Consider the following 115,343-nt stretch of genomic DNA (forward strand, 5'->3'; position numbering starts at 1 on the left):
GAGATCGAATACTTCGGAAGAAAATGTCTTGTCGCCCGTCGATTGGTTGAGCGGGGAGTGCGATTTATCCAGATCTGGTCCGGGAACGACAACGGGTTCCCGCGACGGAACTGGGACAGTCATGAAGATCTGCAACGGGAGCATGGGCCTCTGGCGATGGGGATGGCTACTGGTACCGCCGCTTTGATTAAGGACTTGAAGCAACGAGGCTTGCTGGAAGACACTTTGATTCTCTGGACCACAGAGTTTGGGCGAATGCCCTCCTCTCAGGGAGGCGTCGGCCGTGACCACAATCCGTTCTCATTTACAAACTGGATGTGCGGCGGGGGAATCAAAGGAGGCCAGAGTTACGGCCCAAGTGACGAATGGGGTTATAAGTCGCTGGACCGATCGAATCCGACCGAGGTGTACGACATCCACGCGACGATATTGCGACAATTGGGAATTGATCATGAGCGTCTGACATTCCGTTCGAACGGAATTGATCGTCGATTAACGGATGTTCACGGACGAGTCCTCCATGAGCTTCTGGATTTATAGCAGGAAATGAAACGGGTGTAGGTTTTGTAAGTGTCGTGTTCGTAATAGATTGCGGAATGTTCGTTGCTGAAGTTGGCAGGAGTTCGCTGAAAACGCATCGCGGTTGCGTACAATTCTGTGAACGTTGATGGCTTGTGACGTGTCGTTCTGCGTGCTGAATTCCAATTGATCTCTTCAGTGAGTGTTGTGTTTTTCAATTGGCACGTACAATGCAGTCGCAGCAATTGACTGAAACCGTGCAAATTCGGCCAGTCCCGCGGAATGTGTTGAGGGAATTCTCCCGATGACGCGGTGAGACTGCACCACTCAGTTACGACAGGAATGAGACGTTGTTTGAAATCTCCGGAACACGAGAAACCCGCATCCGTGGGGAAATGGCAGGCATTCGCAGTGAAGCGGGGCTTCAAAAGAGCCTGCTGAACGCTTGTCTGGTTGCGCAGGTCTGTGAAGATTTCCGTGGTCAGGATGTGCAGGTTCTCGACGTCACCAATGCAACATCCCTGTTCGACTTTTTCGTCATCGCAACCGGAAGCAACCGCCGCCAGTTGCGTGCTATGGCTGAGAAGTCAGACGACATGATGAACGCTCAGCGATCAAACCGTCTTGGTCGCGAAGGGGCAGACGTCCCCTGGATCTGTCACGATTATGGTGACATCGTTCTTCACGTGTTTGTTCCGGATGCCCGTAAGCTTTACGATCTGGAAAACCTGTGGGGAGACGCTGTTCGTGTTGACTGGAAATCGATGATTCCGGAGTCGATGCGACCGACAGCACGTCCGATCGCACCGAAGATCGAAGAGATCGATCTTGATGTCATCGAAGATGATGAGCAGTCCATCATGGATCAGTTGGAAGACGAAGAACGTCTCCTGCGTGAAGACGAAGCCCGCCTTCTCGCAGAGCTCGATGATGACGAGATCAACTGTGACCCACTGATCGAGGATGATCTGGATGACGAAGAAGATCTTGTCTGATCTATTCAGGTCGACGAACTGAACTGTTTTCAATCAACAGCAGCATCTGGAACAAAAATCGCCCGGTGACTGCTGTTGTTTTTTGTCCGCCGTCAGTATTACGTGACGGGGTATTTCTGGAATTTATTCGCTCAGCGTGATTTCTGTGCGAACAAGCGAACGTCAGTAGCATGAATCTCCTGCGACTTCTCAAGATAAGATTTTCCGAAGTTCTTGGCACTCTGACTGAGGATGCCGGCCCCTATCTGGAGATGATCCGCCCGGCGCAGGACACCCGATTCGGTGACTATCAAGCGAATTTTGCGATGCCGCTGGGCAAGCAGGTCGGGTTGAATCCTCGTGAAGTCGCTCTCAAAGCCATCGAGAAACTGGACGTCACCGATGTCTGCAAAACTCCGGAAGTTGCCGGTCCAGGATTTATCAACCTGACGCTGCTCGATTCCTGGTTGCAGGAGCAAGTGAATCAGGCAGCGAACGATGAACGTCTGGGCGTCGCACCGGTCTCCAACCCGAAGACAGTCATCGTCGACTTCTCGTCACCGAATGTCGCCAAACCGATGCATGTGGGGCACCTGCGTAGCACCGTTATCGGGGATGCCCTGACTCGAACACTTCGGTTCGTTGGTCATCATGTGATCGCGGATAATCATATCGGAGACTGGGGGACCCAGTTCGGAATGATTATTTACGGCTTCAAATATCTCGTCAGTCCTAGTGGTTACGAGACCGATCCTGTTGGTGAACTCGCTCGCCTGTATCGATTGGTGAATCAGCTGGGGGAGTATCATTCCTCGGTGGCAGCGTTGCCTCAGGCGGAGGAGCGTATTCAACAACTTGAAGCCGAATTGAAATTGGCTGAGAAGAACGCCGATCCAAAGAACTCCGCGGATCAGAAGAGCCTCAAGAAGCAACGTGCGGAACTGGCTGGCGCCAAGGAAGAAGTTGTTGGGTTGAAGAAGAAGATTGATGTTGTTGAACAGGATTCTCAGCTGAAGGCCAGTGCCGAGAAGCACCCTGATATCAATCGCCTAGCCCGCGAAGAGACAGCCAAGTTGCACGCCGGGGACTTTGAGAACCAACGCCTCTGGGAAGAGTTTCTTCCTCAATGTCTTCAGGCATTGCAGCGAGTGTATGATCGTCTCGATATTCAGTTCGACCTCGCATTGGGTGAAAGTTATTACAACCCGATGCTCGCTGGGGTAGTTTCCGAACTGGAAGCGAACGGCCTTGCGCAATCGAGTGATGGGGCTGTCTGTGTGTTTCTGGAGGGCCACAATGCCCCATTTATCGTTCGTAAAGGGGATGGCGCATTCACCTATGCGACCACCGATCTCGCAACGATTCGCTATCGGGTTGAACAGCTGAAGGCGGATACGATTCTCTATGTCGTTGATGCTCGACAGGGTGAGCACTTCAAGATGCTGTTCGCGACAGCAAGAGCTTGGGGTTACACCGACCTAGGACTGCAGCACGTCAGCTTCGGAACGGTGATGGGACAGGATGGCCGACCCTACAAGACTCGATCCGGCGATACGGTCGGACTGGAGTCGCTACTCGACGAAGCGGTTTCGAAGGCTCGAGAAATTGTTGTTGCCAACGACGATTCACGCACAGATGAGGCTGGGAATTCTGCTCCAGAGCTCAGCGAATTGCTTCGCGACGAAATCGCCAACATGGTCGGAATTGGCGGAATCAAGTACGCCGATCTGATGCATAATCGCGAGAGTGACTACGTGTTCGACGCTGAGAAGATGCTGGCGACCACTGGCAACACCGCGACATATCTCCAATACGCTCATGCTCGCGTTCACGGAATTTTCAGACGTGGTGGTTTCGATCCAGAAGTTGTGAGAGCCAGTGGTGCTCCGATTCTGATTCAGGAACCTACGGAGCGTGCGTTGGCTCTCAAGTTATGCCGGTACAGCGAGACGCTGGACGCCGTCATTCTAGACGCACGACCAAACCTGCTGACACAGTACCTCTTTGAACTCGCTGGTGATCTGACGTCGTTCTACGGTCAATGTCCAGTGTTATCCGCACCGGATACGGCGACTCGCGATAGTCGATTGCGCTTGTGCGATCTCTCAGGCCGTATCCTTTCTCACGGGTTGTCGCTGTTAGGAATCGCTGCTCCGAGAATCATGTAGGCCAATCGTCGCATGTTTTGCTGACACTATTTTGCTGACACTATATTGAGTGAAAACGAGGCTTCTCTGTCATGCAGGGAAGTCTCGTTTTTTGTTTGGAAGCTGCCGTAGATTTCATTCTGAATTCGATGTCGAAAGTGAACTGAAATCACTTTCATCCTCAGTTCGTTGTGGCCAGCGAACTGACTCAACATGCGTTCGAATCCTGCTTGCGACAGGTTCGCCATGACACCTCGGTTTCTCTGCAGAGGAGACATGGACGGATTGACTGTATACAATTTGAGGAGCTTCCCTGATCGATTAGATCGGTCAAACAGATCGGTCAAACACCTGCCAGCCTCAATCCTGTATCGTCGAGATCGCAATGGTCTATCTCTCACTTCAAAAGCTGAGTTGGTCTTCATTGACGGTTCTCTTCATTTTGTCTTGGAAGGCCTCGGCGGCGGATCGAAAAATTGATTTCAATCGAGAAATCCGTCCGATCCTTTCTAATAACTGTTATCAGTGCCACGGCCCGGATGAGGCTGAACGAAATGGCAGCCATCCTGAGTTTCGTCTGGATACGCGCGACGGAGCGACACTTGATCTGGGGGGCTACTTCGCGATTCTCCCCGGCAATCCGGAAGCGAGCGAGTTGATCGCGAGAGTCACGAGCAGCGATCCTGAATCACAGATGCCTCCGCCATCTTTAGGAAAGAAGCTGACCCCCGATGAGATTGCGCTTTTGAACGAGTGGATCAAACAGGATGCGGAGTATGCCCCTCATTGGAGCTACCAGAAACCGGTTCGCCCGGACCTACCGAAAGTGGCTCATCAGGATTGGCTGAAGAATCCGATTGATTCCTTCATCGCTGCGAAGTTGGAGCAGGTGGGGAAATCGCCAAGCCCAAAGGCGGATCGATATGCACTCGCAAGACGCGTCGCATTGGATTTGACCGGATTACCGCCGACTCAGGAAGACCTTGATCGATTCCTGAATGAGACGGATTCGGGAGCCTACGAGCGATATGTCGATCGTCTACTGAGTCGGCCGGAGTTTGGGGAATACTGGGCCCTGCAGTGGTTAGACCTCGCGCGCTATGCAGACTCTGCTGGCTACGCTGATGATCCTCCTCGGACGATCTGGCTGTACCGGGATTATGTGATTCGATCTCTCAATGAGAACAAGCCTTTTGATCAGTTCACCATCGAGCAGCTCGCGGGTGATCTACTTCCGAATCCGACACCGGATCAAATCATCGCTACAGCGTTTCATCGCAACACCCTGACTAACAGTGAAGGGGGAACCGATGATGAAGAATTTCGAAACGTCGCCATTGTTGATCGGGTTGGGACAACGTATTCGGTCTGGATGGGGACAACCATGGCCTGCGCTCAGTGCCATACCCATAAGTTCGATCCAATTACCCACACGGACTTCTTCCGATCATTCGCAATTTTTAACAACACCGCGGATGCGGATCGGAACGATGAATCCCCGCTTTACTCTGTCTACTTGCCTGAACAGGAAGGACTGCGGACACGAATTCGAAGCGAAATCGCGCAGCTGGAAACCACGCTGAATGAAGTGACACCAGAGCTTGTTGCCGCTCAGAAAGAATGGGAAGAGGGCTTTCCGCGGGAACTCGGATGGCAGGTCCTTGAACCGATTCAGATTGAAGCGACAAGTGGACGAACCCCGCACGTCGATTCTGGGATCGTGAACTTCTCCCAGTCGGCAGAGACTGATACCTATTCCCTCGAGTTCACTTTGCCAGCGGGGAATTTGCAGGCAATTCAACTGGAAGCGCTTCCGGAAGAAAAGGGAGGGTTAGGCAACCGGAACTTTGTGCTCAGTGGCGTACAGGCCGAATTGAAGCGGCCAGAAGGGAAACAGGTCGCTGGTCGGTTCATCCGAATCAGCATTCCGGAGCACGAAGAGTATCTTGCGCTAGCTGAGGTCGAAGTGCTCCAGGGCGAAAGCAACATTGCACTCGGGAAGGTCGCGACGCAATCGAGTACCGACTTCAATGGGGACGCTGGTCGGGCAGTGGATGGAAACACCAGCGGCAACTTCGAGTCTGACCAGTCTGTGACTCATACCCGCAAGGAACTTGGCGCCTGGTGGGAAGTTGATTTGGGAGAAGAACAGCCAATCGACCGAATCAGAGTTTGGAATCGTACCGATGGCGTCGCGGCGCGACTCCATGATTTCGACGTTGAAGTACTTGATGCGGAACGAAATCCGGTTTGGAGTCAGCGACGTTCCGAATCGCCAAATCCGAGTGCTGAATTCAATATCAACGCACCGATGTTAATCGCTTTTCGTGCTGCCATTGCTGACTTCTCGCAGGATGGTTTTTCTGCTGACAATGTGTTGAAGAGCGACGCGGGAGCAGATGTCGGCTGGGCCGTTGCTCCTCAAGTTGGCAAACCACACCGCCTCGTGCTGATTACCAACAGCCCTGTTGATCTCAAAGACGATTCATGGACGTTGACGTTAAAGCTCGTTCAGCAATCAAAGTTTCCCAATCACGTTCTGGAACGGTTTCGAATTTCATACTCCGATGACCAGCGTGTCGCTCAATGGGCTCAAACACCAGTAAGCGTTGTGAATGCCCTGAATGCTCCGACGCCATTGCGATCTGAAGATCAAGTCAATGAACTCCGTGAACACTTCCTGAAAACCACTCCTTTGCTCGAGGCGACGCGTGCTCAGATTGCCACTTTGCAAACTCAACTGACCGACGTGAAACCGATCACCGTTCCGGTTTGCGAAGAACTCCCGGAAGGGAAACGAAGAGAGACTCACATTCAGTTGCGTGGAAATTTCACTGCTTTGGGAGATCGTGTGGAACCGGGGACACCGGAAGCGTTTCCTCCGATTCCGGCAGGGTACTCTGCCGATCGGCTGGGTTTGGCTCACTGGTTGGTGAGTGAAGAAAACCCGCTTACTGCCCGCGTCGTTGTAAATCGCTATTGGGAGCAGATTTTTGGGGTGGGGATTGTTTCCACCAGTGAAGATTTTGGATCTCAAGGGGAATTGCCAAGTCATCCCGAGTTACTCGACTGGCTGGCCACTGAGTTGATTCGCCTGAACTGGGATACGAAAGCGATTCTCAGATTGATTGTCACCTCGGCCACTTATCAACAGTCTTCCCGCGTCACGAATGAACTCTTCGAGGAAGATCCTGAAAACAGATTGCTCGCCCGCGGGCCACGATTTCGCATTTCGGCAGAGACGATTCGTGATCAGGCGTTGGCTCTCTCCGGGCTTCTCAGTCGCAAGATGTACGGTCCACCAGTGAAACCACAGCAGCCGACATCAGGGCTGTCGGCCGCGTTCGGGCAGTCGGTCGACTGGCAGACAAGCACCGGTGACGACAAGTATCGACGCGGAATTTACACGACCTGGAGGCGATCCAACCCGTATCCGAGTATGGCCACGTTTGATGCTCCAAATCGCGAAGTCTGCACTGTGCGGAGAGTCAGAACAAATACACCGCTCCAGGCACTGGTGACGTTGAACGACCCTGTGTATATCGAGGCTGCTCAAGCATTGGGCCGGATGGTGCTTGCCAACAGCGATGAAACAACATCTTCACGAATTTCATTTCTGCTCAAACATGTGCTCAATCGTCCTCCAGAAGAGGCAGAGATTGAAAGGTTGGCTTCGCTGCATGATGATTTGGTCGAGCACTACCAGAACGATCCGGAAAGTGCTGTCTCCATGGCAACGGTACCACTTGGCGCGTTGCCAGAGGGGATGACTGCTCAGGATGCCGCTGTATGGACTGCGTTGTCGAATGTCGTTTTAAATCTGGATGAGGTCTTGATGAAACGCTGATGATCTCGCGATTTTGTTGAGAATTTCTGACGTCTTAGGCGGGGAGAAGCGCAACCATGAATCCAGCTTTTGAAATGTTGCAATTGCAGACACGTCGCCACTTTCTGAAATCAGGAGCGGCAGGACTGGGGGGGATTGCCCTCGGAACGCTCTTTGGACGAGACGGTGTGGCGGCTCCCGGAACCGTATTCAATCCGTTGACGGCGAGGCAGCCACATTTCGCAGCGAAAGCTCGACGGGTAATCTATCTGCACCTGACTGGCTCGCCACCTCATCTTGATCTGTACGATTACAAACCGGAACTGGTCAAGCGGACAGGTCAGGATTGCCCGGACGATTTCCTGAAGGGAAAGAAGTTTGCATTCACGACCGGAGTTCCCAAGTTGATGGGGACTCCGCGGAAGTTCGAGCAATGTGGAGAGAGTGGTGTTTGGCTTTCCGATGCGATCCCTCACCTGAAGGGGGTTGCGGATGAAATGTGCGTCATCCGGTCAATGACGACGGATCAGTTCAATCACGCTCCTGCAGAACTCCTCCTATTGACCGGCTCTGCCCGACAGGGAAGACCGTCGTTGGGGTCTTGGACAACTTATGGGCTTGGCTCTGAGAACGAAAATCTGCCGGGGTTTGTTGTTCTGATCTCCAGCGGTGTGCAGCCAAATGGAGGAAAGGCATCCTACGGGAGCGGATTTCTTCCCTCTGTTTTTCAGGGAGTGCAATGTCGCTCGAAAGGAGATCCGGTGTTGTACGCATCTGATCCGCCGGGAATGAATCGTGATTTGCGCCGAAAAACTCTCGACGCCATGCGAGATCTGAATGAACTTCAGGCTGAAGAGTTGGGGCACCCGGAAACGTTGACTCGGATTGCGCAGTATGAGCTCGCGTTTCGAATGCAGTCTTCCGTGCCGGATGTGATGGACATTTCACGAGAGCCTAAGCATCAGTTGGAAGCGTATGGTGCGAAGCCAGGTGAGGCGTCATTCGCAAATAATTGCCTTTTGGCTCGCAGGCTCGCCGAACAAGGGGTGCGTTTTATTCAGCTCTTTGACTGGGGATGGGACTTCCACGGAACCTCACCTGCCGAAGACATCCGCGATGGTCTCACTCGAAAATGCGAGACGATGGACCGACCGATTGCAGCCTTGATCCGAGATTTGAAGCAACGGGGAATGCTGGATGACACTCTCGTGATCTGCGGGGGGGAATTTGGAAGGACGCCGTTCCAGGAGGGGCGAACCGCTGCCAATGGAATTATGGGGCGAGACCATTACCCGGACTGCTTTTCGATGTGGATGGCGGGGGGTGGTGTGAAAGGGGGGGTGATGTATGGCGAATCTGATGAACTTGGATTCTCTGTCGCACGTGATCGCGTTCACGTCCACGATTTGCAAGCCACGATTCTGCATCAGCTTGGATTCGATCACACAAAGTTGGTTCACCGCTTTCAGGGGCGTGATTTCAGGCTGACTGACGTCGAGGGAGAAGTTGTGCACTCCATTCTGAAAGGATAACACTTCCGGAATTTGTCATTGGAGCTTCTGTGCACGATGTCAAAAGTCAACATTCGATGACCAGCTGGTGACGGAATCTCAACACTCGATGACCCGGAAATGTTCGCGGTACTAAGAGGCACCAGGGAAATCTCGTCTTGTCCAGTGAGATCCCGTGCGATTAACCAAAAGAATAGCAGTTAGAATCCGCAGTCGCTCTTTCTCTGGACGACGGATTGAGTCCAATTCAGTTGAGAGACGGCGAGTGATTTCAGCTTCCCGGCACCGTCACGACTGTTCCGAAACTTTTTCGGAGCTGTGGTTTCTCAATAAGAGATGCGGCGGACTGATCTTTTTTGCATCTTCTGTCCGAGTTTGTAGGGTAGAATTACGTGTTGCATCGACGGTGAAATTCTCATCAATGAGTTCAGGGAACTCTTGGGTGATGTACTTTTCCATCTTTTCTTTGAATGGAATTCCATCCTCTGCAAAAAATGGATCGAATTTCGGCGTCGGAATGATCATGATTTGTGCCTGATTTCCAAGGGGGATTAGTGATTCAGACGAACAAAAGCTCTGTCACTTCCAAAGGCCTCTCGGAAGGCAGAACTGAATCGATTCCGTTCAAGAGGCGAAATTTCGTCATCCACGAGAAGCGAATCTCGGGAAAATGGTCTGCCTCATTTTTCTGTACGACGATACGAGGATTTTCTGGTCTATGATTAGGCAAATATCAATTTGATATTCGGGACATCTTGATGGGGATCGGGTAGGAACCAGTGAAATAATGAGCCCAATGTCTAACTGGCGATTGACTGGTAGTGCACTCCATCTCTCTCTGCGGATCGCCGGGAAGTTGCACGCAATTCCGATTCAGTCGATTGTTGAGGTCTTGCCGGCATTGCCTGTTGAGTCCATCGCCAAGCAGCTTCCCTATGTCAAAGGGGTCGTTTACCTGCGAGGCCATCTGATTCCGGTCATCGACGGTGCCGGACGGCTCGGACTGACATCTCCTGAGCCCGTATACGAACCCCATCTCATTTGTCTGAATATTGGGGGGCGTTTGTTAGGACTTGAAGTCGATGAAGCGATTGACCTGATCGAGATTCCGGTCGAGAACTGGTTGCCAGCCAGTCACGTCGGGGCAAATGAAAAGTTTCTTCTGGCCGTTACTGAATATGAAGGTGAGATTATTCGCATCCTTGCACCAGATCAGCTGAGCTTTCCTGAGGAAGCTGTCGGAATGATGGATTTCACAGTGGTCTAAATCACATTCTTCATCATTGGGTTCGAAGTACTATGACGCTCTCTCAGACAATGCCCATCATTCGACCACTGGAGTTGCCTGGTTTAGCTCAGACAGGCAACACTTCCAGCGATGTGCCATTAGTGCTGGACAAGATGTCGAACGCGTGGTGGGAGCAGATGCGTGCCGCTTTAGAGCACGAAACCGGCATGGATCTGGGGGGGACGCGTGGGGGGCGATTTCGCGAAGCAGTGAAGTCTGCACTCGCAAAATTCAATGCCCCGACCGAGGCTCTCATTCATGAAGCATCCAATCTGGTTCGATTTATCGAAGTGGCTGCGGTTGAACTGACGATTGGCGAATCGTTCTTCCTGCGAAACGAAAATCATATGGGGGTGTTGAAGGATGTCGTGTTCCCGAATTTATTGAAGGAAAACGCATCTCGTCGCGAAATCCGCATCTGGAGTGCGGGATGTGCGGGAGGAGAAGAACCCTATTCACTCGCCATTCTTCTTGATTCCCTGATGGATAGAAATCCCGGCTGGCAGATTTCGGTACTGGGGACGGATTTGAATCCCAGTTTTCTTGAACGTGGCCGGGCAGCGACCTATCGCAAGTGGTCGTTTCGTCAGACTTCCATACAGGAAGATGCTCGATACTTTCGGCAACAGGGGGACACCTATGTTGTCTGCGATCGTATTCGCCAGCAAGTTCGCTTTCAGTATCTGAATCTTGTTAAAGATGCATACCCGAGTAGTTTGAATGGGACCGTTGGTCTCGATTTAATTCTCTTTCGAAATGTTGCGATTTACCTGAAGGCGGAAGTCACCGCTGCCATTCTGAACAAGTTGTTAAAGGCGTTACGCCCCGGCGGATGGTTGCTACTCGGGGAAATCGAAGTCACCTTGGCTCCGACTTCCGGCTACGAAGTCCATCGTTTCCCGCACGCGACTTTCTACCGTCGTCCGTTAAATGAGACCGCAGGAGGATCTGTTCCGAGTTCCTTCGAGCATCATGTACCGCCGTCCCTCGCTGCTCCAGCACCGGTTTCGATTCCTGTTGTGCCACCGCTCCCCCAGTGGGCTCCACTCCCGACCGACCGGATTGAAAAATCTCTGGAGATTGCCTCGCCCCCGGTGAAACCTGTCCCGTTGGCGCCGCTCACTGTGGTTGAGCAATTGCAGCAAAACATTCGTCAAACTGTCGATGTCAGTTTGCGATCAACCTACCGACTGGCTTTGATCAGGAAATATCTGGAAGCGGCCCAGGTGAACGACGCCCGAATCGAATTAGGGGTCTGTCTGAAAGAAAATCCACTCCTGGCAGAAGGCTATTTGCTGCAGGCAGGGATGGCTGAAGATGCCGGGGACCTGGCACTCGCTGAACAGTCCTACCGGAAAGTACTCTATCTGGAACGTGGAAATGCTCTGGCACATCTGCATCTCGGATTGGTGCAGCAACAAAAAGGGGATCTGACCGGTTGGCAACGCAGCATGAAGACGGCACGCGAACTGGCAGAGAAACGCGATCCTTTGGAACTGGTCGAGTACGGCGACGGCGTCTGTTATGGCCGTCTGCATGAGATGATCTTGTTGTTGGTGGGAGGCGTCTATGAGTGACGTAACTGGAGGATCGAACCCTCTCTGGGATCGAATTCGCTCGAGTCTGGAAGAGTTGCAGACTCGTAGCGAGTCCCGGCGAAACAACAGCGCACTTGTTGCAGAGAAACTGGCCCAGCGTGCCCTGGCGTTTCGGGAACGCGTGGCTGATTTACAGGGGTCGGGGCCTGTTGAGCGATTATTAACGCTTACAACGAATCGTGCTACATACGGAATTCCACTGGACTCTGTGGTGGAGATTCAGCCACTTGATTCCTTCAGCCCAGTCCCCGGAGCACCTCCATTTATTCGAGGAGTTGTTCATTTTCGCGGAACGATTCTCTCGCTCATCGATCTCGGGAGGTTGTTTGGCGCCCCTGATACTGGGATCGCCGATATTCATTTCTATGTCGTCGCTCAGGGGGCCGGGAAGAAGATTGCTTTGGCGGCAGATGAAGTCGACGACCTGCTCAGTATGCCTGTCGATGCGATTAAGGCAGCCCCTGAATGGTCCGAGAAAACACCGGCAAGCTGGATACGCGGTATCTATCAGGAGTCCCAAATCATTCTCGATATGAACGCAATATTGCAGGATACAACGCTCGAAAACTGGAGGTCGAAGTGACTCGCGAATTCGAGCGAAGAAATCATGATCACCAGCGTATGGAAGGTGTGCTGGTTAGCGGGCTATCGTTACTGTCGCGATAAACGTGAATTTGGGAGTTAGTGGTAGATGTGTTTGGATCCGCGGATTGGTTAGGGGTATTTAGGATTCCTTAAATTCATTTCCTAGGATTGAGTGAGTCTGAAACCGCAGGGTGTAGGTTTCTAACATAAAGATGCCTTCGGTTTTCTCTGAGAATGAACTAACAACGGTCGGGTTATTATGCGAATGACCATCGGGCAAAAACTGAGTTTGGGATTCGGCAGCTTGATTCTGCTGATGATCGTGAGCTGCATCGTCGTGAGCCTTGCCTTGGTTCGGATCGGAAAGAGTTCTGCTTTTGTGACGGAAGATGCCATTCCTGCGCTGCGGGCCTGTGATGATCTTCTGGGGGCGATTACGCGGACAACGACATCGACTCGAGGTCTGTTGATTCTTGGTGATGATTCCAAGTACTCCTCAGCGATGAAAGAGGATCTGGACGCTTCGTTAATCGCCTTTGAATCTGCAGTGTCGAATTTGAAAGCGATCTTCGACGACGAAGACAATCTGGTTGGAATGACGGATTACGCGCCTGTTGAGGCGGTTGCCAATGAATTTTTGCAGGGGCAGAAGGATGTCAGGGCAGCGACGATCAGAGAAGGTGTTGCGAATATTAATGACAATTCTGCTGCGATCGAGATCATGGAATCTCGTGGGATTCCAGCAGGGAGAAAGTTACGCGGCGAAGTTGAACTGCTTAAGAAACAAGCCGTCGATCAAATCGAAAAAGCGAAAGCGGATTTGTTGGCTGATCAGTACTCGGCTCGGTTCGTGCTAATTTCTTCTTCTGTACTGGCGGTCATCATCGCGACGATTGTCGCATGGATCCTGACCTCCATGACAGTCTCTGCAATCCGTCGATTGCTGACGCAGGTTCAGTTTGTGGCAATGGGAGATCTTTCACAGCCTGCTCTCGCCATAAAAAATTCAGATGAACTCGGTGACCTGACCGCTGGATTCAACGAGATGGTGAACTCGCTGCGATCACTCTTGTCAGAAACGACTTCGGCCACGACGGAAGTAGCCGCCGCGACCGGAGAAATCGCTACGGGAGCACAGCAGCAACTTGCCAGTTTGAACCAAACCTCAACTTCGTTGAATGAAATTACAACAACAGCGGAGGAGTTCAAAGCAACGATGCAGGAGTTCGCTGATCGGGCGAAGGCTGTCCACGAAGCAGCGGATGAAACATCCCGTCGAGCGACGGAAGGGTACTCGCTGAGTAAGGATTCAGCATCACGAATTGACAAGGTCCGCGAGAACTCGGTGTCGGCTGGTGAAAGCGTCCTGCATCTGGCGGATCAGATGCAACGTATCGGAGAAATCACTGCATCAGTGAACGAGATCGCCGAGCAAACAAAACTGCTGGCGTTGAATGCTTCGATCGAAGCTGCCCGTGCTGGAGAAGAGGGGCGTGGTTTTGCGGTTGTCGCGATGCAGGTTCGAGAACTCGCGAATCAATCGAAGGAGGCCGCTGGCCGGATCGAAGCGCTGATTACGCAGACCCAGCGATCGATGCAGAGCGTCGTCGGAAAGATCGAAGACGGTGGTCGGCTCTCAGAAGACTCGACCAGTAAAGTTCGTAATGTCTCAGTTGCCTTCGATGAAATTACGAAAGCAATTGAACAAACGAGACAGGCGATGGCACAGATCAATACAGGTGCTCGCCAGCAGGAATTAAGCATCACCGAACTTGTCGCCAGTATCGTCGAGATCGACTCGGCCTCTAAAGAATCAGTGGCAGCGGCCGAACAGACCCAACGTTCGATCGTCTCTATTGATAGCCGGCTGAGATCTCTCAATACACTGATCAGAAAGTTCAAACTGTAGGCCGCGGAGGGTGCCGTCATCTATTGCGCCCGTTTGAGAGGCCTTCAGATTTCAAATTGGAGAGGCGTTTTACGAACGCGAAAAAGTGTTACAGCGATAATGTAGTGCGTCAGGTCACGATTCGTGTTGTTTAATTGAAGTTGCCAGTTTCCTCATGTATGATCCCATCTTCGACATCTTCCGCGAAGAAGCCAGAGAGCACCTCAATGCACTTGAGCAGGGGTTTCTTGATCTGGAGACGACGACCGACTTGACTGGTCGCACGCAGTTGATCGGAAAACTGTTTCGGCATGCTCATAACATTAAAGGCGATGCTCGTGCACTTGATATTTCAATGCTGCAGCAAGCCTCGGGAATCTTGGAAGAAACGCTTGAGACGTTCCGCGAAAGTCCCGCAGTTGTCGATCAGTCCCAGATCGAGCTTGGGTTGGCTCAGTTAGATGTCCTGCGTCGGTCTCTCCACGAGTGGCAGGGGAATTTTCTGGAAGGAATCACATCCGATTCAACGACTTCAGAACCTGCTCGATTCGTCGATGAAAACGAAGCGGAAGTAAATTCATCTTCAGACGATCAGTTCTTGGAGGACCCGCAATCAGAATCCGTCCATGCAACTGAGGTCGGTTCTGACTCTGGTGAAGTCCGGAAACAGCCATCAGCGCAGATGTCAGTTCCAAACATGATGGAGGACACGTCCTCGATTCGTGTTTCTGCGGACCGTTTAGATCGAATGTTGAATCTCGTCGGGGAAGTGAGGGTCATTCAACGGTCCGACTTTGAAATCCAGCGACAGTTGAAAGACCTTCGAGGGCGTCTGGAAGACCTTGCTGATCGATTACATGGGGAGTGGCGAACCGATCTTGAAGGGGCGTTTGATCACGTAAGGCGTATTGAATCGAGCCTACATCAGAAGCATTCCCGCGAGCAGGTGCTGATGCAGTCGCTCGAGGAAGATGTGAGTGAAGCCCGATTGCTTCCACTCAGCCTGCTGACAGATTCTCTGCGACGCTCCATTCGTGACTTGGCACACTCGCTGAACAAGGAAGTGAAGTATCTCCCGGATGTCGGCGATGTTTTGCTGGATAAGGTTGTGATCGAGGCGCTTCGGACTCCTCTCTTGCACCTGATTCGGAACGCTGTTGATCACGGGATCGAGTATCCGGATGTTCGTAGAAGGCAGAATAAGCCTGCCTCGGGAACGATTCGCATTGAAGCGAAGCGACGAGGCGAGAAGGTTGAAATTCGAGTCAGCGACGACGGTGCCGGCGCGAATTTTGAGAAGATTCGAAGTCGCGTTCTCTCGATGGGGCAGCTTTCGCAGCATGAGGTTGATGAACTCACCGAAGATCAACTGATGGGCTATTTGTTTCAGCCAGGTTTTTCGACAGCAGCCATTGGTGAGATCTCGGGGCGAGGGGTCGGGTTGGATGTCGTCAGGGACGCGATTCAACGGATTCAAGGACGAGTGGAAATTTCTGCGAAAGCTGGGAAGGGGACGACCTTTTCTCTCATGCTTCCGGTCACGATTTCTACCATTCGCGTTCTCACGGTCTGGTGCAGCGGTCAGAGTTTCGCACTCCCCAGTGAGAGTATTCTGAAGACCGGTCGCGCGAGCCTGGAGGAAATTCGGGAGATCAAAGGGACGACCATCTTCACCTATGATGGTGCTCCGATTCGATGGGTTCAGCTCGCTGATTTACTCGGACTCGGTAAGGTGAGAATCGAGCAAGAGCATCCGACGTTCCCGTATGTGATCGTGAAACAGGAAGGACAGGCGGTTGCAGTACAGGTAGATGATGTGGACGAAGAACGGGAAGTTCTTCTGAAATCACTCGGGTTTCCATTATCTGGGCTACCGGGAGTCTGGGGAGGGACGATCCGTCCCGATGGCTCCGTTGAATTGGTACTGGACCTGACCGGGAAACTGCTGTCAGGGACAGGGTCTGATTCAAGAATGAGAAGCGAATCTCAGCAATCCAGAAGTCCGAATATCCTCGTGGTTGATGATTCACCGACGACACGTGCATTGTTGCGGAATGTATTCATCGCAGCAGGATATCAGGTGCAGACAGCGGTCGATGGGATTGATGCGATGGAGAAATTGCGGGTCCAGCGTCCTGATGCCGTGGTGAGCGATTTTGAAATGCCTCGACTAAACGGTGTCGATTTGACCCGTCAAATCAAGTCGAAGTGGAATTTGCCAGTAATTTTAGTGACGGGGCGCGAGCAGGAGCAGCATCGACGAGAAGGTCTTGAAGCGGGAGCAGATGCTTATCTCGTCAAATCTGGCTTCCGGGGAGAAAGCCTTTTGGATGTCGTTAAGCAATTTATTGCTGACTAACTTGAAGGGGAGCGACCAGTCGTTGCGCGGATTCCGATTTGTTTTTGTGGATCTCCGGGAAATTGAATGGCGAAGTCCGAGTATCGCTAGCGACTTATGGTGAGGTCTTCAATTTTGACGATTGACTCACAAGTTTCTCTTGCCGAGTTTACAATCAGTTGTGAGGATAAGTTGGTATTGTCAACACGGTAATTTACCTTAATTTGAGTCGGGAATAAGCAATAGCATGATTCGCTTGCTGATCGTGGAAGACTCTATCACTCAGCGAGAAATCTTGCGTCAACTGATAGAAGCGAGTGGTCAGATTTCAGTGGTCGCTGAGGCCAGAAATGGCCGGGAGGCGGTTGCGGCGGTTCACAAGTTTCGTCCGGACGTCGTGTTGATGGACATCCATATGCCAGATATGGATGGCGTGGCAGCAACTCGGGAAATTATGCGGAACGTACCCGTTCCGATTGTCATCGCCAGTGCAGCGTTGAAGCGTCAGGAAGTGGATCTCGGTCTGGAAGCACTCAAGGCTGGAGCAGTGAGTGTCATCGAAAAGCCGCAAGGGGCTGTATTACTGCACCTCAACAAAATTGCTCCTCAATTGTGTCAGGAATTGATCGGAGCTTCCAAAGCCAAAGTGACAGGGAGAAAGCTGGCGGTCAGTCGCTCGCAGCGGCAAACAGGACTGCTTGCAGCGGGCAGAAAATTTGATTTGGTGGGGATTTGTGCTTCGACCGGCGGGCCGCCGGTTTTATTGCAGATCTTGTCGCAGCTTCCTAACCCGATCCCAGTTCCGGTGCTGATTGTGCAGCATATTGCTGCGAGTTTTGTAGAAGGGTTTCGTCGCTGGTTGGAAGACTTATCCCATCAGCAGGTTCGCATCGCCACTCACGGGCAAGTGATAGAACCAGGATTCTGGATGTCTGGGGGCAACGGACATCTCTGTGTGAATGGCAGGGGGCGTTTTGATCTCAAAGCACCCGGTCCGAAGGAAATTCATTGTCCATCAGGCAATGCTTTATTTGCTTCGCTTGCAGAACACTATCGAGAACGGGCAATCGGAGTTGTACTGACTGGGATGGGGGATGATGGGGCAGATGGGTTGAAATTGCTTCGTGATGCAGGGGGGCAGACAATTGCACAAAACGAAGAAACGAGCGTGATTTTCGGGATGCCAAAGGTTGCTCTGGATCGGGGAGCCGCCGAAGTCGATTTGGCGCCACACGCGATTGTTCAATTGATTGCGAATGCAGTTGGAAGGAAAGATTCGAACAGAACTTCTTGAGAATGCCGAATGGATGTTCTGATTGGATCTTTATCTGGTTGAGAAATGAGCGAAATTCTTCTAATTGAAGATAGCCCTATCCAGGCACTGGCGTATCGCCGGATGCTTGAGCGGGCAGGTCACGTTGTTCGGCATACCATGACTGCCGAAGGGGCGTATGAAGAATGTCGCAAATCGTATCCTGATCTGGTGATCCTCGATCAATATCTGGGAGACAAATCTGGTCTCGACGTTTGCCGCCGACTGAAGAACGACCCGGCGTTGCAGGTCATTCCAATGCTGATTCTGACTGGCAGCCATCGTGAGCAAGATCACGTGCTTGCCCTCAATGCCGGAGCAGACCGGTTTCTTTCAAAAGAACAGCCATCGGACGACCTTCTTGCAACCGTAGAGAGTCTTTTGAAATCGACGGTCTCTCTGGACCGCACAGATCTGGATGAAGCAACCCGCGACGACTTGCTGCATGGTGCGCGTCTCTTAGTCATAGACGATAGCAGCACGTATCTCGCCCATCTTAAACGTTTGTTGACTGATAACGGCTTTGAGATCATCACTGCGAGTACTGCGGCAGAAGGGCTGCGGTTGCTTCAGCAAGAGTCTTGTCAGGTCGTTCTGGTGGATGTGTTTCTGGCGGACACGAACGGCTTTCAGCTGTGTCGATCTGCGAGGCAGTGGGCGGACACGAATCAGAAGCTGCTGGGAATTCTTGCGCTCTCGGCACAGGAAAATCAGCTCCATTTGATTCGTGCGCTGGAATCTGGAGCTGATGATTTTGTCAGTAAGCTCCGTGAGCCTGAAGTGATTCTCGCACATGTCAAATCGATCGTGCGACGAACACGAGTGATGCGACACGTTCAGGCGATGAATCAAAAATCGCTTCAGCAGGAAATTGCGCTTCGAGAGGCTGAATGGAAGCGGCAGCAGGCGGAGGAACGTGCCCGACATGCTGAGACGCGTGCCACGCTTTATGAAGAGATCAAGAAAGTCGCTGCTGAGCTCAATCAGTCCAAAAATGAATTGGAGATCGCAAAAGAAGCCGCGGAAGCAGCGAGCAACGCAAAAAGCGATTTTCTGGCCAACATGAGTCACGAGATTCGCACCCCGATGAATGGGATCATGGGCATGCTTGAAGTTCTAGATAAAACAGAACTGACTTCCGTGCAAAAGGAATACATTCAACTCGCCCAGCATTCTGCGGGATCGCTACTGAGATTGCTGGACGATATCCTCGATTTTTCGAAGATCGAAGCGGGGCAACTCGACGTTGAATCCGTTGAGTTTGATTTGCATGAGTGTGTTGGTCAGGCTCTGCGGTTGATGGCGATTCGGGCATTTGACAGAGGATTGAATCTGCAATGCCGGATTGCTCCGACAATTCCTCGCTACATGAGTGGTGACCCGGGGCGATTACGACAGGTCCTTGTTAATCTCATTAGCAATGCGATCAAGTTCACTGAGAAGGGGATGGTTTATCTCAATCTTGAGTTAGAGCGAGAAGATCTGCATACGCACGTACTTCATGCTGTCGTGGAGGATTCCGGAATCGGGATTGCAGAGGAAGACCAGAGTCGCGTTTTCGCAGCGTTTCATCAGGCAGATGCATCAACGACACGTCGCTTTGGCGGAACCGGCCTGGGATTAACGATTTCATCCAGACTTGTCGGCCTTATGAACGGCCGCATCTGGGTGGAAAGTGAAGTCAATGTCGGGACGAAGTTCCATTTCACAGTGCACACCGGCCGTGTTGATCAGCCACTCGACCCACTGAGAGAAACGCGGGACGCTTTACGAGATTTACGGGTTCTGCTCGTCTGTGATGACCAACTTCAGTCCGACATTTACCGGGACGTACTTCATCACTGGGAGGCCTCTGTAAGAATCGTACAGTCCATCGATGAGGCAGAGGCGGTGATGATGACCGCCTTTTCCGAGGGACAACCGTTTCAGTTCATGGTCTTCGACCTTGATGTTTCGGGGCCTGAGGCAGCTGCAGCTATGAACCGGATTTATCAGTCGGACTGTATGGAACGGGTTCCATCCATTGTGATGTTGAAACGCCAGTACGACCCCTTGTTGGATACACTGAACGCAGATTTTCCAATTCGCTTCCTCGCCAAGCCGATAGTTGGTTGCGATTTTGCGAACGCAATCATCGCTCAGATTCGTGGCGAAGTTGAGCCTAGACGCACGACGCAAAAACAGCCTCAGCCGGTTACCCAGAAACTTCAGATTCTTCTTGCGGAAGATAGCCCGGTCAACCAAAGAGTGGCGCTCGAATTCCTGAAGAGGTTGGGGCATGAAGTCCAGGTTGTGAATAACGGATTGGACGCTGTCAACGAAGTGCAGGACAAGCACTACGACGTCGTGCTGATGGACCTGCAAATGCCGCTCATGGGGGGCATTGATGCGACATCGATGATCAGGCAGATGGCAGACCCGAATGTGAGAGAGATTCCCATAGTCGCAATGACCGCGGAAGCGATGAAAGGGGACCGCCAGCGATGTCTTGATGCGGGAATGACCGACTACATCTCGAAGCCGGTGAATTTTGACGAACTTTCAGAAGTGATTCATCGAGTCACTCAACATTTGGAAACGCACTCCGTGTCTGAGATCAGATTACAATACCCCGGACCGACTTTAGGCTCTGAAGACGATCTGGATGACGACCAGTTGATTGACTGGAGTGTTGTCTACAGCTTATTGGGAGACGATCCAGAACTCGTTCAGGATCTTGTGAATATGCTGCGTGATCAGTGCCCGAATTATCTGGATGATATTCGAGTTGCAATTGCCGAGGGGAACGCGGATCAGCTTCACCACCGGGCGCATTCGCTGAAAAGCTCAGTTGGTTATTTTGGCGTTCAGTCGATCGTCGAGCTTGCAAGGCAGTTGGAGATTCTAGGGTCGAAGAAAGACCTCACCGAAGCTCCGGAATACTTCCGTGAGCTGGATCTGCAGGTGAATCGAATGTTGTCGTCGCTGGATCGGCAGATTCCCAATCTGAGAGAAATCGTGATTTCTGAATCCACACTGCCGAATCGCGACGCCGATTGATTTCAGATAATGGCATCGAAGCACGCTGAGTAGGAATCAACAAAAAGGGGCGCTGAGTTAGATCTCAGCGCCCCTCATCAGCTCAAGGAAACAAGCGAAATTATTTCGCTGTTGCTTTCGCGTATCGCTTCGCAACTTCTTCCCAGTTGATCACGTTCCAGAACGCGCCGATGTAGTCTGGTCGGCGATTCTGGTAGTTCAAGTAGTAAGCGTGCTCCCAGACGTCCAGGCCGAGGATCGGAGTGCGCCCTTCGGAGAGTGGAGTGTCCTGATTCGCTGTGCTTTCGATCTTCAATTTGCCGCCGTCGACAGTCAGCCATGCCCATCCGCTTCCGAAGCGGGTCGTGGCAGCGGCTGCAAAGTCTGTTTTGAGTTTTTCGAAACCACCGAGTTCGGCCTGAATCGCTGCTGCGAGCGGACCAGTTGGTTCTCCGCCGCCGTTTGGTTTCAGAATGGTCCAGAACATGGAGTGATTCCAGTGTCCACCGCCATTGTTGCGGACAGCTGTGCGGATCGATTCTGGAACTGCCGAGAGGTCCTTCATCAGATCGCAAATAGACTTGGCAGCCAGTTCCGGATGGGCTTCCAGTGCCTTGTTGACATTGGTGATGTAAGCCTGGTGATGCTTGGTGTGATGGATTTCCATCGTTTTTGCATCGATATGTGGTTCCAGCGCTGTGTACGCGTAAGGAAGTTCAGGCAGTGTATAAGCCATTTGAAGAGCTCCTGGAAACTGTGGTGGTTTCTGGTCTGTAGGGTTGCTGGAAACCCCTATTCTAGAGTGAGATTCCAGACCTACAACTATCTAAACATTGATTTCAGAATCTTCAGATTGGCAGCGGCTCGACTCCTTGAACCTCTCTGGAAGTGTGGTTTTTATCCTCTCATGAACTTTTGGTGAAATTCGAGTCGGGTCGCAAGAAAGAACGGGCAGAGTTTGTTTTAATCGGACACTTGATCGCTGCGCTGAGGCGAACCAGCAGCGAAAATGAGTCGCAATCCGTGCAAGGAGATCGATTGTGAAGTTGTTGGTGAATAGTTCTCTGTCAGCGGTGCTTTTCGGAATGTTGCTCATTCCAACGAACGCGTGGGCCCAGAAAAATGAGAAGAAGGCAAAGAGTGTTCCGACGATTGCGGATATTGCTTACGATGAGCATCCCAGTTGTCGGATTGATTTCTGGAAAGCGGAAGGAGAAGGGCCACGACCACTGCTGATCCATATCCACGGGGGGGATGGTCTTCTGGCACCAAAGAGGTGAATGAAGGGTTCTTTGATCCGTATCTCACACAGGGAATCAGCTGCGCTTCGGTTGAGTACCGTCTTCTCAGTGTTGAAACACTCCCGACCCCCGTACATGATGCTGTGCGAGCAGTGCAGTTCCTCCGTCACAAAGCTGATGAACTCAACATCCGTAAAGATCGTGTCGCGCTGACCGGAGGAGGTGCGGGTGCGTGTACTTCCATGTACATCCTTCTACATGAAGATTTGGCCGACTTGGAATCGACTGATCCTGTGAAACGGGAGTCGTCTCGAGTCACTGCTGCGGCGGTTCGACAGGGACAAACATCGATCGATCCTACCGTGGCGCCCGAATGGATCGGTCCAAATCTGCTCAAGCATAAGATGTTGTTCGGATCTGTCGGGGAACCGGATGCAGGTCGGGCTGTCGAGAATTACGAAAAGCATCGATCGCTCTTCGTTGAGTTTTCTCCAATTAATCACGTCACTGCAGATGACCCGCCATTGCTGATGACCTATGTCGCCGACATGACACTCCCCGCGAAAAATGCGTCCCATGCGATCCACCACGGGATGTATGGAGTCAAACTGAAAGAGAAATCAGACTCAGTCGGGCACGAGTGCCATCTCTTGATTCCCGGCACCTCGACGTCACAGGGCTATCAGGGAGTTGAAGATTTTCTGATCGAGAAGCTTCTGGAAAAATAACTAAAACGACTCCACTGGGATTTGTGATCTCATCAAGAGACGGTGCGCGCGAAAGTCATTCACCGTCTCTGTTCGTCTTCATGACAGCGAGATTCCATTGCGATTATTCGAAACGGATTAATCCGAAGAGTGCTGGTTGAGGAACTTCAGCTCCTGAACCGGTCCAGCTTTGTGACCCGATACCAGGTAAAATGCGGGTGATTCCCAATCCCCAACTGCTTCCCACGTTTCGTCCGGGAGGGAGCAATTGATCAAGTGGAATCGCGCATTCGAGGTGCCAGGAGTCGAGGTTTCGCGACGTGGCGCAATACCATTTGGGGTTGTAATTCCAGTTGTCCCAGCAGGCTTCCCGGGTTTGTCCGCGTTGATCAATTTCGAACTGGTAATACGTCCCGTAATCCCGGTCGATATCTATCTGCAGGCTAATCCTGTCATAAGCGTCAAGGTTGGCGTCATGCGATCGCCCCGCGCGTTCAGGGGGATCTTGGGGGAGATCGTTGTGAACCGGGACACTGGCCGCGACGTATAGAAACGTCTCGTCGTATGTGAGGAACACTACCGATTGAGGGCCAACACGCGAACTGGAACCATTCGACTGAGTTTTGGCACCAATGTAGGTGTCGCTTTGTGTCGCGTCTCCCAGTCGAATTTCTGTCGCGTTTGCCCAGCAGGGATCGATGAGGGACCCATCCAGAACGGGCGGCGTCCTCGTCATCTTGCAATTCAGGATCGGCTTGGGGGACTGTGCACCGGGGCGAAGTAAATAGGCTTCTCCACGAGCAGCGATGTTCCATGGATCATCGCTCACCGTCTTCATGAACTCCGAGTAAATTTCGTCTGCCCGCTTGTGTTCACTGCGACGCCGATGCAGGGCCGCCATCTGGAACTGAAGTTCTGGCAACTGATAAATCTGAGGGTAGACGTCACGCAAACCATTCGCGACGGTCACAGCGGATGTCTGCCAGCGACTCAGCTGCATTTGATACATGTCTGCCGAATCATTCCCGTTGCCCAGTGTCGACTGAAGCGTCCCTGAAACTGGAGTGACACGCTGTGATTCCAGTTTACCCGGAGCACCTAGATGTGGGGCGACGAGGATACCGGCGGTTTGCGTCCTTTGGCTTCGAAACTTCTTCATCGCTTCAGCAAAGTCTGACTGCAATTGTGGCAGTTCCGATGTGTTTCCGGAACGCGTCACACCGCCGGAGGCCTGAATCGTCTGAAGCCGCTGCCAGTTCATTTCGGCACTGGTCCAATATCGCATCAGCCACAGCATCCCCTCTACGGCGACAGGCTGTTCGGGAAACCGAGTGACCAGTTCACAGTAGACCGCTTCAGCTAATCCCCATTGACCGTTGACGTGGTACTGATTTCCGAGCACTCCGAGTTGTTGGGCTGCCTGTTCCGCGGAGAGTGGGGAGATGATCTCTTTGATCTGTCCTAAAAGAATTCCAGCAGTTTGCGGGGACGCAGTGTAACGGTCGGTGATGGTGGTGATGGTTCGTCGGTGATTCGCTTCATTGATCAGCTTCTCGTAGTCGAGTGAACTGATTGTCAATTGGGCACGACGAGCGGCGGAACCATGACCAATTGCAAGATCCCCAAAAGCGAACCGATTCGAAAGTTGCTGTGATGCGTCGGTACGAATAACAACAAAACTCTGCCGTTGCAGCGGTTTTGAATTCGGCAACGCTAACTGGCTGAGTGCCTCTCCCGCTGCCAGCTCAAGAGTTTTTCGTGTTCTTGGAAGTACCTCATAGGGATCCTGAGTGAAGCCAACGTCTGAGGGCGCTTCTTTTTGTAGGATGAGCTTGCTGACGGTCCACGGTTGCAGGTACGCGAGTTCGGCCTGGTCGGTAGAAAATTGGGGGATTTTGGCTTTGTCCATTGCTTGGGTGACCGCCATGCGGAGGAGTTCTGCGGTGTATTCTCCCGGAGCCCCCTCATCAATCAGAACCACGGATGGACGCCAAATTCGGAGTTCCGCCACGAGGCTTTCGAGCAGTACTTCGCTGAGTCGTCGGTCAGTGAGATTCGTCCATTCCTGAAGAAGCTTCTCTCTGTCTTTTGCGAGGGAAGGAATGGCGACGGGGAGACGCCAGTCGATCCAGCTTCGACTTCCGCCCGAGGTTTGCACGGCGTGAGCGAGTCTGAGGTCAAGTTGACGAGTGGTGTGAGCGTCACCTCCCGTATCTCGACGGGTGACCACCATGGATGCAGAGCGATAGCCTTCTTCTCGCGACCATTTTGTAAGAAACGGAAGCGACGGGTTGTCGACTGATGAGAGGAGTGAGAGGACAGCCAGTCGACGACCGCCGCCGCGAACGTTCGTCCACGTCTCTCCTCCGTCTTCTGTGATACAGATGCGCCCGAGTGCTCCCGCTGCGATCCCTCGTTGAGGATTGGCAAAGCGAATGACTTCCAGTGGAATTGAATCCCCGGTTGCATGCGGGGTCCAGGTGCGACCAGCGTCGATGGACTTCCAGACGGCTGAACCGGGGCTTCCCGCGACCCACACGTGATCGCCCACGTGGTGCACGCTATGAAAGTTGGTGAAGTCGGAGATCTCTACGGGAAGATTCGGATGAATTGCATTCCAGGAACTTCCTGAGGTGTCGCTTCTCAGAAGAACGGCCCCATCACCTGCGAGCCAGGCTCGGCCTGAGCCGTCCGCTGAAACTCCCTGAAAACCTTGAAGGCCACTGGAAGCTGAGCCACTTTTGAGAATTGAACCTTGGGCGACGATCCCTTGTGATCCCCGATTGCCGCCGAGAACGCCTGCTTGGATCGATGTGAATGCTGCTGCGTTCCATTCACCCGAGTTGGGTGAGGGCATCGAGTTCCATAATTGCCCGCCATCTGTCGTCGTCAGTGCTCCCGTTGGAAACGCAATCGAGCGGTCGCCAGCAAGGACGCCTTTCTCGAGATCGAAGAACCGCACATACTTCAGGTAGGGGAGGTTGGTGGCAGTACTTGCTGTCCAGGTTGCTCCACCGTCGAGAGTCTGTAATAGAATTCCAACAGGGCGTCCTCCGACGGGAAGGACAGTTCCTCCCGCGATCCAGCCCACCCGATTGGTTAAAAAGCAAACGCTATGGAATACGTAGCGTTCAAGGTCCGGGGAAATGGAGAGGAACCGCCAGGTTGCCCCGCGATCTTCAGACTTCAGGACAACTCCGCGATCGCCGACAGCCCAGACATCGTTCTCTCCAACGATGGCGACATCGCGTATGGTTGCATCATCCTGCATTGGATGAGCTGTGACGAACTGGGCTTTCAACTGCGGAGTTTCATCTCCGGCAGCGGTCCGCGGAGCAGAGTAGGCGAAAAATCCGAAGAGGATTGGGGCGCACCAGGAAGCCAATGCGATCGATGTCCGGAATTGAGCGGTGTTACGAACGAATGACTGCATGGGGCCTTCCTGAGATGTTCAGAGTGGGATCTTCAGGCGATTCAGTAGGAACCTGAAACGCCTGAATCATCGTCATTATCGTTGTTCAATCTGCTCGCCGCTCACCTGACGAATCATGTTCTGGTTCTCTCGGACCGGGCTGGATGATGGAAACGATTCGATCGTCGTTGTGACGCGTTTTGTCTGTTGAAAACTGAATGAGTTGGCCATCTGAATCGTCATGTTGACTGTTCGATCAACCCGGCTTTCTTTGGGGAGGCCTGTATCGCGATAAATCGTGCAACTGCCAATCGTTGACCCTCCATTCACGGTGACGGAGACGCCGTTGTCAGTGTTCGCTTTGCCAATCGATGTGCCGATGGCTGCGGAGGAATTGATCGTGCCGCGAATGTCGATAACAGCAGTGGATGGAGTGAGATCTTTCAGGGTGTAGATGTTCGTGACATACATCGGAACCGGGCGAGTCAATTGCTGCTGACGTTCCCAGGAATCTCCCAATGACGTCTGGTGACCATAGGGGAGAAGGCCGATTGTGTTGTCGACAAAATTGGCGATTCCGGATTCACCTGAACCCGCTTCAACGCCGAGGATGACGTCGTCGCGTTGATCGGGCGGTACGTTTCGTAGGCAGCGTTCAATGAATTCTGACAACCCTTCGACTTCGGAGATCTGGTTGTCTTCGCCAATCCAGAACGAGAACCCGTCGTTGACCATGTCCCGGTAGGCGATGGCTCCGACATGACTGATCTGGCCAGGGTCGTTGGAATCAAACTCAACATGCTCATCGGCAATGTCGTGCTTGTAGCGGACTCGATTGTACTTGACGGTGAGTTTGGTGCGGTTTTCTCTTTTCTCGGTCACTCGGATGGCCAGCATCAATTCGAGTTGAGAGAAGTTTCGCATCGGTTCTCCATTCAGAGTATTCTGAAGGAGTTCTTGTTGAACAACCTTCCGGAGGGGGAACTGGTCACCGGTTTTGAGGTTCAGCCCCAACTTGGCAGCGGAGTTGTAGCTCGCCAGTTGAGTGTCCGAATGAGGCGTTGCGGCAGGGGTTTCTGTGAGCCAAGCGGGGAGGTCGACATCCTCTTTCTTTTTGGCAGATTCTGAAGAGCATCCCGTCGACCAGAGAACCAGCGAGGTGGCAAGACAGATTAAGACTGATGAGTTGCTTCGGCCCACCATAATGTTCCTCCTGAACGCGATTTCAGCGAGTCCTGCGCTGAGACTTTTTTCTGGCGAATCTGCCCGGAATCGCGGGAAGTTAGCACGATTTCAGCTTTTCAGGCCAGACTTGTTTTGATTAGCGAGCTTGTTCTGCCAATGTGACAGTTTTTGTCTTGGTTAATCTGCGTGTTAGTGGTGCCAAAATGGCTTGTATCTTTTTGGGCTGGAATTTCGTGAGTTGCAAGTCAATATCTTGATTCAGGTTACGGTAAAGTGGATTCTTTCGGGATTCGGTACGAGCATTGCGTCTATCGAGAATTACTCTGACAAGAAGGGAATAATTCACATGGCATTCAAGATGGAACAGCTGACCGCAAAGGCTCAGGAAGCGGTTCAGTCAGCTCACGAAATCGCTCGGGAGATGAACCACCGGCAGCTGGTTCCTCTCCATTTATTAAAAGCTCTGCTGCAGGAACCGGACGGAATTCCAAGGGCGATTCTCAGCAAGTTGGGAGCGAATGTGTCCCAGCTTCTGCTGATGGTCGACAGTGAACTGGGACGACTCCCGTCGTCGACTGGATCAAATGTCGACATTGGGGCCTCTCGGGAACTGATGCAGGTTTTCGATGAAGCGCAGAAATTCGCAGCCACGTTGCAGGATGAGTTCATCTCCACCGAACATTTGTTTGTCGGGCTGACCCGGGTGAGCGACACCGCACAACGACTGCTCACACTCAATGGACTTGAAGAAAAAGACATTTTGTCAGCCATGAAAGCTGTGCGAGGAAATCAACGAGTGACAGACCAACACCCTGAAGATAAATACCAATCGCTGGAAAAATACGGGAAAGATCTCGTCGAACTGGCTCGGTCCGGAAAGATCGATCCGGTGATCGGGCGGGACAACGAAATCCGCCGCGTGGTTCAGGTCTTGGCCCGCCGTCGTAAAAACAACCCGGTGCTGATCGGTGATCCTGGTGTCGGAAAGACCGCCATCGTAGAGGGGCTCGCCCACCGAATTGTTCTCGGGGATGTTCCACAATCTCTCAAAGACAAGCGAGTGATTGCTCTCGATATGGGGGCGCTGATCGCTGGTGCCAAATATCGCGGTGAATTCGAGGATCGACTCAAAGCTGTTTTGACGGAAGTCGAACAGGCTCAAGGGAAGGTCATTCTGTTTATCGATGAACTGCACACCGTAGTCGGGGCAGGAAAAACCGATGGGGCAATGGATGCATCCAACCTCCTCAAACCGGCACTTGCTCGCGGGGAGTTGCACTGTATTGGTGCAACGACTCTCGACGAATACCGGAAATACATCGAGAAAGATCCCGCACTCGAGCGTCGATTTCAACCAGTGATTGTCCGTGAACCATCAGTCGAAGACACGATTGCGATCCTTCGCGGGCTCAAGGAACGCTACGAGAAGCACCACGGAATTCGCATTCGTGACGCGGCACTCGAAGCAGCAGCGAAACTTTCGGATCGGTATATCAGTGACAGGTTTTTGCCAGACAAGGCCATTGACCTTGTCGATGAAGCGGCGTCACGTGTGTCGATCGAACTGACTTCAGTACCGACTGAAATTGATGAAGTGCAGCGACGACTGACTCGACTGGAAATCGCCGCTCGCCAGCTCGATGAAGAGAAGGAAGAGCACGCGACGAAAGAGCGTCAGGAGATCCAGACGGAGATGGATCAGCTCAAGCAGAAACTCGCGAGTTTGAAAGAACAGTGGGAGTCTGAAAAGCTGGGGCTGGGGGATGTGAAAGGTGTTCGCGAGAAACTGGAACAGGCAGAACTGGAATATGCACAAGCCGAAGCTGGAATGCGTGACAAACAAGCCAGCGGCCGACTTATCGATGAGGCGGACTACCAGAATCTGTTCAAGCTGGACCAGGAACGAGCGAAACTTCGAAAGCAGGTACAGACCCAGGAAGAAGAAGCAGAGAAGCATGCAGCTACAGAGAAAGAGCATCAAACACGACTGCTCCGCACTGAGGTCGGTCCCGAAGAGATTGCGAAAGTGGTCTCCGCCTGGACCGGTGTCCCTGTCAGCCGCATGATGAAGACGGAGCGAGAGAAACTGTTGTTGATGGAAGACCTGATTCATCAGCGCATGATCAATCAGGAAGAAGCCGTCTCTGCAGTCGCGAACGCTGTTCGCCGCTCTCGATCCGGATTGCAGGACAAGAACCGCCCGATCGGTTCGTTCATCTTCCTCGGTCCTACTGGGGTGGGGAAGACGGAACTCTGTAAGGCACTGGCGGAATTCCTGTTTGATGATGAGAAGAACATTGTCCGAATCGATATGAGCGAGTTCATGGAGCAGCACTCCGTGGCTCGGCTGATCGGTGCCCCTCCGGGGTATGTGGGGTACGAAGAAGGGGGACGGCTCACTGAAGCGGTCCGTCGGCAACCGTATTCCGTGGTCTTGTTCGATGAGATTGAAAAAGCCCATCGCGATGTCTTTAACGTCCTCCTGCAAGTGCTGGACGACGGGCGATTGACAGATGGACAGGGAAAAACCGTCGATTTCACAAACACGATCATCGTGATGACTTCGAATATCGGGTCTTACCAGATTCTGGAGCTAACCGAAGCGGGTGAGGAGGACCAGATTCGGGACGTCTGTATGGATGCCCTGAAGCGGGAGTTCCGACCGGAGTTTTTGAACCGCATCGATGAAGTCATTGTGTTCCATCCGTTGAAACGGCAGGACATTCGAAAAATCATCGAGTTGCAGATTCAGAAGCTTTCCAAGCAATTGGAGGAGCACGGTTACGGATTGGATGTTTCCGAAGATGCCAAATCACTGTTGGCAAACGAGGGATATGATCCGGTTTACGGTGCTCGTCCTCTCAAGAGGGTCATTCAGAGTCGACTCCAGAACGCCTTGGCAAACTCCATCCTGTCCGGGGAGTTCGAGGAAGGGAAGACCATTCACGTTGGATCCCAGCATGGTGAACTGACGTTCGAATAGTTTTGGACGAGTTGATTTTTAGTGATTTTGATGAGGCTGCACGTGAGAAATCGCGTGCAGCCTTTTTTTGCATCTCCTTTTACTGGAATGCTTTTTGTTCGCAGGTGATCTTTTCGCCCAGTGATTGCGGGGGTTGTTTAGCTGGTTTGCTGCAAAGAGTGTTCGATATCGACTATATTGTGAACTCGCCAGACTTTTCGGCTCACGATGAGGTGAACAACTGCACAGAGCGGTCTCACGGAGCTTGATGGTCTGTTTTCGTTTCAATCGCTGGAAATGCCATGTATCGCGTGCTTGTAACTGATAGCCTTTCAACTCAAGGTCTCGATCTGCTCAAGAGCTTCCCGGAGATCGAAGTTGTTTACTCACCGGGAATGAAACCGGCGGAGTTGAAAGAAGCTCTCAAAGAAGCGGACGGGATTGTCATCCGTAGTGGAACGAAGCTGACCGCCGACGTTCTAGAAGGACAAACCCGACTGAAAGTGATCGCTCGTGCTGGAGTCGGTGTCGATAACGTCGATCTCCCGACAGCGACACGCCAAGGGATCATTGTTTCTAACACACCAGACGGAAACACACTGAGTACAGCTGAGCACACGATTGCCATGCTGATGGCGTTGTGCCGCTGTATTGGCCCTGCATCCCAAACAATGCGCAATGGCGAGTGGGATCGTAAGAGCTTCACTGGAACGCAACTGGCCGGCAAAACAATCGGTGTCGTTGGTCTGGGGCGAATTGGAATCGCAGTCGCCAAGCGATGCCGCGGTCTGGAAATGACCGTTCTGGGATTCGATCCATTCCTCAGCGAAGAACGCGCTGCTGAATACGGAATTGAACTCTACCGAAACGTTGATGATATGCTGGTGAAATGTGATTTTGTCACTGTGCATACTCCACTGACTGACGAGACACGTGGTCTCATCAACGCGAAGCGAATTGCTTCGATGAAGACGGGTGTTCGATTCGTCAACTGTGCCCGCGGGGGCATTATCGATGAGAACGATCTGGCAGACGCCATTGAATCCGGGCATGTCGCCGGTGCTGCACTGGACGTCTTCTCGAAAGAACCTCCTGCACCGGACTTCCGACTGACCAAGCTTCCTCAGGTGTTGAGCACTCCTCACCTCGCTGCTTCAACCGATGAAGCTCAGGAACAGGTTGCATTGGAAGCAGCCGAAATCGTTGCGAATTTCCTGACAAAGAATGAAGTTCGCTCCGCTGTGAACATGGTCCCCATTTCCGGCAAAGAGCTGGAAGGGGCGCGATCCTATCTCGATCTTGCTTATCGGTTGGGACTGGCATTGGCTCAGCTCTGCAAAGGAGAGAGCTTCAAGTCGGTCAAAGTTCAGTTCAAGGGAGATCTGAAAGGGAAGCCTGTCAAACTGGTGACCAGTGCTTTCACATCCGGTCTGCTCTCTGCTGCTCTGGATCGAAACGTCAGTATTGTGAACGCCGACCTGACAGCAGCCGACCGCGGAATTCCTGTGACAACGATCACCTCGCCAGATGCGGGAGCGTTTTCCACAATTCTCTCTGTGACTGCGGAAACTGACAAAGGGACCAAGACAATTGGCGGGACCACCTTTGGTAACGACTTCCTGCGTCTGATTCGCGTTGACGATTACCATCTCGACGCTTACCTGGACGGCAAAATGCTGCTGTTCTGGCACAAGGACGTCCCGGGTGTGATCGGGGCGATTGGAACTGCGTTCGGAAAACATGGCGTGAATATCTCGCACATGGCTGTCGGTCGCGGAAGCAAGATCCCAGGTGGTGGCGCCGTTGCAGTATTGAATCTGGACAACGCACCTTCTGCAGAAGCACTCGCAGAAGTCAGTCAACACCCGGACATCCTCGGGGTTCAACTCGTCACTCTCCCAGAAGCAGGCGCATCATTGCCATGGCTGGGACTGTAGGCGGCGAATTTTGTTGAAATCGATCACGGCGACTCTCACTTGATGAGGTCGCCGTTTTTTATTCCCCATCTCAAAAATGGAGTATTCGCCGGCTTGTTCGTTCCGATAGAATCAAGCTGGTCCGGTCGGATTAGATTGCATCCGTGAACTTTGCTCGAGAGGTCGGCGTCCCCATGGAACGTGATGAACTGATTCAGACACTGCAGTCGCTTCAGAGTCGCCTGCAGAACAACGAGGAGCCCGATGCTGATCTCACCTCGGATCTCCAGAAACTTTCGGTCGAACTGAACGAAGTGTTTGGAGTCCATCAAGTCGGGGAAGTGCCCAGCGAGGATGGCGAAGAGTCTGGTGGGCTGCTGGATCAAATGAAATCGCTGACGCAGCAATTCGAGGAGTCTCATCCTCAACTGGCTCAGGCGATCGGTGATGTCGCCACCGCGCTGAGTCGAATCGGAATATAGACCTGCTTGATTTCAATAGATCTGGCTGCATCCTTCTCGTGAGAGGAGCACGCAGCCAGATTTTTTATTGAATTCGATGTAACACCCGCCAGTGAATACACTCCCCTGAGAGAGGAGTTAAATTCCTTCGAGTACTTTTGGATTGACCACGTTCTCAGGGAGTTCCCCGCTCAGGACAGCGGCGATCTGATGCGAGACCCGCTCACGCAGGTTCGCGAGTGATTCTTCCGATACGAACGCAGCGTGAGGCGTCACGATCACTCGTTCATCCAGGTAAAGCTGATCAGAAAGGCTGGGCGGCTCAGGATCGAAAACATCCAGCCCGGCGCCGGCGAGTTTGCCTCGCTGAATGGCATCGTTCAAAGCCGCCGGATCAATAAGCGGTCCGCGTGAAGTGTTGATCAGGAAGGCACCAGTTCGCATCTTTGCGATTGCTTCAGCGTTGAACTGGTGACGATTCGAATCCGTCAGCGGAGCATGGAGTGAGATGTAATCGGATGTCTCCAGCAGTTCATCGAACGAAACCATTTTGCAGTCGGTTCCATAATTGTTCCCGGAGGGGGTATGTGCGATGACGTTCAGACCGAACGCCTTTGCCCGCTCGAGGACAAGCTGTCCGGTCTTGCCGAGTCCAAAGAGGCCGAGTGTGCGTCCTTTGAGCCGGTGCATCGCAGGACCGGAGCGGAGATTGTATTCCTGCCCTTTTGTTCGCAAGTGGAAGAATCCAATGTTACGAGTCAGCCCCAATAGCAGTCCAAACGCTTGGTCAGCCACTTCTTCAACGCAGTAGTCAGGAACATTTGTGACGAGAATGCCCCTTGACGTTGCGGCGGGTATGTCGATGTTGTCCAGGCCGATCCCCATGCGGCAAATGATCCTGCAAGTCGATGCGGAATGAATCACTTTTTCCGTCACTTTGGCCCAGCACGTCGCGATGGCGTCGACATGCTCAGCGAGTCGCGTGAGCGTCTCTTCGGACTCGTCCGGAGCGTCAACGATCTCCACTCCATAAGGGGTGAGGATTCGTCGTTCGATATCAAGATCCGGCCAGGGGTGGTCTGTGATGAGTACTTTATGGGTGGCCATAGCGGAGATTTCTTAGCAGGTCGATCTACGTGTTCGCGTCCCTGCAGGCAGGAACCGATTACTTAGAAATACTCTGACAAACCCGCTTCCCTTGTGAAAGTGAAAGCCTCATTTCTTTTTCATCAGGCCGAAGTCGGAACCATCGAAACAGAAGGCGAGTCGATTCAAATTCATCCGGGCCTGTCATCGTGGTTTGGTCCTGCACGCCCCCCATCTGTAATCGAATTCGGTTTAACTTCGAGATTGTCTCTGCAGCACTCTTCTCGTCGTGAGGTTGCGGGACGACCTCAACAACTGTTCCTCTTTCGATCAGCATCCACCATTTCGACTGATCGATCGACGATTCGATGGGGTAGATGAAGTACGCTTTCGATGTCCAATCGTGAAAACGTCGCAGGTGCAGACTGATTCTTTCCAGAGCTTTGGCCCGGTCTCGCAGTACTGCGGCCCGTTCAAACTTTCGTTCAGTGACGGCAACCTTCATTTCCTCGGCTATCGCCGCGAGGGCCGTTTCGCAGTCTCCATCCAGAAACCGCGTCGCTGCATTGACGGCGCGCGTGTAAGCAGTCTTTGTGCAGCCTCCAACGCATGGTGCCAGACAGGTTTTCAGATGGGCCCGCATGCAGGCACTGAACGGCACAGCATCAGGATCGACAGGAGTATTTTTGTAAGTGATTGGAGTATTCTTCGGGCAGTCGCGCAGTAGGAAATGATGGTTGAGTTCTGCAACAGCCTGGCGAAGAAACCGAGTCATGGGCATCGGCCCCCAGATGCCCAGGTACCTCTTCGGAATATGGGGATGGAGTGTAAACGCAGGGGCTGGTTGATCGACCAGAGTCAAAAACCCCAACCTCATCTTTGTTGGGTGTCCCTGAACGTTGTAGTTCGGACGATAATGGCGGATCAGTTCTCGCTCGCGGAGTGCAGCCACAAGCTCATGCGCGGCAGGTTGCCAAACCAACGTTGCGGATCGGTACCCGATTCGACGTTCTTTGGTCTTCGAGACCTTGGATGAGAAATAAGAATGGAGGCGTTTGCAAAGATGGCGGGACATCCCGACGTAAATGAGCTGGCCCGTCGAGCTGACCATCCCGTACACCCCTGGAGAAGCGGGGCATTCATTTCGCAGCCGAGCACGAATCTCTTTTCTGGTTCCGGTCAGAAGCAGACTCCGCGGAGATCCCAACAAAGAGGCGTAACGGCTCTTCAGAAACAATTCTGGCAACGACTCTCTGGGGGTGACCTCCATTTTCCTTTTGTTGGCCATTTACCCTCCTTGGGACTGATTGAACCTCAGCCACGGAATCGATGGCAAGAGTGGGGTGATCGTAATTGTCCACTTCATTCATGCCTATGGTATTTCCCGGCAACTGTTCGAGCCCAAGAGACGACAAAGAATGAATCTGTGTTGACTGATTTGAGTGGCGGGTCGCTGAAAGTTGGGCGATCAAACGGAAAATGTTGGCACCGGTTGATCTATTTGCTTCTGATATGCAGTTTGACTTTGCAGCGGTACGAGCAGGTTCATTTGCGGAGAAACTCGCCTAATTTCTGACAGAGAGATAGCTTGCGCAAATCTTCCTCTTTTGACGAAATGAAGATCGTGTTAATCTGGATTGATAGATCTGGTCCCCGCAATTTTGGTGGATTAAGTTGATCGTCACACGTTCTACCTTTACTGGAACAACATGAGTCTGTCTGTTGGTCACTCGGAAAGCACCTTTACTCCTGAATTGAAACAGTCTTCAACTGTTGGTTCAACGAGCTTTATCGGGTTGGTATTGACCCAGTTTTTTGGCGCATTTAACGACAATCTCCTGCGTTGGTTTGCCGTTTTGATTTCGCAGCCGATTCTTGGCTCGTCAGCAGCAATCGTGCTGGGTGGGGTGTCCTTGACGGTCCCTTATCTGTTCACAATGCCAGCAGCGGGTTGGTTGGCAGACAGGTTTTCGAAACGAAGCATTATTACGCGAGTTCGCGGTCTCGAAGTTCTGCTGCTGATCGCTGCCATCCTATCAATTGCCTACGGAAATTCTCTGTCCTTGTTGTCCATTGTCTTTGTAAAGGGGCTTCTGAGTGCACTGACGAGCCCTTCGAAATTTGGCTGCATTCCTGAAATCGTCTCCCCCCGGTTCCTGTCGAACGCCAATGGCATCATGGCAATGTTTTCGATTGTCGGTATGGGGGCTGGAACAATTGCAAGCTTCGTGCTATACGGATTCTCCACCCCAGAGCTCGGAAGTGGAAATTGGGAATCGATTGCGGTGATTGCCTTGACTCTCCTCGTCGGTGCCGTCGCAGCATATCTTTCAAGTCTTCTGGTGTTCACTGCAGGAGCAGCTGATCCAGAACTGCCGCCGAGATTGAATCCACTTGTTGACGTCATCCCCGCGATGAAGATTCTTTGGGGAGATCGTCGACTGTTTCGAGCAGCTTTTGGGATCGCATTTTTCTACTTTCTAGCGTCATTGGCTCAGCAGAATATCGATCCGTTTGGATCAACGATTCTTTCTCTGGAGAAGGCGCAAATTGGCGTTTTGCTGGGGATACTCGTGGCGGGAGTCGGGGTAGGAAGTCTCCTCGCTGGCCGACTTTCCGATGGAAAAGTGGAACTTGGCATCGTTCCATTAGGGGCACTGGGAATCGCCGTCAATTCGATTCTCATCTGCGTCTTCGGGAGCTTTGTTGATCCGAGTCTTCCCACAAATGGACAGGTCGCCTACTGGGGATCATGTATCGGGCTGTTCCTGCTCGGAGCGAGTGCGGGGCTATACGATGTCCCGCTGGAAGCCTATTTGCAAATGCGCAGCGATCCACAACGTCGTGGAACAGTGCTCGCAGGAAGTTTCTTCCTGTCTTATGTCATGATTCTTGTTTCGTTTGGTGTCTTCTATCTCCTGCGAGCTGTGATTGGTCTTTCGCCGGGATCGCTCTTTTTGCTGATGGGAATCATGACACTGCCTGTGGTGGTGTATCTCGTCTGGCTGATGCCTGATTGGACATTCCGGTTCTGCCTTTGGTTAGTGACGCATTCGATTTATCGGCTTCGGCTGCACGGCCTCGAAAATGTTCCGGATCGTGGAGCTGCACTCATTGTCGCCAACCATGTTTCCTTCATGGATGGTGTCTTTCTATGCATCGCGACGTCACGATTCGTGAGATTTCTCGTTTACTCGGACTTCACTGAGATGCCAATTCTGAATCAGCTGGCTCGGATCATGAGAGTGATCCCAATTCGAGCAAGCGATGGGCCAGTGGCTGTTGTGAAGTCGATCAATTCTGCCCGTGAAGGGCTAAAGAATGGAGAAGTCGTCTGTATTTTTGCAGAGGGGGGGCTGACTCGAACGGGCCAGATCCAACCTTTTCAAAAAGGCCTGATGAAAATTGTCCGCGGAATGGATGTTCCTATTGTCCCCACATATTTGAACGGGCTCTGGGGGAGCATTTTCAGTTGGCGTGGAGGAAAGGTTTTCTGGAAGTGGCCTAAGAGTTGGCCGTTTCCAGTGGATATTCACTTTGGAACACCGATTCGTAACCCGCAAGATGTCGCACTCGTAAGACAAGCGGTCGAACAACTTGCTGCTGAGGCTGTGAAAATGGATGCTGCTCAAAACAAACTCGTACCGGTTCGTCGGTTTATTCGCCAATGTAAAGCCTCGAAGTTTGTGTCGAAAGTCGCAGACTCAGCGAAGACGGAACTGACAGGCGGCAAACTTCTCGCTGGAGCGCTCGCCTTTCGGCGGGTGCTGCGACGAACTGTTCTGTCGAATGACGAAAAGAGCGTTGGCCTGTTGCTGCCACCTTCTGTCGGCGGATGCCTCGCGAATATGGCGCTGGCTCTTGATCGTCGAATCAGCATCAACCTGAATTACACTCTTTCCGAAGACGTGTTGAATTACTGCGTCGACAAAGCAGGGATCAAACATGTTCTGACCAGTCGTCGATTTCTGGAGAAAATGCCCTTCAAGTTGCAGAACGCGGAATTCGTCTTTTTGGAAGATGTGAAGGAAAAGGTCACATCTCTCGATCGGATGATGGGGGCGCTCGGCGCGTTTGCACTTCCTGCTTCAGTGCTCGACTCGCTTCTTGGGCTCAAGAAGATCGCTCCCGACGATACGCTGACGATCATTTTCACCTCCGGATCGACAGGTGAACCGAAAGGGGTGGTCCTTTCTCAGGTGAACGTCGGAGCGAACGCGGAAGCGATCGACCATTTGCTCAACGTGAAGCATGAGGATGGAATTCTCGGGGTATTGCCGTTTTTCCATTCGTTCGGTTACACCGCCAGCATGTGGTTGCCAATGTGCTACAGCTTGCGTGGCGTGTACCACTTCAGCCCACTTGATGCGAAGGTGATCGGTCGACTGTGTCAGGATCACAAGCTCACGATCATGATGACAACCCCGACCTTCCTGAAGATGTACTTGAAGCGATGTGATCCAGAGAACTTTGCTTCGCTCGATCTGATCGTCGTCGGGGCAGAGAAGTTGCCAGTCGAACTGGCTCAACAATTCGAGGAGAAGTTTAAGGTACTTCCGACTGAAGGCTATGGTGCGACTGAGTTGTCTCCAGTGGCTGCGGTCAACGTGCCGGACCATCGTTCACAAGCGGTTTATCAACAAGGGACAAAGCTTGGCACAGTGGGGCGTCCTCTGCCCGGGGTGACAGCGAAGATCGTCGATCCTGAAACCCGCGAAGATCGGGGAATCGGTGTTGAGGGGCTCTTGCTGATCAAAGGACCAAGCGTCATGAAGGGCTATCTGGACGACCCGGCAAAAACCAATGATCTGGTTCGTGATGGCTGGTACAACACAGGCGACTTCGCTGTTCTTGATACAGATGGGTTCCTGACGATCACTGGGAGGCAAAGCCGCTTCTCCAAGATCGGCGGAGAGATGGTTCCCCATATTCGTATTGAGCAGGAACTATTTAAGATCTGCGAGGCACCCGATGCGGAAGAAGCAGGGTTAATTTTGGCGGTTACGGCCGTGGCGGACGATAGTCGCGGAGAACGAATCATTGTTTTGTACACCCAGCTTTGCGAACCGGTTGATCAGGTGATCAAAAAGCTGGCTCAGACAGGTATTCCCAAATTGTGGATTCCTTCCTCCGACTCTTTTATTCAGGTGGACCAGATTCCGGTGCTCGGAACCGGAAAACTGGATTTGAAAGCTGTCAAAGAAATGGCATTGGATGTAACTCGAAACGCCAAAGCATTTTAGGGTTCGGCGTTTAGTCAGCATCGAGGAATTCAGCGAACCGGCGAGTCATTTGGGGTGTCATTGCTGAAGCTGATTTTCGCAGCCGGTTGCGGATTTTATCTTGAATCCATCAACACGGAGAGAAATGAGCTTGCTGTTTTGAATCGATTTTGATGGGCTTCTTCACCACTTTGTCCGGTTCGAGAACTTTCTGCTTGCGGAAGGTTGCGAAGAATCGCCTGAAAAGTATCATCTCCGCTTCGACTGGTGATCGAAAGGTCGTCCAGAAGAGTAGGAGGCGTAGCTCAGTCGGTAGAGCAACGGACTTTTAATCCGTTGGTCCAGGGTTCGAGTCCCTGCGCCTCCACTTCAAAAGGCCGTGAAGCAGAAATGCTTTGCGGCCTTTTTTGTTGGAGTGATTTATTGTGAACTGGGGTGGGCATCCTTGTTTCACCGCTACGTCCGCTGGTGATTCTCGAGGCACCGCTGCGAGTTCTGTCCTTGCGGGAATCTCTGTGAATTTGTTCGATCGCAAGTAATGCGGCGTACATCACCATCGGGGAGAGCGAGATGAACGTTCATGAAAAGCTCAACTATGTTGAGTTTTCTACAGTGGATCTTCAGTGGTTGAGGCTGGAGGTGAGATCGTGAAGCCGATCTTCGAATTTACGGGAGGGCGTCGCTTTTGCTTCGCGGAGCCAAGTGGAAGCGAGTTCACGGTCTGGTTGGATGTCCGCATCGATGAGGCGGCTTGAGGCAATGTTCGCGACCTCATCAACTGCTGAGTCGGCAAAGAAAAGAATGCGCCCGGCAGGATTCGAACCTGCGACCGACGGATTAGAAATCCGTTGCTCTATCCTACTGAGCTACGGGCGCAACTCTTGTTTTGGTAAGCTGTTGTGTCTTTCTGGGAGTTGGCTCGATTTGAGTTTGACACTCCGATCTGACACTCGCTACTCTATATTCTCTCCAAAAGTGACGCCCGCGATGCTTGCAACATCCGGGCGTCGAACACCACCGAGTTCTTGCCAAGGTGATGCCGATGCAAAAGTCTACAGTTTCGCGCCGTTCACGCAAGCCGAAGTACAGCAAGCCTTACAAAGACTTTCCACTGACAGCCCATCCTTCCGGACGGTGGGTTAAAAAGTTCAACAAGGCTTCCCATTATTTTGGGCCGATTGGTGCCTCGGGTACTGAGCAGTATGAAGCGAACTGGCGAGCGGCGCTGGACCGATTCAATCGCGAATGGCCTTATATCCTTAAAGGCGAATCACTGCCTCAAGTTGTAGACGAAGCCAGCGAATGCTGTACGCTGAGAGTTCTTTGCAACGAATTCCTGGCTTCCAAGCGGAACAAGATGGAAACCGGCGAGCTAACGGAACGAAGTTATCGCGACTACTTCCGTTCCTGCAAGTTGCTGATCGAACACTTCGGGAAAAATCGAGCCGTAGAATCCCTGCGTCCACTTGACTTTGAAGCGTTTCGAAAAGGACTGGCGAAGAACCTCAGTGCCGGAACGCTCGGCAATGAGATCACGCGCTGCCGCGTTATCTTTAAGTTTGCAGCTGACCAAGAGCTGATTCCTGTACCTGTGAAGTTTGGGCAATCCTTCGAGCGTCCATCGAAGAAGACACTCAGGCGGGTTCGTAATGAAGCCGGTCCCAAGATGTTCGACGCTGCTGAAATCCGAACGCTGCTGAGAGCTCTAGAGGGGGCGTCCGTCAGTATCGCGGGGCAGGAAACGCCAGTGACTCTGAAACCTGATCCGCAATTGAAGGCGATGATTTTACTTGGGATTAATGGAGGGCTTGGCAACACTGACTGTTCTGGTCTTACCGAATCCCACTTGGATCTCAATGCAGGATGGATGAGCTACCCACGTCCGAAGACGGAGATTCCTCGCAAGATTCCTCTTTGGCCAGAAACCGTGACTGCACTCTCCGAGGTCGTCGAACGCCGGTTGCGACCGCGTACAGACGAAGATCAAGGTTTAGTGTTTCTCACGCGAAGTCGCCGCCGTTGGGTGCGAATGGCAGGTAAGGGACTAGATGTAGAAGGGAATGAGAAACCCCGGAGCGTTTTGGATGATATATCGCGAGCATTCGGCAAGTTACTTCACGCTTTGAACATCAACGGGCGAAATGGCTTGGGCTTCTACACACTGCGAAGAACGTTCGAGATTCAGGCGGGAGAGTCTAAAGATCAAGTAGCTGTCGACGCGATTATGGGGCACACTGACGAGTCGATGGCTGCCGTCTACCGTCAAGGACAGATCAGTGAAGATCGCCTCCGAGCCGTCGTTGATGTTGTTCATCGTTGGCTACGGTTGGCTGAGTAATGTGATATTTCAGTTAAGTGGATCCAGTTGCTCCAGAATACGAGCTTCACTGACAACTTCCAGGTTCCAGCAAGACGATCACTCAGATGGTAATGAATGAAGAAATTGCCAGAATCTTCAGCCAAGAATCTCGTAAGTCACAAAGATGGCTTCCCGTTCTAAGGGCGGTTGCAGAGTCTTGCGTAGACTTTTGGGATGCAGGTGCGTCACTCCAAGAAAGCAACGTTCGTTTACTCAACGAGATCACCAGAGAAGCAATTCAATCGCGAAGAGTTTTAGACAGTCATGATGTTAGTCAAGCTTTAGCCTCTGCAGCAGACCGCCCGGTACGTCTTAATGGTAGAATGAATGTTTCATACCATCACGCTGCAATGGATCTAGCCATCTCATGGCCGTATTTGTTGTGGAATCGCATTGGATTTATTTCTCGCCCATACCAAAGTTACGATGAGTCAGGCGACGTAAATTGGCTCAGGCAATACCCTCCTGAAGTGGTAAAACAGGCCAATTCGGATTTGTTGGGCGACTTCAATTTAAGTGAAGTTGCAGATGAAGCACGAATTGGAATTGAACGGGAGCGGGCAAAGATCTTAGAGCCTCTAGGTACCCCATTTGAATCGTCGGAAATTCCTGCAATACGTCTATTTGAACGTAAGCCATTAAAGAACTCGAAAGACTTGTTTTCGAAGTGTACAAATCCGACAGAAATCAGCCTTGTACGTGCCGCGTTAGAATTCGGACCACTCAAGGGAGAGGCACTTTGCCAAAAGGTAAGACTGGAATTCAACTCAAACACAAAAAACGCTCTGTCATCTCTTAGGAAGCGAGGAATCTTAGCGAACTGTCGGAGGCTTGGTGGTTACTATGTTCCATCACAAAGTCAGGATCGGAAAGTCAAAAGTCAGGACTGACTTTAAGGAGTCGCCCCGTAGACTTGGGGCATGACGAACAAATCACCATCACTTCTAGACGCAGCCGCGATTCTCGAGAAGATCTCACCTGCCGAAATTGAGTCACGCCTCGACGAAATTGAAGCTGAAGCAAGGTCCTTGAGGCTCCTTCTAAGAACACTTAGGGCCAGAGAGTCAGCTCAAAAGAAGCGAGAACGTGAGGTGTCCAAGTGACCATCCTCACCCCTCCTGAGATCGCCAGACGGTGGCGTTGCAAGCCAGAGGGCGTTCGAAAGCTGATTGATTCCGGCAAGCTGCCTGCGTTCAACGTTGCTTCGCCGACAAGTCGTCAGCCGCGATGGCGCGTCACATTGGCTGCGGTGGAAGCCTACGAAGCCGGACTAGTTAACCCTGTTGCCGCGCCATCCGTTCCACATTCTCCCCGCCGGAGAAAGCTCTCGCGAGGTGCGGGAGGGCCGTTTTGAACGCTCCTACTTATCCGCAACGAGATTCGTTCTTTGCTCACAAATTCTGCCGCCTGATGGTCAAGGTCTGTCTCGCCAACGAATTGGGAGCTGATGCGTGTTACCTGCTAATGGTAATTGCCCACACGGAAGACGCGGCACACTACCGACGTGCCACAACTTGGTTTAACGGTCAACTGATGACGGTTCTTGGAATCAGTCAGCAAAAGACCCTGATTCGAATCAGGAAGACACTCATTGACGCAGGCTGGCTCCATTATGAGGAAGGGGGAAAGGGGAAAGCGGGACGATACTGGGTATTGATCCCACAAGAGGCAATTGGAATCGATGATCAACCGAGTGATGAAGGCGATTCCATGCCAGTTGCGCTTTCCGAAATACAGCGCAACGGGAATCAAGAGGGCAAATCGAGTACAGCGCATTGTCACTCTAATGGGAAACGATCGGGAAGTGATCGGCACAATCATTCAACCCTGTCCCTAACCCCTCCCCTGATCCCTACCCCTATAGAAGAGGGGGAAAAGCCGCCCCCTCCCCTGACTAAAGAGTTTCAAGACGTCGTTGATGCATGGAACAATCTGCCAGCCCAATTCCCGAAGTGCAGCAAGCTGAGCAAAAAACGCAAGACTGCTTTGACGTCTCGATTGGCTGATCGGGACTGGCGCGAGGGGTGGCCCGCTGCACTTGCACGTTTACCAACGTCGACATTCCTTAGAGGCGAAAATGATCGAGGCTGGGTTGCTGATTTTGATTTTTTTCTGAAGACCGATTCCGTCACAAAAATCCTAGAGGGGAAGTATTCCTGTAATGGAAAAGCAAACACAACAATCGTCTCAAACCGAACGAATTCAGGATTCGTCCATGATCCTAAAACAGGGGCCAAACTACTCAGCTCGAGAGATTTTTAAACTGAAGGTCGACGAGATCGTTCTAGAGCGACTGGAGGCCAAAGAAGCAGCTCGTAAGAGGATCGCCGACCAGCTAGCGAGCGTGTCGATCAGCAATGAAGAAGCTGCAATCTTCGATAATCTTCGAGCTCGACAGGAAGAGGGCGAGCAGCTGACCAGCGATTACCGACTCATGAATCCTGAACTCTTTCGAACTCGAAAAGACTCGGTTCAACGCCGCCAAAGCGAATTGAAGATGAAGGAACGCGCAGAAGCTCGGGTCGAAGCCAGTCGGCGACATCCGGAACTCTATGCTGCGATGCAAGAGGAACTTCGCGAGGAAGAACGTGTCCGCTTCATGAATCTGGATGCGAAGCGGAGAGCAGACCGAATTGAATATCTCAACACCACAGCATGGCCCAAAATGGCAGGCCGGTTCGTGCATTCGTCGCTGGAGAACTTCGAGGAAACAGGAACTGAAATTGAGCGGGCGGCTCAACGCAGCGTGTTAGGAGAGCTAAGGCAGCTCAATTTTCTGGAATCGATTCAAGCAGGTCAGAACATCCTCTTCCTCGGCCCTCCTGGAGCGGGGAAAGATCACCTGATGCATGCCCTCATGAGGCGGATGCTTCTCCCGCTCGATGGAAACATCCTTTTGAAGAACGGCGCGGAACTGCGATCGAGATTGCGAGACGCTTCCCGAGGACAGCCTGGTGACGAAGACCAGATTGTAAATCCAATGCTGAAGTCGCATCTCTTATGCCTCTCTGATCCCGCACACACCGCCGGTGCATCACTTTCTGATTTTCAAACGGACTGCCTGTATCGGGTTGTTGAAGGACGTTGGAGGGAGAAACGGCCCATTTGGATGACTGCCAATCTTCCCATGGAAGAGACCGGTAGGTATGCCCGAGAGATTTTTTCGAGTCCAGTTTGGGATCGATTGATCGACAACGCGAAGATCGTCATTTGCAACTGGGGGAGCTTCCGCGAGTGCGAGAGTGTCATTCAGTAACGGATAAGCCCTCCGTTCTGGTTGAATCAAAAAGTGACGCAGGACAGCTATTTTCATCACGGTCCGGTGTCAGTTCAGACACTTTCGATAATTAATCATGCTGAAAATTACTGTCCAATCTGATGCTCGCAACCTCCTGCTCATTGCCGAAGAGTTGGATCGGGGGAGCGAAGATGTCCTCACCGCAATCGGGACCGAGTTGTTGGGGTACATCGCCGAAGACTTTGAGGCGAAGTCTCGCGGGAAAGTGGGGGCTGGCGGGATTCAATGGGATCCCCTGACGGCTGCAAGAATCAAGCAGAAAGCGAAGCGAGCGAAAAAGGGGGACACGTCGACGCAGATCGGAATTGATACCGGCGTGATGGCAAACTCGATCAGCCCAAAGTTTGCTCCCCCGGATGGTCAAGGCGGCAATGTATTTGAGGTGACAGGTCATGCTGTCGAGGTGGGGTATGGCCGAACCTATGCCAAACACTTTGACAAACTGCGGACGCTCATCCCCGAAGAGCTACCACAAGACTGGATTGATGGCTGCGAGGAAATTGTTCAAGCGTGGATTGATGATCTTTGGAACAGAAGGATTCGAAATTAGTCATGGCAACTACGATCAAAGTGGCAACTGATACCGGAGTCGCTTCTCGCGATGTCAAAGCCCTCTCCCGCGAACTCACAAAAATGGGGGACGCGGCAGACGAGGCCAGCCACGTATCCACTGAATCGCTGGAGAAAATGGGCGTCCAGCTGGAAAAGACTCAGCAGGAAGCCAATAAAGCAGGTCATGCGGTGGATGGTATTGCTGATCCAAAAGCGGTCAGTGACATGCAAACCCTTACGCAGAATCTCAACGCTGCGGGAGCGGCTGCCCAGCACCTTGCAGAAGATTCTGAATTGACGGGCAAGACTCTCGATCAACTCGCATCGCACACCAAGCTTACGGGTGAAGCAACTCAGAAAGCGGCCGACATTGCGTTTGACTTTGCGAAAGGGCTCTCGGGTCCTGGCGGCTTAGATGCAGTGATGCTGCAGGTTGTTCCAAAGCTCTCCGGCATGGCCTCTCTCCTGAGTAATAGCGGTCCCTGGGGATCCGCGATCGTATTCGCGGCTGCCGCTCTTGGGACTTTCGTTTCGACCATGTTGGAAGGCAAAGAGGCTACCGAGGAGGGAACGGAGGCAATTAAGTCACAACGGGACGCCATTAGCGAACTCAACGATTCAATTGCTCACCAGCTCGGCCTAAAGAATCAACTCAGAGACTTCGACAATCCTGAAGACTCCGCAAAAGCGATTGAATCGAAACGTAGAGAATTGGACTTACTCAATCAACAAGCGGAAGCACAGCGACAGCTGATGATTGATGAACGGGCGTCAGCAGTTGCCTCCCGGAAACAAGAGGAGCGGCTGCGAACGAGTCGCGGGATTACCCTATCGACTCCTGAAGCTGAGACCCGTTGGCTGGAGCAAGCCAAGAAGTCAGATGATGCGTCCCAGAAGGCACACGCGGAGTGGCTTAAACTACAACGCGAAGCCGTCCAAGCAGGAAAGGATCTTAAGCAACTTGAAGAACGTAATCGCGAACTAGTTGAATTGGAAATCCATCAAAAGCAGGTCGAGACTGCCAAGAGGTTTCTGGAAGACCAGAAACTGGCATGGAAATCTATTTTCAAAGTTGCCGTACAGGCGGGCGAAGAGTTCTTCGACAGGATGGACAAACGGAAGACCGAGTTGTTCGACCCGGATCCTGAAGGGAATAAAACTTGGCTGGAGGCCCAAGAGGCTCTGAAAAAGCAACGCGCCGAAGACGTGCAGAAATTTCAACAGGTTCCCGAAAGTCGACCTCCTGAGATCTCTGGCCAACATGTTCAGCAGCTCATGAATCAGGTCGATCCCCGAGCGATCGCCAAAGAGCTGGCCGATTCACGGCTTTGGAAAGAGGGACTCGATTCATCCGGAATTGCCACCAAACTCAGGCAGGCCGAGGCGGAGGGCGCATCTCCAGAAGACATTCGCCGTCAGACACGCGAATTAGAGGCCCAGGCTCGCAAGGTAAACCAGAAGGCATTTCGGGATGTGCAAACAGGCAACTTGAGCCAATCCGATATGGCAGGTGCTCAGGCCGATGCCCTACACGAGAATCTGAAGCACGCTCAGGCGATGGGCAAAGTCGGATCAGAGACGGTACACACGATCAGTCAAATTGCCGCTGAGCTCGCTAATAATGCCCGGGAGCTGGAGAACGCGAATAGTCAGATTCAAACGATACAGAAGCAACTGGATCTCATAAGTCGAGCAGGCGAGCGCCGGCGAGCACAACTCGGTGGGGCTCCACGATGATCTCGCGTCGAAGTCGGGCCGTGAATGGAAAACCCATGTCAACTCTGAAACAAAAAAATCACGTGAACATAACCGATCAGCATCAAGTCCAGGTCCAAAGATTATGGGCGAACTTGGCAGATCATTTATTCGGAATTGCAGCCCATGATCTCGTGGCGATTCGTGAAGAACTGAAACTTACGAAGGGTGTCATGTCTAGTTTGTCTGCGGTTGCTGAAGATGTGAAACTCTTGGTTGGAACAGTCTCAACGGAACAATTGCGGGACGCTCGCAAGTTATTCAATGAGTTCAAGCGAAGTCATCCACCAAACGAAATTCTACGTTCTTCCCGACACAAGAAGACGTTTGCCATCCTGCAGAAAAATGTCTCACAAATTATCGAGGGGCGCAGGCGACTGAAGCGATACCAAAATGAATTCCCCCTTCTGTTTCAGGCTTCTCACGAGCATGAAGGGTTTCGTGTGACGTCACTGAGAGATGCAGCACGAAATTGAAATTGATCGTCTTAGCGGCGGTCTTCCTTCACGGATATCTACCGTTCATCTTATGTTCAACGGGAGAGTGATTTTGGCGAGAATTAATGAACTTCTAGATGCTGACGCTGCCCAATGGTGGGCGGAACGCGATCAGCGTGATGTGATGGAGAAATTGGTTGAACATTATCGTGTCTTTGCACTCAAAATTGCTCAGCCTCTCTTTCGAAAGATCGGTCATCGTTCGTTGGATTGGGACGAGGTTTCATCCGCTGCTCTCTTTGGACTCTGCCAAGCAATTCAAAGATTTGAACCCGGACACCACGCAAAGTTCACGAGTTTTGCTACCTGGAGAATTCGAGGAGCTATTTTCGATGCAGCTCGTGAACACGATTGGGTTCCGCATATTGTTCGCAAAAACGAGAAGATGGGTATGGAGGTGATTCCCTCTTTGTTTCGTATCGATGAGAGCATAGATCGACTTGCCGTTCGAGAACGGAAATTAATTTTTGACCTGGAATGTCCGTCAATTCCAGACCGCTATCACCGGTGCATAAAAAACATCCTCCAACTTGGAATTAAAAAGGCTGCTGCGATTGAGTTCGCCAGCGTTGGCCAATTGCAGGCTGTATTAGGCCGGCCACTGATTGACGCGATAAAACAGCAGGCGTAACAATGGCTAGTGATCGCGACAACATGACTGATGACGTTTTGCCCCCTTTCACTCCCGATGCTGACTACGTCTCGAGGGGATTGGGGAGCGTGCCGCTTGTCGATGGGCGGACGAGCGGCCAAGACCTACGATTGATCCGAAGTGCCATTCGAAATGATTGGCCCATCACTCCGCAAATGCGTGCGGCCATCCTAGAGCGCCTTTCATAACCGTCTGAGTGTGATGAGGGCACAGGCCAAGTGGATCCACCCCGTGTAACGTAGCATCGTGGTTTCATAGCGGATGATGGTTCTCCGGAAGTTCTGCATCCAGCTGTGAGTTCGCTCGACTTTATAGCGACGTCGATACTTCCGGACTGAACGCCCATCTTGCGTCGGCTTCCTTTTGCGGTTCTTTCGGTGGGGGCAGACCAACTCAACTCCACGGTCCTCCTTCAGTCTCTTTCTGAGCGGGTCACTGTCTGCAGCCTTGTCGTAGAGCAGGTGTTCCGGGGCTTTCCTCGGGATCTGCAGGTTGTCCAACAGCGGCTCGATGAGCTTCACTTCGCTTCTGTTGGCGGCAGCGAAATAGACTCCCAGAGGAGTTCCTTCGGGATCGACGATGTCGACGACCTTGCAGCCTTTGCCACACTTGGTCTTTCCAACCTGGTCCCCCCTTTTTTCGCCCGGACGAACCAGGCATCCGCAGCCGCCTCTCTCCAATTGATCCCCTGCAGGTCTTCCAGCTCCATCAGCAGGGAATACCACAGTCCCTCAAAGATGCCCCAGCGAGTCCATTCATCGAATCTTCTCCAGCAAGTGCTTGGGGAAGGGAAGCATTTTGGTAGTTTTTCCCATTGGCAGCCTGTCAAAAGTACAAACAAAATCCCTTCCAGGCAGGCCCGTTGCGAGTGCGGAGGACGTCCTCCCTTGGGTTGGGAGAGCGGTTCGGGGATCAGGTGTTTGATGCGATCCCATTGTGCGTCCGAGAGATACGTATTACCAACGAGCTCAATCTTCCGTGTGCATGGCATGAGCGAAACTCCTTTCGCTCATGCTGGTACGCAAATCGCTTGCCAAACAGAGTTATGAAAGGCGCTCTAGTGAAAATGGGCGAGGTACTTCAGGAGTCCCCCGATCCCAGGTGTTTAGTGGCAGCTGCGAGAGTGGTCATCGCTGCCGATCGTATCAACGTGTCTCGTGAAGCGCTCGAAATGCGAGATGAACACAAAAGGATTCCTAACCTGCATCTTCATGCAGACGCCCTGCAAAGCCGGGTCGTCATCACACTACCGGATAACGGGAGAGGTGATCGGACTGTGAGTGGTTTCGAGGCAGAAGGCAGGGATGGAAATGACGCCCACGAATTACCCAATGGCAATGAAAGGCCAACACCATGATGGACGACGCACACCATTTACGTGCTGACATGATTATGATTAGCTCATCGATCCGAAAGGGGTGGCCGGTTCCAGCGGAGAAGATTAAAGACGCCAGGCGAAAGGCGACGGCCATAATCAACAACACAGATGATCATCGTTTGAAAGCCACAGCATTGAAGCTGATCAAGACGCTCGAGCTCTATCTAGGTGAGGATCCGACCCGCGACTGAACGGTTCCCTGATCCGTTGTGAATTCTAGGGTTCATCACCGTTCCAGCAAGTTTATGGAACAAGGTAGGTGTCAGGTTGACATCTTCCCCTTGCGTTTGAGGTTATCCTCTTCCTGTACAATTGCCTGCTCAGCCGCTTCGTCAGCAATGATTCGAAGCCAATCTGACAGGGATCGCTTCGCAATTTTCGCGGCCTTTTCCCAGCACCGCTTCTGCGCTGCAGTACAACGGCCACGAAATCTTTCGGAAAGTATTTCTTCGTCTTCCATACGGATTAGTGTGCCTACAATGTTGGCACTTGACAACCGGGGGCACTTTGTGCCATTAGTGTACCTACATCGGAAGCCGATTCGGACTAGGAGTGGCTTCCGCCTTTTGTTCCATTCACCGAGCTTGCCTCGGGACAAACGCCTGATTCCTTACAGCTAGTCCCGGTCGGTTTCAGGCGTTTTGCATTTCCCGTCGTGCTTGTCTAGGAGCCTGCAACGCAGCTCAATTTACCTAAGACGGGACAAACCAAGCATTCAACTTCCCGAGGATTTCGTCAGATCCAAAAGCCATTTAAAGGGCTAGTGATGAATCAAATACTTTGCTTTCTTGATGCTCCAGAAGTTCGTCGCAAACGCCTCAAGGAGGCAAAATTGCTCGAAATGGAGGCCATTGACACAGTTGCGGGATCTGTTCTTGAACTTTGGATTGAGGGAGAGGAAGAAGAACTCACAGCTCCTGAGATCTGTTGGTCGATTGCAGATGGCCGGCCTGGACGCAGGTTTAACCTGAGCTTTGATCCGCTGGCTGTTGCTAAGAACCTGAGGGATTTCGCTGACCGTTGCCACGATATCGCCAACAAATTGGAAGAAGGTGGGAAATGAAACCATCCCCTAGACACACCGTTCGATTTGTCTTTGAGAAGTTCTATGTAAGTAATGATTTGGGGAAGAACACACAGGTAAGCATGCGCGCGGCTATTCGTCGCTGGGAGATGCACACCACAAATCCAACGATTGATCAGATCTCCAATGAAACGGTCGCGGAGTTTCGAGAGGGAGCATTGAAAGACGGGTTGGCCCCAAGCACCGTAAACACTTGCTGGCGGATGGTCCGCTCGATTCTTCGCCGGGTGGGGCCTGCGACCGATGGGAACCCGTGGGGCATGGGGCTGATCTCCCGAGTTCCCGCAATGAGACCAGTTCCCGTTCCGTTTAAACGTCCAGTACGGTTGTCAATGACTGACCTGAATCGCCTTTATCTCGCTGCCCGCAATATGCAGGTTCCTCGCAAAGGGGTTCCAAACCCCGGCTACTGGTGGCAGGCCTTAATAGTACTGACATACTTCACAGGCCTACGAGTTTCCGACCTACTCAAGGCTAGGTGGAGTGACTTAAATGAAGAGGGATCAACCCTCTTCGTGGAGACTCGCAAGACTGGGGTCAGTGCGGATCTTCCGCTGCCCAGTGTGGTAATGGAGCACATATGCAGGCTCGATCGCCGCACGCAGCGGATTTTCCATATTGAACCGCGGAAGTTTCATTCATATGTGAGCCGGCTGAAATCACTTGCTTCCATAGAGAAGTTCAAGGGATTTCACGACATTCGGCGGACTGCCTGTTCTGAGGTGAACCGCGTTCGTCCCGGGATGGGAAAGGTGCTTCTCTTGCATGCGCCGACCAACGTCACCGAGGCCAGCTACCTCAATTCCCTTCCAGAACTACGAGATGTAATCGAAGCAATGGCCGTCCCTGATGCATTTCGCCATGGCCCGAAAATGACGCTGCGAGCCCTTAAGGAGTCACACAAAAAGGTCGTGACGATTCGGCCAGCTGATTTCACAATTCCCATACACCCCCCTGCCACTATGTTCACGTTCACGAAGGGCGGGTTCTCTTTCATGGGGAGGTTCTATCGGGCTGCTCCTGCAAGGATCCTCATATTAAAGGCCTTTCTTGAGCACGGTGGAACCTGCACGCAGCCGCAACTTTGGAAGGCGGCCATAGGAACCCGTTTTCCGCTCGTATCCAACCGCAATCTTCGTGCGAAACTTTATAACAAGATCTCGTATTGCCGGCTTTTCCTCCAAAAAGTGTTTCAGCTGCCGCCGGGATTTAATCCGATCATCCCTTCGATAGTCGAAGATCCACGCCATGGATGCAATTTTGAATTGGTCCTTCCACCCCTCCTTTGGGAACCCCAATCAAAAGCAGGTGCTGTATGGAAGTAGTCTCATTAACAATTCGAAAAGCCTTTGAGAAACATTACTTCAAGGACGAACTCAGCGCGAGATCTCACAATCCGTTTATGTCAGCATTTCTCGCTTGGGAAAAATTAACGAACAACCCCAATATTTCTGAGATCACTAATGCGACGCTGGAAAGCTTCCGAAATGACGCTCTCAAAATGGGACTTTCGCCCCGCACAGTCAATGGGTACTGGGGTCATATTCGTAGCGTACTTCGGCGCTGCGGGCCAGTTACGGATCAGAACCCGTGGGCCTTGGAATTAATCCCACGAGTGCCTGCCATGCGTCCGTGCAAGGTTCCTTTCAAACGTCCCCGCCGCTTAACAATGGACGAACTCAATCGTCTGTATCTCGCTGCCCGACACATGAAGAAGCCGATACGCGATGTATCCGTCTCTGCCTTCTGGTGGCAAGCACTTTTGGTCGTCGCCTATAACACTGGCTTGAGGGCCGGAGACTTACTCGACATTCGCTGGGAGAACCTCAACACTTACGAACAAACGCTTTACGTCAAAGTGCAGAAGACAGGAGTCGATGCCGATCTCCCCCTGCACTCACTCACGATGGCGCATTTGTCACGTATCCCCCAATCGAGTGTATTTATTTTTGATATCAACCGCCGCTACCTCTATGAGCTATGGGGTCTCTTGAGAAAGCAGGCAGGCGTTCGATGCGGACTTCACGACATTCGCCGTACCGCCTGCAGCGAGATCGATCGAGTTGACAGAGGGCTCGGCAAAACCTTGCTACTGCATGCTCCCGGAAATGTGACAGAGAAGAGCTATCTCAACAGCGTTCAAGACCTACGTCCCGCCATCGAGAAAATGGAATGGCCGTTGGCTTTTAAACATGGGGTTAAGATGGCTGTGCGATCATTGAAGAAAGCGCAACAGGCGATGCTGAGTGTGGACGATTTCGCCATGCCCGTTCACCCGCCGAAAGATGCGTTTCGTTTTCCGCCTGGCGGATTTCAGTTCATGGGAAAGTTCTACCCGGTGCACGGGAACTGCTTGGCCCTGATCAAAACTCTGGCAGAGAAAGGGGGCAAGGCGTCGCAGCCTGAACTATGGGCAGCTTCCGATCATCGGCCGTTCCCAGAGACAGCGCTGGGTAGAAAGCGTCTTTACATTCGCCTATTACAGGCCCGCCGAGCGTTGCGGAAGCACCTGCAACTTCCTGAAGAGTTCAATCCCATCGTCCCGACATCAAAGTTCAAATCGGCCGAACTCCGGGATTATGAGCTGTTCCTGCCACCTGCGATTTGGGGAAATATGAGCAACAACTGATTTCGCCCCTCGCTGTTGGCGTTTTGCCTAAGGAGGGGCGTCCATATAAATCAAATCGCTCTACTTCTCTTAGTTCTCGAGTGCATTCGGTCGTAAGCGAAAGCGAGGCTGTGAGTGTACTGCAGTAATCAGAGAACCGCTTTCGCCGTCAGGCACCATGTTGTATCAGGAGAGTCTCGCTTTATCTTTACAGAATTGTTTCATATAAGTTTCGGTCTGACGTGAATCCACGGATTCGTTTCCATGTTATTTTAGGGCCAGAAATTGAACCCGGCTGCAAGTTTAATTGTTACTTTCTTGGCGAGAGTAGCTGACTGGGTCTGCTATGTGTTCGCCGGCTGGGCAGTCTATTGTATTGAACACGGAGATAAATGTCCGTGGAGCTTGGTTAAAAACGCGGCAGCAACGACACTCCCTTATTCTGAAGGGCTGATTTTTTTTGGACTGGCTTGTGGCTTCGTGTCACGAATTTTGGTCATGTTCATAAGAACAGAATCGGCTGAGTCGATCACGTTAAACAAGGGGGTTTGTGACGCCCTTGATGATTTTCGTCGGTCTGTTTTTCCCAAATTGCCAGGTAAGACGCCAAGAGACGCCAATCGGGTGACGATCTTCAAACATGTGCCTACAGTTTGGTTCGTGATGCAATGGAAAGGCATCTTTTGGCCTTGGGGCAAAGCTTGGCCGTGGTCGGGGTGGCTGGTTTTAAAGCATCGCTCAGGCCACACAACCAAACTGTCGACCACGATTTTCTTGGCTCCAGACAATGCTGAGAATGCAGAAGGAGTGGCGGGCTTTGCATGGAGGGCAGATGGAGCTGTTCGGCGGCGCGACCTACCGCAATTGGATGGCATAGAGGCCCGCAGTATTTTTCAGTCAACCAAGCTGGCATGGGCAAAATATCGAAATTCGTCTGCCCCAGAACTGCAGATTGCGATAGAACACGATCGGCGAGTTGAGAGATACGCCAAAGAGACGTTTACATCAACAAGAGTTGTTTGGCAAAGGATTCGGAAGAAAAAGAAATCACCGATTTCGATTCTTGCGATTCCCTTGGAAACCGTTGACAATCAACGTTGGGGAGTGTTGGTGGTCGACAGCGCCAATGAGTATGACTGCCTCGACCCGGAAGACGCGAGGTTTCGAAAAGCATTTTTGAAACTGAAGAAAAGTCTTGCAAAATTTGCGGTAACGAAAACGTGAACAAAAGCATGTCAAATTGGATTCAGCTCAATCCGGATTCTCTTAATAAAGTCACGACAGAATCACACTCTGGCGTGACAGTAACCATTGGGATGTCACCCTACGATTTACCCGAGGCAGTGCGGGGCAAAAATCAAGAGAGGATCGGACGCTTCGTAATCTATTTCAAATACCTTGGACGTAGAACGGAGGGTATTCGCCCTGCACGTCACAATGAATATGTGACCTGCATGATTGGCGAACACAGCGGCCGATTATACCAAGTGCGGATTGACATGAAGGCCGTAGAATCGAATCACGTGACTCTGAAGATGCTCGTACCAAAAGTTTCCGAGACGATCAACGTTTTGCAAAAAATGCATCCTGACCGCAAAAAAAACTACGGCGTTGCTCGTGACGTGATACAGGAAAACACGAATCAACTATTTGAATTGGTGAACCACTAATCGTAATCGTGAGATAGAGTGCCTAATTTAATCCACAGGCCAAGGTGTCACAGACACTTTCAATTCGGACTCGCAAGATTTCTGTAGGGCTTTAAGGCGCTCTTGCCAGCAGTCGCAAAATGTGAAATCCCGCCAATTTCATGCAGTGGAGCGATGTTTTGCCGCTGAGTTAGAAATCCGTTGCTCTATCCTACTGAGCTACGGGCGCAACTCTCTGTTTAATTGAGGCTTACGGCGTGGTTTGACTTCAGTTGTGCAACTGGATTACACCATTTGCGACAACCAGAAATGAAATTGAAACCGCAAAAACCAAGGCCTGACTGTCGTCTTGCCGTTCACCTTTTGAGGCAGTCGGCCAAGACAATTGCAGGGAAGTGTCTTCGTGTTGGCGTCTGATCGTATTCCGACGCCGCGAGGCCGAAGTATCTCGAAACTTACCGTGATCTGCAAGCCGGACGTCGCCCTCTGGTCTCTTCAACGGTTGGCTCAAGTTCGGCGGCGAAGCCCTGCGATCCTTCTCGACAAGCTGTCTGTGAATTCAGTTCTGAATAGAGACTCTGCGACACCTTTCGAATCGGTGGGAGAAGCGATCGTTGGCATTATTGTCGGAAGCGGAATCTGCCACCGGATGGCGGACACTATCTAAACCGTATTGGGCTTACTGAAGCGAACTGGCAGGTTTACGCAATCAGAGATCGTTTTCAGCACATCGAGCACGGCATTCGGAAACGGCTGATTGTCTGCCCTCGTGCTGCGGGGATTTTTTGCTCACCCACGCGGTGGTTGCTTCGCTTTTTTCAATTCGTTTCCGTCTGGTCGTGGCGGCAACGAGTCGTCAATTGCTCATCCTTGAGATCGCGCCAGTTTCACACCGGATTACAATTCTGTACTATCCCGTGCGTTGCCAGACGATGTGTTTCCGTTAGGGGTAACATCAGGATCTCTCTTTAAGACGGTGTAATCTATAGTGTCGGGGGTTGACATGACCGTGCGGAGCGATGAACCAGACTTCCAAATTCAAATTCTTGAGCAGCGAGTCTGTGACGTCGCAGCCAGATTGCTCTCATTTCCCCGAGAAGAGGTCGTCCCTTTCAGTCGACTGATCGAGGATCTTCATTTCGACAGTCTTTCAATTGTTGAACTGCTCATGGTGTTGGAGGAAGAATTCTCAATTGGATTTCCAGATCCGCCTTTCGATCCCTTGTACAAATCTGTCTTTACCCGATCCCCTTTTCGACTCAGCGATTTAGCGGAACTGGTCTATCTGCAGCAGGGAACAACTCCCTCAAGGCTGGAAAGGCGAGGGGGGCGACGGTGGCGAGTTCAAGATAGCGCAGCTGAAATCGCGAAGAAGACCCCGTTTTCTCAACTGAACGGGATCTGGCAACAGCCGCCATCGCGGATGCAAGGTCTGCTTGAGTCCCTAGAGTCTGTTATGGACTTAAGTGTTGGTTTTGAAGTAGTTTCCGTGGATGAGCAAGCCCCGGATGCCTTACCCCAGTGACGTCACGGACGACGAATGGGCCTTTTTAGCCCCCTATTTGGCGCTGGTGAAAGAGGACTCGCCGCAGCGGGTTCACTCCCTTCGAGCCGTGTTCAATGCCATGCGGTGGCTGGTACGCACCGGGGCGCAGTGGCGGTTCATGCCCCATGAGTTCCCGCCTTGGCCCGTGGTCTATCAGCAGGCTCGCCGTTGGCTGGAGGCTGGCGTGTTTGAGCACATCGCTCATGACCTGCGGGAAGTGGCTCGCGTGGCTCAGGGACGCGATGAGCCCCCCTCAGCAACGATCTTAGATGCGCGAGTCATCCAATCCACTCCCGAGAGTGGTGCCAGAGCCGGTTACGATGGCGGCAAACGGCGGAAGGGCTCGAAGGTTCACGTGGCCATTGACACGCTCGGGCACCTTCTCGCCTTGAAAGTGACCCCAGCCAATGAACAGGAGCGAGCCCAGGTTTCCGACTTATGTGTCGCTGTGCAGGAGGCGACTGATCAGGCCATTGAAGTCGCCTATGTGGACCAAGGTTATACTGGCGAGAACGCGGAAGAGGCTGCCGCTGAGCAGGGAGTGGAACTGCGCGTCGTGAAACTCCCTTATGCCAAGAAAGGATTCGTATTATTGCCACGTCGGTGGGTCGTGGAGCGGACCTTTGCCTGGCTAGGACGATCACGGAGGCTGGCACGTGACTACGAACGACTGGCAGAAGTCTTGGCCGGATGGCACTGGGTGGCCATGGTCGCACTGCTGCTCAAATACACGCCGATCGTCGTCCAGAGTTCATAACAGGCTCTAGGGGCAGTTGATGGAATCTCTTTCTACCGCCGACGGATTGATGGGATGCGGTGTGCGCTCCTGCCTGCTGCGGAAGTGTGCATCGGCAGGACAGGGAGCGATGTGCCCGCTGATGAGTCGCCGGAGCATCTTGTCCGTCTCGACTGCTTCCTTATCGACGCAGAACCGGTGTCTACGACCGCGTATTGTCGGTTTCTCAATTCGATTGAAAACCCGACGGCGCTCATTTTAAATGACTGGTTTCTCACTGAAGGGGATGACGACCGGCAGCTCCAGGTCCATCAATCCAGTGACGATCAACGTTGGTTGCCGCGCCCTGGGACTGATCGCGTGCCAATGGTAATGGTCTCGTGGTTTGGAGCAGCCGCATACTCACTCTGGGTGAACGGGCAGGATTGGAGAGGCTATCTCGAAGAGAACGCAGGTCGATTTCTGCCGAGTGAAGCAGAGTGGGAATACGCCGCTCGTGGTTCCAGTTCGGATCAGCATTGCGGCGCAGTCGCCACTGAGCTCACAGCGGCGTGTGGGCGCCATATGAGTGGCGCGTCCTATGACGCCACAACGATGCCGTTGGCTGCGGTCAATGAAGAGTTGGGAATGTCTCCGTTTGGCTTGCATCATATGGGCGGAAATGTTTGGCAATGGTGTCGAGACTGGTATGACGAAGCCTTTTACAAACGCCCGGAGTCGCTGGAAAGGAATCCAGTCAACACATGCAACACATGCAACACAGGGATTCGCAGCGAACGCGGTGGCAGTTGGGTCGGCCCAGTGGAGTTGTGTTCCCCAACGTATCGAAGAGGTCGAGCCCCCTCTGCACGTGGTCGCTGCCTGGGATTCCGCTGCTTAACCGATCTTGCCTTTTTAGAAAAGTCACCGAAGTGATTTTCGTGTACTCGTTTCCCGGTGACAGCTGCGCTGTCGCATTCTCTGGATTTCCGGCACCAGTCTAAATGCGTTTGCCGTCATGTCAGACGTAGGCACGATTCGATGGCTTGTGCAGGCACAAAGCTGGGTGTTTCAGCATTGAGGCAACTTACAAATTCCGGGTCGAAGAATAATTTGACCCAATCAATTTGGGTCAAATCTCCGGGAGAGTTGCTTTTTAGAGAGTTTGAATCTGTCACAAGTTGTTGTGAGGATTCAAGTTGCCCGACAAGGATTCGAACCTTGACTAAAAGAATCAGAATCACTTTCATAGGTGTACAAGCCAGTTGGGTAAAATTTTATAAAGTTTGACGGAGCGTGTTTTTGCAGTGTATCATGCTGTTCAGTACGCTTGATGGAATTTGCCACTACTGTACACCGCTGGTAGCACATGGGTAGCACAGAGTTCCAGTCATAGAATAAAAGAACTGTTTCTTTGAGTCGCCATGCCCGCTCCTAAATCGAACCGATTCCGTTTCACAAAACGTGACATTGAGGCTCTCCCGCTTCCCGATTTGGGTCGAGCTTTCTTCTACGATGAAGCAACTCCATCGCTCGCGGTCTGCGTCTCATCTGCTGGCTCAAAAACGTTCTATTCGTACCGCAAGATTGAAGGGCGTCCCGTGCGGCTCAAGCTGGGAACATTCCCACAAGTTTCACTGGAACAGGCGAGGAACCTTTGCGTACGTGCTTCGGGAGAAATCGCGAACGGAAGGAATCCGCATCGTGAACGCCAGTCGAACAGAAGGGCATCGGCCGCCGCATGGTCGATGGATGAACTTCGAGAATGGTATCTCACAACCCATGCTGAACCTCACAAGAAATCAGCAAAGCATGACCGCCAGCGATGGGACCGGCATTTGAAGAGCTGGAAGGCCCGCCGCCTGGACACAATCGAACAGGGTGACATTCGACGGCTACACGCAAAGCTCGGAAAGGAAAGTGGCAGAACGGAAGCCAATCGCTTGCTGGTTCTGCTACGTACAGCTTTCAATCTCGCGATCAAATCTGATGAGGTTCCTTTCAAAGGGGTGAATCCAGCTGTCGGCATCAAGATGTTTGCGGAAATCGACAGAGATCGATTCTTGTCTGCAGATGAAATGGTGAAATTCTTTAATGCAGTCCATTCAGAACCTCACGAAACCTTCCGTGACTTGTTGTTGATGGCAGCGTACACAGGCCAGCGAATCGGCAACGTGGCTGCGATGCGATGGGATAATTTGAATATCGCCGGAAAGGAATGGCGACTTCCCGGCAAGTCAACGAAGAATGGCTCTCCTCTGACGGTCCATCTCCCTCAACCTGCAGTTGAACTACTGCAAACCCGGAAGGCCGCTGCGAACTGCGAATGGGTATTCCCTGCGAGTCGGTCTGATTCGAAGTACGGGCATATTGGGTATCCACAAAAAGCCTGGGAACGTCTCATTAAGAATTCCGGGTTGGTGGACGTGCGGCCGCATGACATTCGAAGGTCAGTTGGAAGTTGGGCTCTCGCTGGCGGGACTCCGCTTCCAGTCGTTTCTGCCATGCTGGGACACAGAGATGTCACGACGACGGCCCGCGTTTACGCAAGGTTCGACGCCGGGTCGGTCAAAGCTGCGATCGGGAACACTGTAGAAGCAATGCTGAATGCTGCAAACAAAGAAAATGCGGGTGAGTGATGGGAATCTTTAGATTGAATGACGTTGAAGCCGAAGTGGCAATGAAACTTTATCTGTTGCTTGAAGGAGAAATTGAATTCATTGAAGAAGACGACCCCTATCCACACGGAAAAAATGTTGGATTCAAGCAAGTTTGCGATGCCTGCAATGCTCCATTCTTGATGACACTGAAGCATTTCATTCACATTGGATTTCTTGAGAAACTTCCGATTAACCCCAATGACGAAATGTCGAACGTATACATTCCCTACGAAAGAGGACATAGCTTCCGGTATTCCATTGGCGGTGCAGTAATTGAATTTGTTCGTGAAATCTCTGAAATTGAATGGTCTGAACCAAAGACTAAAAAGGAGTGGTTCAATGTTTTTAAAGTTTCCGAAAGCACATTTGACCGAATGCGAAAACGATGCGAAGTCCAGATTAAAAAGGCCGACGTACCTGGAAAATGGGTGGTGAACAAAAAACACATTCCTCAGGGGACCGTCAAATAGTTGTTAGTCGCCGTCACGTTCAGTCAATCATGGAATATTGGCTGTAAAAGGGATTTTCAAGAACAATTCTCTTGCTCAAATAAGCTCCGAATCAAACGGCATCAGAGCCAACAATCTTGGAGTAGAATTCATGGCGACTACACAAATTCAAGCACCCGCAAAGCTGAATCGTCAAGATGCAGCGGACTACCTTGGGTTGCAAAAAAGTACACTCGAGACATGGGCGAGTATTGGCCGGGGACCGAAGTTTTATAAAGCCGGCTCCAAGGTCTGGTATCTCGTTCGGGAACTCGATTCCTGGATGGATAACCGATCAACCAACTGTTCATCGGCTATCAAATAACAAAACCGCGACGGGATGGGCTTCCGGTCGCGGTCACGAATCTCAATACGCTTAGCAGGGCGTGTTGGGATCATACGTGATTCTTCTCTGGAGTCCATCCCATTTCTGTGCAGGGATGGAAAAATGGGATCGATTTTGAGTTCACCGGCTCCCCACTTTGATTCGGGGGAGTTCGGCCGATTGCGTTGTCGCAGTTGGTATCCGCAACCGCTCATTCTGGGCGAAATTGGCGGCGTTCCGATCGTGGCTGCATATCGTGCTGGCAACGACTATCACCTGATTGTTCCATGCCCATTCTGTCCGCCATCGAGAAACGGGAAACGCCGGTTCCAGATTCATCGTCACGGTGAACCGCTCCCCGGTGAGACGTTTCAGAGGCTCTCACATTGCCACTGGGAATTTGCTCAACAGTTTCATCTGGCGATTGTCGGTAACTGGCCATGGAAGAAGCCAGCGGGAGATATTCAATGATTGCTTCAATGTCACTGGCTCCGAAGCATGACGCTCCGGTCGCTGAGAAATTCGCTTACTTCCTGTCGCAGCTCCAAGAGGTTCAATCGAGCGGGGATGGATACAAAGCCTGTTGTCCAGCACATCCGGATGACCGGGCATCGCTTTCAGTTCAAATCGGTGAGAAAGGAATCGTCGCGACCTGCCACGCAGGATGCACATTCCCTCAGATCTGCCACGCTGTGAACGTGACAGCGAGTTGGATGTTTGAGCGGTCCACTTCAGCCAGCACGAAATCGGCTTCAACAGAGCGTGAAACGGGTTCCTGGATCTACACTGATGAATCAGGCAATCCACTGTTTCGCACTGTGCGAATTGAAGATGGAACGGTCGGTGAGAACGGGAAGCCGAAAAAGACATTCCGCCAGCAAGCTGCAGATGGCAAGGGCGGATGGAAAAACTCGGTGAAGAACACTCGAGTTGTTCCGTATCGACTCGCTCACGTCTTTCTCAATCTGTTCAATGATCCGGTTCTCATTGTCGAGGGCGAAAAGCACTGTGATCGTCTCGCTGAATTGGGATTCATCGCCACGTGCAATGCTGGCGGAGCAGCTGCCGGCAACTCAAAAAACAAGTGGCGTCCAGAGCATTCGGAATGCCTGCGAGGTTCTGACGTCATTATCCTTCCGGATAACGACAAGCCTGGGCGGGAGCATGCTCAGAATGTCGCGAAGTCGCTGGAAGGAATCGCAGCGTCCGTGAAGATCTGCATTCTTCCGGGTCTTCCTGAAAAGGGTGACGTCATTGACTGGCTTGACACTGGCGGGACGAAAGAAGAATTGCAACGGTTGCTGGATGCAGCGGTTTCGGTCGAGGAAGCGTTTCCAGAAGAACCATCATCAAGGAAGAGTTCATCGGATGGGCGAACAGAAATTCAGATCACGCCTGATGAACACATCGTGGTTGATGAAACCCTGAACGCATTGATGGCTGATGACAACCTCTACAAGAGAAATGGCCAGCTGTTTCACGTCGTCCGGGAGATGGACGATGTTTGCGAGGATGGAATTCGCCGATCAATGGGAACGCCACGAATTCACGCTGTCTCTGCAGGGCATCTGCGGGAGCGAATGACGCAGCGTTGCTACTTCTACAAACAAGCTGATGACTCTCGGATTCATTGCTCGCCACCCGCATCACTGGTGAATGGGATTCATACGCGGGGATTCTGGCCACAGCTGCGGAATCTGGCGGGGGTCACGGAAATTCCCGTTCTCCGGCCCGATGGAAGCATTTTGACGACGCCGGGATGGGATGAATCGACGGGGTTGCTTTACGTCCCGAATGGCGAACTTCCTCAGCTGAAAGAGAATCCGACTCACGCGGATGCGGTACAGGCCCGGGATCTGCTTCTCGACGTCGTCGCTGATTTCCCGTTTGCGAGTCCTGCCCATCAATCGGCGTGGCTGGCAGGGCTTCTGACTGTGCTGGCCAGACGGGCGTTTAATGGTCCGGCTCCCATGTTCCTGATCGATGCCAACATTCGCGGTTCCGGAAAATCGTTGCTGACGGACGTGATTTCTCTGATCACAACCAGCCGTTCCATGCCGCGATTCAGCAATCCGGAGAGTGAAGAAGAATCCCGTAAACGCATTACGTCGCTGGCTCTCGCTGGTGATCCGCTCATTCTGATTGACAACATCAATTCTTCGCTGGGATCAGCCAGTCTGGATGCAGTCCTGACTTCCACCAGCTGGAAAGATCGCCGGCTGGGCGGGAATGAAATCGTCGAAATGCCGATGAAGGCCATCTGGTTCGGGACAGGAAACAACGTGATTCTGGCGGGCGATATGTCCCGCCGTATTTGTCACATCCGCCTGGACTCGCTGGAAGAAAACCCGGAAGAACGATCCGGATTCCGCCACCCGAAACTCTTGGCTCATGTCCGCGAACATCGGATGGAGCTACTGGCGGCGGGGCTCACCCTGTTACGGGCGTTTATCGTGGCGGGGAGTCCATCTGCAGACCTGAAGCCTTGGGGATCATTCGAAGGCTGGAGTGATCTGATTCGAAATTGCGTCGTCTGGTGTGGAATGGATGATCCGGGCGGAACTCGAAAGGAACTGGCCGAAGCATCAGATCGGGACGCCGGAGCACTTCGCATGCTGTTCGACGGCTGGGCTGACATTGACCCGAAAGGCGAAGGGCTATCGGCATTGGAAATGACGACGTTGCTCGATTTCTTCAAGCGACGTCGAGACTACGTCAATTCCGGGATGGAGTTCTCAGCAGCAGACAGGCTGATCGAAAAAGAGCAGCGAGAACTGGAGTCGGTCAAGACGGCACTTTGTGAGCTGTGCGGAGTTCCTGAGCTAACGGCAAAGGATGCTCGCAAACTTGGAAACCAATTGCGGCGTTTCAAGGGGCGTGTGATCGGTGATCAACGGCTGGAATGTCGGTCTCACGGCAGGAACAAAGTGAATAAGTGGCAGGTCAAACAGATTGACGCGGTATGTACGGTCTCTGCGGTATCTGTTCCTTGCCGTCAAAAAATTCTCAAAGAGGGTGAGGAAGAAATCACTGAGAGCAAAAAAAGAGATACGGGGAATGAAAATAATAAGCGACCGAAAACACATACCGCACATGCCTCACATACCGCGTTTCGGTCGACTGATGATAATTGTCCGATGTGTGGATTTGATACAGATCAACCTGGGGAACCATGTTTAGGGTGTCGAGAAAACGATAATTAGCGTTCTGAATGCGTTTCTGAATGGCTGAAGTCTCGCATGGTACAGGGGATGTTCTGGCAAAATGAACGTCATACGGGGCATCTGGTGCGTTCTTATAGGTTCTCCGGAAGAGTTTGAAATGTTTGCGAGGGGATCCTCCGCCCATGCGGTGATAGACACAGTTAGTTCGTTGGTCAAAATCTTTTGTGAAGGAGCGGAAATGATTTCGAAGCGGAAAAAACCACGACAGCGGTCGAGCCCGCTACGTTGCCCCATGTGTGGGAATTCGCGATTGTCTGTCTCAGAAACGCGAAGCAGGCCGACGCGAATTTGGCGAACTCGCAAATGTCTGGCGTGCGGTGGAAGTTTCAAAACCTGCGAGGAATTTCGCGAATTCAAACCTGTCGATGGCGATCGACCTACATATAGTGTCCAACACTAGAATTAGTGTTTGTTTTGTTTGAGGTGTTATTCTTTGTCGGGTTGACAGGATGTAAAATTCGTGAAGGAATTTAACATTCAGGAGTCAACCGATGTTCGAGATGCAACGGCTCAGATCACGTATCAAACAGCTAAAGCCGAATTCGAATCTGGATTACATTCGGAAGCAGATCGCCGCCCGGTCCGATTTGAAGGCTGAAGTCAAACAGCTGCGTGCTGAGTTGGATATGCGAATTGCCAAGATTGAGGCCGGAGAACTTCCCGTCTACGCCAGATGGGAGCTTGAGAATCAGATCAGTTCTCGCATGAATACGATCGGCATCGACTACGAACTGAACGCGATTAACACTGCTGTGTTCATGGAAGACGCTCGTCTTCTTTGGAACGAACTTAACTACGCTGTTCGTAAGGCGAGGGAAGCATACCGAAAGGCCTCTGAAGGACTTCCGGAACTCCGAGGGAGACTTCAGACTCTCATTGCCCGCCATGAACGCTGGTTGGTCTCAGAAAGCAACATTCTTCGCAGAGGCCCCTGGATGCCGGAACACGAAAGGCCAGAAGTGCAGGCGAAGCGGGAGAAAACGGCGGCATTTGAAGCCGACAAGAAATCTCTCGAATCACAGATCGCTTCCACAGAAAAGAACGCCGATCGTCTGGCAGCTGATTGCCGTCAGGCAGAGCGACATCTGGAGGTCTTCCGGCAGTGGGTTTATACGGGGAAGATCCTGCAGCAGGATGATTTCGTGCCGAATCAGGATTCAGCTCTGAATAGCGATCTTTCGGCGTCTTCTGTCTAGTGGACAGGTCGGACACACTCCGGCAGCGGAATCTCTGTCGGTCGCCAATTCACCATAGCGGGAAATTCTCACTTCCCAGATCGCAGGTCTTATAGATGTCACAGTTTACGAGAGCGATGTCACAACTCAGTCCTGAATTACGGCATGAAGTGGAACGCATTACGCGACTCCGAGGTCGGTTTGCTGTCGCTTACCAGATGAAAAGAGAGTTGGCAGCAATCAGCGGGATTCCGCTCAATGAAACTCGAGAGCAGTTTATCCATCGGAACATGAGCGCTCTCACGACTTCCAAACTCAGAACTCCACCCGGCTCCATTCGTCCCGCTCAACTGACCGGCCAGAACCGGAAGTACGAACTCGAGTACGAATCAGCCCAGAAGAACGGCGTGCGGATGCGTTCCACTTTGCTGGAATACATCAATTCCCGCCGAATGACCGACGGGCTTACTGTTGTCACGGAAGAGGAACTCAATCCCGTTCGTCCTGGGCTTCGTTTCAAGATGCAGGGGGAAAGGAAGGCCGAGATTCTGGTATTCGGCGACATCATCGCTGACAGCACATCATCCGCTACGAACTTCCTGGCTCAGCTTCGACGATTCGATGGAGTGGATGAAGTCACCGTTCGAATCAACTCAGACGGCGGTGATCCGTATCAGGCCGTCGCGATGTACAACGCATTGCGAGAGTTCCCGGCACAAATTCGAACCGTCAATGAGGGGACGGCCGCTTCGGCAGCTTCACTGCTGTTTATGGCTGGTGATGTCCGTGTGATGCGACCGGGTTCACAACTGATGATTCACGAACCGGAAGTGGGAATAGCCGGTCGGGCTGAACAATTACGGACAGCGGCCGACGCCGTTGAGCAAACCCGCGATTCGGTCGCTGCAATCTATGCGAACCGCAGCGGGAATCACGTCCAGTCTGTTCTGGAGTGGATGAAAGTAGAAACCTACTTCAATCCGGAAGAAGCCGTTCGTCGAGGATTTGCGACCGCCGCCACGTAATCCGATCTGGAGATGACCCCATCTCCTGACTTCAAGAGAGAGAAAATACCATGCTGATCGGTCTCGACCTAGACTCAGCCGTTTATGAACACCCGGAGTTCTTCCGGCATTTCATTGCCGCGATGACAACCGCCGGCAACCGTTTCATCTGTATTTCCAATCACCTGAAAGGGGAGTGGTATGCAGAGGATGAAGATCGGCTACGGTCGCTGGGCATCAAGCCAGAACAGATTTCGCCCGAACATCTCAGACGGGATGAGGAATCGGAAGAATCCGCGAACGACTACAAAGCTCGACTCTCCACGATGTGCAGCTACGTCTTCGATGGTGACGGTGCAGCGTACCAGAAGTTGACGAAGACACCGATTCTGATCATGCCGAAACGGGAGAGTCAGCATCCCGACTTGCTCGCGATGGGACAAACAATGACCTGCACAGTGAAGGAACTGAACAGTTTGCTTTCTCGCAAATATTCCGTTCTGAAACATGCAGCAAATTTGAGAGGGAAGAAGCTGCAAATGTCACGTCAGCAGTTCATTCGCTCGGAGCGAAAGCGAATGACCGTCAAAAAGCGAGCGTGACCAAAATTTTAGTCTGAAATCACCACAAACGTACTGACTCCAATACCCAAGGAAACGACAAATGGTTACTCACTTCAAAACGACATCTCCCAGCGGCCAGCCATTGCACTGGGATTTGAATTTTACGCTGGGATCACTCCTCAAGGTTAAGAAGATCACTGGGCTGAATCTTCTCAGCCTGACAGGCACGGACGGGGAGAATCCCATCTTGCGACTTTCCAGCGATCTGCCGGCCATTCTGGAAGTGCTCCAAGTGTTCATTGCCGACCAGATGCAGGCCCGCAAAATGTCGGAAGAGGATTTCCTGGATTCGCTTCAGGATGGCGAATTCAAAGATGCGAAGGAAGCACTCTTCGCTGGCCTGATCGGCTTTTACACCGAATCCGGAATGCCGCAAGTCGCGGAAATCATTACCAAAACCCGGGAATCGATCGACCAGCTTGCGGCACAGATTCGCGATATGGACCCGAAAGTTCTCTTGCAGGGAAAGTTGGTCTAAACGATGTCGATCAACGCTGGTAGGGCGATCATTTCGCTGGCACTGGATGATTCTGGGTTCTATCAGGAACTTCAGAAAGTGACCGATAGTTTTCGGCAGAAGATCCAATCCATCGGCATTGCTGCTACCGCCACCGGAGCCACCATGACCGCTGCTCTTGTGGGAGCAGTGGTTAAGGCTCAAAACGATGCGGTCAAGCTGCGAGCGTTTGAAGCCGTCTTCCGGGATGCCACCAGCGAAGCATCGAAACTGGCCACGACGATCAGCAATGACATCGGTCGATCGATCCAGAGCATTCACAGTTCCATTGCAGTGATCGCTCAAATGGGGCTGTCGTTTGGGATGGCTCGGGGAGAAGCGGCGGAACTGGGAGCGGATGTCACCCGCATGGGAGCCGATCTGGAAACCCACTTCGGACTCAAGGCCGGGGACGGATTGCTCAAAATTCAATCCGCACTGAAAGGAAACCTGTCGGCGCTGGGGGAATTCGGCATCGCGTTGACGGAATCCGCCGTCGCTGCGGAGCTGCAGGCTCTCGGAATCCACCACGGAATCGAACAGGCGACCGAACTTCAAAAGGCGATGGCCATCGGTTCGCTGCTCTCGAAGCAGTTTGCAGCAGATGGAATTACGGGAGCGGCCGCATCCGACAAGTTCGGAGTGTCGCTGGGGAACCTCTCTTCAGCGTTCAGCAGCTTGACGAATTCCATCGGAACAACGCTTCAGCCGATTTACAACTTCGGAAAGAACATCGCGGCCCACTTCGTCGACGCCATGACGGGAATGGTGAACAGCATCACGCGATTCGCCGAGGAATGCCCGATCGTGGTTCAGGTTGTGGGAGGAATCGCGGGAGCACTCACTGCAGTGGGAGCGACACTGGCAGCAGCCACCAGTTCGTTCGCGGGATGGATTGCTTCAGCGGCCGTGGGGAAGGCCATTCAGATGGCATTCGTGGCGGTCCTGCAGCAAATCCCGATCATCGGTCCCATTGTGACCACAGTCGTAGGAGCCCTTTCAACAGCGTTCAAAATCTTGCTGGTTGGAGTGGCCGGGGTGACTGCCACAATTGGAATTGCCATTGCGGCGGTCGCTGCCATGGGAGCTGGTCTGTACTACCTGCATCAGAAAACGGGAGCACTGCAACCGTTGATGGATGGGCTCTCCGCAACCGGAAGATACTTCGCTTCCGTCTGGAGCGAAGCGGTCCTTCCCGCGTTGCAGGATGTGTACCGGTTCATGTCTGGGGCACTCTCAGCGGGACTCTCTGGACTGGGAAGCCTGGCATCGGGCACGTTGTCACTGATCGGCAAAGGAATTCTGGCACTGGAACCGATCGTGCGGTCTGTCTCAGAAGTCATGCAAACCGTATTCGTGGCTGCCATCGAAACCATTACGGGAACCGTCGTTCTGTTGTGTGAATCACTCAGTACAGCGGTCAAATGGTTCGAGAAGCTGATGGGGATGAAACCACCGGAGGGAGGCACTCCCGGAGGCTCGCCAGCACCAGCGGCAGCAGCATCGTCAGGTTCCAGCTTCTGGGGGCGTTTTTTCGGTTCATCGGGATCAAGTCACGCTGCAGAACGGGCTATTCCGGCAGAACTCCAGCGGATGGCGGACAATTTCAAAGAGACACTGAAAACGCCACAGCAGAAGTTCGAGGAGTTTGTTCAGCAGCTTAACAAGCTGGCGGAAGCGGGAACACTCGATGCGGGACAGGTGGAAGCACTCACCCGTATTGCTGCGAAAGATCGGGACACAGCGGTTCGGCTGGCTTACGAACAGTCAGAAGAAGGACAGAAGGCACTGCACATTGCCCAGTTTGGCGAGAGCCTTCGCCGGGAAACCATGACATTTGAAGAGCAGATCCGGGAGAAAATCGCCCAGATAGGCAAGGGAGTCGCGGCCGGGCTGGATGTGGGACTCGCTGAAAAGGCCATCGCGATGGAGATGGGCAAGCTGAACGACCACATCAAAAAGCAAATGGACGATGCCCGCAAAGTCACGCTGAACACGATGCAGGAGAAGTTCCAGACGCGGATGAGCATTTACAACGCGATCGGAACGGAATCCGTCCAGCGAGAATCCGATCAGGCGACGGAATCTTACATCCAGTCGCTGAAAGATGGCGGGTTCACGAAGGAAGCACAGAGCGAAGAAATCAACTATTACGGTCAGATCATCGCCCGATCACGTGCAATGCTCGATGAAGTCGATCGCGTGCGACACACGCCGGGCATGATCACACGTTCTGGTCAGGAAGCCATGTTCGGCCTGGGCGGCAACTCCATCGACCAGAAGATCCTGGAGAAAGAAGAAGAGGCAGTCAGAGAGGCTGCAAGGGGAAATGAACTTCTGGAACGATTGTTGAGAGCGGTTGAGGAGTGAGGGGGAAGTGGGGCTTTGGTTAAAGGCCAATAAGCCTGATAGTGTATTGGAACCGAATTAATCAGCTATTCGGGATACGGATACCGTCAAAACTAGCCAATACTGGCCTAAGGAGTCCCATTAATGGGTTGAGTGTAAGTTTGTGTGGCCGCTCTACCAGGACAGCGGCTCAGAAAAGATTTAAGCATTCAACGAAGGCGGATTTCGACAGAGATGAAGTAAAATCAGCTTCGCAAGTGGACCATCATTCCCGTTCATTGAACTCGCCATAACTTCACCGTAGGGCTGGTCGGGGCGAGGTGAAATTCGACACTGGAGTGGGACTCCAAAACGAGCAAGTCCCCATCTCCATATCAACCTGGAGACATGACCATTTTTATTGACGAATGGGTGTATTCGAATGAATGTGCCTATCGCCACCGCCAATAAAATCGCAACTTGCTTCGCTCTGTCTACAGGCTCAATTAACCCCCAATGAAGTTCCAATCGCGAGACTTCCTTCTTTAGGTTATTTGAGAGATTCTCCACATCCTTCAACACGTCCCAATAGAATGACCCAGGAATATTCCCAACTGCAACATCACAGGCTAGGCAAGGAAATTTATCAGAATTTTGCCGGTAGTTCCCGGCGTAATAGTCAACCGGAGTGCATTTATCAAATAGAATTCTGTGCCATCTCTTAAAGCTGTCGTCATTGACGATACAGTTTTTGGCGCAATTAAGAACGTCAGAATAAACAAGGCGATGGGCAGTCTTGTACGACTCCACCATCGCCAATGGTATTTCATCATTCCAAGCGGGACAACTATCAGTCACAGGCCCCAAGTTCATCGATTGCAAGCTCTTCTAATTGATCATCGCTGATTGATTCGTTCAACGGAACGATACTAGATGCTTGAAAATGCCGTGAAGCATCCTCTAAGACGTCGTTAATGTCAATACCTTCAGCTACAAAAAGAGACTCCAAGTCAGACTTCACTTTTTCTAAGTCAAACCCTTTGACACTGTAACTCCATGTTTGTGAACTCCAAACCGGATTTAGTCCGAACTCATAGGGGGCGAAGATACGATCGGAGGAGGTTGTAGATGACATTTGGTCAATTTCGTTTCCAAAGATTGTCGACAATTTCCAGTGCCCTTTCACGGTCAGAATTAAATTGCTTCAACTCTTTGATGATCTCAGCATGTGACAACCCTGCAGCATCGGCATGAATGTTTACGGCAATTTCCATACCGCCATTTGGCTTTTTCATTAACACAAAGTTGTACGTCTGCCGGCCAATCTCAACGGACAAGCCGCTTAATGTTCTGGTTACGTTGCCTTGAGGAAAATTCGGAAAATTGAGGAAATCGTCTATCTCAGTTCTAAGGCCGGAAGTATCAGAGACTTGAAAGGAAAAGTTCTTCCCAATTGCGTAAAGAGGAGTCTCTGGGAGTTTCTGGATAACTTTCGCAAGCGTATCGCCTAGCTGCGGATTTGGGCGAACTCCCTCAAGCTGTAGCCTGCCGGGACGAACGATCCAATTGCAATCAAAATCCTTTGAACTCAACTTGAAGCCAGGCCGACTCAAATCTGTTTCGATTTCAAAATGAGTGCCAGCTTTAAGTTCAAGGACCTCAGCCAGCCACTCGGGCTGGAAAATGTAAATATTAAATGTGCCGACAACGACACAAGTTGGATGAAGTTCTGTGAGCCAATCCGATATGTTCATCGGTCGTTTCTGTCTGACTACCGTAGGCTGCTGGGGTGGAGTACTGTCACCATCGGTCAATTGTAAGGCGTAAAGATGACATCTTCGCCTTTTTTTTGCAACTTTGCTTGTGAGGCGACCTTGCAGTATTGGTTTTTCCTGCGGGTATCTGCCGGTTATTCATTGTTCAATCTGGGCGAAAAACGACCACTTGCCTGACAGTCTGACTTTTGAGGGCAAAGATCTGTGTTGAATTGGTTGTGCATTGCGGTCGATTTGTGTTCAGGATGGGATTCTGGCTGCGTTTTGTTGAAGGATTCGACTGGTGTCACATTAACTTGACATTGTTTTCCTCCTGTTAGCGGCGTTTTCCTTCTCACTTGGCTGGGTTTTTCGGCTTGTTGCAGGCGTGCGAATGGCTGTTGGAGAGCATCAAACGGTCGCCAGCCAGCCAGTGGGACAGTTAGCTTGAACTGTCCCGAATTTGACGAAGTTAGTTGACTGTTGGAACTCGAGGTCTTTACCGCTCCCGCATCACTACCGCTTCTGGTCGCGCTGTGATTCCGTGAATGCTTTGGCTGCTCGCATGAGGTCTTCCGGATTGATATCGGCCAACGGAACTTTTGCTTCCCCGATCGTCACGTATTGTCCAGACGCAATTGCATCATTCAGAACTGTCACTCGCCGTTCTGCTAGTTTGATCATCCACTGGACGACAGAGTCGCAGCCTTCCTGCTTCGCTGCAGCGTCAAAATCTGCCCGCTGGCTTTCTGTGAAGCGAATCGTAGTAACCAATTTGGGTGAAGTCTGTTTGTTCATACCGTTCATGTTCACGATCAAGCGAATACATCGCAATTGGAATCGAATCATACAGCATCACTTGACTACAAATGAATCGTCTTGTAGCTTTTGACGTCATGGACGTGCATTTGCCTGGACGAGAGACAATAGCACGCTTAAAAATCAAATCACCGGGCATCGCTCGGACATTCACGCCTGTTTCTGACCGCTCGTCCCGGATGGAAACAGGCGTGTTCTTTTTGGCTGGCAGGAGCAGTCACGCCGGGCGGAAGAGACAGGACATGAAAAAAGCCAACCGCTTTGTTGGCGATTGGCTCAAATCTGAAACAGCTTGCCGTCAGTTTCTCAGGCGAACGGCAGGCCATCTGAAAAGGATTTTCCCATGATTAGCCACGCTCATCAAGATCTGAACGCTCCAAATTCACAAGTTTCGACATCGGGAAAGCGTATCCCCGATTTCTCCATCCCATCCGGACCATTGGCTACGCTCACTCCCCGCGAGAAGCCAGCAATGCCTGACCTGACCATCACGCCACCTGATTCCATTCGGCTAACGGTCAAGCTGGATGGAGGCGACCAACCGATTTCCCTTTCTGCCATTCCGGGATCGCTCACATCGGCAATTCAGCGGGATGATGCCACACATCTGGCCGTTTCGTTGAACCGGAAGATCCTGGCCGGTGATCGGTACTTCCAATTCTGGCACGTCGTGGCGTTCTGCAGGGGAGGCTTTTGCGTGGTTCGTCTGTTACGTCCAGATGGCTGGAATCCTCAAACGGAGTACGCGACTCCTCCGTCTGCCAACTGCGGATTGATGAATATGGAGGTCCGAATCGAAGTGAACCGCTTCAACCAGATGCAGCTCAAACTTCCTTCAGTCAATCACTGGCAGATCATCATCAAGCCGCTGGAGTATCCGAAGGTTGCGAACTGCAAGGAACTGACCGAGAAGGAAGCGGACGTTGTCCTCGCCGTTGTGGAGTCGCTGGGGATTCCGCTCAACGTCCAGAGAATGCGTAACAGTGAATTGCGACTTCAAATTCCGGAAAAGGGTGCCGGGATGCTCAATCGACTTGGCTGGAACACGGATCGGGGTTCGGCGAAATCGCTCGCCCAGCAGCTGCATCTGATGGCGTCTCGCTTCCAGACTGCCGGCGAGCTGGTAGACGCGTTCTGCCGGCAAGACCCGACGCTGTAGCCGTTCCATTCGTCACGTTCTTTTCTCTCATGCAGTCCCGGTCATCTGGCCGGTGTCCGGGGCTCTCTTTTCGATCGAATCACACTCACTGAGGAGTTGCTTCTATGGTCACGTCTATCAAGGCCCGGAATTCGAGTCCTTCAGCAAAAAAGGTTCCCGATTCCTTTCCTGCCGAGGATCAATACACCTATCAAGACGCTGTTCCAGATTTCCTTTTGTTCGCATCGCTCGGTCTCCGCCGAACGATCCAGAAAGCACGATGGGAAGCACTGACGAAATCCCAGCAACGTTACGTTCACGAGAGTCTGGCCAGTCGGGAAATCGTCCTGGTGGAAAAGCGAAATGAACTGCTCACCATGCATCGGGAGGTCTTAGAAGCCCGTCCGGTGATTGGTGCGGCAGAACCCGTCTCGTACTGCTTCGGGTCCAATCTTGACGATGTCCGATTCGGGACACATTGCGATATCACGTTCGCGGTTGTTAACGCCAACTCAAGAGAGCATGCCCGCGAAAAGCTCAAAGAGTTCTTGGACGATCTGAAATCGATGGATGTTGATGTCATTTAGCGGCGTGTCGCTGCCGGCCATTGAGGTAAAAACTTCGCTCCGGGCGACGTTTTGTTCAGTGGTAGCACATGGGTAGCACAGGCTCAGAAAAAGAAAAAACCGCTTCGTTGCAGTCGATGTAAGTCGTTGCTGCGAAGCGGTTTGCTGAGTTGCCCGACAAGGATTCGAACCTTGACTAAAAGAATCAGAATCTTTCGTGCTACCGTTACACCATCAGGCATTCGCACAGACTCGCTGTGACTGGCAGGTATGCTATTCGCTTTCGAAAGTTGTGCCAAGTCAGATTCCCCTGAATTTGAGGAAACACCTTCCCTTCTGGATACTGCCTGAACATCCTTATAGAATCTCTCGTTCAGGTTTATTTTGATAGTGTTTAGAGAAAAGAAGGTGGGAGTCGTGGCGGAGAAGCAGGAATCGCAAGTGAATCCGGTCGACCAGCCCCGCATCGAACGGGCCGTCCGAGAAATTTTGGCAGCGATTGGCGAAGATCCTGATCGTGAAGGGCTTCTCGAGACACCAGCCCGTGTCGCCCGCATGTACGCAGAATTATTTAGTGGGCTCCACTCTGATCCTGCTCGTCATCTTCAAAAGACGTTCGAAGAGAATTACGACGAACTCGTGCTGATCAGGGATATTTCCTTTAACAGCATGTGCGAGCATCATTTACTGCCGTTTATCGGCGTTGCTCATGTCGGCTATATCCCGAAAGGGAACGTGGTCGGGATCAGTAAACTTGCTCGAATCGTTGAAGAGATTTCCCACCGTCCTCAGGTTCAGGAGCGAATGACTCAGCAAGTTGCTGACTTGTTGGTTCAAGAGCTTGATCCGAAGGGGGCGATCGTCGTCATCGAGGCTGAGCATTCCTGCATGAATATCCGCGGAATTCGGAAGCCTGGTGCGATGACCATCACCAGTGCTGTTCGCGGATTGTTTCGGAAAAACGAGTCGAGTCGCTCTGAGGCGATGTCATTGATCTACGGGAAGCGATAGTCCGAGAAGTTGGCGATCGTCTCACAGTTCTGTCCACGTGTGTCAAAGGGGGAATGATGCGATCGGTTTCTCTGAGCGTTCAGGACTTGTAAGTGGAGACGCTGGCGTTGATGATCGTTTTGAGACGACTGAACATGACGGCATGAGGACTCATGGAGAGGGCTTCCTGAAATTCTACTGGCAGCGGTGAACTGATTCACATTGGACGAACAACAGCAGCGGATTTCGGATGACCTTGCGGGACTCTTTACAGGAGAGTTTCGATTCGATGATGTTGCGCGCGAACTCTATTCGACTGATGCGAGTGTCTATCAGATTCGTCCGCTGGGGGTCGCCTTCCCGAAGCATCCAAATGATGTTGTGATTCTCGCTCAGTACGCGAAAGAGAACTCGATCCCCCTGATTCCTCGCGGTGCAGGTTCCGGGCTGGCTGGTGGAGCCATCGGGGACGGGCTTGTTGTTGATTTCTCCAGGCATCTCACTCAGATCGAAAAGATCGAGGGAGATACCGTGCGGGTGCAGGCGGGAGTTGTTCGCAATCAATTGAATCGTACCTTGAAGCCATACGGGCGATATTTTGCTCCCGACCCGTCCAGCACTGCTGTCACAACTGTTGGTGGAATGCTGGCTGTCGATGCTGCAGGTTCACATGCTGTTCGCGTTGGTTCGACACGAGACCATGTGGAGAGCATTCAGACGGTGCTCGCTGACGGGATGTTGTTCGAAGCGGGAGTTCATTCGATCTCCTCCAGTCTGCAACTCGATGAACGGGTTCAGGAATTGCAGGGTCGGCTCGTTCAGATTCTGAAATCAAATTACAAGTTGATTGAAGATCGGCAGCCTCTCATTCAGAGGAATACTTCCGGGTACTTCCTGCGATCAGTGCTTCAGAACGAGAAGCTCTTCTTGCCCCGCTTGCTAGTGGGGTCAGAGGGGACACTTGGATTGTTTACCGCTGCAACATTACACACTTCGCCGATTCCGGATCAGCGAGCAGCGACACTGGTTCTGTTTCGAGATTTGGAAACGGCTCTGGAAGCCGTGCAGGCTGTGAGCCAACGTGAGCCGAGTGCTTGCGATTTGCTGGATCGAAGACTTCTTTCTTTGGGGCGAGACTCCAATCCGCGATTTGCGGATCTCATCCCTGCGAGTGCCGAAGCCGCCTTGTTGATTGAGTTCACTGGATTCGGAAGCTCTCCGATGACCGGTCGACTGAAAGATGCGATTCGAGCAATTCATGAAGTCGATCCTTCTGCTTATGTCGCTGCAGAGGCGGTTACTCCAGAATCCGTTGACTTTTTGTGGTCGTTGCCGAGTCAGGTCGTGCCGCTGTTGAATCAGTTGCGGGGGGAGACTCGACCGATTCCGCTTGTGGAGGATATCGCTGTCCCTCCACCGATCCTCAGAGAATTTCTGCTTCGATCGCAGCGAGTATTTCAAAAACACTGTATTACTGCGTCGTTGTATGCTCACGCTGCGTCGGGGCAAGTGCATTTTCGCCCGTTCATGAATACCCCGGGTCCCGGTAATGCAACATTGATCGAATCGCTGGCGAGAGAACTCTATGAAGTCGCAATCTCCTGCGGCGGAACTGTGAGCGGGGAACATGGAAACGGGCTGTCGCGGACAGCGTTTATTCGATCGCAGTACGGTCCACTGTATCGCGTATTTCAGCAGATCAAAGATCTCTTCGATCCCGATCAACAACTGAATCCTGGGAAGATCATCAGTAATGATCCTCATCTGACCGTTCGCAATTTTCGCACCCCCGTGAATCCTGCTCAGGAATTGAATCCTCTCGTTCCGTTGCAGTTGAGGTGGGGGCCGGGAGAAATGGCGGATACAACGCTGCGGTGTAATGGCTGTGGCGACTGTCGCGTGAATAGCGAGCAGTTACGCATGTGCCCGTTCTTCCACGAGGATTCAATTGAAGATGCGAGTCCGCGTGGCAAGGCGAATTTGATGCGGTCTGTCGCCAGTGGAAAGCTCGACCTGAAACAGTTCTCGGTCGAGCAGGCAAAGGATCTGGCGGATCGGTGTTTCAATTGCAAGCAGTGTCACATCGAGTGTCCATCGGAAGTGAATGTTCCTGCGTTGGCGATCGAAGCCAAGGCTCAATGCGTGGCTGCAAACGGCTTGTCTCGAGCAGACTTTTTGTTATCCCGAGCCCATTCTTTTGGGCGCCTGGGAAGTCGCTTTCCGCGTGTCGCGAACTGGGCGATCGGGAATCAGCGGGTTCGCTGGCTCATTGAGAAAATCCTGGGGATCTCGCGAGAACGCAAACTTCCGAAGTTTTCTCGCGGTCAGTTTCTGTCGACGGTGCATGATTCTTCTTCGCTGGCGGAACGGGCAGACGCTGTTTACTTCGTCGATCACTTTGTGAATTACCACGATCACATTCTTGGGCGAGCGTTTTTGCGGGTAATGCAACATCACGGACTGTCGGTCACAGTGCCTCGCCAACAGGTTGCATCTGGGATGGCGATGATTTCCGCTGGCGATTTGGATGCCGCGAGAGAATTGGCCGAGATCAACGTCAATCTCCTCGCTGAGCATGCCCGTGAAGGGAAACCGATTATCTGTACAGAACCGACGGCGGTTGTCTGTCTGAAATACGAGTATCCGCGTCTGATAGATCACCCGGATGTCGACGTTGTGGCTCGTCAGGTCATCGAAGCAGGTGCCTATCTGAAGTCGTTGCATGCCGAGAAAAAATTGAAGAAAGACTTTGCCCCGGTTCCGATTGAATTGGGCTACCACACTCCCTGTCATGTTCGATATTTGAGCCAGCACAGTCCATTTGCCGACTTGATGGAACTGATTCCGGAACTGACCCTGACGAGGATTGAAAAGGGGTGCTCTGGTATGGCGGGGGCGTTTGGTCTCACAGCGAAAAATTTCAATCGATCACTCGCAATGGGGGCAGGGCTGATCGAGGAGATGTCGAAACCAAAGTTTCGGGCGGGCCTGACCGAGTGCAGCAGTTGTCAGATGCAAATGTCGCAATCCTCCGCCGTTCCAACGCTTCATCCGTTGAAGATTATGGCGATTTCCTATGGGTTGATGCCGGAATTGCAGCAGCAGATGGGAGCATTGAAAAGAAAGCAGGCACCGTGAAGTCCCGATTCAACGTCATGCTCTTTGCGAGAGCACGTGATCTGTGCGGAACATCAACTGTTACCGTGGAATTGGCCGATGGCGCGACTGTTGAGGTACTTCTCAACACGTTGGGCGAACAGTATCCGGTGCTTAGACCGCTGTTGCCGACATTGATGGTCGCGGTCAATGAGAATTATGCATCACCGGATCAAGTGCTTGATCCCTCCTCGTCGATTGCCTGCTTTCCTCCCGTGAGCGGCGGCTGAAGCCAGTTTGGGGGGCATTGACGACATTCTCGAAGCATTCCGCGTCAGAATCTGCCTCGACTCGCTTGTCGAACGTTCTCTTTTGCAAAAGAGTTTGGAAAATCTGAAATGCGGGCTGATCAGCGAGTGAGCGATTCGGGTGTTGGGTGCTAACATAGAACCGTCTGAGGACATGATCGTACGCGATGATGTGACAGGCTCGATCGGATTCTCCCTGAGACGTTCGAAACGATTACGAAACAAATTTGCGCCGATTTCCCATTGAACATGTACCACCTCAACTATCAGCCAAGACGTCGCTATCTTACTCGCTTCAACCCGAAGCGAATTCCGCATGTCTTCACTGATGTGCTTGTGATCGGGACAGGCATTGCCGGGATCAAAGCCGCGCTCGAAATCGATCCTCGCCTGAGGGTTGTAATCATCACGAAGGATCAAGTCAGCCTTTCGAATAGTGCGTGGGCGCAAGGTGGAATCGCTGGAGTTTTGGATCCCGCTGACAACATCGAGAACCACGCTGAAGACACGATGACAGCCGGGGCGGGGCTCTGTGATGAGCAGATTGTCCGAAAAGTCGTGGAAGCTGCTCCGGGGCTGATTCGTGAGCTTGCTGCGCTAGGCGCCCGATTTGACCAGAAAGATGGGCACATCGCACTGACGACAGAAGGCGGGCATAGCCACGCCCGCGTTGCCCATGCCCTGGGTGATGCCACAGGCAAAGAGATCATGAGAGCCATGATCGATACTGTGCGCGGAGCCAGTTGGACAGAGATCTGGGAAAAGACCTTCACAATTGATCTCCTGACTGATGAACAGCAGTCCTGCCGTGGGGCGCTTGTCTGGAACGCTCATCATGGACGCACCTTCGTCTGGGCGAAACAGACGATTCTCGCGACAGGTGGCGCCGGGCGACTCTACCGCGAGACCACCAATCCCATCATCGCAACCGCAGACGGTCACGCGATCGCCTATCGTGCCGGGGCTGAGCTGCGCGATATGGAAATGATGCAGTTTCATCCGACTGTCCTGTACATCGCAGGAAGTAGCCGACACCTGATTTCGGAAGCTGCCCGTGGCGAAGGGGGCCGGTTAGTCGATGTCACAGGTTATGAGTTCATGCAGGACTACGACCCGCGCAAAGAGCTTGCTCCTCGCGATATTGTGAGCCGTGCAATTACCGATCAGATGGAGAAAACTCGGCACTCCTGTGTGTATCTCGACCTAACACATCTGGATCCGTCACACGTCCGCGAGCGGTTCCCGCATATCAACAAAGTCTGCAATGAATTCGGGCTTGATCTGACTCGTGATCGAATTCCGGTGCGTCCCGGGGCTCACTACATGATTGGTGGGCTCAAAGTGGACGAGATTGGGCAGACAACGCTTCCGGGGCTTTGGGCTGCCGGTGAAGTCACCTCAACCGGATTACATGGTGCCAATCGTCTCGCCAGTAACAGCCTGCTGGAAGGTTTGTACTTCGGAGCGACGGCCGGAAAAGGGGCGAGTGAGGCTGCGCTGCAGATTCCCGACCGGTTTGTCGTCCCGAACGTTCAGTCGGAATGGCAAGCATTTCTTCCTGAGAAGGACGATTTGAATCTCACCGACCTGCAGAATTCCCTCAGCTCCATTATGTGGAGAAATGTCGGTATTCGTCGGGACGAGGCTGGTTTGGCGGACGCTGCAACGCAAGTCGATTTCTGGGATCGCTTCGTATCCAAACGGGAGTTCGACTCGGTCACCGGTTGGGAACTCCAGAATATGTTGCTGGTCGCGAAGTTGATTATCGACTCCGCAAGAGCACGCACTGAAAGCCGCGGAGTTCATTTTAGAAGCGATTTCCCTGAGGTGAACCCTGCAATGGCTTCGCACGTCACAATCTGCAATGACAACCTTGTGGCGACCGCGGGCGTGTAGCGTTTTCAGTTTGGTTCGGCACAGAATTCACCGTGGTCGTCACATGACGTGTCGCGAAACGCTGTTGAACAAGCTGTTGAACACAGTGCGGGCACACAGAAGGCTTTCACTCTGTGCTCGATGCCTAAGCGCCGCCTTGTTCATGGACCCGTATCAACCGCCACCGACGAGTGTGACGATCTCAATTTCGTCGCCCTCGCGGAGAGTGCATGTTGCGTGGGATTGTCTTGGGATCAGAACTTGATTGCGCTCGACCGCCAGAAACCGGGGGTCGAGTTCGAGTTCTTCAAGAAGGCCTGTCACTGTCGTCCCGGTGGCGACTTTCCGGGATTCGCCATTGACGAAGATCTGCACACTTTTCTCCCTGCCGTTAAAACTGATTCCGATTCAAACGCGTTTCCAGCGTTGAGGGAAACGTGTTGTCGACTGACAACGTGATTTTCTGGACAAGCCAGCACGTGGCGTTTGTCAACACGTTGTGATTTGGATGTGGCCACTGACGCTGAACAAGAATGATAACCCTTCGGATGAGAGATGGCAGCCTTACCAGGGGAGTGATCCGGATTTCTGTCTAACATTCAATATTTTCTGCGGCGACAAGCAGGCAAGAATCGAATCCGCCGATTTGTTCGTTGTTTCTGCGGAAGAATGCGCTACCTCAACGACCGGGGGACGCGTCTGGAGAAGTGGTAATCTCGGTGGGGCGATTGAATCCGGAAAATCCTGGCTGGAATGTGGATGAAACTGCTGTCTCCCGGAAAGACGCGATAGAATGGACATTTCAGTCGCCTTCCATCCTCTGCAAGAAAGGTCTTCGCAATGTCTGACCTCCCCCTGATTGGTAAACGAATTCTGTGTTTCGTCGGAGACATCTACGAGGATCTGGAACTGTGGTATCCAAAGTTGCGTCTGGAAGAAGCAGGAGCCCACGTGACGCTTGCCGGCCCGGAAGAAGGAGTCGTCTACACCGGGAAGCTCGGTTACCCGTGTCAGTCCGACGCTGCGATCCGTGATATGGAATCGACAGACTTTCATGGAGTGCTTTGTCCGGGAGGCTTCATGCCCGACAAACTCCGACGTGATCAGCATGTTCTCAATCTCGTTCGCGAATTCGATGAACAGGCCAAGTTGATCGCGGCTATCTGCCATGGTGGATGGATCCCGATCTCCGCGAGGGTTTATGGAGGCGTTCGCGTGACCGGGTCTCCAGGGATCAAGGACGATTTGGAGAACGCCGGAGCAATTTTTGAAAATGCTCCCGTTGTGGTTGATCGACACTTCATCAGCAGTCGCAAGCCTGATGACCTCCCAGCCTTCATGCGAGAGATCATCCAGTTTCTGATCGAACGCATTTAGTGGAGTCTGATCGTCTTGTCAGATTGAACGTCATCACGAATCGGGTTCGCTTGATCTCGGGGCGTGGTTCAGCGAATTTCGCCGGTCGCAGAGATGAAGTCGCAGGCCATCTTTTAAAGTTGCCGCACTCAGCGTAGAGAACTGCGTCACGTTCTGTGAATTGCCCTATCTCGTCGATGCCACTGCCTTAGGAATCACGGGCGTGATGTCATTTTACTGCAATGACTCCGATAGCTAGTTGTTTCAAAGTCTGTGCATGTGTCTGCTTCAGCCAATTTTCGACGAAGCGGTCTACCCGGTGCTCGTCAAATGTGGGATAACACGCGAAGACGATTTTCTACAGCTACTTCAACGAAGTCTGTTGGAGATGAATCTGTTCAACGTGATTAACTCGGATTGAGAATCAAATCTGTTCTCTGCATCGCAGTTTCATTTTGAGCGGGCGAATTACGAGCGACGGAATTATGATCCAGTTGGTTTATACGAGTATCGCCAGGGCTCCATTGTCGGGTGTTGAACTTTCCCGACTGCTTCTGAAGTCGCGAGCCAATAACGAGATCTCCGGTGTATCAGGGTTACTGCTTCTGCGTTCTGAAGGCTTCCTGCATTTGCTGGACGGCGAAGAATCAGATGTCGAACAGACATTCACCCGAATTGCAGCAGATCCGTTACATTGCGGAATCCAGATTGTTCGACGTGCTTACGTCCCCGCAGCGACATTTCCTGAATGGAGCCTCGGATTTTCCGATCTCAATAAGTGTCGCATGGAGATGCCAGCAGAACTCTTGAATTTTTTCAGTAAGAAAGGACGTCCCTCCCGACAGGCGGGGGAGATCGCACTTCAGTTCATGAAAGAGTTCCGGTACGGACAGCTGCGCCGACAAGTTGACGTCGGTTACTCGCCCGTCATTGCTCGTTAGGTGGTTTCGCTACCCCTGCGGGTCTTTGAACAGATCTCGGACGACGTGCCCTTCGACTCCTGTAAGCCGTCGGTTCATTCCATTGTAGTAATAGGTGAGTCGTTCGTGGTCGAGTCCTAGTGCGTGCAGCACTGTTGCATGGAAGTCGACAATCGGAACTGGATTCTCTTCAGCGGCAAATCCAATCTCGTCAGTCGTCCCATACGAGAGGCCAGGTTTCATTCCGCCTCCAGCCATCCACATCGTGAATCCGGAAATATTGTGGTCGCGCCCTTTTGCCCCTTCGCTCGTCGGGGTTCGACCGAATTCTCCAGTCCAGATGACCAATGTGTCTTCAAGCAGGCCACGATCCTTCAGGTCAGTCAGCAAGGCAGCGATCGGTTGATCGACGCTCAATGCGTTACGGCCGTGGTTATCGACGACATTATCATGTGCGTCCCAGTTTGCCTGTACGTTGTTCGATCCCCCGCTGTAAACGGTCACGAAGCGGACGCCTCTCTCCAGAAGTCGACGTGCGCGCAGACACATCGTGCTGAAGCGGGCTTGCAACGGATCAGATCTGTCAACCCCGTATAATTTCTGCGTTTCGAGTGATTCCTGTGAGATGTCAGCAACATCCGGGGCACTCAGTTGCATTCTGGCGGCCAGTTCATAAGCCGCGATTCTCGCAGAGAGATCCGACTCCTCCGGGTGCTTCTGTAAATGACGTTCATTCAGTTGATTCAACAGTTCAAAACTCGCCCGCTGCTGTTCAGGCGAATACCCTGCTGGCGGCTGAAGATCGAGGATCGGATTTCCATCGCTCCGAAACTCGGTTCCTTGATATTTTGCGGGAAGATAACCGTTCCCCCAGTTGGCACTGCTGCTGGGTGGCTTTCCGCGATCCATCATCACGACGAACGCTGGGAGGTCCTGCGTCTCACTCCCAAGGGCGTAAGTCGTCCACGCTCCTAATGACGGTGACCCACCGCGAGCCTCGCCGGTACTCATGTGGAACATCGCCGGCCCATGGCTGTTCTGTTTAGCGACCATCGAATGGACGAATGTCAATTCATCCACTTTTTTGTTGATTTTCGGGAAGAGATTCGAACACCATTTACCTGTCTCACCGTACTGCGAAAACGGGAAGAAGCTCGGTGTCAGGACCCCCGGCGTGCGGAAGAAAACGTCTTGTACATTTCCTTTTCCGGAAATCGGTTGTCCCGCAAGATCGACCAGCTTCGGCTTGTAGTCGTAGCTGTCTACGTGACTGACACCCGCAGACATAAACAACATCAGCACGCGTTTTGCAGTCGGGCGATGATGTAAGCGATTCTCTGGGACGTTTTGGGCAGCTTGCAGTAAATCTGCGAACGCCACCGCACCCAGACCACCACCTGCGAGCTGCAGAAGTTGACGGCGAGTCAAGAAGCGGTTTGATGGATCAGTAAACATAGAGGAACTCATTCGTGTTGAAGAGTACGCGACACAAACTGAAGAGTCCGTGCTCAGTCAGGAATGATTGAGATAACTGCAACTCGTTGACATCAGGATCGCGACCCAGAATAGCTCTGTAAGCTGCCGATACCTGACCTTCTGGATCTTCGCTGTGAGCGTTTTTGATCTTGTCCGCAAGGAGCGTTCCCTGCTCGAAAATGAATTGGCCATTCATGAGTGACAACGCCTGAAGTGCAGTGGTACTACGACCTCGAACCGGTGTCTGTACCGAAGGATCGGGACAGTCAAAAGCACTCATGAGCGGGGAAGAGAAAGTGCGAATGTTGAAATTGTAAACGGAGCGGCGCCATGTTTCTGGACCCGGTCGATCAAGCAAAACGTAATCCGGAACGTTGCCATCGACGTAAGTGAAAAGACGATAGCTGGGACCAAACAATTCTCGATTGAGTGATCCCGAGACCTGCAGGATACGGTCGCGGACCGATTCACTCGTCAGCCGTTGAGGCGAATATCTCCAGAGCAACCGATTGCCAGCATCGATCGAGCTCGCCTCAGGCCGATTCGCACTCGATTGTCGGTATGTGGATGAGAGCACAATCATCTTGTGAAGACGTTTGGTAGTCCAGCCTTGTGCCATAAAGTCGTCCGCCAGCCAGTCGAGGAGCTGAGGATGTGTTGGCTGATCGCCATTGAATCCAAAGTCGTTGGGGCTGGAAACGAGTCCTTGACCGAAGTGGTATTGCCAGACTCGATTGACCCAGACGCGTGCTGTTAACGGGTTCTTCGAGTCGGTAATCCAGTCGGCAAATGCTTTCCGTCGACTGGCGCTGTTGTTGCCATCCCGTAGCGAGAGTACCGGGTTGAGTTGAGAAACGGCACTAAACGTAGCCGGCTGAACGGCTTCCTCCGGGGAACGAACATTTCCTCGATTCAATACGAAGGTCGGCAGAGGAGTGTTCGTAATCGCGATATAACTGATAGGGAGCGCCGGGACTCGATCGCGTTCTTGCTGTGTCTGTTCCCTTTCAAATTGCAGTTTCTGATGCTGTTCCTTGAGACGACCGGAGAGAGAGGCTGCAATGGCCTCGTTGGATTGCATGGAATTCGAGTCGATTGGCGGACGTCGAGTCGACTGCGATACGAGCTTCCAGTCCTTTCCATCCAGAGAGACCTCGAGTTGATAGACCGTCGGCAGGCGGTCTACGAAACGGCCTTCACGATCTCTTCCCCAGACAATTCGGGAAACGAGTTGAATTTGAGGAAGTTCGATCTGCGCCCAGCCGATGTTACTCGTCCCGCTAATCCAGCTGCGAGAATTGCCTGCTTGTCCATCATTGAGGTGATCAATACGGTGGATGTCGAACCCACTCAGTTCGGAAGAAGCTGTCGCTTTGCTACCTGCTGATGCAAGCGCCAGATTGCTCTCTGACTCGGGACCATAGATCTCCAGTTCGTCGATGCACGGCTGGCTTCCCTGCATCGTTGCCCCAATAGAGAAACGAACGAACCTGGCTTCGATCGCTTCGAAAGTATCTTCATTCAGTTGGGCGGTCAGAGGCGGAAGGTCATACGTTGATTGTTTGGATTCGCTAGCAAGTTGTTGTCGACCCTCGTTCAGGACACTGCTGATGGCAGCGTCGATTTTTGCGAGTCGCTGTTGAATCTCTCCAACCTGCTTGTCGTAGGTTTCTTTTTCCTCCGGGGTTGCAATGATCTCATTGGAATGATTCAGCCCGCTGAAAATAGCTGTCATCGCATAATAGTCTCGCGTCGGAATTGGATCGAACTTATGGTCATGGCAGCGAGCGCAGCCAACGGTCATGCCGAGGAAAGTCGTACCAACCGCTGAAACGTATTCGTCCAACTCGTCCTGACGGGTGATCATTGTTTCCAGTTCGCTGACAGTATCGACGTCGTTCTTCGGACCTGCGACGAGAAAGCCTGTAGCGATTCGATTTTCTGGATTTGCAGGATCGAGTGTGTCTCCCGCGAGTTGTTGCTGCACGAAGTCGTTGTATGGAACATCGTTATTGAAGGCTCGAATCACGTAGTCCCGGTAGTGCCAGAAGTTCGTCCGCAGTCGATCTCTTTCAAACCCGTTACTTTCGGCAAAGCGGACGACATCCAGCCAATGTCGTCCCCAATGTTCGCCGTAATGAGGACTCGCCAGCAGACGATCGACCAAACGTTCATGGGCACCGGGCGCCAGATCGGCTGTGAACTGCTGAATTTCTTCATAAGTGGGGGCCAGTCCCGTCAGGTCGAAGGTGACTCGGCGTATGAATTCTTCGCGTGACGCTTCCGGGCTGAGTGTTAACGCGTTCTCTTCCAGCTTGGAAATGATGAACGCATCGATCGGTGAAGAGATTCGTTGAGATTCCCGAACCTGCGGAATGGGGTGAGGGACAATCGACTGTAATGACCACCAGTCGTAGCCCGCCCGGGCTTCATTCGAGAATGCATAGGGATCAAGCGGTTTGTCAGGAAACTCAGCTCCGGCTTCAACCCACTTTTTCAGGGCGTCGATCTCTTCGTCTGTGAGAGGGTGCTTTGGCGGCATTGTTTGAGTTTCGACATAGTCGATCAACAAACTCTCACTGACTTTCCCTGGGACGATGGCAGCACCCGATTCGCCTCCCTTGAGAGCGGTGGCTGCGGTTCGCAGATCAAGACCACCACTCTGATCTGTTCCGTGGCAGTCGAGACATCGAACGATGATCACGCGATGCCCAGCGAGGGACGCCGGGCTGTCAGCGCCTGTGCTCACGCTGCATGGCATCAGGAAGGCGCAAGGCAGTATGACTGCAAGGATAGATGATGCAGTTCGAAGATTCATAATCTCGATTTGCAATTCTCTGGAGGGACGTGCGGGAGAATTCGTGACATCAGTGTGTCGCGGACCTATTGATATTAATTTATTGGGTTTTTGCCGATGTGTCGACAAGGTCTTATCGATGCCGACGCTCCATCATTTCAAATTCAATGTCACTTCGTTTGGTTCTCCCGATTTGACAGTGGCTTTCAAGCCACTTTTATCTGGATGGCCGAATTTCTCTGGGATCAACGACTTATGTCTTGCGTACATGTCCTTGTCGTTGGTGGAGACGGTCTTAGTGACTGCGACACTGTAGTCGCCCGGATAGGCTCCATCGTTCGGAGCAATTGTTGTGAGCTGGAACCGTCCGGTGGAATCGGTGGTCCCTGTTGCCCGTGGTCCGTTCTGTGGAATGAACATCACGACAGCACCGTCCAGCGGTTTATCCCCGTTCATGACGACTCCGGAAACGGGGGTCGCTTGAGGGCCAGATGTACCTCCGCACCCGAAGCACAGAAGAACAATCGCAAATGCAGAGTATCGATACATTGAAGAGTTCCTGACTAATCGCGATGTCTCAACACCGTGATTGAAATCGAATGCAACTTGAAGAATGAAAGAGGAAGCGTTCTCGACGTGAATTGATTTCGTACGACGAGCCCAATCCAAAATCTCAGATGAGCTTCTGGATCGGGCTGGCCAGTCAATTCATGTCGCTCGACTTCGTTCAGTTTCGATGGAAATCTAGAACTCGCCGATTGGAAGAGCGTCTCGCCGGTCAGCAAGCTTCGCGAGCGTGCGATAGTCAATGTTATCGCTGAGGAAGTGGACTGAGCCATCGACGAACGCGAAGTGGACACCACCTGTGTGCCGTGACTTGAAGCCTTGTGCGGTTCCCCAGGAAGTCTCCCCATTGCAGGCGGAACCGGAGACGAAGCCCGGTTCATTCGGGCAAGTCTTGTAGTTCAGTCCGCCGACAGTTGAGGTCCAGTAAGCATTCTGATGGTTCCATCCGTTCTGCATATGGCTCCCGCAGCGAGGACGCACCTCACCCACCATAATCGTATTGGATGTCCCGTCGATCACATCACGGAATGCTGCTGCCCAGGCCATATGAGAGAAGACTCCGGAGATCCCCTCGCCGCTGAGTGTATCACCGTGGGAAGTTGCTCCATTTTGGTTGATGATGTCCCAGCCTGTTCCGCACGCGAACGAGTTCTGGTGACCAATCGACATTCCATAATTGCTGATTGCACGCGCTTGGCCGCTGGTTGCAATACCTCCCGTCATCAAGGGGGGAATGTCGTCGGATGGGCAGAGGAACGCAGGAATGACCTGTTGGGAGATCAGCACGGTTGAATTAGGGAGCGTCTGTGTGTCAATTCCCACTGAGCTGTCGAGTGGAATATTGAAGTTGATGCTGTTGAAGAGTGCCGCTTGCTCAATGTAGGGGAGTAGCATCGTGAATGCGTTGCCGCGATTGTGTCCCCACTGACCGTTGATAACGAACCCGCCAGGAGGAAACCGTTGGATGACGTCGTGATAGTTGTGAAATGCTAGTCCGAGTTGCTTCAGATTGTTCTTGCACTGGGAGCGTCTCGCCGCTTCTCTAGCTTGCTGGACTGCGGGGAGCAGGAGCGCAATGAGTACCGCGATGATGGCGATGACGACAAGAAGCTCAATGAGCGTAAACCCAAATCTCGTCGATGGTTTTTTCAATTTCACTCTCCTGCAGAACATCTGGAATCGGGATCTGAATGACGTGGAACGACTGGCTGTTGGCTGCAACTCGAGATTTCTGTGTAAAATGTATTGTCGAGAAGTCGCATTCTTTTGTGTTTATATGTGTTCGTGCATGTGCGTCAATGCGTGTGTGATTGGAATCAGCAAATTGTGCTGATAATCAAACAAATACATTAGGTTTGTGTATAGATTGCTGTTGGCTGCACAAATGAAGAAAGCCCTGTCCAACCGGGAAGTCGGACAGGGCTGATCGATTTGTGAGCCCCTGATCTCAGGGGGCATTGCTGTTAAAGTGGGGGCTGAAACACATAATCACACAGTGTTTTGGGCTGAATGGGTGCGAGCCAGTTTCTTGCCGCTTTTCGCCACGTTTGGTCAATTAGCGGGCGCGAGGGACTCGGATCACCTGCGGCTCGGGTTCGAAGAGCCACAGTCTCTTTTCATCTTTCTTCGGACCGAATCCGCTGACGCCAAGATGTTCTGCCTGGAAGTTCAATGTTCCGCCGACATCCTTCATCTTGGGACCAAATCGCTTGATGTAGGTTTGAATCTCAGGATCGTCTGGTGATTTGAACGAACCGACAGTGACGACAGATTCATGCCGGTCGTGCCAGACATAGGCATCGATATTGTTGAAGTTTGTCGCTTCACGATCGTAATTGCTGCGAAGTACTGTCACCAGTTCTGTCGCTGAAGTCGCTGCCTGATCGAGAACCCCCTTCAGGAACGACTCTTTGTTGAAGAACTTCTCCGCGATGGTCTCTTCTTCTGCAGCTTTGACGGTCACGTGCTTGCCATAGAAGCGGGCAATCACCAGCGTGTAGTTCCCTTTGTTTTCAAAAAGAGAGTGCTGTTGTCCGGAGTTGAGTTTGACCAGAAGTGGATCAAGTGACTGAAACTGCTCGAGTTCCTTTGCGGAAAGCATCGGGTTCTGTGTCAGAAACGCGCCGCTCAACGGGTTCGGGCGTCCCGGCGTTCCCTGAAAGTAGACTCCATCCTGAAAACACTTCGGCTTCAGTTTTTTTACCCACTCCAGCGAGTCCTGCGCCAGTTTATCATTGATGCCGTTGTAGTTTCCCGCCAGTACGCAGACGGATTTGATCAGGCGGGAGTTTTTGCGACGTTCTTCTCGCCCCATGCTGTCTTTACTGACGATGTGCTCCTGTTCGGGAGTGTATTCATAGGTGTAGGCAGGAAGGCCTAACTTGCGTAACTCGATCACTAGTTCATGGGCAGTCTGCTCCGGGGTCTTGCCTTCTGTGTCCTCACCTTTCGCCTGAGTCGCGTGAAGCGTGGTCACCATAATCATCCAGGGCCCGCGGTTCTTCGAAAGCGGGTACTGTTTCTTCGGGTCTGCTTCAATTCCCGCAGCCTGAGCAATGGTTGCGGAGAGACAAAGGCATAAAACCGTTGATCGAATCAGTGATGTGAGGGAAAGGGGCATAGCACACTCCATGTGCATTGACTGTCGTTCCATCCGCTTCCAGCAGTGGATGTCGCAACAACCGAGGGGGGTAGTTTGATAGGGAGCGACAAAACGGTTGGTTGAGTCGCGATGAGTCCCCTGATTCCATGAACAGGAAGTCAGAGGCTTCGGAAGGGAAATTTGAACACTCCCTCCCGGACGGGAAGGGAGTGAAATTGGATTGGTCGAGACGACCCGAGGAGCCTTCTCAGCGCGGGAGTTCTATCAACTTCCCGAAGATGTGTCCATAGGCCATTTGTCGCCGAGCGTTTGTCGTTGAATCGCAGTGAGTTGCGCAATTCCTAGCTCTGCCAGATCGAGTTGTGAATTGAGGGTTTTACGATCATACGGTTCGCGTTCAGCTGTCCCCTGAACTTCGATGAACTTGCCGCTGCCTGTCATGACAACGTTCATGTCGACATCGGCCTGACTGTCCTCAACGTAGTCCAGATCGAGGACAGGTTGACCATTGGCGACTCCGACGCTGACGGCCGCGACGCTGTCTCTGAAGACCTTTTTAAAATCGAACGTCGGGTCCTGGACGGCAGCCACGGCATCGACGAGTGCAATGAATCCGCCCGTGATGCTGAGCGTGCGTGTTCCGCCGTCTGCTTCGAGCACGTCGCAATCCACTGTGATGACGCGTGGACCCAAGGCGACGAAATCGACGACCGCTCTCAAGCTGCGCCCGATGAGTCGCTGAATCTCTGTGCTGCGGCCGTCTGCTTTCCGCGATTTTCTTGGTGCGGTACATCCCGGAAGCATGTTGTATTCAGCAGTCACCCAACCGGTGGGGTTCTCTTCCCGCATTTTCCACGGGGGAAGGTCAGTGGAAAGGCTGGCTGTACAGAGAATGGTCGTCCGGCCGGCTTGAATCAACACCCGACCCGGTGCCGCTCCGTAGTAGGGGCGTTCAATATGGATTGGTCGAAGTGTTTCAGATGTTCTTCCGTCGTGTCGCATGCAAGGAATTCCGCGTTTGCTGTCAATGAGATTTCGAAAGGGGACAGTCTACTGAATTCCACCTGTGTTGGACATCTTTTAAGTTCATCACCAACGTTCGACAGGCCCATTCGGGACTTTCACAAGGGCGGTTGGCATCTTCGCAACTCGCTGGCCATGTCTTTCGGCGATTTCGTTGACGATCGTCTCGAACTCGACGTCTGATTCGAAACGGCGGAGTCGGTCTTCGAGGTCATCCGGGATTCCGAGTTGCTGGCCGTACCAGGCTGCAAATTTTCGAAAGAGCCGGGTGCTGAATTCCCCGTGCTGTTCTCTCATGAAGCGGAAGTGGTCGCGCAGGAATTGCACTTGCGCCTGAGGTGTGGGTTCACGCTGGGGATTCGATTCAGCGAGATCTTTCAATTTCGAGAAGATCCAGGGGTCAAGGAGTGCCCCTCTTCCGATCGCGACGGCAGGGCACCCTGTCAGCTGACGCATGCGGATGGCGTCTTCGGGCGAACGGATATCTCCATTTCCGATGATCGGAATTCGCTCAACTGCCTCCACGACATCGCGGATCCCTTGGAGATCGACAGAGCCGTTAAAGCCTTGAGCGCGAGTGCGTCCATGGATCGTAATCGCGGCAATTCCCAGTTGCTCGAATTCCCGTGCGAGCGCTGGAGCAGTGATCTGGTCGCGATCCCATCCGAGTCGCATTTTGACTGTGACTGGAACGCTGACGGCGTTAACGACCTGACCGACCAATGAACACGCTCCACTGGTGTCGCACATCAGGCGTGCACCGCCTCCTTGTCCGTTCACTTTCGCCATTGGACAGCCCATGTTGATATCGATTCCCTGATATCCATGTTCTTCCAGCCATTTTGCAGCGTTGATCAGATGTTCTGGGATCCCAGAAAAGATCTGAACAGAAAGAGGAGTGTCGTGAGCATTCGTCTCGATCAATTCACGTGACTTCGGATGGCCAGCCAAGAGAAGAGTTGCCTGAACGAGATCGGTCGTCGCCAATCCCATTCCGCCGAGTCCACGAACTACGTTGCGAAAGGCGAGATGGGTATACCCAGCCAGTGGAGCCAGGAAATAACGGCTCGGAAGCAATCGCGTTCCCATCTGAAGAGGCGTTTCATCGACGGGAGAGGCGTTCAGAGGAAGATCCGGAAAGGGAAGCATGGATTTAATGAGAAGCTGTCTCGAGTGTGGTCTTGAAGTGCTCTGAACCAGATATTTCCGGGAGCTTGGGAAGGGCCTGGTTGAGCCGCAAGATGCAGCTGAGAGCAATTCGCCCCTTTTTCCATCGTGATAACCGGATGCGGTTTGAATAGACGTCGTAGTTTGCTACTTCGATCTGTTTCAGGATCGAACTGTAAAGTTCGAAGAATGCGAGAAAGACTCTTCGTCCCGCTGGCGACAAGTACTGTTGCAGGACAATCGCTTCATGGAAATGACTCCACGCTCTTTGGACCTGAAACTGCATTAAATCCCGGAATGCAGGATTGATCGTTTGTTTCAGTAGTTCGTCGGCAGGATATTTGGCGCGGACAAGGTCTTCTTCTGGAAGATAAATTCGTCCTCGCTGTCCATCTTCCTTCAGGTCTCTCAGTACATTCGTCAGCTGAAATGCTGTTCCACAGGCGATCGCAGGTCGACGTGGTGCGTTTTCGTCGAATCCCCAGATTTTCAGGCAGCAGAGGCCAACGACTCCTGCAACCTGATAACAATACTGATCGAGTTCTGAAAACGTTTGAAATCTTCTGGGAGTCAAGTCGCTTTCAACACCAGCGATCACTTCGCACAGGTCTTCCGAGGAGATATGTCGGGCTCTGGAAAGATCGGCAATGGCGATCAGGATTGGGTGCGTGACAGTTTCCCCAGCGAGCGCACGTAGAAGTTCGGATCTCCAGAAACCGAGTTGCGATTTTCGTTCTTCAATCGTCAATGACTCGTCATCGCTCAAGTCATCGGTGTGTCTCATGAAAGCGTATAAAACACACATCTGGCGGTACATGTCCGCAGGGAGAGTTCGAAATGCGATGAAGAAATTACTGCCGCTCTTTTTCGCAAGTGTTTCGCAGAAACGTTGGGCTTCTTTCAGACTCACAGTCACAGCCAGCAGACCTTTTGAGGAACATCTTTAGAACGAAGCGGGGTCTTTTTGGATCGGTAGATCAGGGGAATCATTGGTCCTCTCGCAATCCTCGAGATTGAACAAATGGACCAGTCTCCCATTTTTTCAAAATCATTGATTCATATATTGTAACGTCGTTTGAATTTCGAGTCAGATGGATTGTACAGTGAACAATCGAACAATTCGAATAAGCAGGCCCAAATCTGTGTCGACCGTTCAATGTAGTTTACGTTTCTATCGCTGAATCCAGCGTTTTCGTAGAGCGGCAGAACTCACATGAATCCATTTCACAGACGTCAAATGATACCGCTCTTCCTCCGCATGCGATCGGAATGTCTGACAATGTGTCGAGCATTTTTGAGTTTGACGTTATTGCTGATCTGTGCCGGGACAACAGTTGCCGCAGAACCGGTCCTTTCATTTTTGGAAGGTCTTCGGTCGCGACGCTATTACGATATGGCAATGTTCTACCTGCAGGAGGTCGAGCAAGATCCTAACCTGCCCAAAGAAATCTTAGAGGTATTGCCCTACGAGCGTGGTCAAACTCTCCTGGAAAGCGCAAAGGGGTTGGCCAGTCTGGATACGCAACGTCAGCAACTGGATGCTGCGCAGGCTGCATTCGAATCGTTCGTTAAAGCGAATCCAAACCACCCCCTCGCAGGGAACGCCAATACTGCTCGTGGTCACATCTTCCTCGAGAAAGCTCGAGTTGACGTCTTCGATGCTGAGAAACCATCCAACGATGGGATTAAAGAGACATTGCGTGAGAATGCCCGCAAGTCGATCGCAATTGCAAGCGGGATCTTTGAAGAGGCTCGAGTGCAGCATGAGAAGAACTGGAAGGTCTTCCCGGTCTTTATCCCGGAAGATCAGGTTCAGCAGCGTCAGGCACGAGCTGAAGCGGAAAAATTCTTCATGCTGGCGCAGCTTGACCTAGCCAAGTGTACGTTCTGGGAGGCACAGACATACGACCGCTCATCACCGCAACGGAAGGAAGTCCTTGTTAAGGCTGCTGATCAGTTTGAAGCAATTCACCAGAAATATCGCAGCCAGATGGCAGGTTTACAGGCACGTGTCTGGCAGGGGAAATGCTTTGAAGAACAAGGTGGCGTAGAAGGAATTCGCATTGCTCTAGGGATTTATGGCGAGACCCTTGAGCATGAAGGGACCACGGTTCCGATGCGGAACCTTAAGAATCTTGCCCTCCGCTTCCGATTGATCTGCCTCAACTCGCCTGAGCGTCACGATTACAATGTTGTGATCTCTGAAGCGGAAGCATGGCTGAAGGATGCCCGTGATCTCGCCCGAACTGATGTTGGACTAGGCATTCAATGGGAACTCTCCCGCGCTCAGGAAGCGTTGGGGATGGATCGGAATCTGACGGAATCGGTTCGTAAGGGGTACCTCACCCAGGCACTCACCCGTGCTCGAACAATCAACAAGTATCCGGGAGAATTCAAGACCCCATCATCGGCCATGATTCAGCGCCTTCTGCTCGCTACGAATCGTGATGGAAGTGATCCCAAGGATTTCGATACCGCCTATGGAAATGCTGGCGTTTTGTATGAGCAAGTGACTGCGGCCAACGCTCAGATTCGGAAGTTGCAAGGCGAAGGCAAAGAGCAGGAAGCAATTGCGGAACACGCAGGCATGATGGCCAATGCGGCCGAGATGACCCGGTTATACGATCTCGGATTGAGAATGGTGAAGGATTCCAATGATCCGATTCTCGTGAACACCGCCCGTTTGCGGCTTGCCTACGGTTACTATTTGCAGCAGCGTTTCTTTGAAGCTGCAGTGGTCGCGAACGACCAGATGATTCGCTACGGAGAAAAATTTCCCGATTTCGCTCGCGAAGCGGGATTTCTGTCGATGACCGCTTTCGACAGCGCGTACACAAATGCGCCGGAAGGAAATCGCCAATTCGAGGCAGATCAAGTGATCGCCGCTGCCAACAGTATTTGCGATCGTTGGCCTGACTCTGATCGTGCGAACGATGCAAGAAACACGATTGCGAAGATTTTCTGGAACAATGGAGACTTCATCACCGCTGCTGGATGGTGGGAGAAAATTCCATTCGGTTCGAGTCAATACGGGGAATCGCAAGTACGCGCTGGAAAGGCTTACTGGCGAATGTATGTTCTGGAAACCGCCAAGCCTGAATCTGAAGGAGTCGCGAATCCGGAAGATCTGAAGCTTTGGAAGCAGAACGCACTTGAGCGGCTGGTCGTCGGGATCGAAGATGCCGAGAAAAGTACACCAGCTGATCGTCCACTCTCGGATGATATCGTCGGAGCGAAACTGACGCTGGTCGGCATTCGCAATCTCGACGGAATTTATCAGTCGACTGAAGATGGGACACGCGGGGCACTCGAACTGTTGACCAAAGATCCGCATCCAGTCCTGGCTGCGGTGGATGTCCCGGAAGGGGAAGCCCGTCCCCAAGATCCGACGAAGGCCAAGAGCCGCCAGATGGCGAGTCTCGCTTATCAGCAACTGCTGAGAGCATGGGTTGGCCTTAAGAATCTGGACGAAGCTCGCAATGCTCGAATCGCTCTGGAAAAAGTGGCAGCCGGGGAAGATGGCACAGCACTTACTCAGGTCTTCGTCGATTTTGGTCGCGAGCTCGAGCAGGAGCTTTCTCGCCTCAAGGCCGCTGGAGACATCCAACGGTTGGATGATGTGCGTGCTGGTTTCGAATCCTTCATGAATGATCTTTTCAATCGAAAAGATGGGCAGACGTTCTATTCGCTGCTGTGGATCGCAGAAACATATTCCAGCCTCGCAGACTCATCTTCAGATAAACAGGAAAAGAAGGTCGAGTTCTACAACCGGGCCGCCGCGGCCTATGAATCGATGTTACAGCTGGCTGCTGCAGATCCGAAATTTGCGACTCCGCAACAAGTCGTTGCCTGCAAATTGCGACTTGTAAATTGTTTGAGAGAGCAAAAGAAATTCGCAGCAGCAGAGACCATTGTGGTTGACGTGTTGCAAGGAAATCAGAACGCACCGGATGCGCAGTTCCAAGCTGCAGAACTTTACGAGGACTGGGGGGCGAGTGATCCCGCAGAGCAAGAGAAGTTCAAGATCGCGTTGTACGGTCGTAAACAGCCGGTGCACGTTTGGGGATGGACCTATGCAGCCCAGTCGTTGCAGCAGGCTGTCTACAGCCAATCTTCAGAACGCCTTGAAAGCCTGCTGACAGATGCGAGGTATCGACTCGCAGACGGGGAACGTAAGTTCGGTCTTGCCCTGTCGGAACCGAAAGAGTCGAGGGAACATCTGGTTCGCGCCCGGTCTGCAATCACCGGTTTTCAGCGAATTTCGAAACGCTGGAGCGATGAAGACTACATGCGGTTTAACGCACTTTACAAGCAGATTCTTGGAGATCTGGCCGACCCTGTCGTCGATCTCCCACGGCAACTACTGGATACGGACGAGAAGACTGCTGAATTGATGAAGGCAGACGCAATCGCGGCCAGCAAGAATGCCACAGCACCCGTGGTAACCGCTCCCAAGCCTGCTGAAACGCCTCCTCCGGCACCAGACAACACTCTGCTGATCATTCTCATCGTCAGTCTGGCGGCAGCGGCAGTCGCTGGTTTGTATTTCATGGGCCTCGCTCAGGCCAATAAGAAAAAGACTGGGACAAAAGGTGCAGACGTCGAGACAGTCAAACTCGGGAACGGACCTGTCTCGCCACTCGGCCCTGTGACTGCCGGGGACGCGCCACCTCCATTCACATTACGTGCAGCGGTCCCAGCGACACCTGCAAAAGGGAAGGGGACAGCCCCAAAACCTGCCTTCGCGCCGTTTATCGATCTCAGCGAACCTGCTGGACAAAAATCACCAGCGAGTGCTGAAGTTGACTCGAAAAAGGTCGCAGTCAAACCGCCAAAGTCGACAGTTGTTCAAGCTGCTCCAGTGGTGAGAGAGAAGCCTGTCAGTGCCGCACCGAATCGTCCGACCTCAGTCGTTGCAGAAACCGCAGAACCGGTCAAACCTGCTGTTCCAAAGCCTGCTGCAGTGAAGCCTGTGCCGAGCGCGACAAAACCTGTCGCTCCCGTCCCTGCGAATCCAGTGAATGTGACACCGAAACCAGTGGCTGCCAAGCCAATCGCACCGCCAGCAGCAGATGGTAAACCGGTTGCTGCTCCACAGGCTGCGAACAGACCAGCGGCGCCCAAGCCTGTCGTTGCGGCTCCGCAACCTCAAGGTTCAGCTCCACCAATTGCTCAGCCAGTGAAGCCGGTAAGCGCCTCGCCAGCTGCAGGAGCACAGCCTTCCGTTGCGAAGCCAGCACCGCGCCCAACTTCGGCTCAGCCAGCGGTGTCTCCAACGCAGAAAGTCGCTCCAGCTGCGAGTCCAGATCGAGCCGCGCCAAACTCTCCTCCGGTTGCGAAGCCCGTTCCTCAAGCGAAAGCGGTTCCGAAGGGAACAGGCGAAGGTGAATTCAGTTTGCCACCCGTTGCTCCGCGGCCAGCGGCACCGAAGCCAGTCACGGGCGGACCGGTTTTCCCAGACTTCTCTGGCTCGGGAGATGCTCCTCCGAAGAAAGCCGCTCCACCGGCAGAAGGACAGAAGCCTGCACCAGCAGCGAAGCCCAAGAATAGCCTCGATTTTTAATAGAGTCTTTCCACTCTCAGAGTGCAGAGACAGATCAGTGAACACGGTGTTGCGCCGTATTCGTGCACGACTATCCACTTGAACCTCCCGCTTGTAATCAGTTCAGAATTCCCATGAAAACTCCATCAATTCTGACGACATTGGTTCTGTCATTCGCGTTTTCCGCGTCAGCATTCGCTGCGGATATCGATCTCGTTTTCCGAAAGGGAGACACGAAAAGCGTCGGCGGTCAAATCACCGCGGTCAGCAAGCTCGATGTCGTGGTGACGCAGAAAGTCGGCAACAGAGAAGAGAAAATTGCAGCAAATGAAATCGAGCGGGTGGAATATCAGGCTGAGCCACCCGGTCTGAACCTCGCGAGAAGTCAGGAAAGCAACGGACAATTTAAGGAGGCCCTGGTCGCTTATCAGGACGGGCTGAATGCTGCTGGATCGAACCAGAACCTGAAGGGGGAAATTGAGTTCCTGATTGCACGAACATTGTCGAAAATCGCGCAGGCTGATGTCACTCAGCAACAGGCGGCCATTGATAAAATGAACGCCTTTCTGAACTCGTATCGTGATCACTACCGCACGTACCCAATGCAACTTCTCCTCGCTGAGACTGCACTGCTTGCAGGTCAGACAGATCTTGCGGAGACGGCGTTTGGGAATGTTGCTCAGGCCCCTTGGCCTGCCTATCAGATGCTTGCACAGGCAGGAAAAGGGCAGTCGCTGCTGTCTCAGCAGAAGACTGCAGAAGCAAAGGCTCTGTTCGATCAGGTTGTTGCCACCAATGCGACCACTCCTGCTGAAAAGGCAGTGGTGTTAGGGGGGATGCTGGGGCAGGCCGAATGCTTTCAGATGATGAATCAGAACGATCAGGCGATCGAGGTGTTGAAGAAGGTGGTCAACGATGCCTCAGCGGAAGAAACTCGAGTTCTTGCAAATGCGTATGTTCAGTTAGGAAACGTGTATTCAGTGGATGGGCAGCACGCGAAGGAAGCCGTGCTGGCATACTTGCACGTTGATGTGATTCCGTCACTGGCAACCCAGTCCGACCTTCATGCCGAAGCGTTGTATCATCTTTCCAAACTCTGGCCCGCAATTGGGCAACCTGGCCGTGGAGCGGAAGCGAGTGCCAAATTGCAGTCTGATTATCAAGACAGCGTCTGGACGCAAAAATTGACGGAAGGCCAGTAAGTCCTCAGGAGAACGCACTCCTGCGGGTTCATTGGCTTACAGACGCCTGTTATCGAATTCTTTCAAACGCTGACGATGTGAAATTCGTCAGCGTTTGCTAGTTTGTGGAGGTCCGGTTGGTGAATATCCGCTTGAAAAGCCGGTTTGAATTCCTCGGTGATTTCCTGCGTTGGCAGTGGATTTCGATTCTGACAGTTATTGCAAATTGAGTTGATTGATGACGTTTCCCGCAGTTTCAGAACAACTTGAGATCCTTCGTCGTGGCGTCGAGAAGATCGTTCCGGAAGCAGAGTTGGCAGAAAAACTTGAAAAAAGCCGCCAAACTGGAATCCCACTGCGTGTGAAGTACGGGATCGATCCGACTGCTGCCGATGTGCATCTCGGACACACGGTTCCTCTCCGCAAGATGCGACAGTTTCAGGAGCTGGGGCATCAGGCTGTCATTATTATCGGAAACGCAACCGCGATGGTGGGAGATCCGAGCGGACGCGACGAGGCGCGAACAAAGAAGCTGACTGCAGAACAGGTTGAATCAAACGCACGGTATTACCTGGAGCAGGTTGGAAAAGTCGTCGACCTTTCCCGGGCCGAAGTTCATCGGAACGGGGACTGGTTCGGCAAGATGGGGTTGGTTGAAATTCTTCAATTGTGCGGCAAGGTGACTGTCGCCCAGTTGCTCACTCGCGACGATTTCGCAAAACGGATGGCTGGAGAAGTCCCTATCTTTCTGCATGAATGTCTTTACCCAGTGATGCAGGCTTGGGATTCGGTCGAAATCAAGTCAGATATCGAACTGGGGGGGACCGAACAGCTTTACAGCTTCATGCTGGCTCGAGACCTTCAGAAAACGCAGGGGATCAATCAACAGATCGGGATCATGTCTCCGATTCTTGTTGGAACCGATGGGACTCGCCGAATGGGGAAGAGCCTCGGGAATTACATCGGAATCTCGGAAGATCCGTATTCCATGATGAAGAAGTTCATGCAGCTTCCCGACGCTGTGATGAGGGCCTACTACGAACTGCTCACGCATCTTCCGATGAGTGAAGTCGACACGTTGCTTGCTGGTCATCCTAAGGAAGCCAAAGTTCAGTTGGGACGCATCATTATCGATGAGTACCATGGACAAGGAGCCGGGGACGAAGCAGCGGCTCGCTGGCAGAAAGAAATTGGCGAAGGAAATCTTCCGACTGAAATTCCGGAAGTCTCTCTCAAACGTTCGCTTCTGAACGAAAACGGTGCGATTCAGGCGGCTCAACTGTTGAAAGAACTTGGACTCGTTCCGTCAACCAGCGTTGCCATGCAGCGAATCAAAGGGGCGGCAGCGTTCATTTTAATTGGGGAAGAAAAGAGCATTCTCCGGGATCGTGCCGAGTGGGTAACCGTTGTTGAGGGGATGATCGTTCGGGCCGGAAAGAAAGACTGGTGCCGAGTCTCCCTGCAAGACTGAGCAGAGAATGTCTCTCGTTGACGAGACAGGAAAATCTTGTATCAACAGTTTCAAGCTGCGGACGGACCAACAATCGTTCGCAGCTTTTTTGTTGATTGCAGTGGACCTGTTCATTTGGAGGAGTTCAAACTCGCTCGATCCAGTCGAATCCAATGTCGAGAGCCGGTGCCGAATGTGTGATTGCACCGACGCTGATTCGATCAACTCCCGTAGCAGCGATATCAGCAACCGTTGCCAAAGAGACGCCCCCCGACGCTTCGAGAAGCACTTGTGGGGCAATTCCATTGCGTCTCTGAACTGCCTGACGCAACTCTTCAAGGGACATGTTGTCGAGCAATATGATGTCCGGAGTGCTCGGGAGGAGTTCTTCGAGTTGGTCGAGTGTGTCGACTTCGAATTGAACAATCATTCCCGGCGGAACATTCGCTTTCAGATGGAGCACTGCGCTGTCGAGTGAGGCTTGTTGAAGTTCGCGGAATGACGCCAGGTGGTTGTCTTTGACCAGTACCGCATCGTACAGGCCGATGCGGTGGTTCACTCCGCCCCCGCATCGAACGGCGTATTTCTGAAGTGCTCTCAGTCCCGGAAGTGTTTTTCTTGTGTCCAGAATTCGGGCTTTGGTCCCGGAAATCGCGGTGACGTACTTGCTGGTCTCAGTTGCTACCCCACTCAGAAGCGTGAGGAAATTCAGAATCGTGCGTTCCGCTGTCAGGAGAGCTTGCACGGGGCCGTTGAGACGAGCAATCACGGTTCCTGAATCCAGTCGGGATCCATCTGCAAGGAGGTCCATTACACTGATGGTGTTACCAAGTTCATTCAGAATCAGCGGGACGACAACGTTTCCACAAAGCACTCCCGGCTTTCGAGCGACAATTGCCAGTTCCCCGCGCGCGGTCGCTGGGATGAAGAGCGTCGAAGTGACGTCCCCCTGTGAACCCAGATCTTCCTGAAGAGCCAGGCGAACTGAATTGGTTGCAGCCTGTCGGTCGGAATCGGAAAACGGAATTTGCAAGGTCGTGTCAGTCATGGAATGCAGGAGATCCTAATAGCCCCTGTCTCGGGGAGGTGTGTCGGCGATTGAGGGGAAGAACACCTTCACAGGCTGTGTTGAATGCCATGACGATGCCGAACTCGCACAGGCTCCCTGCTAGGGCATTTCGTGCGGTGGAATTTCGTCTACTTTAACCTGATACGTCGGCAGCACTTCCATTGAGAACTGCTCGAGTTCGGAAAATCGCTCACAGTATTTACTGTAATGAAGTCGTGAGCGAAGTTCAGGAGTAAATGCTTTTCCCCCGAGCACGATTGCGACATTGTTCTGAATGGCCAGTTCGGAAATCTTCGCGAACTCGCTGACGAAGACTTCTTGATCTGGAATGGATGAGATGCAAAGCCAGCAGAGTCGTGGCCCCATATCGCAGAGTGCCTGACGAAGTGATAGAAATGGAGTGAATGTCCCGAAGGAACAGGCACGCCAACCGTTTTCTCGTAGAACCAACTCCGCCATCAACGATCCAAGTGTATCGGTGTCGCCATTGAGAGTTCCGCCCAGAGCGACGACTGCGGAGGGGGCCACTTCCGGGAGCGCTCGTCGGAATCCATGCAGAATGCGAATGCAAATTTCGTAAGAGCGGCATTCCTGATAGACCGGGACATCGCCTCCCGAGCATTGATTTCTGATGCTTTGAAACGCCTCGATGAGAACATCATCACAGATGGTGCTAATCGAGTTTCCGGCCAGATACAGGTTGAAAATGACTTCTGTTCCGACGGCTTCGTCCCCATTCATCAGAGCAGCTACCAGTCTCTGACGTTCTGAGTTGAGTTTGCGTCCTTTTCCTCCCAGCGTTGTGGCGGGCAGGCCGAGTATTTCCGGATGGGTAATCTCGAACCCGGAAGTCCGCAAGAAAGTGAGGACCCCGTTAACTGGCAGGCGGCGGTGCCCACCAGCTGTTTTGATGAACGGAATCAGGCCTTGGTCACACCAGCGCTTCAGCGAGGACTCACTCACGTTGATCGCCTGCGCGACTTGCCTGGGGGTCACTAAATCTTGCACTTCAGAACACTTCAAAAGAAAGAACGCTGCCTGCTCGAAAATCTGCCCCGTCGCATCGCGAGGTCGAATTGAAACAAGGTCCGATCGAAGTCGATCACAAATGGGTTGATAGCAAAGACGTTATGCTACTGAGTCCCCTATTCTAGACCAAACCGATTCAGTTCCCACTCTTGGAAGAAACTTCTTTAAAAGTCGCCGATGGATGTGAGTTCAGGCGACGGAAATTCGGAATTCCAGGCTGCATCAAGAGGGCAGAATTGGAATTTTGAATTTATTATACAATCGAGTGTTGCGTCATTTGGAATTGGACGAAGAGGCGCGGAACTCCGGGAGAGTGGTGGGAATTCTGGCCGCTTCCCAATTCACCCCGGCGTCCTGCGTGCCGTTCGGAAGTCCGATCGCAGGATTACCATCCGAGAGGTGGAGTTCAAATTCGATCGGCTGAAGTCGATGCCAGTCGGTCAATTTCAATCCGACGGGAACCTGAAGCAGATTCTCCAGGACAACCTGAATCTGAGTCGCTCCGATCGCCTGCGGACTCATTTCACGGCTTTCGCCGGGAAGGAGGGATGTGATGGAATCAATCAGGCAGAAGGGCCCGGAAATCGAAACATAGCTCGGGGAGGACTGCCGCTGGAAGTGGACGCGGTCCAGAATGAATTCCGTTTCCTCGTTTCCAGAGAGTTCAATGAATGGTTGCTTGATCTGATTGTTGCTGATCACACTGGCCACAGAGTCATTCATTGTGAATTCAAACCGAGGTGTCGAACCATGTAGACCTGAGTTGGCATACAGTAGACCACGTCCGGTGATCATCGTGACATGGTTCATGGAAACCGTTGTCACTCCATCATCGTCTGGATCGAGGCTCATCGCATACGAGTCTGAACCGTTCATTCTCAGGAGAGATCCGGAGGTTGCGATGGCTGTGTTCTGAAGAACGATATTAAATGGATTGAGGTTCTGCTGGACTGCGAAATCAAACTGTCCACGGCAAATGGAATCAACTAACTCCACGGAATTGTCACGGATCAACATGCGGTCCGGCATTCTCTCGGGAAGATCGCTCGCTTCGACGAACGGGATGTCGATGAGAGTCGCTTTGACGTTGGCGGGATTGACCATCGTGAACGTACAGCCGCGCGAGATAAATCTCGATCCATTGATCAGCGAGACCATTGACCAGTCAGCGATCGCATTCGGGGCGACAATCATCTCAATGTCAAAATCATTGACTTCGACCGCACCCCTGTTGATCGCGAACATCTGAGCGTTTCTTGTCAGCGAACCGAGTGCCCGCTGTGCAGAGAGATCAACTCGCAAAAGTGGTCTTGATGCCAGAAGTGGATCCTGGTGTCGCGAGGGTCTAATCTGAATTTTCTTGTCCACAATCTGGATCGACTCTTCCAGAGTGAGGATGGGGAAATTCGCTGGGAGTTCGATAATCCATCCATCTTTTGCAATCGCGCAGGCAGCAGCCAAAGACTGACGAGGGATCAACTCTTCCTGGTTAGGATTCGCGGGCGATGAAGGATTGACGACCAAATACGAATCCTGACCGATCACGGAAGCACTATTCTCGCTCGTCGTTGGCATCTGAATTTTAGGCGGATTTGTTTCGGTCGCGATGGTCGGCAGTGTTGCCATGCCGGAAGTGCCAGTGTCAGTAACAGACCCCGTTGCTTTTGTGGCTGCCGACTGCGTGTCCAATTTCGGAGATGTCGCCGCCGCTTCAGGAAGATTGAGGTTTAATGGGGATTTCAAGAGTCCAAGAGATCCGATCAGGCTCTCCTGTCGTCTCTGATCGTACGTGAACGGAATGAGTGGAGACGGCGGGAGGTCCGCCATACTCGACGAATTGTCCGACTTAATTCCGGGGGCAAGTGGTGGCACATTGATTTCGGTTGAAAGAGAAGTGCTCCCACTCCGTTCAAGGTCGATCGGAATTTCGGGGATTGGAGACGACTGGGCTGTGCTGGCCGATGGATTGAGAGTAAGCGAACGAATTTGGTCTGCAGCGACGAGCGCCAGAAGAACCAATGCAACGAGACTCCAGGTCCGAATTCCATTCCAGCGACTTGCCTTGGAAAATTCCGAACTCGGCCTCCAGATCATTGCCTCCGAGGTTGTCGGCTCGAGGCCCATCTCGTCGGCAACGACGACGAGATCCGAAATGAGACTTTCAGGAGTGGGGTACCGATCTTCCGGATTTGCCGACATCATTTTCTGGCAGATGCGAGCCAGCTTGGGGGTGACTGACCGGTTCTTCTCCATCGGATTCGGTGGAACCGCACTATGATGGTTCATCACCTTTTCGAACATCGTCCCCGTGGGATAAGGTGGACTCCCCGTGAGCATGTGGTAGAGCGTGCATCCCAGTGAATAAATATCGCTGCGAACGTCCACCTTGCGAGCATCCATCGCCTGTTCTGGAGCGATGTAGTCGAACGTTCCCAAAGCTGTTCCGACGCTCGTGAGTTCCTGAGAGCGTTCAGTGTTGCTTTGTCGTGCTAGTCCCAGGTCAACCAGTTTGGCCCGACCCGACGGGGTGATAATAATGTTCGACGGCTTAATGTCTCTATGGACAACATTCGCGGCGCTCGTCTGGCGGAGAGCTTCAGCAATTTGAATGACGTAGTTAATGGCGTCAGACGAAGATAATCGCCCCTTTTGCAGGATCAGATTTCGAACGTTCGCTCCCTGAACGAACTCGAAGGCGATGAAGTGCATTCCATGGTCTTCGCCGATGTAATGCACTCGGGCGATATTTTCATGGTCCAACTTGGCCGCCGCCCGCGCTTCGTTCTCAAACCGTTGTACAGCTTCCGGGTCGGAGGAGTGTTCTGTAGTGAGCACCTTCACCGCGACAACGCGTCCGAGACGCTTATCGACCGCACGGAAAACCGCCCCCATTCCACCTCGACCGATCCGTTCCTCAATCTGAAAATGACCAAGCGAAACGCCCGTGATCAACCTGTGATCGGAATGATCCGCTTGAGCTTGGGAAGGGAAGAGTTTCTCCGCAATGGAATGAGAAAACTGACGAATTCCGCTGCCAGGAGCCTCTGATCCAAGCGCACTCTTCCCCTGCGGCAGCGGTCTGATGAAAGTCAGACCAACCTCGCTCGAACCGTGCGATTGATGAAATCCCAGTTCAGACATGAAATTCCGCCATAAACCAACTGGCGTTTAGGAAACAGCTTTGGACGTGATGATTGATGTGCTTGCCGCTTCACTAATCTGGCATCCCAGAATTTCAGTAAAGCGAACCGAAAGGTCTTGATTGACAATGGTCTTCGGAGATCTGACGCGTGTATGTCCGAAGAGTTCGAAATAAAGCGACTGAATCTCAAATTTGATCAAACTGAAATTCGGACACTCGATTCGGGGAGTGTTCGGTTTTCAGTCAGATCTCTCAACTCATTCTTACTTTGCGATGCCGACTGTTGTTTCAGTGAGTTTTGAAACGGCTTCAAGTTATTGAAATTGGGAAATTCCATTGCGACTTCAGTCTACCGCCTGCGAAAAGTATTTTCAAAATCGGCCTCAATGAGGTCCAGGTATTTCTGGAGCTTCTGAATCGATTCTTGCGAAATCGTCGTGGCGGTCAGTAGTTGTTCAACGGTGCTCCTGATCGTTTGATCAGTGATTCTCACCAGATCACATTGTCTGAGGCCATCTTCTGCGGTCCTTTTGAGAGTTTGGGCCTTGGGGATCACTCCCTGTTCGAGAAATTCACGAAGTTCTCTCGCTACAAACTCCGTTTGAGACAGCTTTTTCTGGAGCGGAGCACTACTGATGTCATTGAGAGGCATTGCGAATCCCTTTGTGGACCACAGAACCGGAGCGCATCATCGTTCCTGAGACTCGACACCCTTGAACAGGCTGCATTCTGGTGACAGATCTTGCTGGAATTCACCAAAATGCGATGAGAGATCTTTGAAAGTCGTCGAATTCAGGGAGTAAACTCACACGGACAACCTGTCGCAATCATAACGGACTTCTGGTTGTGTGAGCGATTCAATTTGACGATTTTATGCGAATACTCGTTGTATCAGATATTCATTCCAACTGGACTGCTCTCAGTGCAATTCGAGAGCAGTTCGATCGTTGCGTCGTCATCGGGGACATCGTCGATTACGGGACCAATCCGCTTCCATGCATCGACTGGGTACGGAAATACTCAGACGCAACGGTTCGTGGAAACCATGACCATGCAGTTGCTCAGCGAGTCCCAGCGACGGGGACGACCGGATATCGACGTTTGGCCGCTGCCGTTCGTCCATTCCATTGGAACCAGATTGATCCGCAACGGATGAAGTTCCTCGGAAGGTTGCCCGTTTCCGCGTTTTATCGGGTCGCTCAATCGAATTTTTTTCTCATTCACGCCACTCCGCGTGATCCTATGGATGAATATCTGGCAGCCGATCCTGAGGCGTGGACGCAGCGACTTGCCGGAATTGATGCCGATTTCGTTTGCGTCGGGCATTCTCACCTGCAATTCCATCTCGATCTCGGTCGAACCCAATTAATCAATCCCGGGAGCGTGGGGCAGCCGAGAGACGGAGATTGGCGGGCAAGTTATGCAATTATTGAAGATGGAAAAGTCATTCTGAAACGGGTCGAATACGACATTGATGAGTGCCTCCGGCAGTCCGCAGAATCGGAGATTCCGGAATGGGCAGTGGCCCTGACGGGAGCGGTTTTACGAAGTGGCGGGAACCTGTCTCGAGAAGAGATGGATTCATTCAAGTAGCCCGTCTGGCGGCTGATCTTCAAACATCTAACTTCTGAAGAAGACTTAATCTCGATGCAGGCATTGGTGACAGGCGGCGGCGGTTTCCTCGGGCGTTACATCGTCGAGCAACTTCAGATGAGGGGAGATTCTGTCCGGGTTTTCTCGCGTGGAGCTTATCCAGAACTCCAGGCACAGGGGATCGAGGTCATTCAAGGAGACCTTCGCGATCCGCAGACGCTCAATAGTGCGATGACTGGGGTGGAAGCAGTCTTTCATGTCGCTGCGATTCCTGGAATCTGGGGCCCTTGGAAAAAGTACTTTGAGATCAACACGCTCGGGACCCACAACGTCATCGCAGCGTGTCAGAATGCAGGCGTATCACGTTTGGTTTACACGAGCTCTCCGAGCGTCGTTTACGATGGTCGAGCGCATCTCAACGCAGATGAATCACTCCCTTATCCCGATTCCTATCTCTGTCATTATCCCCATTCCAAGGCACTCGCAGAGAAAGCGGTGCTGGAAGCGAATTCGCACCAAGGACTCAGGACCGTCGCGCTGCGACCGCATTTAATCTGGGGCCCCAGAGACAACCATCTGATTCCAACGTTGATTCAGAAAGTGAAGAGCGGACGCTTACGTCGAATAGGCGATGGGAACAATTTGATTTCCATGTCATACGTCGAAAATTCCGCAGCGGCCCATCTGAAAGCAGATGACGAACTCGCTGGCTTTGGTCGTTGTGCGGGGCGCGCCTATTTTATCAATGAACCCGAACCCGTCTCGCTCTGGGATTGGATCAACCAAATTCTGTCGCTCGGAAACCTGCCGCCAGTGACTCGTTCCATCTCTCCTGGATTAGCGCGCGGCATCGGCGGAATCTGTGAATTGATTTACAAATCATTCGGGATTCAAAGCGATCCCCCTATGACCCGTTTTTTGGCTTCACAACTGAGCCAATCACACACGTACTCTGTCGAAAGAGCCCGCGCAGACTTCGGGTACGATCCGCAGATTTCGTTCGAGACCGCAATGCAGCGGCTTGCTCCTGATGTCCAGCGATTCGCTGCCGAAAAGTAGCCACTGCTGCAGCGTCGCGATCATGCAGAAGGTGATTCACTTTGATTGCGGCTGTTCCCAGGTTTCCAGAGAATGTCTGCGCGACCTTCATCATTGGCGCTTCGAGCCATGACGAAGAGCAGGTCTGAGAGTCGATTCAGGTAGATCATTGTTTGCTCATTGACTTTTTCCTGCTGCATCAGCGCAAGAACCGCGATCTCAGCCCGGCGGCAGATTGTTCGCGAGACATGCAGCAAAGCTGCTCCTGCTGTTCCTCCCGGAAGAATGAAACTGGTGAGTGGCTGCAGACTGTCCGTGTGGGAATCGATCCACCGTTCCAGTTGAGAGACCTGAGACTCGACGACTCTCAGTGGCGGATACTCAGGGGGGACATCCGATTCGGGAACGCAAAGGTCGGCTCCCACATCGAACAGATCATTTTGGATGATCGTCAAGCGCTGCTGCATCTCCTCGGGAAGGCTTCCCATCGCGATGGCGACACCGATGGATGAATTGAGCTCATCGACGGTTCCGTAGGCTCCAATTCTGGAATGGGTTTTAGGAACCCTGGAGCCATCTCCGAGTCCAGTTTCGCCGGCGTCGCCAGATCGGGTGTAGATGCGATTGAGGTAAACCATGCCGTTCTGATTCTCATTTAGACGTTTCAGGATCGCAGAGTTGCGATGGCATCTTATCGCTCGCGAAGCAGCTGGGCGAACCATCACTGCCGTAGAGCTTCGCTACATGCAACGGGAGGCGTTTTGCATTCTTCGTCTCGCTGACGGGGATCGACTTGTCTTGATGGGATCACTCCTGTGTCAATTGTGATCAGGAAATTGGTCACTTGGCTTAACGATTTGAGTCGTTTTTGAATCATCGCTGAGGTTCTCCTCGCCGGCAGCAGTTCGTCGCTTCGCTCGTGTTGCTGATTACAACCGAATGCATGAACAAAAGTTGTGGCGATTTTGCATCGTTGGTTCAGTGCTCCGGGCGTGAGTTGGTACGGGTTGTGCCGAATTTAGCGATTAATCCGATTCTGCTGAGTGCGATGGATCGCTTGATTTTTCCGGTTGTAACTATTTTTGGAGTTAGGGTGACTAAGTGGCAGCGTGACCGCGCTGCCAGTGAGAGCGTGTGTGGCGACCTGAGACATCGCCTCCGACGGTGAAAACCGTCCGACTCCTCGTGAAATCGGGAGAGGTTGGTCTGACCTCAACGCTGCGTCAGCGTTGTGCGACACGAGTCGGCATGGCTTCGTGGTGCAGACCAATTCGGTTCGCTGCTGAGCCTGCTCCCGGTTTCCCGAGGTTTTTTGCTTTCCAGCTTGGACTCACTTTGATCTGAGGGGAGCACACAATGACAAAATTGATCAAAGACTTTCTGGCCGACGAAGGGGGATTCGTTCTCTCGGCGGAGCTTGTCTTACTAGCAACAGTCGGAGTACTCGGACTGACTGTGATGATGGTCGCGGTTCGCGATTCCATCGGTGGAGAAATGGCTGATCTTGCCAACTCCTTCCGTCGAATCGATCAGTCCTATGGATATGGTGGAATGGTCTCTCGAGGACCTCACAACAAGATCAAGTCCTTTACCGCCGGGTCCGGATTTCTCGATGAACACCTGCGCGAACGCGGGTCTGAACAGGATATTGTTGTTGGCGATACGCTCGTGAGTGGCCTGCCATGTTCAACTCCGGTGGTGACTGTTCCACCGGTGACCACCAATACTCCCCCGGTTGCAATCCCGGAATCGGAAGTTCCATGTGAGCAGACTCCCTGCAATGAAATTCCTCCCGTGGAAGTTCCCTGTGGTGAGCCGTGCGGAGAACAGATTCCAACCCCGATCGTCGAGCCGATCGTCACTCCTTGCGAGCAACCTTGTCAGGAACTCCCAGCGTTTCCAACCGGAGACATGATTGAATCGACTGGCGAACTGCGTTGTGACGCAATTGGTTACCAGCCTTGTGATCGACCTTATCGCTCGCAAGGGGGCGTGTTCTATCAAGGCCCGCTGAGCGGATATCACTCCGGAACTCATTTCGGCGGATACTCGGAAACAGAATTCCGAGGGCATCAGTCAATCGCACCGATTCCAGAGCAGCTGGTGCCACACCACACTCCACGATTGGAAGCACCCGTAGTTACTGATTTCGGAATCTCCAATCAGGTGATTGAACAGAATGTCACCCCCGAACTGCATGAGCGACGACCGACTCCCAGTTCGGATCTGCCGCCAGCTTCAATTCACAAGGTAAGAATTGAAGAGGGGTACCGATATTATCCGCACTTTTCGCAGCCATACTGTGCACGACCTGCTGGGCCATTGCAGGTCTGGTAATTCTCAGTGTGAACGATTTTTGAATGACGGACAGCGTGGTACGATTCACCTTTGATCGACCACGCTGTCGGTGTTTCTGGCAGACCATCGTTGGCTGAGCTATTCGTTCCACCTTGAATTTCAGGCCTGTTTTGTCCGCTTCGACGACTACCGATCGAAAACCTCACGAGCGATTGCTCTTCGTCACTGGACGACTGGCCGAGGGGGTTGTGCGGAAGGTCGTCGACGAAGTCAGTCTGAACGCGAAATTTTCGTATCACCTGACGGTTGTTGGGATTTCAGTGGCAGCCCTGATGCACGTGAAATGGCTGAAACGAAAACTGGTGATCGAAGGCGAATTTGATCGCGTCATCGTCCCCGGATGGTGTCAGGGCGATCTCAGTGAATTGGAAGAGCAGTTCGGTATCCCGTTCTCACGCGGCCCGAAGGATATTCTTGATCTCTCGAATTTCCTGGGGACTCAAGCGAGGGGGCCCGTCGATCTTACCAACTATGACATCGCCATCATTGCGGAGATCAACCACGCTCCTTTGATGGAGATGGAGCATCTGCTTGAATACGCAGTCTCACTGAAAACGGCAGGGGCAGACCTGATCGATGTCGGTTGTATCCCTGGGGCGACATGGCGTCAGATCGGTGAGGCAGTGAAACGGCTGCGCGATGCCGGATGCCGGTTGTCGGTTGACAGTTTTGACCGAGAGGAAGTGGAAGCGGCAGTTAAGGCAGGTGCCGAACTGGTGCTGAGTTGTAACTCGTCCAATGTAGAGTGGGCGTCGCAACTCGGAGTCGAACTGGTGGTCATCCCCGATGATCCTCAAGATCTCGATTCCATGTGGCGTACAGCGGAACAACTTGCTGCCTGTGGGTGCCCTTATCGTCTCGATCCCATCCTCGAACCGATCGGCTTTGGCTTCGCTAGATCCCTGTCTCGATATTACGAAACACGGCGACTTGCTCCCGAGACCCCAATTATGATGGGGATCGGAAATGTGACCGAACTCAGCGAGGTTGACAGTGCCGGGCTGAACTTCCTGTTGGCATCGATCTGTCAGGAGCTTCGCGTTGAGAGTGTGCTCACGACTCAGGTCGCGAGCTGGTGTCAGACGGCTGTGCGTGAGTTTGATCGCTCAAGAAGACTCGCAAAATACGCAATCGACAATCGTGTTCCGCCGAAGAGATTAAGCCACGAACTGGTGATGCTTCGCGATCCAAGAGTTCAAGAGCTGGGAGCAGAAACACTTCAGGAACTTGCCTCTCAACTGAAAGATCCGAACTATCGGATTTTTGTAGAGCGCAATGAAATTCACATCATGAATCGGGATGGCTACTGGCGTGGTCAAGATGTATTTGAACTCTTCGATCAGTTTGCTGTTTCAAATTCAACTCTTGACGCTCAGCATGCGTTTTATTTGGGGTACGAGTTGAGCAAGGCTGTGACAGCGTTGACGCTGGGAAAACAGTATCAACAAGATCAAGCACTTCGTTGGGGATTCCTCACTGTCCCTGAATTGAGCGCCCATGAGCGTCGACGAGCGAATCAAACTGGAGAAGAGCCGTGAACACTCTTCCCTACGTTCATGAATTCGTCACTCCACCGACAGTCGCGGCGGCATTCAACCGACTGAGTGATCGGACTGGAATTGTTTTGTTCGATAGTTCCGCGGTAAACGCCACGTTGGGGCGATATTCGTTTCTCGCGGCTGAACCATTTGCAACGTACGAAGTGCAGACCCCTGAGTACGGGGCTGATCCTTTCAATGAATTGGCTGCGAATTTCGAGCGGTACTCCGTGGCGACGATCGAAGGGCTTCCTCCCTTCCAGGGGGGGGCTGCCGGGATGTTGTCGTACGAGTTGGGGGGCTGTTTTGAGGCAATCCCTTCCGCTGCTCGTGATGAGTTTAAGATTCCTGTCGCAGTGATTGGCTTTTATGGCTGGGTGTTGGCCTGGGATCATCTTCAGGAACGGTGTTGGTTCATCGGGCACGGATTTCCGGAAGAGATCCCGGCCGCCAGAATGCGATTGGCTCAGTCTCAGTTGGAGTCGGTAAAACGCTCACTCTCCGGGCCGGAGTTGAAATTTCAGGTAGCTCCCAGCAACCCGTGGAGTTTAGAGAACGAACATCGACTCCACTCGAACTCAGATGTTCGCAGCAATTTCACGCATCCGGAATATCTGAGAGCCGTCGATCAAGTCATCGAGTACATTCGGGCGGGTGACATCTTTCAGGCGAATCTCTCCCAGCGGCTCTTGGCTCCAGCGACCCGTCATCCAGTAGAACAATACCAACGGCTGCGAGTTCAGAATCCCGCGACTTTTTCTGGATACTTCGCACATCAGGATTGGAGTGTGTTGTCGTCTTCACCGGAGAGGTTTCTTCAGGTGAGGGGAGGGGAGGTCTCCACTCGACCAATCAAAGGAACGCGCCGCCGCAGGACGATTCCGGAAGCGGATCTCTTTACTCGCGATGAATTGCGGGAAAGTGAAAAGGATCGGGCAGAGAACGTCATGATCGTCGATCTGTTGCGGAACGACCTGTCGCGTGTCTGTCTGCCTCATTCGATTCGAGTGACGGAACTCTGTTCTGTCGAAGCCTATCAGACTGTCACCCATCTCGTCTCAGAAGTTCGAGGCACCCTGCGGCCCGAGTGCTCATTTTGGGATCTTATGCGAGTGACATTTCCGGGCGGCTCAATCACGGGAGCTCCGAAGATTCGCGCCATGGAGATCATTGCGGAGTTGGAGCAGGTCGCACGCGGTCCGTACTGTGGGAGCCTGTTCTACAATGGCTTCGATGGTACGGCAGACAGTAATATTCTGATTCGAACAATGACTCAGCGGCACGGTTGGTTGGCGTTTTCAGCGGGGGGCGGCGTGGTCGTGCAGTCTGACTCACAGCAGGAGTACGAGGAAACCCTGCATAAAGCCCGTGGCTTGCTGAATTCGCTATAGAGATTCAGCAGAAGCAGATTCGCGACATCACCTCAAAGACAAATGACCAGCAGTCCGTGAGGAGGCTGCTGGTCATTCGATGAAATCTGTATGCGAATCGCTTCGTCCGGAGTGCTACCAGATCGCGATTTCAGTTTCGAGTTCGATTCCATGCTTCTCGTTGACGCGGGAACGGATCAGGTCGATCAGGTTCAGAACGTCTGCGGAAGTTGCTTCTGCATGTGTGACGATGAAGTTGGCGTGTCGATCGCTCACTTCAGCATTCCCGACCTTCGTTCCCTTCAGCCCAGATTGCTCGATCAGTGCACCGGCGCTCAATCCACGAGGATTCTTGAAAATGCATCCAGCTGACTGGAAGGAGAATGGCTGCGAGGCTTTCTTTGTGATCCACAATTGACGCATGCGGCGAGTGATCTCGTCGATATCGCCCTGTTTGAGTTCCAGTTCGACGCTGAGAATGACGAGTTCGTTGATGCTGCTGAAGCGGTAGCCGAATGTGAGCTCGTCACCACTTCGAGAGAACCGTTCGCCGCGACTGGTCATGACGTCGACAGATTTCACCAGCCCGCCGATTTCGCCGTGTCGACCGCCGGCGTTTCCTTTGACAGCGCCGCCAATCGTTCCTGGGATGCCAACCAGAGTTTCCAGGCCAGCCAGTCCTTCAGAAACCGATTGCGAGATGACGTTTGAAAGAGAAGTTGCTCCCCCTGCTCGAACGGTCGTCCCTTCAATTTGAACCCCTGTGAATGCGTCGCCGGTCAATTTGATGATGAGCCCGCTGACACCTTCATCGCGGATCAGCAGGTTCGACCCGCCGCCGATCATGCGGACCGGTACTCCGTCCGCCTCAGCAGCTTTGATCAGCTTCTCGAGATCTTCGACTGTTCGAGGTTCTGAATACATTTGCGACGGCCCACCAACTTTGAGCCATGTATGCTGAGCCATCGGCTCATTGAAGCGGATGAGATCGCCAAGTTTCGTCAATGTCGTCATGATGTATGCGGGAGATGTCCCCCGCTCCCAATGTCAATATTACGGCAGCTTTGTTCGCGTCAGTCTGGAGTGTTCCCCAGACTCGGTCAAGAGCCGATATCAACATGGCGGGAGAGGTCATCCGTTGGATTACCTTTTGGGATGTTTCTGCCTCTTTTTTTGCAGAATTTTCACGGGCAGCGTAAACTGGGAGCAGATAAGTCTGATCTGAAAGGTCTAACGCTGCTGCAAATTCGTCCAGTAGTCCCAATGTTCGGGAAATTTGGTGTGGCTGAAAAACCGTGATCAGGCGTTTCCCCGGGAAGATCTCGCGGGCTGCCCGGATAGTGGCCCGGATTTCAGTTGGATGATGCGCGTAATCATCGACGATGATTGATTCACGCCAGGGGTGCCGAATCTCGAAACGACGACGAATGCCGAGGAAATCGTTTAACCCCGTTGCGATTTCCGTCAGACTGAGTCCGAGCTCGTGAGCACAGGCAGCCGCCGCCAGTCCATTCTGAACATTATGCAGCCCCGGAGCTCTCAATGTGATTTCTGGTGAAAGCTGATCACGAAACCGGATTTGAAATCGGCTGGAGGTCCCGTCAATCCGCCTGTTTTCGAGCGTCCAGTCCGCATTACAGTCGGTCAGCGAAAAGCTGACTTTTCGGCATTGAAGAAATCGGGAGAATTTCGCAGTCTCGACGCAGTCCGAGCGTGAGATGAGGAGGCCGTTTTTTGGGATGTTGCGTGCGAAGTGCTCATAGGATTCGCAAGCATCCGCCAATGTCGGGTAGCAGTCAAAGTGGTCCGGCTCAATCCCGAGAATGACACCGATTTGCGGGTGCAGCTTCAGGAAATGGCGTTGAAATTCGCATGCTTCGACCACGAGTGTTGAGCTTATTCCTAACCATCCGCTGCTGCCAAGAGCAATTGACTCTGCTCCGCATATCAGGGACGCCTGACTCTGG

92 protein-coding genes, 3 tRNA genes and 1 pseudogene (2 of these 96 cut by a window edge) are annotated in these 115,343 nt (G+C 52.4%); 67 read left to right on the plus strand and 29 right to left on the minus strand.

The genetic code is table 11. From position 1 onward, the window contains the following. The 12 genes from SH668x_RS04865 to SH668x_RS04920 form a co-directional block, all read left to right on the plus strand. Positions 1 to 540, plus strand: the end of a protein-coding gene (locus SH668x_RS04865; protein ID WP_437187574.1) for a DUF1501 domain-containing protein. It extends 942 nt beyond the left edge of the window; 540 of the gene's 1,482 nt are visible here — the last part of the coding sequence; the start codon falls outside the window, past its left edge; the stop codon is at positions 538 to 540. A gap of 329 nt (positions 541 to 869) precedes the next feature. Continuing rightward, a complete protein-coding gene (gene rsfS, locus SH668x_RS04870) occupies positions 870 to 1,514 on the plus strand; it encodes a ribosome silencing factor (RefSeq protein ID WP_437187575.1) in 645 nt (214 codons plus the stop codon). A 170-nt stretch (positions 1,515 to 1,684) separates the two neighbouring features. After that, the gene (argS, locus tag SH668x_RS04875; RefSeq protein WP_437187576.1) at positions 1,685 to 3,661 is read left to right on the plus strand and encodes an arginine--tRNA ligase; all 1,977 of its coding nucleotides are present in this window, start codon (positions 1,685 to 1,687) and stop codon (positions 3,659 to 3,661) included. Positions 3,662 to 4,025: 364 nt separating this feature from the next. Beyond that, a complete protein-coding gene (locus SH668x_RS04880) occupies positions 4,026 to 7,487 on the plus strand; it encodes a DUF1553 domain-containing protein (protein WP_437187577.1) in 3,462 nt (1,153 codons plus the stop codon). A 56-nt stretch (positions 7,488 to 7,543) separates the two neighbouring features. Beyond that, a complete protein-coding gene (locus SH668x_RS04885) occupies positions 7,544 to 8,998 on the plus strand; it encodes a DUF1501 domain-containing protein (protein WP_437187578.1) in 1,455 nt (484 codons plus the stop codon). A gap of 766 nt (positions 8,999 to 9,764) precedes the next feature. Further along, positions 9,765 to 10,244 (plus strand): chemotaxis protein CheW, encoded by a 480-nt coding sequence (locus SH668x_RS04890; RefSeq protein WP_437187579.1) that lies wholly within the window; start codon positions 9,765 to 9,767, stop codon positions 10,242 to 10,244. Positions 10,245 to 10,276: 32 nt separating this feature from the next. Next, positions 10,277 to 11,842: a CheR family methyltransferase gene (locus SH668x_RS04895; protein ID WP_437187580.1), complete on the plus strand. Its 1,566-nt coding sequence runs from the start codon at positions 10,277 to 10,279 to the stop codon at positions 11,840 to 11,842. Continuing rightward, positions 11,835 to 12,446, plus strand: coding sequence for a chemotaxis protein CheW (locus SH668x_RS04900; RefSeq protein WP_437187581.1), 612 nt, complete (start codon positions 11,835 to 11,837; stop codon positions 12,444 to 12,446). Before SH668x_RS04895 ends, SH668x_RS04900 begins: the two co-directional genes overlap by 8 nt. Positions 12,447 to 12,713: 267 nt before the next feature. Beyond that, positions 12,714 to 14,357: a methyl-accepting chemotaxis protein gene (locus SH668x_RS04905; RefSeq protein WP_437187582.1), complete on the plus strand. Its 1,644-nt coding sequence runs from the start codon at positions 12,714 to 12,716 to the stop codon at positions 14,355 to 14,357. A 154-nt stretch (positions 14,358 to 14,511) separates the two neighbouring features. Then, positions 14,512 to 16,695, plus strand: coding sequence for a hybrid sensor histidine kinase/response regulator (locus SH668x_RS04910; RefSeq protein ID WP_437187583.1), 2,184 nt, complete (start codon positions 14,512 to 14,514; stop codon positions 16,693 to 16,695). 226 nt (positions 16,696 to 16,921) lie between these two features. Then, entirely contained in the window at positions 16,922 to 17,968 is a 1,047-nt protein-coding gene (cheB, locus tag SH668x_RS04915) for a chemotaxis-specific protein-glutamate methyltransferase CheB (protein ID WP_437187584.1), read from the plus strand. A 45-nt stretch (positions 17,969 to 18,013) separates the two neighbouring features. Beyond that, the gene (locus SH668x_RS04920) at positions 18,014 to 21,025 is read left to right on the plus strand and encodes a response regulator (protein ID WP_437187585.1); all 3,012 of its coding nucleotides are present in this window, start codon (positions 18,014 to 18,016) and stop codon (positions 21,023 to 21,025) included. A gap of 100 nt (positions 21,026 to 21,125) precedes the next feature. Here the strand turns inward: SH668x_RS04920 and SH668x_RS04925 are convergent, their stop codons facing one another. Next, on the minus strand, positions 21,126 to 21,740 hold the full coding sequence (locus SH668x_RS04925; protein ID WP_437187586.1) for a superoxide dismutase: 615 nt from the start codon (positions 21,738 to 21,740) through the stop codon (positions 21,126 to 21,128). Positions 21,741 to 22,044: 304 nt separating this feature from the next. Between SH668x_RS04925 and SH668x_RS04930 the strand changes: the two genes are divergently transcribed. After that, on the plus strand, positions 22,045 to 22,284 hold the full coding sequence (locus SH668x_RS04930) for a hypothetical protein (protein WP_437187587.1): 240 nt from the start codon (positions 22,045 to 22,047) through the stop codon (positions 22,282 to 22,284). After that, a complete protein-coding gene (locus SH668x_RS04935) occupies positions 22,281 to 22,973 on the plus strand; it encodes an alpha/beta hydrolase fold domain-containing protein (RefSeq protein ID WP_437187588.1) in 693 nt (230 codons plus the stop codon). Before SH668x_RS04930 ends, SH668x_RS04935 begins: the two co-directional genes overlap by 4 nt. Before the next feature lie 103 nt (positions 22,974 to 23,076). Here SH668x_RS04935 and SH668x_RS04940 read toward each other — a convergent pair whose 3' ends face one another. Continuing rightward, positions 23,077 to 26,385 carry a YCF48-related protein gene (locus SH668x_RS04940; protein WP_437187589.1) on the minus strand — a complete coding sequence of 1,103 codons (3,309 nt, stop codon included), beginning with the start codon at positions 26,383 to 26,385 and terminating at the stop codon, positions 23,077 to 23,079. A 75-nt stretch (positions 26,386 to 26,460) separates the two neighbouring features. Beyond that, positions 26,461 to 27,567: a DUF6263 family protein gene (locus SH668x_RS04945; protein WP_437187590.1), complete on the minus strand. Its 1,107-nt coding sequence runs from the start codon at positions 27,565 to 27,567 to the stop codon at positions 26,461 to 26,463. A 328-nt stretch (positions 27,568 to 27,895) separates the two neighbouring features. Between SH668x_RS04945 and clpB the strand changes: the two genes are divergently transcribed. From clpB to SH668x_RS04960, 3 genes are all read left to right on the plus strand, one after another. Then, the gene (clpB, locus tag SH668x_RS04950) at positions 27,896 to 30,532 is read left to right on the plus strand and encodes an ATP-dependent chaperone ClpB (protein WP_437187591.1); all 2,637 of its coding nucleotides are present in this window, start codon (positions 27,896 to 27,898) and stop codon (positions 30,530 to 30,532) included. Between the two features lie 281 nt (positions 30,533 to 30,813). After that, positions 30,814 to 32,448, plus strand: a complete 1,635-nt coding sequence (gene serA, locus SH668x_RS04955) for a phosphoglycerate dehydrogenase (RefSeq protein WP_437187592.1) — start codon at positions 30,814 to 30,816, stop codon at positions 32,446 to 32,448. Positions 32,449 to 32,591: 143 nt separating this feature from the next. Next, positions 32,592 to 32,909: a DUF4404 family protein gene (locus SH668x_RS04960; RefSeq protein WP_437187593.1), complete on the plus strand. Its 318-nt coding sequence runs from the start codon at positions 32,592 to 32,594 to the stop codon at positions 32,907 to 32,909. Positions 32,910 to 33,026: 117 nt separating this feature from the next. Here the strand turns inward: SH668x_RS04960 and SH668x_RS04965 are convergent, their stop codons facing one another. Both SH668x_RS04965 and SH668x_RS04970 read right to left on the minus strand, forming a co-directional pair. Next, positions 33,027 to 33,995, minus strand: coding sequence for a C-terminal binding protein (locus SH668x_RS04965; RefSeq protein WP_437187594.1), 969 nt, complete (start codon positions 33,993 to 33,995; stop codon positions 33,027 to 33,029). Between the two features lie 58 nt (positions 33,996 to 34,053). Then, a complete protein-coding gene (locus tag SH668x_RS04970; protein ID WP_437187595.1) occupies positions 34,054 to 35,262 on the minus strand; it encodes a GIY-YIG nuclease family protein in 1,209 nt (402 codons plus the stop codon). A gap of 421 nt (positions 35,263 to 35,683) precedes the next feature. Here SH668x_RS04970 and SH668x_RS04975 point away from each other — a divergent pair, with 421 nt between their 5' ends. Both SH668x_RS04975 and SH668x_RS04980 read left to right on the plus strand, forming a co-directional pair. Then, complete coding sequence (locus SH668x_RS04975; protein WP_437187596.1) at positions 35,684 to 39,217, plus strand: acyl-[ACP]--phospholipid O-acyltransferase; 3,534 nt, start codon at positions 35,684 to 35,686, stop codon at positions 39,215 to 39,217. Positions 39,218 to 39,490: 273 nt separating this feature from the next. Beyond that, a tRNA-Lys gene (locus SH668x_RS04980) sits at positions 39,491 to 39,563 on the plus strand. Positions 39,564 to 39,998: 435 nt separating this feature from the next. Here SH668x_RS04980 and SH668x_RS04985 read toward each other — a convergent pair. Next, positions 39,999 to 40,072: transfer RNA gene (locus SH668x_RS04985), tRNA-Arg, on the minus strand. A 166-nt stretch (positions 40,073 to 40,238) separates the two neighbouring features. On the opposite strand from SH668x_RS04985, the gene SH668x_RS04990 reads away from it, so the two are divergent. The 9 genes from SH668x_RS04990 (at position 40,239) to SH668x_RS05030 (ending at position 48,288) form a co-directional block, all read left to right on the plus strand. Next, positions 40,239 to 41,534 (plus strand): tyrosine-type recombinase/integrase, encoded by a 1,296-nt coding sequence (locus tag SH668x_RS04990; RefSeq protein WP_437187597.1) that lies wholly within the window; start codon positions 40,239 to 40,241, stop codon positions 41,532 to 41,534. An 86-nt stretch (positions 41,535 to 41,620) separates the two neighbouring features. Continuing rightward, positions 41,621 to 42,445 (plus strand): hypothetical protein, encoded by an 825-nt coding sequence (locus tag SH668x_RS04995; protein WP_437187598.1) that lies wholly within the window; start codon positions 41,621 to 41,623, stop codon positions 42,443 to 42,445. Between the two features lie 209 nt (positions 42,446 to 42,654). Beyond that, a complete protein-coding gene (locus SH668x_RS05000) occupies positions 42,655 to 42,909 on the plus strand; it encodes a helix-turn-helix domain-containing protein (protein WP_437187599.1) in 255 nt (84 codons plus the stop codon). Next, positions 42,906 to 43,817, plus strand: coding sequence for a hypothetical protein (locus SH668x_RS05005; RefSeq protein WP_437187600.1), 912 nt, complete (start codon positions 42,906 to 42,908; stop codon positions 43,815 to 43,817). The genes SH668x_RS05000 and SH668x_RS05005 overlap by 4 nt, the downstream gene beginning before the upstream one ends. Beyond that, positions 43,771 to 44,811, plus strand: a complete 1,041-nt coding sequence (locus tag SH668x_RS05010) for an ATP-binding protein (protein WP_437187601.1) — start codon at positions 43,771 to 43,773, stop codon at positions 44,809 to 44,811. Before SH668x_RS05005 ends, SH668x_RS05010 begins: the two co-directional genes overlap by 47 nt. Positions 44,812 to 44,908: 97 nt before the next feature. Beyond that, positions 44,909 to 45,403 (plus strand): hypothetical protein, encoded by a 495-nt coding sequence (locus tag SH668x_RS05015; protein ID WP_437187602.1) that lies wholly within the window; start codon positions 44,909 to 44,911, stop codon positions 45,401 to 45,403. Between the two features lie 2 nt (positions 45,404 to 45,405). Further along, on the plus strand, positions 45,406 to 47,142 hold the full coding sequence (locus SH668x_RS05020) for a hypothetical protein (RefSeq protein ID WP_437187603.1): 1,737 nt from the start codon (positions 45,406 to 45,408) through the stop codon (positions 47,140 to 47,142). A gap of 191 nt (positions 47,143 to 47,333) precedes the next feature. Next, positions 47,334 to 47,636, plus strand: coding sequence for a hypothetical protein (locus tag SH668x_RS05025; RefSeq protein WP_437187604.1), 303 nt, complete (start codon positions 47,334 to 47,336; stop codon positions 47,634 to 47,636). Continuing rightward, the gene (locus SH668x_RS05030) at positions 47,620 to 48,288 is read left to right on the plus strand and encodes a sigma-70 family RNA polymerase sigma factor (protein ID WP_437187605.1); all 669 of its coding nucleotides are present in this window, start codon (positions 47,620 to 47,622) and stop codon (positions 48,286 to 48,288) included. The genes SH668x_RS05025 and SH668x_RS05030 overlap by 17 nt, the downstream gene beginning before the upstream one ends. A gap of 203 nt (positions 48,289 to 48,491) precedes the next feature. Here SH668x_RS05030 and SH668x_RS05035 read toward each other — a convergent pair whose 3' ends face one another. Beyond that, entirely contained in the window at positions 48,492 to 49,034 is a 543-nt protein-coding gene (locus SH668x_RS05035) for an IS5 family transposase (RefSeq protein WP_437187093.1), read from the minus strand. An 11-nt stretch (positions 49,035 to 49,045) separates the two neighbouring features. Continuing rightward, positions 49,046 to 49,300, minus strand: a pseudogene (locus SH668x_RS05040) (transposase); the annotation flags it as partial. A 362-nt stretch (positions 49,301 to 49,662) separates the two neighbouring features. Here SH668x_RS05040 and SH668x_RS05045 point away from each other — a divergent pair. The 21 genes from SH668x_RS05045 to SH668x_RS05145 all read left to right on the plus strand — a co-directional run bounded on the left by SH668x_RS05045 (position 49,663) and on the right by SH668x_RS05145 (position 69,654). Further along, the gene (locus SH668x_RS05045; protein WP_437187606.1) at positions 49,663 to 49,878 is read left to right on the plus strand and encodes a hypothetical protein; all 216 of its coding nucleotides are present in this window, start codon (positions 49,663 to 49,665) and stop codon (positions 49,876 to 49,878) included. Between the two features lie 575 nt (positions 49,879 to 50,453). Beyond that, on the plus strand, positions 50,454 to 50,750 hold the full coding sequence (locus tag SH668x_RS05050; protein WP_437187607.1) for a hypothetical protein: 297 nt from the start codon (positions 50,454 to 50,456) through the stop codon (positions 50,748 to 50,750). After that, on the plus strand, positions 50,747 to 52,096 hold the full coding sequence (locus SH668x_RS05055) for a tyrosine-type recombinase/integrase (RefSeq protein WP_437187608.1): 1,350 nt from the start codon (positions 50,747 to 50,749) through the stop codon (positions 52,094 to 52,096). Before SH668x_RS05050 ends, SH668x_RS05055 begins: the two co-directional genes overlap by 4 nt. A gap of 299 nt (positions 52,097 to 52,395) precedes the next feature. After that, a complete protein-coding gene (locus SH668x_RS05060; protein ID WP_437187609.1) occupies positions 52,396 to 53,400 on the plus strand; it encodes a tyrosine-type recombinase/integrase in 1,005 nt (334 codons plus the stop codon). A gap of 264 nt (positions 53,401 to 53,664) precedes the next feature. After that, positions 53,665 to 54,603 (plus strand): hypothetical protein, encoded by a 939-nt coding sequence (locus SH668x_RS05065; RefSeq protein WP_437187610.1) that lies wholly within the window; start codon positions 53,665 to 53,667, stop codon positions 54,601 to 54,603. Positions 54,604 to 54,611: 8 nt separating this feature from the next. Continuing rightward, positions 54,612 to 55,049: a hypothetical protein gene (locus tag SH668x_RS05070; RefSeq protein WP_437187611.1), complete on the plus strand. Its 438-nt coding sequence runs from the start codon at positions 54,612 to 54,614 to the stop codon at positions 55,047 to 55,049. 382 nt (positions 55,050 to 55,431) lie between these two features. Next, positions 55,432 to 55,695, plus strand: a complete 264-nt coding sequence (locus SH668x_RS05075) for a hypothetical protein (protein WP_437187612.1) — start codon at positions 55,432 to 55,434, stop codon at positions 55,693 to 55,695. Between the two features lie 336 nt (positions 55,696 to 56,031). Continuing rightward, a complete protein-coding gene (locus SH668x_RS05080) occupies positions 56,032 to 56,553 on the plus strand; it encodes an acyl carrier protein (protein ID WP_437187613.1) in 522 nt (173 codons plus the stop codon). Further along, positions 56,522 to 57,331 carry an IS5 family transposase gene (locus SH668x_RS05085; RefSeq protein ID WP_437185075.1) on the plus strand — a complete coding sequence of 270 codons (810 nt, stop codon included), beginning with the start codon at positions 56,522 to 56,524 and terminating at the stop codon, positions 57,329 to 57,331. Before SH668x_RS05080 ends, SH668x_RS05085 begins: the two co-directional genes overlap by 32 nt. A 54-nt stretch (positions 57,332 to 57,385) precedes the next feature. Continuing rightward, a complete protein-coding gene (locus SH668x_RS05090; protein ID WP_437187614.1) occupies positions 57,386 to 58,225 on the plus strand; it encodes a formylglycine-generating enzyme family protein in 840 nt (279 codons plus the stop codon). Between the two features lie 488 nt (positions 58,226 to 58,713). Further along, positions 58,714 to 59,928 carry a tyrosine-type recombinase/integrase gene (locus SH668x_RS05095; protein ID WP_437187615.1) on the plus strand — a complete coding sequence of 405 codons (1,215 nt, stop codon included), beginning with the start codon at positions 58,714 to 58,716 and terminating at the stop codon, positions 59,926 to 59,928. A gap of 14 nt (positions 59,929 to 59,942) precedes the next feature. Continuing rightward, the gene (locus tag SH668x_RS05100) at positions 59,943 to 60,419 is read left to right on the plus strand and encodes a hypothetical protein (RefSeq protein WP_437187616.1); all 477 of its coding nucleotides are present in this window, start codon (positions 59,943 to 59,945) and stop codon (positions 60,417 to 60,419) included. Between the two features lie 130 nt (positions 60,420 to 60,549). Next, positions 60,550 to 60,762: a helix-turn-helix transcriptional regulator gene (locus tag SH668x_RS05105; protein ID WP_437187617.1), complete on the plus strand. Its 213-nt coding sequence runs from the start codon at positions 60,550 to 60,552 to the stop codon at positions 60,760 to 60,762. Between the two features lie 123 nt (positions 60,763 to 60,885). Continuing rightward, positions 60,886 to 61,233 (plus strand): hypothetical protein, encoded by a 348-nt coding sequence (locus SH668x_RS05110; protein WP_437187618.1) that lies wholly within the window; start codon positions 60,886 to 60,888, stop codon positions 61,231 to 61,233. Continuing rightward, positions 61,230 to 63,965: a hypothetical protein gene (locus SH668x_RS05115; RefSeq protein WP_437187619.1), complete on the plus strand. Its 2,736-nt coding sequence runs from the start codon at positions 61,230 to 61,232 to the stop codon at positions 63,963 to 63,965. The genes SH668x_RS05110 and SH668x_RS05115 overlap by 4 nt, the downstream gene beginning before the upstream one ends. Positions 63,966 to 64,218: 253 nt before the next feature. Next, positions 64,219 to 64,386 (plus strand): hypothetical protein, encoded by a 168-nt coding sequence (locus tag SH668x_RS05120; protein ID WP_437188516.1) that lies wholly within the window; start codon positions 64,219 to 64,221, stop codon positions 64,384 to 64,386. Positions 64,387 to 64,477: 91 nt separating this feature from the next. Further along, positions 64,478 to 65,182 carry a hypothetical protein gene (locus tag SH668x_RS05125; protein ID WP_437187620.1) on the plus strand — a complete coding sequence of 235 codons (705 nt, stop codon included), beginning with the start codon at positions 64,478 to 64,480 and terminating at the stop codon, positions 65,180 to 65,182. A 95-nt stretch (positions 65,183 to 65,277) separates the two neighbouring features. After that, positions 65,278 to 66,186, plus strand: a complete 909-nt coding sequence (locus SH668x_RS05130) for a head maturation protease, ClpP-related (protein WP_437187621.1) — start codon at positions 65,278 to 65,280, stop codon at positions 66,184 to 66,186. A 50-nt stretch (positions 66,187 to 66,236) separates the two neighbouring features. Continuing rightward, positions 66,237 to 66,767, plus strand: coding sequence for a hypothetical protein (locus SH668x_RS05135; RefSeq protein WP_437187622.1), 531 nt, complete (start codon positions 66,237 to 66,239; stop codon positions 66,765 to 66,767). A gap of 61 nt (positions 66,768 to 66,828) precedes the next feature. Further along, positions 66,829 to 67,266: a hypothetical protein gene (locus SH668x_RS05140; protein ID WP_437187623.1), complete on the plus strand. Its 438-nt coding sequence runs from the start codon at positions 66,829 to 66,831 to the stop codon at positions 67,264 to 67,266. Between the two features lie 3 nt (positions 67,267 to 67,269). After that, on the plus strand, positions 67,270 to 69,654 hold the full coding sequence (locus SH668x_RS05145) for a hypothetical protein (RefSeq protein WP_437187624.1): 2,385 nt from the start codon (positions 67,270 to 67,272) through the stop codon (positions 69,652 to 69,654). 180 nt (positions 69,655 to 69,834) lie between these two features. Here the strand turns inward: SH668x_RS05145 and SH668x_RS05150 are convergent, their stop codons facing one another. From SH668x_RS05150 to SH668x_RS05165, 4 genes are all read right to left on the minus strand, one after another. Then, complete coding sequence (locus SH668x_RS05150) at positions 69,835 to 70,485, minus strand: Fic family protein (protein WP_437187625.1); 651 nt, start codon at positions 70,483 to 70,485, stop codon at positions 69,835 to 69,837. Beyond that, positions 70,463 to 70,747, minus strand: coding sequence for a hypothetical protein (locus SH668x_RS05155; RefSeq protein ID WP_437187626.1), 285 nt, complete (start codon positions 70,745 to 70,747; stop codon positions 70,463 to 70,465). Before SH668x_RS05155 ends, SH668x_RS05150 begins: the two co-directional genes overlap by 23 nt. Positions 70,748 to 70,751: 4 nt before the next feature. Next, positions 70,752 to 71,366, minus strand: coding sequence for a hypothetical protein (locus tag SH668x_RS05160; RefSeq protein ID WP_437187627.1), 615 nt, complete (start codon positions 71,364 to 71,366; stop codon positions 70,752 to 70,754). Between the two features lie 516 nt (positions 71,367 to 71,882). Continuing rightward, complete coding sequence (locus SH668x_RS05165) at positions 71,883 to 72,173, minus strand: hypothetical protein (RefSeq protein WP_437187628.1); 291 nt, start codon at positions 72,171 to 72,173, stop codon at positions 71,883 to 71,885. A 62-nt stretch (positions 72,174 to 72,235) separates the two neighbouring features. Between SH668x_RS05165 and SH668x_RS05170 the strand changes: the two genes are divergently transcribed. From SH668x_RS05170 to SH668x_RS05180, 3 genes are all read left to right on the plus strand, one after another. Continuing rightward, positions 72,236 to 72,532, plus strand: a complete 297-nt coding sequence (locus SH668x_RS05170) for a hypothetical protein (RefSeq protein ID WP_437187629.1) — start codon at positions 72,236 to 72,238, stop codon at positions 72,530 to 72,532. After that, positions 72,529 to 73,344, plus strand: a complete 816-nt coding sequence (locus SH668x_RS05175; protein ID WP_437187630.1) for a hypothetical protein — start codon at positions 72,529 to 72,531, stop codon at positions 73,342 to 73,344. The genes SH668x_RS05170 and SH668x_RS05175 overlap by 4 nt, the downstream gene beginning before the upstream one ends. 104 nt (positions 73,345 to 73,448) lie before the next feature. Beyond that, the gene (locus tag SH668x_RS05180) at positions 73,449 to 73,910 is read left to right on the plus strand and encodes a hypothetical protein (RefSeq protein ID WP_437187631.1); all 462 of its coding nucleotides are present in this window, start codon (positions 73,449 to 73,451) and stop codon (positions 73,908 to 73,910) included. A gap of 149 nt (positions 73,911 to 74,059) precedes the next feature. Here the strand turns inward: SH668x_RS05180 and SH668x_RS05185 are convergent. Further along, positions 74,060 to 74,130 (minus strand) — tRNA-Gln (locus SH668x_RS05185). A 149-nt stretch (positions 74,131 to 74,279) separates the two neighbouring features. Here SH668x_RS05185 and folE point away from each other — a divergent pair. The 4 genes from folE to nadB all read left to right on the plus strand — a co-directional run bounded on the left by folE (position 74,280) and on the right by nadB (position 80,179). Further along, entirely contained in the window at positions 74,280 to 74,900 is a 621-nt protein-coding gene (gene folE / locus SH668x_RS05190; RefSeq protein ID WP_437187632.1) for a GTP cyclohydrolase I FolE, read from the plus strand. Positions 74,901 to 75,101: 201 nt separating this feature from the next. After that, a complete protein-coding gene (locus tag SH668x_RS05195; protein WP_437187633.1) occupies positions 75,102 to 78,017 on the plus strand; it encodes an FAD-binding and (Fe-S)-binding domain-containing protein in 2,916 nt (971 codons plus the stop codon). Next, positions 78,014 to 78,265, plus strand: a complete 252-nt coding sequence (locus SH668x_RS05200) for a MoaD/ThiS family protein (RefSeq protein ID WP_437187634.1) — start codon at positions 78,014 to 78,016, stop codon at positions 78,263 to 78,265. Before SH668x_RS05195 ends, SH668x_RS05200 begins: the two co-directional genes overlap by 4 nt. Positions 78,266 to 78,532: 267 nt before the next feature. Continuing rightward, positions 78,533 to 80,179 (plus strand): L-aspartate oxidase, encoded by a 1,647-nt coding sequence (gene nadB / locus SH668x_RS05205; protein WP_437187635.1) that lies wholly within the window; start codon positions 78,533 to 78,535, stop codon positions 80,177 to 80,179. Positions 80,180 to 80,332: 153 nt separating this feature from the next. Here the strand turns inward: nadB and thiS are convergent, their stop codons facing one another. Continuing rightward, positions 80,333 to 80,533 (minus strand): sulfur carrier protein ThiS, encoded by a 201-nt coding sequence (gene thiS, locus SH668x_RS05210; protein ID WP_437187636.1) that lies wholly within the window; start codon positions 80,531 to 80,533, stop codon positions 80,333 to 80,335. Between the two features lie 133 nt (positions 80,534 to 80,666). On the opposite strand from thiS, the gene SH668x_RS05215 reads away from it, so the two are divergent. The 3 genes from SH668x_RS05215 (at position 80,667) to SH668x_RS05225 (ending at position 82,455) form a co-directional block, all read left to right on the plus strand. Continuing rightward, positions 80,667 to 80,921, plus strand: a complete 255-nt coding sequence (locus SH668x_RS05215; protein ID WP_437187637.1) for a hypothetical protein — start codon at positions 80,667 to 80,669, stop codon at positions 80,919 to 80,921. Positions 80,922 to 80,998: 77 nt separating this feature from the next. Beyond that, positions 80,999 to 81,535 (plus strand): type 1 glutamine amidotransferase domain-containing protein, encoded by a 537-nt coding sequence (locus tag SH668x_RS05220; protein WP_437187638.1) that lies wholly within the window; start codon positions 80,999 to 81,001, stop codon positions 81,533 to 81,535. Positions 81,536 to 81,999: 464 nt separating this feature from the next. Then, on the plus strand, positions 82,000 to 82,455 hold the full coding sequence (locus SH668x_RS05225) for a BLUF domain-containing protein (protein ID WP_437187639.1): 456 nt from the start codon (positions 82,000 to 82,002) through the stop codon (positions 82,453 to 82,455). Positions 82,456 to 82,464: 9 nt separating this feature from the next. On the opposite strand, the gene SH668x_RS05230 is transcribed toward SH668x_RS05225, so the two are convergent. The 8 genes from SH668x_RS05230 to SH668x_RS05265 form a co-directional block, all read right to left on the minus strand. Beyond that, positions 82,465 to 83,889 carry a DUF1501 domain-containing protein gene (locus SH668x_RS05230; protein WP_437187640.1) on the minus strand — a complete coding sequence of 475 codons (1,425 nt, stop codon included), beginning with the start codon at positions 83,887 to 83,889 and terminating at the stop codon, positions 82,465 to 82,467. Beyond that, positions 83,879 to 86,659, minus strand: a complete 2,781-nt coding sequence (locus tag SH668x_RS05235) for a DUF1553 domain-containing protein (protein WP_437187641.1) — start codon at positions 86,657 to 86,659, stop codon at positions 83,879 to 83,881. The genes SH668x_RS05230 and SH668x_RS05235 overlap by 11 nt, the downstream gene beginning before the upstream one ends. Before the next feature lie 201 nt (positions 86,660 to 86,860). After that, the gene (locus tag SH668x_RS05240; RefSeq protein WP_437187642.1) at positions 86,861 to 87,256 is read right to left on the minus strand and encodes a carboxypeptidase-like regulatory domain-containing protein; all 396 of its coding nucleotides are present in this window, start codon (positions 87,254 to 87,256) and stop codon (positions 86,861 to 86,863) included. Between the two features lie 195 nt (positions 87,257 to 87,451). Beyond that, entirely contained in the window at positions 87,452 to 88,426 is a 975-nt protein-coding gene (locus SH668x_RS05245; RefSeq protein ID WP_437187643.1) for a DUF1559 family PulG-like putative transporter, read from the minus strand. A gap of 403 nt (positions 88,427 to 88,829) precedes the next feature. Beyond that, complete coding sequence (locus SH668x_RS05250) at positions 88,830 to 89,894, minus strand: hypothetical protein (protein ID WP_437187644.1); 1,065 nt, start codon at positions 89,892 to 89,894, stop codon at positions 88,830 to 88,832. A gap of 246 nt (positions 89,895 to 90,140) precedes the next feature. Then, positions 90,141 to 90,878, minus strand: coding sequence for a ribonuclease PH (rph, locus tag SH668x_RS05255; RefSeq protein ID WP_437187645.1), 738 nt, complete (start codon positions 90,876 to 90,878; stop codon positions 90,141 to 90,143). A gap of 87 nt (positions 90,879 to 90,965) precedes the next feature. After that, a complete protein-coding gene (locus SH668x_RS05260; protein ID WP_437187646.1) occupies positions 90,966 to 92,048 on the minus strand; it encodes a tRNA dihydrouridine synthase in 1,083 nt (360 codons plus the stop codon). Positions 92,049 to 92,052: 4 nt separating this feature from the next. Beyond that, complete coding sequence (locus SH668x_RS05265) at positions 92,053 to 92,976, minus strand: phytoene/squalene synthase family protein (protein WP_437187647.1); 924 nt, start codon at positions 92,974 to 92,976, stop codon at positions 92,053 to 92,055. A 369-nt stretch (positions 92,977 to 93,345) separates the two neighbouring features. On the opposite strand from SH668x_RS05265, the gene SH668x_RS05270 reads away from it, so the two are divergent. The 3 genes from SH668x_RS05270 (at position 93,346) to tyrS (ending at position 100,260) form a co-directional block, all read left to right on the plus strand. Then, entirely contained in the window at positions 93,346 to 97,629 is a 4,284-nt protein-coding gene (locus SH668x_RS05270) for a hypothetical protein (protein WP_437187648.1), read from the plus strand. A gap of 113 nt (positions 97,630 to 97,742) precedes the next feature. Then, positions 97,743 to 98,810 (plus strand): tetratricopeptide repeat protein, encoded by a 1,068-nt coding sequence (locus SH668x_RS05275; protein ID WP_437187649.1) that lies wholly within the window; start codon positions 97,743 to 97,745, stop codon positions 98,808 to 98,810. 217 nt (positions 98,811 to 99,027) lie between these two features. Beyond that, positions 99,028 to 100,260: a tyrosine--tRNA ligase gene (gene tyrS, locus SH668x_RS05280; protein ID WP_437187650.1), complete on the plus strand. Its 1,233-nt coding sequence runs from the start codon at positions 99,028 to 99,030 to the stop codon at positions 100,258 to 100,260. A 124-nt stretch (positions 100,261 to 100,384) separates the two neighbouring features. Here tyrS and nadC read toward each other — a convergent pair whose 3' ends face one another. The 4 genes from nadC to SH668x_RS05300 form a co-directional block, all read right to left on the minus strand. Beyond that, entirely contained in the window at positions 100,385 to 101,287 is a 903-nt protein-coding gene (nadC, locus tag SH668x_RS05285; protein WP_437187651.1) for a carboxylating nicotinate-nucleotide diphosphorylase, read from the minus strand. 120 nt (positions 101,288 to 101,407) lie between these two features. Beyond that, positions 101,408 to 102,304 (minus strand): helix-turn-helix domain-containing protein, encoded by an 897-nt coding sequence (locus SH668x_RS05290; protein ID WP_437187652.1) that lies wholly within the window; start codon positions 102,302 to 102,304, stop codon positions 101,408 to 101,410. Positions 102,305 to 102,610: 306 nt separating this feature from the next. Continuing rightward, entirely contained in the window at positions 102,611 to 105,478 is a 2,868-nt protein-coding gene (locus SH668x_RS05295; RefSeq protein WP_437187653.1) for a serine/threonine protein kinase, read from the minus strand. 350 nt (positions 105,479 to 105,828) lie between these two features. Then, positions 105,829 to 106,131 carry a hypothetical protein gene (locus SH668x_RS05300; protein ID WP_437187654.1) on the minus strand — a complete coding sequence of 101 codons (303 nt, stop codon included), beginning with the start codon at positions 106,129 to 106,131 and terminating at the stop codon, positions 105,829 to 105,831. Positions 106,132 to 106,352: 221 nt separating this feature from the next. Here SH668x_RS05300 and SH668x_RS05305 point away from each other — a divergent pair, with 221 nt between their 5' ends. Both SH668x_RS05305 and SH668x_RS05310 read left to right on the plus strand, forming a co-directional pair. Continuing rightward, positions 106,353 to 107,072: a metallophosphoesterase family protein gene (locus tag SH668x_RS05305; protein WP_437187655.1), complete on the plus strand. Its 720-nt coding sequence runs from the start codon at positions 106,353 to 106,355 to the stop codon at positions 107,070 to 107,072. Between the two features lie 54 nt (positions 107,073 to 107,126). Then, positions 107,127 to 108,131, plus strand: a complete 1,005-nt coding sequence (locus SH668x_RS05310; RefSeq protein WP_437187656.1) for an NAD-dependent epimerase/dehydratase family protein — start codon at positions 107,127 to 107,129, stop codon at positions 108,129 to 108,131. Between the two features lie 20 nt (positions 108,132 to 108,151). Here the strand turns inward: SH668x_RS05310 and SH668x_RS05315 are convergent, their stop codons facing one another. Then, positions 108,152 to 108,748 carry a cob(I)yrinic acid a,c-diamide adenosyltransferase gene (locus SH668x_RS05315; protein WP_437187657.1) on the minus strand — a complete coding sequence of 199 codons (597 nt, stop codon included), beginning with the start codon at positions 108,746 to 108,748 and terminating at the stop codon, positions 108,152 to 108,154. 718 nt (positions 108,749 to 109,466) lie between these two features. Here SH668x_RS05315 and SH668x_RS05320 point away from each other — a divergent pair. The 3 genes from SH668x_RS05320 to SH668x_RS05330 all read left to right on the plus strand — a co-directional run bounded on the left by SH668x_RS05320 (position 109,467) and on the right by SH668x_RS05330 (position 113,397). Further along, positions 109,467 to 110,447 (plus strand): hypothetical protein, encoded by a 981-nt coding sequence (locus tag SH668x_RS05320; protein WP_437187658.1) that lies wholly within the window; start codon positions 109,467 to 109,469, stop codon positions 110,445 to 110,447. A gap of 131 nt (positions 110,448 to 110,578) precedes the next feature. After that, positions 110,579 to 112,006: a DUF6513 domain-containing protein gene (locus SH668x_RS05325; RefSeq protein WP_437187659.1), complete on the plus strand. Its 1,428-nt coding sequence runs from the start codon at positions 110,579 to 110,581 to the stop codon at positions 112,004 to 112,006. Continuing rightward, positions 112,003 to 113,397: an anthranilate synthase component I family protein gene (locus tag SH668x_RS05330; protein WP_437187660.1), complete on the plus strand. Its 1,395-nt coding sequence runs from the start codon at positions 112,003 to 112,005 to the stop codon at positions 113,395 to 113,397. Before SH668x_RS05325 ends, SH668x_RS05330 begins: the two co-directional genes overlap by 4 nt. Positions 113,398 to 113,511: 114 nt before the next feature. Here SH668x_RS05330 and murB read toward each other — a convergent pair whose 3' ends face one another. Further along, on the minus strand, positions 113,512 to 114,390 hold the full coding sequence (murB, locus tag SH668x_RS05335; RefSeq protein WP_437187661.1) for a UDP-N-acetylmuramate dehydrogenase: 879 nt from the start codon (positions 114,388 to 114,390) through the stop codon (positions 113,512 to 113,514). Further along, positions 114,347 to 115,343, minus strand: partial view of a UDP-N-acetylmuramate--L-alanine ligase gene (murC, locus tag SH668x_RS05340; protein WP_437187662.1) — the 3' portion only. 419 nt of this gene lie beyond the right edge of the window; only the last 997 of its 1,416 coding nucleotides appear in the window; its start codon lies beyond the right edge, outside the window — the gene reads right to left on this strand; its stop codon occupies positions 114,347 to 114,349. Before murC ends, murB begins: the two co-directional genes overlap by 44 nt.

Origin of the sequence: Planctomicrobium mucosum (assembly GCF_051466335.1) — a bacterium.
Classification (GTDB): Bacteria; Planctomycetota; Planctomycetia; order Planctomycetales; family Planctomycetaceae; genus Planctomicrobium.

Excerpts from the sequence above, each read along its gene's own strand:
- SH668x_RS05110 (WP_437187618.1), top strand. The coding sequence starts at position 60,886 with ATGGGATCGATTTTGAGTTCACCGGCTCCCCACTTTGATTCGGGGGAG.
- SH668x_RS05120 (WP_437188516.1), top strand. The coding sequence starts at position 64,219 with ATGTGTGGGAATTCGCGATTGTCTGTCTCAGAAACGCGAAGCAGGCCG.
- SH668x_RS05090 (WP_437187614.1), top strand. The coding sequence starts at position 57,386 with ATGCGGTGTGCGCTCCTGCCTGCTGCGGAAGTGTGCATCGGCAGGACA.
- SH668x_RS05145 (WP_437187624.1), top strand. The coding sequence starts at position 67,270 with ATGTCGATCAACGCTGGTAGGGCGATCATTTCGCTGGCACTGGATGAT.
- SH668x_RS05240 (WP_437187642.1), bottom strand. The coding sequence starts at position 87,256 with ATGTATCGATACTCTGCATTTGCGATTGTTCTTCTGTGCTTCGGGTGC.
- clpB (WP_437187591.1), top strand. The coding sequence starts at position 27,896 with ATGGCATTCAAGATGGAACAGCTGACCGCAAAGGCTCAGGAAGCGGTT.
- SH668x_RS05030 (WP_437187605.1), top strand. The coding sequence starts at position 47,620 with ATGCAGCACGAAATTGAAATTGATCGTCTTAGCGGCGGTCTTCCTTCA.
- SH668x_RS05275 (WP_437187649.1), top strand. The coding sequence starts at position 97,743 with ATGAAAACTCCATCAATTCTGACGACATTGGTTCTGTCATTCGCGTTT.
- SH668x_RS04900 (WP_437187581.1), top strand. The coding sequence starts at position 11,835 with ATGAGTGACGTAACTGGAGGATCGAACCCTCTCTGGGATCGAATTCGC.
- SH668x_RS04970 (WP_437187595.1), bottom strand. The coding sequence starts at position 35,262 with ATGGCCAACAAAAGGAAAATGGAGGTCACCCCCAGAGAGTCGTTGCCA.
- SH668x_RS05300 (WP_437187654.1), bottom strand. The coding sequence starts at position 106,131 with ATGCCTCTCAATGACATCAGTAGTGCTCCGCTCCAGAAAAAGCTGTCT.
- SH668x_RS05225 (WP_437187639.1), top strand. The coding sequence starts at position 82,000 with ATGATCCAGTTGGTTTATACGAGTATCGCCAGGGCTCCATTGTCGGGT.
- argS (WP_437187576.1), top strand. The coding sequence starts at position 1,685 with ATGAATCTCCTGCGACTTCTCAAGATAAGATTTTCCGAAGTTCTTGGC.
- cheB (WP_437187584.1), top strand. The coding sequence starts at position 16,922 with ATGATTCGCTTGCTGATCGTGGAAGACTCTATCACTCAGCGAGAAATC.
- SH668x_RS05050 (WP_437187607.1), top strand. The coding sequence starts at position 50,454 with ATGAATCAAATACTTTGCTTTCTTGATGCTCCAGAAGTTCGTCGCAAA.
- SH668x_RS05160 (WP_437187627.1), bottom strand. The coding sequence starts at position 71,366 with ATGAACATATCGGATTGGCTCACAGAACTTCATCCAACTTGTGTCGTT.
- SH668x_RS04945 (WP_437187590.1), bottom strand. The coding sequence starts at position 27,567 with ATGGTGGGCCGAAGCAACTCATCAGTCTTAATCTGTCTTGCCACCTCG.
- SH668x_RS05165 (WP_437187628.1), bottom strand. The coding sequence starts at position 72,173 with ATGAACGGTATGAACAAACAGACTTCACCCAAATTGGTTACTACGATT.
- SH668x_RS04925 (WP_437187586.1), bottom strand. The coding sequence starts at position 21,740 with ATGGCTTATACACTGCCTGAACTTCCTTACGCGTACACAGCGCTGGAA.
- murB (WP_437187661.1), bottom strand. The coding sequence starts at position 114,390 with ATGACGACATTGACGAAACTTGGCGATCTCATCCGCTTCAATGAGCCG.
- SH668x_RS05045 (WP_437187606.1), top strand. The coding sequence starts at position 49,663 with ATGATGGACGACGCACACCATTTACGTGCTGACATGATTATGATTAGC.
- SH668x_RS05115 (WP_437187619.1), top strand. The coding sequence starts at position 61,230 with ATGATTGCTTCAATGTCACTGGCTCCGAAGCATGACGCTCCGGTCGCT.
- SH668x_RS05080 (WP_437187613.1), top strand. The coding sequence starts at position 56,032 with ATGACCGTGCGGAGCGATGAACCAGACTTCCAAATTCAAATTCTTGAG.
- nadC (WP_437187651.1), bottom strand. The coding sequence starts at position 101,287 with ATGACTGACACGACCTTGCAAATTCCGTTTTCCGATTCCGACCGACAG.
- serA (WP_437187592.1), top strand. The coding sequence starts at position 30,814 with ATGTATCGCGTGCTTGTAACTGATAGCCTTTCAACTCAAGGTCTCGAT.
- SH668x_RS05105 (WP_437187617.1), top strand. The coding sequence starts at position 60,550 with ATGGCGACTACACAAATTCAAGCACCCGCAAAGCTGAATCGTCAAGAT.
- SH668x_RS05320 (WP_437187658.1), top strand. The coding sequence starts at position 109,467 with ATGACAAAATTGATCAAAGACTTTCTGGCCGACGAAGGGGGATTCGTT.
- SH668x_RS05015 (WP_437187602.1), top strand. The coding sequence starts at position 44,909 with ATGCTGAAAATTACTGTCCAATCTGATGCTCGCAACCTCCTGCTCATT.
- SH668x_RS05025 (WP_437187604.1), top strand. The coding sequence starts at position 47,334 with ATGTCTAGTTTGTCTGCGGTTGCTGAAGATGTGAAACTCTTGGTTGGA.
- SH668x_RS04965 (WP_437187594.1), bottom strand. The coding sequence starts at position 33,995 with ATGGCCACCCATAAAGTACTCATCACAGACCACCCCTGGCCGGATCTT.
- SH668x_RS04940 (WP_437187589.1), bottom strand. The coding sequence starts at position 26,385 with ATGCAGTCATTCGTTCGTAACACCGCTCAATTCCGGACATCGATCGCA.
- rph (WP_437187645.1), bottom strand. The coding sequence starts at position 90,878 with ATGCGACACGACGGAAGAACATCTGAAACACTTCGACCAATCCATATT.
- SH668x_RS05020 (WP_437187603.1), top strand. The coding sequence starts at position 45,406 with ATGGCAACTACGATCAAAGTGGCAACTGATACCGGAGTCGCTTCTCGC.
- SH668x_RS05310 (WP_437187656.1), top strand. The coding sequence starts at position 107,127 with ATGCAGGCATTGGTGACAGGCGGCGGCGGTTTCCTCGGGCGTTACATC.
- SH668x_RS04975 (WP_437187596.1), top strand. The coding sequence starts at position 35,684 with ATGAGTCTGTCTGTTGGTCACTCGGAAAGCACCTTTACTCCTGAATTG.
- SH668x_RS05230 (WP_437187640.1), bottom strand. The coding sequence starts at position 83,889 with ATGTTTACTGATCCATCAAACCGCTTCTTGACTCGCCGTCAACTTCTG.
- SH668x_RS04895 (WP_437187580.1), top strand. The coding sequence starts at position 10,277 with ATGACGCTCTCTCAGACAATGCCCATCATTCGACCACTGGAGTTGCCT.
- SH668x_RS04995 (WP_437187598.1), top strand. The coding sequence starts at position 41,621 with ATGGTAATGAATGAAGAAATTGCCAGAATCTTCAGCCAAGAATCTCGT.
- SH668x_RS04905 (WP_437187582.1), top strand. The coding sequence starts at position 12,714 with ATGACCATCGGGCAAAAACTGAGTTTGGGATTCGGCAGCTTGATTCTG.
- SH668x_RS05150 (WP_437187625.1), bottom strand. The coding sequence starts at position 70,485 with ATGAACTTGGGGCCTGTGACTGATAGTTGTCCCGCTTGGAATGATGAA.
- SH668x_RS05095 (WP_437187615.1), top strand. The coding sequence starts at position 58,714 with ATGCCCGCTCCTAAATCGAACCGATTCCGTTTCACAAAACGTGACATT.
- SH668x_RS05010 (WP_437187601.1), top strand. The coding sequence starts at position 43,771 with ATGATCCTAAAACAGGGGCCAAACTACTCAGCTCGAGAGATTTTTAAA.
- SH668x_RS05175 (WP_437187630.1), top strand. The coding sequence starts at position 72,529 with ATGATTAGCCACGCTCATCAAGATCTGAACGCTCCAAATTCACAAGTT.
- SH668x_RS05085 (WP_437185075.1), top strand. The coding sequence starts at position 56,522 with ATGAGCAAGCCCCGGATGCCTTACCCCAGTGACGTCACGGACGACGAA.
- SH668x_RS05270 (WP_437187648.1), top strand. The coding sequence starts at position 93,346 with ATGTGTCGAGCATTTTTGAGTTTGACGTTATTGCTGATCTGTGCCGGG.
- SH668x_RS04910 (WP_437187583.1), top strand. The coding sequence starts at position 14,512 with ATGTATGATCCCATCTTCGACATCTTCCGCGAAGAAGCCAGAGAGCAC.
- SH668x_RS05140 (WP_437187623.1), top strand. The coding sequence starts at position 66,829 with ATGGTTACTCACTTCAAAACGACATCTCCCAGCGGCCAGCCATTGCAC.
- SH668x_RS05260 (WP_437187646.1), bottom strand. The coding sequence starts at position 92,048 with ATGCTTCCCTTTCCGGATCTTCCTCTGAACGCCTCTCCCGTCGATGAA.
- SH668x_RS05315 (WP_437187657.1), bottom strand. The coding sequence starts at position 108,748 with ATGGTTTACCTCAATCGCATCTACACCCGATCTGGCGACGCCGGCGAA.
- SH668x_RS05295 (WP_437187653.1), bottom strand. The coding sequence starts at position 105,478 with ATGTCTGAACTGGGATTTCATCAATCGCACGGTTCGAGCGAGGTTGGT.
- SH668x_RS04890 (WP_437187579.1), top strand. The coding sequence starts at position 9,765 with ATGAGCCCAATGTCTAACTGGCGATTGACTGGTAGTGCACTCCATCTC.
- SH668x_RS05135 (WP_437187622.1), top strand. The coding sequence starts at position 66,237 with ATGCTGATCGGTCTCGACCTAGACTCAGCCGTTTATGAACACCCGGAG.
- SH668x_RS04885 (WP_437187578.1), top strand. The coding sequence starts at position 7,544 with ATGAATCCAGCTTTTGAAATGTTGCAATTGCAGACACGTCGCCACTTT.
- SH668x_RS04920 (WP_437187585.1), top strand. The coding sequence starts at position 18,014 with ATGAGCGAAATTCTTCTAATTGAAGATAGCCCTATCCAGGCACTGGCG.
- SH668x_RS05155 (WP_437187626.1), bottom strand. The coding sequence starts at position 70,747 with ATGTCATCTACAACCTCCTCCGATCGTATCTTCGCCCCCTATGAGTTC.
- tyrS (WP_437187650.1), top strand. The coding sequence starts at position 99,028 with ATGACGTTTCCCGCAGTTTCAGAACAACTTGAGATCCTTCGTCGTGGC.
- SH668x_RS05250 (WP_437187644.1), bottom strand. The coding sequence starts at position 89,894 with ATGCCCCTTTCCCTCACATCACTGATTCGATCAACGGTTTTATGCCTT.
- SH668x_RS04880 (WP_437187577.1), top strand. The coding sequence starts at position 4,026 with ATGGTCTATCTCTCACTTCAAAAGCTGAGTTGGTCTTCATTGACGGTT.
- nadB (WP_437187635.1), top strand. The coding sequence starts at position 78,533 with ATGTACCACCTCAACTATCAGCCAAGACGTCGCTATCTTACTCGCTTC.
- SH668x_RS05060 (WP_437187609.1), top strand. The coding sequence starts at position 52,396 with ATGCGTCCGTGCAAGGTTCCTTTCAAACGTCCCCGCCGCTTAACAATG.
- SH668x_RS05055 (WP_437187608.1), top strand. The coding sequence starts at position 50,747 with ATGAAACCATCCCCTAGACACACCGTTCGATTTGTCTTTGAGAAGTTC.
- SH668x_RS05215 (WP_437187637.1), top strand. The coding sequence starts at position 80,667 with ATGTGGCCACTGACGCTGAACAAGAATGATAACCCTTCGGATGAGAGA.
- SH668x_RS05170 (WP_437187629.1), top strand. The coding sequence starts at position 72,236 with ATGAATCGTCTTGTAGCTTTTGACGTCATGGACGTGCATTTGCCTGGA.
- SH668x_RS05220 (WP_437187638.1), top strand. The coding sequence starts at position 80,999 with ATGTCTGACCTCCCCCTGATTGGTAAACGAATTCTGTGTTTCGTCGGA.
- SH668x_RS05180 (WP_437187631.1), top strand. The coding sequence starts at position 73,449 with ATGGTCACGTCTATCAAGGCCCGGAATTCGAGTCCTTCAGCAAAAAAG.
- SH668x_RS05125 (WP_437187620.1), top strand. The coding sequence starts at position 64,478 with ATGTTCGAGATGCAACGGCTCAGATCACGTATCAAACAGCTAAAGCCG.
- SH668x_RS05130 (WP_437187621.1), top strand. The coding sequence starts at position 65,278 with ATGTCACAGTTTACGAGAGCGATGTCACAACTCAGTCCTGAATTACGG.
- SH668x_RS04990 (WP_437187597.1), top strand. The coding sequence starts at position 40,239 with ATGCAAAAGTCTACAGTTTCGCGCCGTTCACGCAAGCCGAAGTACAGC.
- SH668x_RS05305 (WP_437187655.1), top strand. The coding sequence starts at position 106,353 with ATGCGAATACTCGTTGTATCAGATATTCATTCCAACTGGACTGCTCTC.
- SH668x_RS05070 (WP_437187611.1), top strand. The coding sequence starts at position 54,612 with ATGTCAAATTGGATTCAGCTCAATCCGGATTCTCTTAATAAAGTCACG.